The sequence below is a fragment of the Microbacterium sp. CFSPD4_SD4 genome (assembly GCF_057364585.1).
The window spans coordinates 111,671-223,247 of record NZ_JBNFOC010000003.1; the positions used below are offsets into that span (position 1 = coordinate 111,671).

Sequence of the window (111,577 nt, forward strand, 5' to 3'; positions counted from 1 at the left end):
GTCGGGGGGATCCTCCTGCTCGGAGGTGCTGCGCTCCTGGTGGTGGCCGATCAGGAGCGCGCCGCCGGTGTCGCCGCCGTGAAGGCGGAGATCGCGCGGATCGAGCAGGTGCTCGCGGAGTCGCAGGCCGAGAACCTCGAACTGGCGGAGCGTCTCACCGCTCTGCGATCGCGCATCGCGGAGCAGGACGCCGAGCTGAACGACACGACGGGCTTCCTACCGTGAGGCGGCGGGTGCTCGCAGTGACGGTGTCGGCGGCCGTGCTCATCGCGGCGGCCGCCGTCGCGCGATCCGACGCACTAGACCAGGAGCGCGCCGAGGCGGTGGCCGAGCTCTCCGTGCTGGCCGACCGGTCCTACGACGCCGCACAGCGCACCGACCACCTGTCCGGCGCCGTGGCACGGGCCGAGCAGGACGCGGAGGATCGGGCTGCCGTGCTGGCGGTGCGGCCGGCATTCCTGGAGGAGCTCTCGACGCTGGCCGCCGCCCTCCAGGGTGCGGACGGCAAGGTCGACACGGCGGCACACCTCGCGTCCGCCCGGTCCGTTCAGGAGACCGTGCGCGCCGAGCGCCATGACCCGGACACCGTGGTCGCGGCGACCGCGACGGTGGAGGCGCTCACGCAGAAGGTCGGCACCGAGGTCGCCGGATGGCAGGCTTCGCAGAGTGCCGGCCCCGGCGGGCCCGCATGGACGTCGAGCGGGCCGGACGGCTACGCGCGGGTGCGCGCCGCCCTCGACAGGGTCGGCGGCGGGGGCGTGGGGCTGTACGAGTCGTCGTCGTGCGCGGGCGGCACGGCCCCGGCCTGTGCCAACAGCAACGGGTACATCAAGTACCGCGCCGACATCACCGGGTGGAGTGACGGACGCCTGAACTGGGCGATGGCGCATGAGCTGGCCCACATCTACCAGTTCCGCGTCTGGGGCTCCCTCACCTCCTCAGGCGCGTACGGAGCGATGTTCGGTGGCGACCCGGAGTTCCTCGCCAACTGCATGGCCGTGGTCCGCGGCTTCCCGGGGGCGGTGGGCTGCTCCGGCGAGCAGCAGGCCTGGGCCTCGGGGATCTGGGTCGGCGTCGTCGGCTGAGCCGCAGTACGACGAGATGTCGGAGGCCTCCGGCATCCTGATCGGAGCCGTTCCGGCCGAGACTGCGCGGCATCGATACCGGTACGCTCGAGTGAAGGAGGTGCGGGTGGGACGGACTGCGGATGCCATCGCCGAAGGCGTCGCGATCGCGACGGCCGCTGCGCGCCTCGCCGTGAAGAATCACATCCTCATCGGCACCATCGCAGAGGACGGCGTCTTCGACCTCGACAAGTACGTCGAGGATTCGAGGGCTGCCCTCGGGGCGATGGCCGAGGAGTCGGAGGAGGCCGCCGCCACGGTCACCGCCCTGCGCAAGCGCGCCCGCGGCCGGCATTCCGATCCGGTCGGCACGCACGACTACCGTGACCGCGATGTGCGCAATCTCCGGCGGCGGGCCAAGCAGTCGCTCGGCGTCGCGCAGCGTCTGCGCGAGATGATGGACGACCGTGCCCAGCTGGAGAGCATCGTCGAGGAGGCGCGCGCGGCGGCCTGGGCCGACGTGCGGCACAACCTCGACCGCCGGCTGCGCGTCGAGGGCATGCGACCGGATCAGGACCCGGACTACGCGCGCATGCGGGAGGCGCGCATGCAGGCGCTGCGCCTTGTCGATCTCCAGGCGCTCTCGTCGCAGCAGCGGGCCAAGGAGAAACGGCGGAAGAAGCAGGAGAAGGCGGCCGCGAAGGGGGAGTGAGGCCTCGTTTCGCTTTCCGGTCTCGTCTGTTGTAGGCTGGTCGTCGGCCCGCTGAGCGGTAAAGCACCGCGGGTCCTGCGCCTCTAGCTCAATGGATAGAGCATCTGACTACGGATCAGAAGGTTGGGGGTTCGAGTCCCTCGAGGCGCACACTGTGTTGAGACAGTACGAGAACCCCCGTCGCGGAAGCGGCGGGGGTTCTCGCTGTTCCGGGGTGAGTGCTCCGGTCAGAGCAGGCTGGTGATCGCCGGGTCGCGCTCGGCGAGGTCGGCCGCCGTGGCCATGATGGCGGTGCGCATCGCGGCCACTGCGACCGCGGGGGTGACGTCGGAGCGGTGGGCGAGGCTGATCGTCCGCGACATCGCGGGGTGGGCGAGGCGCGCCGACCGCAGCGCCGGGCGTTCGTACAGCACCATCGCCGGGACCACCGCGACCCCGACGCCTCGTTCGACGAAGCGGAGCACCGCATCCATCTCCGCACCCTCCAGCGCGAGGGTCGGGGTGAGGTCGGCGGCGCGGAAAGCGGCGTCCATCGCGGCCCGCAGCTCATAACTCTCGTCGAACTGGATGAGCGGGAGGGTGGCGAGGTGCGCGAGGCTCACGGACGGGCCGTGGGTGACCGGAGGTGCGGCCGCCGATGAGATCACCACGAGCTCCTCGGCGAGGAGCGGAACGTGCGTGAGGCTGACCCCCGCGGGCACCGGTCCCTCGGACTGGGTGACGAGGGCGATGTCGACCGCCCCGACCGCGAGCTGCTCGACGAGCAGCCTTGAGCCGCCCTCGGTGAGGTGCAGATCGATGCCGGGGTGGGTGGCATGGAACGAGCTGAGGGCTTCCGCCACGAGGCTGATGCAGAGCGTGGGCGGGGCGCCCAGGCGCACGCGGCCGCGGCGGAGTCCGGCGAGTTCGGCCACCTCGTCGCGGATGGCGTCAGCCTCGGCGAGCATGCGCTGCGCATGGGGGAGGACCGTCTCGCCGGCGGCCGTCAAGGCGATGTGACCGCGAGCGCGATGGAACAGCTCGGCGCCGAGTTCCCGCTCGAGGGTCGAGATCTGACGGCTCAGCGAGGGCTGCGCGAGGTGGAGGTGCTCGGACGCGCGGGTGAAATGGCCGAGGCGGGCGACTTCGACGAACCCGCGGAGCTGCTCGAGGTTCATATCCATAGCGTACCCGCATGGTTTCCAGACGAACTATGCATTGGAGTTATTAGGATCGCCTAACTAGCGTCGAGAGCATGAATGCACCCGAACAACAGATCTCCACCACGGTCCTCGTGATCGGCACCGGAGGCTCCGGGCTCCGCGCCGCGATCGAGGTCGCCGAGCACGGCGTCGACGTGCTCGCCGTCGGCAAGCGCCCCCGGCAAGACGCCCACACGTCGCTCGCGGCGGGCGGCATCAACGCGGCCCTCGGCACGATGGACGCCGAGGACAGCTGGCAGCAGCACGCGGCGGACACGATCAAGGAGAGCTACCTCCTCGCCAACCCCCACACCGTCCAGATCGTCACCCAGGGCGCCGAACGCGGCATCCGCGACCTCGAGCGCTGGGGCATGGACTTCGCCCGCGAAGGCGACGGCCGCATCTCGCAGCGCTTCTTCGGCGCGCACACCTACCGTCGCACGGCCTTCGCCGGCGACTACACGGGCCTCGAGATCCAGCGGACGCTGGTCGCCCGCGCGGAGCAGCTCGACGTCCCCATCCTCGACAACGTCTACATCACGCGTCTGCTCGTGCGCGACAACGTCGTCTTCGGCGCCTACGGCTTCGATCAGGCGGACGGCACGCGCTACCTCATCCATGCGGACGCCGTGATCCTCGCCGCCGGGGGACACAACCGCATCTGGCGCCGCACGTCTCGCGCCGCGACGAGAACACCGGAGACTCCTTCCGGCTCGCCGTCGAGGCGGGGGCGCGACTTCGCGATCCGGAGCTGGTGCAGTTCCATCCGTCCGGCATCATCGAGCCCGAGAACGCCGCCGGTACGCTCATCTCCGAGGCCGCGCGCGGGGAGGGCGGCATCCTCCGCAACGCCCTCGGCGAGCGGTTCATGGCGAAGTACGACCCCGAGCGGATGGAGCTGTCGACGCGGGACCGGGTCGCGCTCGCCGCCTACACCGAGATCCAGGAGGGGCGCGGCACCGCGAACGGCGGCGTCTGGCTCGATGTGTCGCACCTGCCCCGCGAGACCATCATGACGCGGCTTCCGCGGGTCTACCAGACGATGATGGAGCTGCAGATGCTCGACATCACGGCGGACCCGATCGAGATCGCGCCGACCGCGCACTACTCGATGGGCGGCGTGTGGGTGCGGCCGGACGACCACCAGACCGACGTCGACGGGCTGTACGCGATCGGGGAGGCATCGAGCGGACTCCACGGCGCGAATCGTCTCGGGGGCAACTCCCTCATCGAGCTGCTCGTCTACGGCCGGATCGTCGGTCAGGCCGCGATGGCCCACGCCGCGGGGCTCGACGCCCAGCGCCGGTCGGCCGATGCGGTCGCCGCCGCCCGTGCCGAGATCGACGACCTCCTCGCCGCGGAGGGGCGCGAGAACGTGCGGGCCCTGCAGCGCGCGATCCGCAACCTCATGACGGAGTACGCCGGCGTGGTGCGGTCGGAGGACGGGCTGAACGCCGGCCTCGCCGACCTCGACATGATCGAGGGGCGGATGGAGGACATCGGCATCCACCCGGACATCGCCGGGTTCCAGGACCTCGCGCACGCGTTCGACCTCAAGGCCTCCGCGCTCGCCGCCCGGGCCACGCTGGAGGCGGCGCGGGAGCGTCGGGAGACCCGTGGATGCCACAACCGCAGCGACTTCCCGGACACCGATCCCACGTTGCGGGTGAACCTCGTCTGGTCGCCGACCGCCGGCGTGACGCGCGAGGAGATCCCCGCGATCCCCGACGAGATCGCCGAGCTCATGCGCGACGTCGACACGACCGGCAAGCTCGTCGAGTAGTTCCCCGAGACCCCGGTTTCGCGTCGAGACCCCGCCCTGCACGCATCAGCAGGGCGGGGTTTCGACGGTAGTGCGGGGTCTCGGGGAGGGGGTCAGTCGACGCCGAGGCCGACCGCCTCGTGGTCCGGCTCCGGGTCGTCGCGCTTCGGGGCCTTCGGCTCCTCGCCCGGGGCCTTCTCGGTGCTGGGCTCCTCCAGCTCCTCGGTGCTCGGAACCTCGGCCGGGTCCGCGTCCTCGGGGGAGTCCGCCTGCTCCGGCGTCGTCGCCTCGCCCTCCGTGGTGTCGGAGGCCGGGGTCGGGGTGGGGGTCTGCGCCTCGGGCGAGAGCTCGTCGTTCGCGGTCGGTTCGGGAGTGCTGTCGGTCATGATCGTCCCTTTCTGCGATGTCGTGCCCTCAGCCTGCCTCCGATTCTCCGTGGAGATGAAGGGCCTTGACGCGGACCCGCCGGCCGCGCGGTTAATCGCGGTGAACCGGAATCCCGAACTCGGCGTAGCCTGGAGGGGTGACTGCGTACGTCTCGGCCTTCGACCTCTTCTCCATCGGCGTCGGCCCGTCCAGCTCGCACACCGTCGGACCCATGCGCGCGGCGCTCGACTTCGCGCGGCAGCTGACCGCCTCCGGGGAACTGGACCGTGTCGGCCGCGTCGAGTGCACGCTGTTCGGCTCGCTCGGCGCCACCGGGATCGGCCACGGCACCCCGGATGCGGTGGTCGCGGGGCTTCGCGGTCTCGCTCCGGAGACGTGCGATCCGGCGGCCGTCCGTGCGGCGTGGTCGGCGTATCCGGAGGGGGAGCCGCTGCGGATCGACGGCGCCCATGCGGTGCCGTTCCAGAAGGACGACATCGTGTTCGCGCCCCGGACCCGACTCCCCGGACACCCGAACGCCATGACGCTCATCGCCCGTGATGCCGACGGGACCACCCTGTTCGAGCAGACGTACTACTCGATCGGCGGCGGGTTCATCCGGCGCGAGGGGGAGGAGGCGCACCTCTCGACCGGCGCCTTCCCGCATCCCTATGCCGATGCCGCCTCGCTGCTCGCCCTCTGCGATGAGCATGGCCTGTCCATCGCGGAGGTCGCCCGCCGCAATGAGACGGCACTGCGCAGCGAGGAGGAGGTCGCCGCCGGCCTCGATGCGATCTGGGACGCGATGGCGGGCTGCGTGGACGCCGGCCTGCACGCCGAGGGCGTCCTTCCGGGCATGCTGCAGGTGAAGCGCCGCGCCGGCACGATCCGCGCGCAGCTCGAGGCGGTCGAAGCCGACGGGCACCGGGAGCTCCCCGGCGAGTGGCTCGGGGCGTTCGCGCTCGCGGTGAACGAGGAGAACGCGGCGGGTGGCCGCGTCGTGACGGCACCCACCAACGGCGCGGCGGGCATCCTCCCGGCGGTGGCGATGTACTGGTGGCGCTTCCTCGCCGACTCGGGCCTCGGTGCCGGGAACGCGGTCACGCCGTACGGCGAGCTCGTCGGCAGCGCGCTGCTCGGGTTCGACGGGGCTCCGCCGTCGCCTCCCGCACTCGACGGCGAGGACGCGGAGATCGCGGAGGCCAACCGCCGCCGGGGTATCCGCAGGTTCCTGCTGACGGCCACCGCCCTCGGGTCGCTGTTCAAGGCCAACGCCTCGATCTCCGGCGCCGAGGGCGGGTGTCAAGCCGAGGTCGGCTCCGCGTGCGCGATGGCCGCGGGCGGGCTCACCGCGGTGATGGGCGGCACGAACCGGCAGATCGAGAACGCCGCGGAGATCGCGATGGAGCACCACCTCGGCCTCACGTGCGACCCGATCGGGGACTCGTGCAGATCCCGTGCATCGAGCGCAACGCGATCGCCGCCTCGACCGCCGTCACCGCCGCCCGCCTCGCGCTCCGCGGCGACGGAAGCCACTACGTCTCGCTGGATGCCGTCGTCGAGACGATGCGCCAGACGGGCCTCGACATGTCGACGAAGTACAAGGAGACCAGCGAGGGTGGTCTGGCGGTGAACGTCATCGAGTGCTGACCTCGCCAACCCACCCCCTTTCGCGCGCCCCGGCCCGTTGCGTGCGCACGGAGGGGGGTGGCAGGCACACAGAGGGGTGGGTCGACGGAGGAGGGAGAGGCACATGCGGCAGCAGCCGGTCGTCGCGGTGCGGCCGAACGAGGAAGCGCCGATCCCGAACGGGACGTGGCCGACGAACATCCCCGCGGTGGCCCAGGTGCTGCGCGAGGGACTGGATCTCGGGCCGGGAGTGACCTTCCTCGTCGGCGAGAACGGCAGCGGGAAGTCCACCCTCGTCGAGGGCATCGCGATCGCGTACGGTCTCTCCCCGGAAGGCGGGTCCCGCCAGGCGCAGCACCGGACGCGGCCGAGCGAGTCGCCGCTGTCGGATTGGCTGCGCCTCCAGCGCGGCGTCGGGGCGCACCGCTGGGGGTTCTTCCTCCGGGCGGAGACGATGCATTCGTTCTACACGTATCTCGAGGAGAACCCCTCCCTGCGCGGCGATGTGCCCTTCCATGAGATGAGCCACGGGGAGTCGTTCCTCGCCCTGCTCGACAGCCGCTTCGATGATCCGGGCTTCTACTGCCTGGACGAGCCGGAGGCCGCGCTGTCGTTCCACTCGACTCTCACGCTGATCGCCGTGCTGCAGCGCATCGCCGACGAGGGCGGCCAGGTGCTGTGCGCCACGCACTCGCCGGTGCTCGCGGCGCTTCCGGGTGCCGCCATCCTGGAGGTCGGGGAGTGGGGACTCCGCCCGTCCGCCTGGGAGGACCTCGAGATCGTGAACCACTGGCGCTCGTTCCTCGGGCAGCCGCAGCGGTATCTCCGGCACCTGCTCGGTGAGCGAGGATCCGCGGAGCCGTAGGCTGACGGGCATGACCGAGCAGAAGGCGCCGAGACGACGCGGCGCCGCGCGGCGGCACCGACTCCCGCGAGCGCATCGTGTCCGCCGCCGTCGACGAGTTCGGCGCGCAGGGGTATGACGGCGCGACGGTGCGGTCGATCGCCGCCCGCGCCGGGGTCGACTCCGCGCTCGTCCACCACTACTTCGGCACCAAGGCCGACCTGTTCGCCGAGGCCGCCGGAATACCGCTGCGCCCCGACCTCGACGTCCCCGAGATCCTCGCGGGGCCGAAGGACGAAGCGGGAGCCCGGCTCGTCCGCTATGTGCTCGACGCGTTCGAGAAGCCCGACGTGCGCCGCCGCGGCGTGCTGCTCCTGCGTACGGCGATCGGGAGCAGACTGACGACGCCCCTGCTCGCTGGCTTCCTCTCCCGCGAACTGCTCTCCCGTGTGGCGCGCGCCTCGACGTGGAGGACGCCGACTTCCGTGCCGCCCTCGTCGCGTCGCAGATCGCCGGCATGCTCATCGGCCGCTACGTCCTGCAGCTTCCCGCGCTCGCCGGCGCCTCCGTCGACGAGCTCGTCGGCCGCGTCGGCCCCACCGTCCAGCGCTACCTCTTCGACTGACCCGCGCCGCGGCGGGCACAGCTTCGGAGATCTCGCCCGCCGCGCCGGACCGCACGGGCCGGCGGCGGCGTGTCGATCCGGCGCTCCGAAGCTGTGCCCACCCGAGAGGCGTTGACGCCCGACGAGGCGAGGCGCATAATTCATCGCATGATGAATAATGCGGCCGTCGAGATCACGCAGCTCCGCGTGCGGCGTGGGGCCGTGTCCGTGTTCGACGGCATCGATCTCGCCGTGCCGCGTGGCCAGATCACGGGTCTCCTCGGCCCCTCAGGGTGCGGCAAGACCACGCTCATGCGGTCGATCGTCGGTGTGCAGCGGATCGCCTCCGGTGACGTGACCGTTCTCGGCGAGCCGGGCGGGTCCCGCCGGCTCCGGCACCGTGTCGCGTACGGCACGCAGGGCGCCTCGGTCTACGGCGATCTCAGCGTGCGGCAGAATCTCGCCTACTTCGCCGCGCTCCTGAAGGCGCCGAAGGGCGACGTCGACCGGGTCATCCAGGAGGTCGGTCTCGACGCGCAGGCGACACAGCTCGTCGATGCGCTGAGCGGCGGCCAGGCAACGCGGGTGTCGCTCGCGACGGCCCTGATCGGCTCCCCGGAGCTCATCGTGCTGGACGAGCCGACCGTCGGACTCGACCCCGTGCTGCGCGCGGAGCTCTGGACCCTGTTCCGCCGGCTGGCCGACCGGGGCGTCACGCTCATCGTGTCGAGTCACGTGATGGACGAGGCGGTGCGCTGCGACCGGCTGCTGCTGATGCGGGAGGGGAGGATCATCGCCGACACGACGCCGTCCGCACTGCTCGCCGACACCGGAACGACCGACGCCGAGGCCGCGTTCCTGGCGCTGATCGAACGGGACAGGGCCGCCGGCACCGCGACCACCAGGCGCGCACGCCGAGAAGCCCAGGAACGCCAGGAGGAGGACGGGACATGAACGGCCGCCGGCTGTTCGCGACCGCCGGCCGCGTGCTCACGCAGCTCCGACACGACCCGCGGTCCATCGCCCTGATGCTCATCGCCCCGAGCCTGCTCGTCGGTCTCTTCGCCTGGCTGTTCAGCGAGCAGGACGGTGTGTTCGACCAGTTCGGCGGTGCCATCCTGGCGCTGTTCCCGTTCATCGTGATGTTCCTCATCACGTCGATCACCACCCTGCGGGAGCGTCGTTCCGGCACGCTCGAACGGCTGATGACCACGCCGCTCGAGAAGGCCGACTTCATCCTCGGGTACGCGCTCGCGTTCGGGCTGATGGCGGTGCTGCAGGCGGTGATCACGGTCTCGTTCGCGGTCGGGGTGTGCGGGCTCGACGTGGACGGGCCGCTGTGGCAGCTGGGTCTCGTCGCGGTGGTCGATGCCCTGCTCGGCACGGCGCTGGGGCTCTTGGCGAGCGCGTTCGCCCAGACCGAGTTCCAGGCGGTGCAGTTCATGCCGTTGCTGGTGTTCCCGCAGATCATCCTCGGCGGTCTGTTCATGCCGCGGGACCAGATGCCCGACGTGCTGTACGCGATCTCCGACTGGCTGCCGCTGAGCTACGCGATCGACACGATCAACGCGGTCGCGGCGGGCGACGAGGGCGGGGACGTGTTCGGTCCGCTGCTCATCGTCGTGGCCTTCGCCGTCGGCGCTCTGGTGCTGGCCGCGCTCACGCTGCGGCGGCGCACACGCTGAGCCGGAGTCTTGGCCTGGATCAGCGCGCGGCGCGGTTCTTGGTGTGCTTCGTCGGCACGGCGGCCCACGGGTCCTCGGGCCACGGGTGCCGGGGGTAGCGGCCGCGCATCTCGGCGCGTACCTGGGCGTAGGGGCCCGACCAGAACGAGGCGAGGTCGTCGGTGACCGCGAGCGGCCGCCCGCCGGGGACAGCAGATGGAAGAGCACGGGGACGCGGCCGTCCACGAGCCGGGGAGTCTCCGCCCAGCCGAAGCACTCCTGCAGCTTCACCGCCACGACGGGCCGTGCGGTCGCGTCGCCGTCGGGCTCCGGGTAGGTGATGCGTACACGGGAGCCGCTGGGCACCTCGAGCCGCTCCGGGACGAGCGCATCGAGGTGCACGGCCTCGGGCCAGGGCAGCAGACGGCGAAGGGCGGATGACAGATCCAGCCGACTCGCGGGCGTGCCGGAGGCGAGAGCGTCGAGCTCCGGTGCCAGCCACACGTCGAGCGATGCGAGCAGACCCGCGTCCGACACATCGGGCCAGGGGTCTCCGAGCTCACGTCGCAGTAGCGCGAGTCGGCGGCGCAGGGCCTCCGCCCCGTCGGACCACGTGAACATGCCGAGGCCATCGCGTCGGAGTGCTCGGCCCACGGCATCCCGGCCTTCCGAGGCCGACGGGCGCACCGGCACCGATGAGCGCACGATCGCACCGATCCGGCGTTCGCGGCGGGCCTGTACGCGGCCTCCGACGAATTCGGCCTCGACGCGGTCGCTCATCAAGGGGCCTGCCGCGCGCTCCACCTGCTCCTCGGTGAGGGCCGCTGCGGCGCGGATGACCGCACCGGAGCCGGCTGCCGTCCGGGACGAGGCTCGGGCGACGTCGGCCACGGCGAGCCATTCCGACGCGGCCAGGGCGCCGCTGACACCGGCCCGGGTGCCGGACGCCAGCAGGAACGTCGCTCCCGATCCCGAGTGCTCGGCGCGGAGGGCGACGCGCTCGGGGAAGGCCAGCGCAATCACGAGACCGACGCCGTCGAGACCGGCGCGGGTGTCCGGTGCCGGAGCGACCAGGCGTTCCAGACGGCGAGCGTCCTCGCGCCACCGCCGGGCCTCGGCCGTGCTCCCTCCGCGCAACGCGACGAGAGCGCGGGCGACATCGGCGTCCGAGATGCGCTGGTCCCCGCCGAGAAGCGCCACGACCTCGGCGGCGAGCCGGCTCCCCACCGCGGGGCTGCCGTCCCGCAGCGCTCTGGCCAACCGTGGATCGGTGGGGATTCGTGCCAGCGCACGGCCCTCTGCCGTGGCGCGCCCGTCATCGTCGATCGCTCCGAGACCGCGCAGCACCGTGACGGCATCGGCCAGGCTGTCGGCTCGCAGCGGTTCGATCATGCGCAGGCCGGCGCCGCCCGGGGCGCCCAGCAGGCGAGCAGGAGGGCGGCGTCGGTGAGGTCTGCCGTGGCGATCTCCGGCGACGGCCGCGCAGGAGCGGCAGCATAGGTGCGCTCGTCCACACACCGGATCACCGTGCCGGGGCCCTGTCGGGTGGCGCGTCCGGCTCGCTGCACGCACGAGGAGCGGGAGGCGGCGGTGGTGACCAGACCGGTCATCCCGCGGGCGGCGTCGCGCTGCGGCTGCCGGGCCAGGCAGCTGTCCACGACCAGCCGCACACCCGGCACCGTCAGAGACGACTCGGCGAGGGAGGTGGCGACGATGATGCGGGGCCGGGCTTCCGACGCACGACCGCGGATCACGGCATCCTGCTCCGCCAGCGGGATCTGGCCGTGCAACTCCCGGACGTCGAAGGCGCTGTTCCGGTCGCGGACTCGTCGCGCGATCTCCGCCACTTCGCGCGCGCCGGGGGCGAACACGAGCACATCCGCTTCGGGGTCATTCCGGACGAGCTCGGCGGCGGCGGTGGCGGTGACACTCGCGACGTGATCGAGGAAGCCCCGGGTGACTCCGCGTTCGTCGAGGCGGGGCGCAGAACCCGGTGCCCAGCGCTCGGTGAGGGGGAAAGCCGGGACGTCGTGGTCGACGATCGGCGCGGGAGACTCCTCGGTCCCGATGACCGCGGCGATCCGGTCCGCGTCGAGGGTCGCGGACATCGCGATGACGACGAGGTCATCTCGCAGCTCGCGCACCTCGGAGAGCAGGCCGACGAGAAGGTCGGTCTCGAGGGCACGCTCATGCACCTCGTCATGATGACCGCGCTCACGCCGTCGAGTCCGGGGTCGTCGAGCATCCGTCGCAGGAGCACGCCAGCGGTGACGAACTCGACCCTCGTGTCCGGCCCGACAGTGCGCTCGCCGCGGACGGTGAAGCCCACCCGGGAGCCGAGGGGTGTGCCGTCGAGCTGTGCGAGTCGGCGAGCGGCCGCGCGCGCGGCCATCCGGCGCGGCTGGGTGACGATCACGCGTCCGGTGCGGCGTGAGGCGAGGAGCGGCGGGACGAGCGTGGTCTTGCCCGTACCTGGCGGCGCGGTCACGACCACGGATCCGCTCGTGTCGAGGGCGGTGGAGAGGTCGTCGAGGGCGCCCGCGAAAGACAGACCGGCGCCGATGGCGGTGAGGTCGAAGGCGGCGCGGGTCACCCTTCCAGTCTGCCCGGTCATGAGACAGCGGATGCCGCGACCCGATCGGCCGCGGCATCCGCTGTCGTACGCTGCTTACTCCGCGGCGGGAGCGGGCGGCGCGGGCGGCGGTGGAGTGGTCGGCGCGGGCGTACGCGGCGCCGGGGCGGGCGCGGACGCTTCGGCGACTCCCGCTCCGAAACCGCGGCCGACGGCCTGTCCCTGGATGATGCCGGCGAGGTCGAGGCCGGTCGCGGAGTGCACGCTGTCGAAGACCGAACGCAGGGCCTTCGCGCTGTCGGCACCGACGACGTTGGACGCGCCGTCCTCGCCGGATCCGCCGACGATCGAGACGCTGCCGATCGCGGCGTAGCCCTTCGCGAACTCGGACATGATCGAGGGCAGCACCTCCAGCACGCGCTGCGAGAGGAACGCGTCCTGGTTGGAGGCGATGGCTTTGGCCTCAGCCTCGACGGCGGCGGCACGGGCCTCACCCTCGGCGCGGATCGCCTCGGCCTCGGCGTTGGCGCGCAGGCGACGGGCTTCGGCTTCCGCCTCCGCCTGGGCGCGCAGCGCGTCGGCATCACCGGTGGCCTTCGCGATCGCGGCCGCCGCCTCACCGTCGGCGCGCGCCTTGTCGGCCTGCGCCTGCTGCTCGGCGATGCGGGTGCGCGCCTCGGCCTGCTTGACCTGCTCGATCGCCGCCGCCTCGGCCGCGCGCTCACGCGTGTAGAGCTCGGCCTGCGCGCGGGTCTCCGCCTCGTACCGCTGCGCGTCCGCGACGCGCTTGACGTCGGCGTCGAGCTGCGCCTGCTTGTTCTCGGCCTGCTGCTGGAGCACGGCCTGCTCGGCCTGGGCGCGGGCGAGCTGCTCGGCCTGCTCCGCCTCGGCGCGGGCGCGGCCGATTCCGGCGTTGGCGTTGGCCGTGTTCGTGTCGAGCGCGGTCTGCTCTACGAGGTTCGCCTCCTGGTTCGCGATGTTCTTCTGGTTGATCGCGCGGTCGGCGTTGGTCTGCGAGATCTCCGCGGCCTGGCGCTTCGCCTGGATCTCCGGGGCACCGAGGGACTGGATGTAGCCGACCTTGTCGGTGATGCCCTTGATTTGGAAGGAGTCGAGGATGAGGCCCTGCTCGGCGAGCTCCTGGGAGACGTCGGCGGCGATCTGGTCGGAGAACTTCTTGCGCTCCCGCATGAGCTCCACGACGGAGAGCGTCGCGACGATGCCGCGCAGGGCGCCCTCGAGCTGCTCGGTGGTGAACTGCTCGATGGCCTTGTCCTGGGAGGCGAAGCGCTCGGCGGCCCGGCGCACCAGCAGCGGGTCGGAGCCGATCTTCACGATCGCGACGCCGTCGACGTTGAGCGTCACGTTGTCGAGCGACTGCGCCTCGGCGTTGAGCGACACCTGCCGCGACCGGAGGGAGATGATCTCGTGGCGCTGGGTGATCGGGTTGACGAGCGACTTGCCGTTCACGATGACCGTGACGGGCGACTCCGACATCTCGGAACTGCTGGTGCCGTCGGCGCCGATCACGGCACGCTGCACCTTCTGCTTGCGTCCGGAGATGACGAGCGCTTCGTCGGCGCGAGCCACCTTGATCCAGCTGCGTGCGAACAGCAGCAGGATCAGCAGGACGACGATCGCGGCGACAACCGCGATCCCGATGACGATGAGGATGCCGACGATTCCGGCGATCTCCATGGATGACCTCCCTGGTCCCCCCGAGGGGGCGGTCCGATATGCCCACGGTCGATGTGGGCGTGCGCAACCCACCCTGCCAGAAAAGCGACGCCCGCCACCGTCGCGGCCGTCATGATGCCGTCGTCGGTGGAGACGCCCCCGACCGCGGCGCCTGTGGAGAAGGGGAGCGGTCAGCGGGTGCGGAGCTTCTCCGCGAGGTCGCGGAGCAGACGCAGCTCCTCGTCGTCGAGGCGTGACATCCGGTCGGCGATCGACCGGCCGTGCACCGTGGCGAGTGCACGGAACGCCCGGGCACCCTCGTCCGTCGCGCGGATCAGGGCGCCGCGGCCGTCGTCCGGGTCGGCGCATTTCGCGACCAGCCCCCGGGTCACCATCCGGTCGACGAGGCGGGAGACGCTCGGCTGGCTGATGAGCATGTTGGCGGTGATGTCGCGCAGGCGGGCGGTCATCTCCGGCGAGCGCGTGACGGTGAGCAGCACGTCGTACTCGGCCTGCGTGATGTCGCCGGTGTCGAAGTCCGCCGCCATCTCGGTGAACAGTTCGTGCTGCGCGCGGAAGAGGCTTTCCCAGGCCTCCAGCGCGAGCTTCCGATCGGTCATCCTCACAGAGTACCGGGCGCAGTAAAGGGCCGGTCGGAGAGGCTCCCGACCGGCCCTTGTCCCTTGCACCAAGAGTGTCCTGCAATCACATGCGGTGGATGCCACAGCAAACATTCACCGTGTGATCACTGTATAACGGCGAGGTAACGAATGCAACGGTTTGATCACGATGATTCGGGCGGATACTGGAAGGGACGGTTTCGAGAGCCCCCGCCTCCGCACCGCGCGGCAGACCTCTCGAACGCCAGGAAGAAGATGCTCATGAAAGCTCTCCGCTACGTCGAGATCGGCAAGCCCCCGGTGGTGGTCGACATCCCGATTCCGAAGCCCGGCCCCGGACAGGTCCTGCTCAAGATCACCGCGGGTGGTGTCTGCCACTCCGACGACTACGTCATGGGACTCTCCGAGAAGGACTACCACGAGCAGGGCTACCCGCTGCCGTTGACGCTCGGGCATGAAGGCGCCGGCGTCGTGCATGAGATCGGCGAGGGCGTCGACTCGACCCTGAAGGTCGGGGATGCGGTGGCCGTCTACGGGCCGTGGGGCTGTGGCCGCTGCCACAACTGCTCGATGGGCAAGGAGAACTACTGCACGAACGCCGCCGCCGAGGGCATCCGTCCTCCGGGGCTGGGCAGCCAGGGGTCGATGGCCGAGTACATGATCGTCGACGACGCGCGCCACCTCGTGCCGCTCGGGGATCTCGACCCCGTGCAGAACGTCTCGCTGACCGACGCGGGCCTCACCCCGTACCACGCGATCAAGAACTCGCTTCCGAAGCTCGGCCCCGGCACGGTCGCGGTCGTGATCGGCACCGGCGGGCTCGGCCACGTCGGCATCCAGATCCTCAAGGCCATCTCGGGTGCCACGGTCATCGCGCTGGACGTGAACGACGAGAAGCTGAAGCTCGCCACCGAGGTCGGCGCGGATCACGTGCTGATCAGCGACGCGTCGGCGGCCGAGAAGATCCGCGAGCTCACCGGCGGTCTCGGCGCGAACGCCGTGTTCGACTTCGTCGGCGCGAACCCGACGATCGCCCTGGCGCAGAGCGTGGCCGCGCTCGAGGCCGACATCACGATCGTGGGCATCGGCGGAGGCAGCATGACGCTCGGCTTCGGCTCGATCGCCTACGACGCGGCCGTGCGCATCCCTTACTGGGGTTCCCGCGCCGAGCTGATCGAGGTGCTGGACCTCGCCCGCGCCGGCAAGATCCACGTCCAGACCGAGAGCTACACGCTCGACGACGGCCCGAAGGCGTACGAAGACCTCGCGTCGAACAGCATCCGCGGACGCGCCGTCATCGTCCCCTGACGTCGGCCTCGAACGCCCGGGAGGGATCGCTCTCCCGGGCGTTCGTCGTCTCGGTGCGGCCTCAGCCGCGGCGTCGCCGGTCGGCGAGGAGGGCGAGCGCCGCATCGATCGCGCTCGCCGCCGCGTCGGGGGCCACGCGCACGAGGGCGAAGGCGGAGACCACGAGCCCCGTGCAGGCGTCGGCCAGTGTGTCGACCTCCGTTCCCGTGAGCGCGGGGAGAGCAGCCCGGACGCCGCGGGCGAATGCCTCTCGGAGCTCCGCGCGATAGGACGCCACGACCCGGGCGACCGCGTCGTCGGTGCCGATGGGGGCGGCGGCGGTGTTGACCAGCAGGCAGCCGCTCGTCGCCGGGAGGCTGCCCGTCGTCAGCAGGGCCGCACGCAGTCCGCCGAGATACGTCTCCAGGGCCTCCGGCGCCACGGTCTCGCCCGTCAACGGGGCGAGGCGCGGACGGATGACCTCGTCCAGGTAGCTCTCGACGGCGGCGTCGAAGAGTCCGCGTTTGGAACCGAAGGCGTGATAGATGCTCGAGCGGCTGAGGCCGGTCGCGCGCTCGAGCTCCGGCAAAGGGGCGCTCTCGAAGCCGCGCTCCCAGAACACGCCCCGTGCCGCGCGGACCGCCTCTGCGGTGTCGAAGGTCTGTGTGCGCCCCATCCGCCCTGCTCCTGCCCTTTGTGAATCGCTCGATCCAGTATATATTGGAACGACCGATACAGAATGCGCGGCCTCGCCGCGTCGAAGGGGGACTGCCATGGTCATCGCCGGACTCGTGCTCGCAGGCATCGCCGCACTCGTGCACGTCTACATCTTCTGGCTGGAGTCGTTCGCCTGGACCAGCGCGCGCGCTCGCCGCACGTTCGGCACCGGCACGGCGGAGGAGGCCGCACGACAGAAGGAGCTCGCCTTCAACCAGGGCTTCTACAACCTGTTCCTCGCGATCGCCGTCCTCCTCGGCATCGTCCTCTTCGCCACGGGAGCGACGGCCGTCGGCGCGACCCTCGTCTTCACCGGCGCCGGATCGATGGTCGCCGCGAGCCTCGTGCTGCTGCTGTCGAGCCCGGACAAGGCGTCCGCCGCCCTGAAGCAGGGCGTCATCCCGGCGCTCGGCGTCATCGCGCTGGCCATCGGCCTCCTCGTCTGAGTCCGGCCGTAGCCCCCCCAAATTCTCACGAAGGAGAGAAATGTTCCACGCCGTCAGCACCCAGATCCAGCTCGCCCGCCGCCCCGAGGGGTGGCCGACCCACGACGACTTCCGCACCGTCGAGGTCGAGCTGAGCGATCCGGCGCCGGGGGAGGTGCGCGTGGCGAACGAGTTCGTCTCCGTCGATCCCTACATGCGCGGGCGGATGAACGACGTCCGCAGCTACGTCGCCCCCTACGCCCTCGACGAGGTCATCGCGGGTGGCGCCATCGGCCGGGTCGTCGCCTCTGCGGCGGATGACCTCCCCGTCGGCACGGTCGTGCTGCACCAGCACGGCTGGAGCGATGTCGTGCAGGCGGACGCGTCGACCTTCCGCCCCGTGTCCGAGGTGCCCGGCATGCCGCTGTCGCTGCGCCTGCACATCCTCGGCATGACCGGCCTCACCGCGTACGTCGGCCTCACCGCGATCGCCGGACTCGCCCCGGGCGACACCGTCTTCGTCTCCGGCGCCGCCGGTGCCGTCGGGACGGCTGTCGGTCAGATCGCCAAGCTCCTCGGCGCGGGCCGCGTCATCGGCTCGGCGGGCTCACCCGAGAAGGTCGCCCTGCTGACCGAGAAGTACGGCTACGACGCGGCCTTCAACTACAAGGACGGCCCGGTGCGCGAGCAGCTCGCCGCCCTCGCGCCCGAGGGCGTGGACGTGTTCTTCGACAACGTCGGCGGCGACCACCTCGAAGCCGCGCTCGACGTGATGAACGACGGTGGCCGGATCGCGCTGTGCGGCGCCATCACGAGCTACAACACCACCGAGCGCGTGCCCGGGCCCGACAACATGGCGAACATCATCACGCGCGGGCTCCGTCTCCAGGGCTTCACGCTGGCCGCGTACCTGCACCTGTCGCCGGAGTTCAGCGAGAAGATGACCCGCTGGTTCGCGGAAGGACGGATCGCCTACGACGAGACCATCGTCGACGGCATCGAGAACACGGTCGACGCGTTCCTCGACATGATGCGCGGAGCCAACACGGGGAAGATGCTCGTGCGGGTCACGCCCTCCGCCTGACGTCCGGGGCGGCCGCCCGCGCATTTGAGATATATTGCTTGAGACGTAGAACTTCACTCTCCATGACCCCCACTGGAGGCAGTGTGACACTCTCTGGCGGCCCCCTCGAACGCCGGTCGATGAGCGACGAGGCTTTCGTGCGCCTGCAGGATGCCATCATCAGCGGCGAGCTCCAGCCCGGCGAGCGCCTGCGCGACTACGAGCTCGCCGAACGCCTCGGCACCTCGAAGACGCCGATCCGTCATGCCCTCGACCGCCTGGCCGACAACGGCCTCGTCGAGATGCAGCGCAATCGCTACACCCGCGTGGCTCCGATCGATCTGGAACGGGTGCGCAACGCCGTCGACCTGTTCGGCGACATCTGGATCGGCTCGGTCCGTCACGTCATGCCGGTGATCCAGGACGACGATGTGGCCTATCTCGTGGAGCTGGCCGACGACATGGCGGCGTCGGTGCAGGAGCGGGACATCATCGCGTTCGGTGCGGGGCTCCGCAGCGCGGCGACGGGTTTCGCCCGGATCGAGGGCAACGCCACGCGCGCCAACTCCATCGAGCGCCTCGGCCCGCAGATCCGTCGGTTCACCCAGCACGCGAAGGACGCCGTGGACTGGTCCGCCGTCGAGGAGTTCGTCGGTGCGATCCGCGAGGCGACGTCGGAGCGCGACGCGGTCAAGACCCGTGCCGTGCTGGTGACCTTCTTCGACGAGACGCTCCCAGCCATCATCGATCGGGCCGAGCAGTCGGGACTCGCCGAGATCTCGGAGTGATCGACCGCTGACGAACGAGGGCGACGGCACACCGCGGTCGCCCTCGTCGCGTCACGGGGCTATGGCGTGAGGCGATGGACGTCGCGCGGGAACAGCGTCACCTCGCGGACGTTGGCCGCCTCGACCAAGCGGCCCACCCAACGCTCCAGTCCGATGGCGAAGCCGCCGTGGGGAGGCATCCCGTGCGCGAATGCCTCCAGGTAGCCGGCGTACGCCGAGGGCGAGTCTCCTCGCGCCTCGATCGCGGCGACGACCTCGCTGTGCCGATGCAGACGCTGTCCACCGGTCACGAGCTCCAGACCGCGGAACAGGAGGTCGAAGCTGTTGCTCCCCTCCGCGTCGTCAGCCTGCGGATGCGTGTAGAACGGGCGCTTGCGCATCGGATAGCCCTCGACGGCCAACACGTCGCTGCCGAACTCCTCCTTCGCCCATGCCCCGAGCGCCCGCTCGTGCGCCGGGGAGAGGTCGGGCTCGTCGGCCGGAGCACCGACCCGGCGCAGCGCGTCGCGGAAGTGCACGACGGGGATGTCCTCGGGGATGACGGGGAGCGTCACGTCGAGCAGCGCGAGCTCTTCCGCGGCGTCGGCGCGGATGCCGTCGAGCATGCCGCGCAGCACGTCGCCGAGGAGGCGCAGGACGTCGCGGTGGTCGCGGATGAACCCGAGCTCGACGTCCAGCGACACGTACTCGGACAGATGCCGCACGGTGTCGTGGGGCTCGGCTCGGAAGACCGGCCCCACCTCGTAGACGCGTTCGAACACGCCGACGAGCTGCTGCTTGTAGAACTGGGGGCTCTGCGCGAGGTACCCGGTCCTGCCGAAGTAGTCGACGGGGAACACGTTCGCCCCTGACTCGGTCACGGTGTCGACGATCTTCGGGGTCTGCACCTCGGTGAAGTCCGCGGCGTCGAGCACCCGGCGGAACGCGCGCACGCTCGCCGCGGCGATCTGCCAGGTCGCGCGGCGTGCGGGATGACGCCAGGTCACCGCCGCGTGGTCGAGCAGAGTCGGCAGGCTCGTCTCGAGCGTCGGGCGCCACAGCTCCACGACCGGCGGTGCAGCCGGCTCCGACAGGCTCTCGATCTGCGGGTCGACGATCTCGACGCCGCCGGGGGCCTGCGGGTTCGCGGCGACGGTCCCCGTCACGCGGACCACCGTCTCCTCCGGAGGGAGGCCATCCGCTGGATGCTCGGCGGAACGGACCACGACCTGTGCGAGGCCCGAACGGTCGCGGATGATCAGGAACGCGACGGTGGCGAGTTCCCTCCGGCGATGGACGTGACCGAGCAGGGTGACACGGCGGCCGGGGACGGCCTCGGCGAGCTCCGCGGCGAGAGTGCGGGCGGGGTCGGGTGTTCTCATCTCTCCTCCAGGTTGTGGGAGCCCTGGAGGTGTGGGCGGGGGCCAGATCGCGGTGCCACCACACCTTCGCCGGTGAGAAGCCGGCCTCTCGTCGGTACGCCGGACGCGCGGGGACCGCCTGCCCGGAGGCCGGGGGTCGTCACGCCCCGGCGGTCGCCGCGTCCAGTCTAGGGGCGTTCTCGGCAGATCCACAGAATCGCTCGGGCACCGTCTCGTACCCTGGATTATCCAAGGGGAGTACTCCGACACGGTCGGGTCGTCATTACGGATGCGTCTGCATCCCGGCCTACCGGTCCCGCTCGGGATGGGGAAGACTTTGGCGCTGTTCCGTCACGCCCGAGTCTGGAGTACCCGTTGGAAATCACCCCTTTGATCTGGGTCATCACGATCGCGGTCACCATCGCGTTCTTCGTGTACGAGTTCTTCGCGCACGTCCGCAAGCCGCACGAGCCGAGCATCGGCGAGTCCGCACGCTGGTCGATCTTCTACATCAGCCTCGCGCTGCTCTTCGGCGTGGGCATCGGCCTGGTGTCCGGCTGGACCTACGGCGGCGAGTACTTCGCCGGCTACCTCACCGAGAAGGCGCTGTCGATCGACAACCTCTTCGTGTTCCTCATCGTGATGACGGGCTTCGCGGTGCCGAAGATCTATCAGCAGAAGGTGCTGATGATCGGCATCGTGATCGCGCTGATCCTCCGCGGCATCTTCATCGCCGTCGGTGCGACCCTCATCGAGAACTTCTCCTGGATCTTCTACGTCTTCGGCGCGCTGCTGCTCTTCCTCGCATACCGCCAGGCCTTCAGCAGCCACGAGAGCAACCCCGCGAACGGCCGCTTCATGACGTTCGTCCGTCGCCACCTCCCCGTCAGCGAGGAGTACAACGGCGACAAGCTCACGGTCGTCCAGAAGGGCAAGCGCTACGTCACGCCGATGCTGCTGACGATCATCGCGATCGGCTTCATCGACCTCGTCTTCGCCGTCGACTCGATCCCCGCCATCTACGGCCTCACCGACCAGGCGTACATCGTGTTCACCGCGAACGCGTTCGCCCTGATGGGTCTTCGGCAGCTGTACTTCCTCATCGGCGGTCTGCTGGAGCGCCTGGTGTACCTGGCCCAGGGCCTCGCCGTCATCCTCGCGTTCATCGGCGTGAAGCTCGTGCTGCACGCCCTGCACGTCAACGAGGTGCCGTTCATCAACGGCGGTGAGCCGATGCTGTGGGCGCCCGAGATCCCGATCTGGTTCTCGCTGCTCTTCATCGCCGCGACCATCGCGGTCGCCACCGTCGCGAGCCTGATGAAGACGCGCCGGCACCGCAACGCCGTCTCCTCCTCGACCGATTCCACCCCCACCATCGACAAGGAGCACTCTTGAGCGCGCAGCGCTGTTCTGACTCTTCGGACTCTGACAGTACGAGCACCCGGTTCATCCCGGGTGCTCACCCCGCCACCGAGGAGGTCGCCCGCTGATGGGCGATCTGCTCTGGAACATCGCCCTCGTCCTGCTCTTCGTGCTGATCGGCGGTGTCTTCGCTGCGACGGAGATGGCCCTGGTCACGCTGCGTGAGAGCCAGCTCAACGCGATCGCCGCTCGCGGCCGTCGCGGAGCGAAGGTCGCCGCCCTGGCCCGCAACCCCAACACCTTCCTCTCGGCGGTGCAGATCGGCGTGACCGTGGCGGGTTTCGCGTCCGCCGCGTACGGCGCGACCTCGATCGCGCCGTCCGTCGCGCCGCTGCTGGAGGGCTGGGGTGTCGCGCCTCCGCTCGCGATGACGCTCGCCACCATCGTGCTGACGCTGATCATCGCGTACCTGTCGCTCGTGCTCGGCGAGCTCGTGCCGAAGCGGCTCGCGATCCAGCGCAACGCGCAGTTCGCGTACGCCGTGGCGCCGGCGCTGAACGGCTTCGCGACCGTCATGCGCCCGGTGATCTGGCTGCTGTCGGTCTCGACGAACGCCCTCGTCCGCGTGCTCGGCGGCGACCCGCACAAGACGAGCGACGAGCTCACCGACGAGGAGGTGCGCGACATCGTGGCGACCCACCAGGGCCTGCCCGACGACGAGCGCCGCATCCTCGACGACGTGCTCTCCCTGCGCGGACGTCAGGTGAGCGAGGTCATGCGCCCGCGTCCCGAGGTCGTGGCGCTCGACGAAGCGGCGACCGTGGGGGCGGCGATGGAGCAGGTCCGCGAGCTGCCCTTCTCCCGGTACCCCGTGTCCCAGACGTCGATCGACGACATCACCGGCTTCGTGCACGTGCGCGACCTCTTCGAGGCTGCGGCCGACGATCCGGAGCGTCCGCTGCAGGGGCTCGTCCGCGACATCCCCTACATCCCGTCCACCGCGCGGGTGCTGCCCACCCTGACGCGCATGCGGGCGGAGGGGCACCACATCGCGGTCGTCGTGGACGAGTACGGCGGCACCGATGGTCTCGTCACGCTGGAGGACCTCGTGGAGGAGGTCGTCGGCGAGATCTTCGACGAGTATGACGCCGAGGTCTTCATCTCCGCTGACGACGGCTTGGACGGGCGCCTCAACCTGCAGGACTTCGAGGAGGCGACGGGGCTCGCGATGCCCCGGGGGTCTTCCGACACGATCGCGGGATTCGTCACCGAGCAGCTCGGCCGGCTCGCCGTGGTCGGCGACACCGTCGAGGTGCCGGGCGCGACCATCCAGGTGGCCGAGGTCGATCGGCGGCGCATCGCGCGGGTGCGCGTCTCGATGCACACCGATCCGGGTGCCGAGCGGGGCACCGAGGACTGACGGGCAGCAGGGTGACGGGGCGCGTCAGTCGCGCGCTCCGCTGCCCAGCTCGCGCAGTCCGTCGCCGAGGACCTCGGTCAGGAGCTGGGCGTAGCGGCCGTCCGGATCGAGGTCGGGGTCGAACACGGTGATGCTCGCCCCGATCGCCTGCGGGGCGAGGGCGCGCAAAAGGGCGGTGAGCTCCGCGGCATCGAGGCCGCCGGATCCGGGCTGTCGACGGCGGGCATCACCGACGGGTCGAGCACGTCGACGTCGAGCTGCAACCAGTAGCGCCCGCCGGCGGACGCGGCGGTCTCAGCGGCGACCGCGTCGGCTCCTCGTGCCAGGACGTCGGCCGCCGGCGTGACGCGCGCGAGGAGGCCGCGGACCTCCTCCTGCTCCTCGTCGTCGTCGCGGTGCCCGATGTGGGCCGTGCGGGTGGCGGAGAAGTACGGCGCGAGTCCGCCGATGTCGGCGATCGCCGGCCAGTGCTCGCCGACCGCGGCCGCCAGCGCTTCGCCGGCCACGCTCGCGCACTCGTCGCTGTTGCCCGGGTGGCGGAAGTCGGTGTGCCCGTCGATGTGCACGAGGCCCGCGCCTCCACGGCGCTTCACGGCGATCCCGGCGCCGACGAGGATGCCGCAGTCGCCCCCGATCACGAGCGGGGCGCGGCCCTCGTCGAGGACCTCGCCGATGCGCGAAGCCAGGCGGAGGGAGTGGTCGACGAAGGCGGCCTCGTTCCGCACCCGGCCGGCGGGCCGCGTGGCGTCGTCGTCCACGTAGCGTCCGGCGAGCACGATGCCGCCGTCGCTCGCGCCCTGATCGGTGAAGCGCCGGAACAGCCCCGCCTCCCGGAACGCCTCCGGCGCCTTCGCGGAGCCGGGCACGCTGCCGGGCTCCGGTGGGCGCAGGCCGAGGTTGCTGGGGGCCGACAGCAGAGTGATCATGCGCTCATCCTGCCGCGGGCGTCCGACATCGCCTCCGCTCAGCGGATGGCGTAGACGGCGCTCCCCACGATCACCGCGATGACGGTCGTCCAGCCGATGATCGCGACGGCCTGCCACACGAGGATGCGCCCCTTGCCGATGCCGGACGCGGCGAGCATGGTGGCGGTGAAGTGCGTCGGCAGCAGCAGCGGTCCCAGCAGGCTCACCCCGGGCACGCCGTAGCGCTCGAACGCGCGCTGGAACTTCTCGCGGCGGGCGGAGCCGCGTCCGGTCTCCGCCGGGACGCCGTCGGCCTCCAGGCTCGTCCCGCCGCCCACCGTCACCGGCTGCTTCGCCCGCGAGCGGTCCACGATGGCTCGGCGGGCGCCCGCGCTGGCGAGCACCAGGATCGCGACGCAGAGGAAGTTGCCGACCATCGCGGCGATGGCCGCGATCACGGGCGGGATGCCGCCGAGGATGCCGATGCTCGCGGCACCCTCGCCTTCGACGAACGGCACCGCTCCGGCGAGGGCGACGATGAGGGGCTGGATGAGGTCGGGGACCTGGGCGACGAGGTTCTGGAAGGTCTCGATGAGGTTCATGGGGGAAGCTCCGGGTGTCGGTGCAGACGGTCTCTCCGTCGCGATGACCCCAGTCCAGTCGATGGCGGCCCGAGGCGGCAGTGCCGCCGCGTCATCGCTCTCCGTGCGGTTCGCACCCGGATCCCGTGACATGTGTCACGCCTCTATCGTGGGGAGCGTGAGCAGTCCTTCCCCCGCTTTCTCCGATCCCGGTCCCGGTGCCCGCCAGCTCGCGCGGGGCATCACCGCCACCTGGTGGTACACGGTCGGCGGGGTGATCTTCATCGAGCTCATGCTGGTGGCCGCCTGGCTGGGCATCGCCGTGGCACTGGATCGCTCGGGCGTCGCGCTGCTCGTCGTGGGGGTCGGCGGGGCGCTCTGGGCGGCGTCGACCGTCCTGCTGCTGGTCGACTACCGTCATCGCGTCGACGCCGGCCCCGGGGTGGGCTGGGTGCGGTTGGCCGTGCCGACCGTCGTCGCCCTGATCTACGGCGGCGCGGCGGGGGTTCTGGTCGGCAGCTGGCAGCTCGCCGCGATGCCGGTGGTGCAGGTCTTCGTGCTGGTGAGCTGGCCCCGCGGGATCCGGGTGCGCGTGGCCGTGGCGGCAACGGTCGTGCTCGTCGCTCTCGCGCTGCTCGACTCGACCACCCCTCTCGGCTCCGAGGTCCCGGTGTGGGTGCCGGTGCTCTACGGAGTCATGCTGCCCGGGATGACCGTGAGCTCGCTGTGGTGGTGGGACGTGCTCGTGGCCCTCGATCGGGCACGTACCTCGGAGGCGCGACTGGCGGCGACGCAGGAGCGCCTGCGCGTGGCGACCGACGTGCACGACCTCCAGGGGCATCATCTCCAGGTGATCGCCCTGCAGCTCGAACTGGCGGAGCGCCTGCTGCCCACCGATCCGCAGGCGGGGATGGAGCAGCTCCGCGCCGCCAGGGCGAGCGTCGACGACGCGCGGCAGGGCACCAGAGACCTCGCCACGCGGTTCCGATCCGTGCCCCTCGGCGACGAGCTGGCGAACGCCCGAGACCTGCTCGTGGCGGCAGGACTGACGGTGGAGGCGCGGATCCACCCGGATGCGGACGCGGCACCCGCGGCCGACCTCGGCCCGGTGATCCGGGAGACGACGACGAACGTCCTGCGGCACGGACGCGGCGGTCACGCGCGCCTGATCCTCGACCGGACGGCGGACGCCTGGCGGTACGAGGTCGCCAACGACGCCGACCCCGCGGCCGAGGACGCAGCGGGCGGCTCCGGGCTCGAGGGCGTCCGCCGACGGATCGGCGAGGCGGGCGGCACGTTCGAGCAGCGGCGAGACGCCGACGAGTTCGTCGTGACGGTCACCGTGCCCGCGCGGGCGGAGATCGTCCGATGATCCGGGTGCTGCTCGCCGACGACGAGGGCATGATCCGCTCCGCGCTCGCCGCCCTGCTGCGTCTCGAGGCCGACATCGACGTCGTCGCGGAGTGCGCGGACGGCGAGGAGGCCGTCGCCGCCGCCGTCCGGCTCGAACCCGACGTATGCCTGCTCGATCTGGAGATGCCGGGACTCGACGGTGTGCAGGTCGCCGAGAGGCTCAACCGCACGATCGCCACCCGCTGCATCGTCGTCACCCGGCACGCCCGCCCCGGAGTGCTCCGGCGGGCGCTCGCCTCCGGCGTCTCCGGGTTCGTGCCCAAGTCGCGAGGTGCGGACGAGCTCGCCGCGATCATCCGCCGCGTCGCGGCCGGCGCCCGGTACGTCGACCCGGAGATCGCCGCGGATGCGCTGAGCGACGAGCGGTCGCCGCTCACCGATCGGGAGCTGGATGTGCTCCGCGCCGGGCGTCGGGGGGAGACCACGGGACAGATCGCGCGGGCGCTCGCGCTGGCGCCGGGGACGGTGCGCAACCACATCTCCGTCATCCTCGGGAAGCTCTCGGTGGGCACCCGTCAGCAGGCCGTGCTCGTCGCCGAGGAGCGCGGCTGGATCTGACCGTCGTCACGCGTCCGTTTCGGTCGTCACGGCCTGCGAGAATGGAGGCGCCGAGTCCCGAGCCGAGGAGCACACGTGCCGTTCATCTCCACCCGCGGCGGCATGCAGCCGCAGTCGTTCAGCGAGACGCTGCTGGAGGGCCTGGCGCCCGACGGCGGCCTGGCCGTCCCCGACGTCATGCCCGAGGTCGACGGCGAGACGCTCGAGCGCTGGCGGGCCCTGACCTATCCGCAGCTGGCGACCGAGGTGCTCGGCCTCTTCGCGACCGACATCCCGCGGGAGGACCTCGCCCGGATGACGGCGGCGGCGTATGCGGACTTCCCGGACGGCGTCGTCCCGCTGCGTCGCGTGGACGACGACCTCACGCTGGTCGGCCTCTCCGAGGGCCCGACGCTGGCGTTCAAGGACATGGCCATGCAGTTCCTCGGGCAGGTGCTGGAGTACACGCTCGAGCGCCAGGGCTCGGTCCTCAACATCCTCGGTGCCACGTCTGGTGACACCGGCTCGGCCGCGGAGCACGCCCTGCGCGGCAAGGAGCGCGTCGCGGTGTTCATGCTGTCGCCGCAGGGCCGGATGAGCGCGTTCCAGCGGGCGCAGATGTTCTCGCTCGACGACGCGAACGTGCACAACATCGCGGTGGAGGGCGTCTTCGACGACTGCCAGAACCTCGTGAAGAAGCTCGCCGGCGACCTCGACTTCAAGCGCGCTCAGCACCTGGGCGCCGTGAACTCGATCAACCTCGCCCGCATCACCGCGCAGACGGTCTACTACTTCTGGGCGTGGCTGCGCGCGACCGACGCCGGCGGCTGGGCCGAGGTGTCGTTCACCGTCCCCTCGGGGAACTTCGGCAACATCCTCTCCGGATTCTTCGCGAAGCAGATGGGACTGCCGATCCGACGCCTCGTGCTCGCCGCGAACGAGAACAACGTGCTCGACGAGTTCTTCCGCACGGGGGTGTACCGCCCCCGCAGCGCCGCCCAGACGCTGGCCACCTCGAGCCCGTCGATGGACATCTCGAAGGCGTCGAACCTCGAGCGCTTCATCTTCGAGCTCGTCGACCGCGATCCGGCGCGAGTGGTCGGCGCGTGGGACGACCTGGAGGCCCAGGGCTTCTTCGACTTCTCGGCCGAGCAGGCGCGCTTCGCGGAGGAGTTCGGCATCGTGAGCGGCACCTCGACGCACGAGGACCGGCTCGCGACCATCCGCGACGTGTACGAGGCCTCCGGCGAGGTGATCGACCCGCACACCGCCGACGGCGTGAAGGTCGCGCGGGAGTATGTCGAGCCCGGAGTGCCGATGCTGGTGCTGGAGACGGCCAAGCCCGAGAAGTTCGCCGAGACCATCCACGAGGCCATCGGAGTCGAGCTGGCGTACGCCCCCGAGCTGCGCGCCATGCTCGACGCCCCCCAGCACGTGACCGAGATGCCCGACGACGAGCACGCTCTCCGTGCCTTCATCGAGGAGAACGCCCTCCACTGACCCGCCAGACCCCGCTGTCGCGCCGAAACCCCCTGTCCCGCACGCCGGAGACAGGGGGTTTGACGTGAACCCGGGGTCTCGGCGGAAATGGGCAGTGTGCACAGAGGGAAGGGGGATCGGGGCGGAGTGCACATGTCGGGGAGGGGACGGGGGTGAGTACCGTGGCGGGCAACCCGTATCCTCCTCCCGAAGGACTCCCCATGGCACGCACGGCGCACGCAGACGACTTCGCGCTCTCCCGAGTGACTCCTGAGGCCCGCAAGCCCTGGTTCGGAATCGCCGTCCAGCGATTCGGACAGGTCTCCGCCCTCTCGCAGTTCCTCCTCGGCGCGACCCTCGGTTACAGCATGACCTTCGGCGAGGCCGTCCTCGCCTTCCTGTTCGGCTCGCTCATCCTCGAGGTGATCATGTGCGTGGTCGGCTTCATCGGCCAGCGTGAGGGCCTGAACACCGCGCTCCTCGCCCGCTGGACGGGCTTCGGCGAGATCGGCGCCTCGCTCGTCGGCCTCGCGATCGGCATCAGCCTCATCGGCTGGTTCGGCATCCAGTCCGCCATCTCCGCGCAGTCGCTCGACGCGCTCATGCCCGGGGCCCTGCCGGTCTGGGCGTGGAGCCTCATCTTCGGCCTCGCCGTCACCGCGATCGTCGCCTTCGGCTTCGTCGGGATGCAGTGGCTCGCGAACATCACCGTGCCGCTGTTCCTGATCCTCGTGGGGTGGTCCGTCATCTCCGAGCTCACCCGCCACGACATCGGCGAGCTGCTCACCGGCCCCGCCCCCGGCCCGACCATGAGCGTCTGGGCGGGCACCGGCATCGTCGCCGGCGGTCTCATCGTCGGCGCGATCATCACGGGCGACATGACCCGCTTCAACCGCTCCCGCGCCGACGTCGTCAAGCAGACGGTGCTGGGCGTCTCCCTCGGCGAGTTCGTGATCGGCCTCGCCGGCGTGCTTCTCGCCCACGCGGCGGCGACCGGCGACATCGTCGCCATCGTCACCTCGTCCGTCGGGTTCGTCGGCCTGTTCATCGTCCTCACCGGCACGCTGAAGATCAACGACTGGAACCTGTACTCCTCCACGCTCGGCCTGGTGAACTTCATCTCCACCGCCTTCGGGAAGAACCTCCACCGCGTCACCACGACCATCGTCCTCGGCGTGGTGGGATCGGTGCTTGCGGCGGTGGGCATCCTCGGCCAGTTCACCGAGTTCCTCGTCGTGCTCAGCGTCGCGTTCCCGCCGATCGCCGGGATCATGGTCGCCGAGTACTACGTGGTGCGCCGCTGGCGTCCCGAGCTCGACGCGACCCGCGAGGCCGGCACCCTGCCCGGCACCGCACCCCGGATCGTCCCGGCCACGATCGTCGTCTGGCTGGTGTCCTCGCTGGTCGGCTACTTCGTGACCTGGGGCATCCCCTCGCTGCTCAGCCTCTTCCTGTCGATGGTGCTCTACATCGTCGCCGGCAAGCTCGGCTGGGTGCGCGGCGTCGGCGTCGCGACCACCCGGCAGGCGGACCCCGTCGACAGCGCCCCCGCCGCGGTCTGAGCAGACCCGCCGGACACGAACCACCTCCACGAAAGCGAGCATCATGCACATCGGCATCGACGTCGGCGGCACCAACACCGACGCCGTCCTCATGGACGGCACCCGCACCCTGGCCGGGGTCAAGCACTCCACGACCCCGGACGTGACGAGCGGGATCGTCCAGGCCATCGAAGACCTCCGTGCGGGGCACTCCTTCGAGGGCGGCGACATCGACGCGGTGATGATCGGCACGACGCACTTCATCAATGCGCTCGTGCAGGCGAGCCGGCTCGCTCCGGTCGCGGCCCTTCGACTCGGTCTGCCCGCGACGCGCGCGCTGCCGCCGCTGATCGACTGGCCGGAGGTTCTCGTCGCGGCCACCCAGGCACGCAGCTACCTGGCGCACGGCGGCTACGAGTTCGACGGCCGCCCGATCTCGCCGCTCGACCCCGACGAGATCCGCGCGCACGCCGAGGACATGAAGGCGAACGGCATCCGCTCGGTGGCCATCTCGTCGGTGTTCAGCCCGGTCAACCACGACCTCGAAGTGCAGGCGGCCGAGATCGTCGCGTCTGTGCTCGGAGAGGACGCCGCCATCTCGCTGTCGCACGAGATCGGCCGCATCGGACTGCTGGAGCGGGAGAACGCGACGATCATCAACGCCGCCCTCCGCGAGCTCGCGTCGGAGATCGTCGACGGGCTCACCTCGGCGGTCCGTGCGCAGGGCATCGAAGCGCCGATCTTTCTCAGCCAGAACGACGGCACGCTCATGGACGAGGACTACGTGCGCCGCTACCCGGTCGCGACCTTCGCCTCCGGCCCCACCAACTCGATGCGCGGGGCGGCGGCCACCAGCGGCCTCGTCGACTGCGCCGTCATCGACGTGGGCGGCACCACCGCCGACATCGGCCTGCTCATCAACGGCTTCCCCCGGGAGACGGCGAACGAGGTGAAGGTCGCCGGCATCCGCACGAACTTCCGCATGCCGGATGTGCTCTCCCTCGGCATCGGCGGTGGCAGCATCGTCGACGAGGAGACGGCCGAGGTGGGTCCGGCCTCGGTCGGATACCGGCTGACGACGGAGGCTCTGGTCTTCGGCGGCTCGACCCTCACGGCCACCGACATCGCGGTCGCCGCCGGTCGTGCGCAGGTGGGGGATCCCGCCAAGGTCGCGCACCTCGACCCCGCGTTCGTGGAGCGCGTGCTCGCTCGCATCGCGGAGCGCGTCGCGGAGGCGGTGGACCGCATGCGCACGTCGCCGGAGCCCATCGCGGTCGTGGCCGTCGGCGGCGGGTCCATCCTGCTGCCCGACGAGCTGCCCCTGTTCGGCACCGTCCATCGCCCGGAGAACTATGCGGTCGCGAACGCCATCGGCGCCTCGATCGCCCAGGTCGGCGGCGAGATCGACAAGGTCTACGCGATCGAGCCGGGCCGTCGCGAGGAGACGATCGCGGAGGTGCGCGCCGAGGCCGTCGACAAGGCCATCGCGGCCGGCGCCAAGCCCGCGACGGTGTCGATCATCGACTTCGACGAGGTCCCCATCCCGTATCTTCCCGGCAACGCGACGCGCATCCGCGTGAAGGCCGTCGGCGACCTCGACATGGGGGCCTGACATGAGCACGACGATCACCGCGGCCGACATCGACGGTCTCGCCCGCGGCGCGGCCGTGCTCGGCACCGGCGGGGGCGGCGACCCCTACATCGGCGCGCTCCTCGCCCGCCAGGCCCTCGCCTCGGGAGACGTCACGGTCGTGGCGCTCGACGAGGTGCCGGACGACGCCCTCGTGCTGTTCGTCGCCATGATGGGCGCGCCCACCGTCATGGTCGAGAAGCTGCCGAGCCTCGCGGAGGTCATCGAGCCGGTCAAGGCGCTCGGGATCCACCTCGGCCGCCCGGTCACCCACATCGCCTGCGCCGAGGTCGGCGGCGTGAACTCGACGATCCCGATCGCCGCCGCCGCCGCGCTCGGGCTGCCGCTCGTCGACGCGGACGGCATGGGTCGCGCCTTCCCCGAGCTGCAGATGGTGCTCCCGACGCTGTATGGCGTGACGGCCTCGCCGCTCGCCTTCAGCGACGAGAAGGGGAACACGGGGGTGCTGCAGACCGCCGACAACTCCTGGACCGAGCGCATCGCCCGCGTCGCGTGCGTCGAGATGGGCTGCTCCGTCATGATCTCCGGCTTCTCGATGTCGGGTGCCGCCGCACGCCAGTCGCTGGTGGCGGGATCGCTGTCCCGGTGCATCGACATCGGTCAGCGGATCGCGGAGGCCCGCGAGGCGAAGACCGACCCGGTCGCCGCCGTCGTCGAGCTCCTCGGCGGTCGCGAGCTGTTCGGTGGCAAGGTCGCCGACGTGAACCGGGCCACGACGACCGGCTTCGCGCGCGGTCGGGCACGGATCGACGGAGAGAGCGGAGCCTCGCTGACGCTGCAGTTCCAGAACGAGCACCTCGTCGCGGAGGCGGACGGGCGGGTGCTGGCGACCACCCCCGACCTCATCATGGTCCTCGACGGCGAGTCGGGGGAGCCCGTCACGACCGAGGGGCTGCGCTACGGCCAGCGCGTCCGCGTGATCGCCGCTCCCGCTGACGAGCGCTGGCACTCGGACGCGGCTCTCGCGATGGTCGGCCCGGGGTACTTCGGCTACGACATCCCGGCGCACCGGTTCGACGGCACGGTCTCCGCCGGAGACGCCGCGGCAGGGGTCGCCGCATGAGCTGGGAGCTGACCGCGGCAGACCTGCCCGACCTCGCCCGCGGCGCCACGCTGCTCGGCACCGGCGGAGGAGGCGACCCCTACATCGGCAAGATGCTGGTGGAGCGCGTGCTCGGCGACGGGGCGATCACGATCCTCGACCCGGACGACCTCGCCGACGACCTCTTCGTCATCCCGACCGCGCAGATGGGGGCGCCGACGGTGATGGTCGAGAAGATCCCCGCCGGCACCGAGCCCACCCTCGCTCTGCGCACCCTGGAGGACCACCTGGGACGCCGGGCCGATGCCACCATGCCGATCGAGTGCGGGGGGATCAACTCGATGATCCCGCTCATCGTCGCCGCGGAGACCGGTCTTCCGGTCGTGGACGCGGACGGCATGGGCCGGGCGTTCCCCGAGCTGTCGATGGAGACCTTCGCGGTCTACGGCGTGCACGGCTCGCCGCTCGCGCTCGCCGGAGAGCGCGGGGAGCGCGTCGTCATGACACGGGAGACGACGATCGTCAGATGGAGTGGCTCGCCCGCGGCATCACGATCCGGCTGGGTGGCGTCGGTCACATCGCCGAGTACGCCATGAGCGGCGCCGACGTGCGGCGCACGGCGGTGCCGCGCACCATCTCGATGGCTCTCGCCCTGGGCCGAGCGATCCGGCTCGCCCGGGAAGAGCACCGCTCGCCGTTCGAGGCGATCGCCGCGACGCTCGCGACCACGCTCTACCCGCATGTGCGCGAGCTCTGCGTCGGGAAGGTGGTGGATGTCGAACGACGGACCACCGAGGGTTTCGCGAAGGGGCGGGCGGTCATCGCTCCGCTCGGCGCCGCGGCGGACGACACGTTCGAGATCGCCTTCCAGAACGAGAACCTCACCGCGCGGCGGGGTGGACGGCTCGTCGCGATCGTTCCCGATCTCATCTGCGTCGTCGATCACGAGACCGCCGAACCCATCACCACGGAGGGACTCCGCTACGGTCAGCGCGTCCGGGTGCTCGGCATCTCGACGCCGGCGATGATGCGCACCCCCGAGGCTCTGGCCGCCTTCGGGCCGTCCGCTTTCGGCCTGACCGAGGAGTTCGCTCCCGTCGAGGGGATGGCCGCGTCCTAGGCTGGATCCCATGAGGCTGGAGCGGGACGACCTGGAGGCGCTCGCCCGCGGGTACGCCCTGCTCGGCTCCGGCGGCGGCGGGTCCACGACGATGCTCGAACTCATCCTCGGCACCACCGCGCCCTGGCCCCTCGACGTCGCGCCGGTGGACGCGCTGGACCCCGCCACGCCCTGTCTCGGCGTGGCCTTCGTCGGGTCGACGATGCTGCTCGGCGAGCGGATGCCCGGTGCCGCGCCCTTCGCCCCGCTGCTGCGGGCGGTGGAGAGATGGCTCGGACATCCCGTCCCGGCGGTGTGCTCGCTCGAGGGTGGAGGGATGAACGGCCTCGCGCCGCTCACTCTGGCCGGATCGCACACCGTGGTGGACGCCGACTGCACGGGGCGTGCGGTGCCGGGACTCGATCAGATGTCGCTGTTCGTCGACCGCGTGCCGGGACTGGTCTTCGCGTGCGAGACCGGGGCCGACGGGGTGGCGCTCGTGGAGGCGACGAGGGCGATCGATGCGGAGCGTGTGGTGCGTTCGGCCATCATCCAGGCCGGAGGCGTCGGCTGCGCCGTTCTCGCCGGCTTCACCGTCGGCGATCTGCGCGAGCACGCCATCGCCGACCACCTCGCCCGCGCGCTCGCCCTCGGCCGCAGCTTCCTGGTGCACCGGGCGGCACCGCTGCCGGTCCTTGCCGAGGTGCTCGGGGGGACGCTGCTCGCCGAGGGCCGCATCGTGACCACCGCGTCCTCCGCAGCCGACCCGCACGTGAACGCGGTCGAGATCGCCGGACTCGGCGGAGCGGTGCACCGCATCGTCACCCGGTCCGAGACCCTCGCGGTGCTCACCGACGGCCTGCTGGTGGCCGCGGCGCCCGAGATCATCGTCCTCCTGGACGCCGTGTCCCGAGACGTCCTCGAAGTCACCGAGCTGGCCCCGGGGCGCACCGTGGCGGCCCTCGCCCTCCCCGCTCCCGCATGGTGGAACGCCCGCCCCGAGCGTCGGGCCCGGGTGGTGCCTTCCGCCTACGGGCTCGTCGATCTGGACGCGGCGTGAGCGGGGCGCTCGCGCTGCCGGCGCTGCTGGCGCAGGAGGAGAACGGCGTCCTCCGCCACGTCGCGGGCCCGCGGGATGTCGCGTGGGACGCGGTGGTGGTGGAAGCCGGCGAGTCCGACCTGCCCGACGAGGGCATCGGCCGGCTCGCGATCCTCACGTCCGGGGCGCCGATCGCCACCTGGCAGCAGGACGCGATGCTGCGCCGGGTCCGTGACCGCGGGTTCACGGGGCTCGCGCTCCCCAGCGCCGCCGGTGTCGACCCCGGGGCGCTCCGCCTCGCGGACCGGATCGGTCTCGCCCTGCTCGATGTCGAGAGGCCGGTCCAGCTCGCCCGCGCCTGCTGGATGCTCATCGAGGCCCGCGACGCTCTGACGCTCACGCGGGTGCGCAAGGTCGCGCAGTCGTTCGAGTACGCCGCCGACGACCTCGGCGACCTGCTCGGACACCTCGCGGCGAACCTCGGTCTGGGCGTCGCCCTCGTCGACGCCGCGGGAGTGCTCCGTGAAGCCGGCGGACACCTGGACGCCGAACTGCACGCGGCGATCCGCTTCGACGCGTGGAGCGACAGTGCCAGGGCGGGGGAGGGCACGGCCGCCTCGGTGCGGGTGGACAGCCCCGGCCGGTCCGGTCTGCGTCTCGTCCTGTTCGGCCACGGCTTCGGAGAGGCACAGCTGCGGTCGCTCCTGGTGGCCGCGGAGGTCGCCATGCCCGCGGTGGCCGCCCGCATCCTCATCGACGAGATCGCGGCCGTCAACGACGTCGCGGCATCGTCGGGGCTGCTGCGGGACTTCGTCGAGCTCCGCGGAGCCGCCGATGCCGATGTGGAACGGCGCATGGCGGAGCGGGGGTGGCGCACCGGCGGGCATCACCTCGGCTTCCGCATGGTGGCGCGCAGCCGGGTGGAGCCGCTCGCACTCCTCCGTGCGATCAGGCCCGGCCTCAGCGCGATCGACGCCGAGGCGCACGCGACCACGGCGGGTCGAGGCCTCAGCGGCTGGCTCTCGTTCGCTGAGGCCCCGGGGCCCGATCGCATCGAGCGGGCCGTGACGGCACTGCGCGACCTCCACCTCACGGCACTGCGCGACTTCGCCGTGGCGACCGGGGTGGGCTCGGCGCAGACCGGGCCGGAAGGACTGGCGGCGACCCTCGACGAGGCCGGCGACGCCGCACGGATCGCCGCGGCCCGGTCGGCCACCGGATGGTTCGTCCGCGTCGACAGCCTCGGGCTCGAACAGCTCCTGCTCGCCTGGACCGGCAACGACACCTTCGTCCCGGCCGCGCAGTCGCTGCTCGCCCCTCTGGCCGAGGGGAACGGGGAACTGCTCAGGACCCTGTCGGCCTACCTCGACCACGAGTCCGGCATCGCGGCCACCGCGGCCGCTCTCGGGCTGCACCGCAACACGGTGGCCGTGCGGATCCGCCGGGTGCAGGAGCTCCTCGGGATCGACATGAACGACCCCGAGGCGCGGCTGGCGCTGCATCTCGCGTGCCGGGCGGTGCTGCCGGGCTGAGCCCGGAGCACGCCGTCCGGGGTCACTCCGGGTCGCCGTGCAGCATCCAGGCGATCCCGAAGCGGTCGACGAGCATCCCGAACGTCCCGCCCCACGGCGGCACATCGAGCGGCATCGTGATCGTGGCGCCTTCGGAGAGGCGGTCCCACACCTGCCGGGTGACCTCCTGGGTGTTGCCGCTCAGGGACACGGAGACGCCCTGCGGCTTCTCGTAAGTCATGCCCTCCGGGGTGTCCGACGCCATGAGCACGAGGCCGTCGGGGGTCGTGAGCTGCGCATGCATCACGAGGTCCTTCTGGCTCGGATCCTGCACCATGTCGGGGAAGTCGCCGAAGACCGTGATGTCGAGATCTCCGCCGAGGACTTCCCGGTAGAACTCCATGGCCTCGCGGGCCTCGGTGCGGAAGGACAGGTAGGGATTGAGGTTCGCCATGCGTGCTCCTGGTCGCTCGACTGCTGGAAGACCCCCGCCCCTCCTCAGTCTGCGCGCGCCGGCACCGCCTCGGCAAGCCATTCTGCGAACGTCTGTGTCCCGCGCACGGCATCCGGTCCCGGCAGCGCCTTCCCCGCGCGCATCCCCGCCATCTGCGGGCCGGGCACGTTCAGCGCCGGGATCCAGCCGCGGTACCCGATGCGCCGCGCGTACGCCCGCACCATGTCGGCGAGCTGCTCTTCGCGGGGGCCGGCGAAGTCAGGCACTCGACCCTGCGCGTCCCCGATCGCGAGCGTGACGAGCCGCTCCGCGACCTCGCGGGCCGCCACCGGCTGCGTGCGCGCACGCGGGGCGAGATGCAGCGGCCCCGCCTTCGCGCGCGCGAACATCTGCGCGGCGAACTCGTGGAACTGCGTGGCTCGGAGGATCGTGGAGGGGACGGCGGACGCGGAGACCAGCTTCTCCTGGGCCACTTTGCCCGAGTAGTAGTCGTAGGGGATCCGGTCGATGCCGACGATGGAGAGCAGGACGACGTGTCCCACGCCGGTGTCCGCGGCGGCGGCGAGGAGGTTCCCGGTGGCGGCGGTGAAGAACTCGATCGCCGTGCTCGCCTTCAGGGTCTCGACGCTCACGACATCGATCACGGCATCGGCTCCGGTCAGCGCCGCCTCCAGCCCGCGCCCGCTGACCAGATCGACGCCGTGCGAACGACTGAGCACGACGGCCTCATGACCGGCGCCCCGGACGGCCTCCACCGTGGGCGTGCCGACGACGCCAGTCCCTCCTGCGACGACGATCCTCATGCGTCGATCCTCACTCCCGATCCAGCCCGAAAGTGCGCTTCACGAGCGCCTGCACATCACGGTCGAGCCCGTCGATGCGGGCGTTGACGCCGTCGATGCGCGTGCCGACCGCGTCGAAGCGCGCGGTCATCTCGTTTCGCAGGCCGCCGAGCTGACCGTTCATCTCGTTGCGCAGGCCGCCGATCTCGCTGCGCAGGACGCGGATGAACAGCGTCGAGACGACCGTGAGCATGCCCATCATCAGCGCCGTGAACGCGCCGATCATGGTCCAGACCTGCGCACCGTCCATGGTTTCCATCCCCTCATCGTGGCACCGGATCCTTCAGCCTGCCAGCATCCTGGCGGACGCCACGCCCGGCCGCTCGCGCTCTGTGGAGACACCGGAGATCGCGGGGATTCGGGAGGAAGGGCCGGGTGAGGATCCCTCCTCACCCGGCCCTCGGTCAGTCGCCCTTCACGTTCACGAGCTGTCGCAGCATGTGCCGGATCCGCACCAGGCTCGCCGCATCCTCCATCACCCGATCGATGGGCTTGTAGGCCTGGGGGATCTCATCGATGAAGGCGTCGGTGTCCCGGAACTCGATGCCGGCCATCGCCTCCCGCAGCTGCGCGTGGGTGAACGTCTTCCGCGCCGCGGACCGCGAGTACTCCCGCCCGGCACCGTGCGGGGAGGAGTTCAGCGACAGCGGGTCGCCGAGCCCCTCCACCACGTACGATGCCGTGCCCATCGACCCGGGGATGAGTCCGGGCCGACCCGCGTCCGCCTGGATCGCGCCCTTGCGGGACACCCAGACGCGCTTTCCGAAGTGCATCTCCGACTCCGTGAAGTTGTGGTGGCAGTTGATCCGCTCCTCCTCCTCGACCGGAGCGCCGAGGAAGTCGGAGAGCTGCCGGATGACGCGGTCCATCATCTCCTCGCGGTTCAGCAGCGCGAAGTGCTGTGCCCACCGGAGCTCGCGGATGTAGCGCGTGAACTCCGGCGTGCCCTCGACGAGGTAGGCCAGGTCGGGGTCGGGCAGGTCGATCCACCACTGCTTCGCCAGCCGCTGCGCGACCGCGATGTGGTGCCCGGCGATCTTGTTGCCCACGCCGCGGGACCCGGAATGCAGGAACAGCCAGACCCGGTCGAGCTCGTCCACCGACACCTCGATGAAGTGGTTCCCCGAGCCGAGCGTGCCGAGCTGGAGCCGCCAGTTCTTCGCGTAGCCCTCGGGGTCGAACTCGGCCGCACGTGCTCGCTCCTCCAGCTCGGCGATGCGCGGTGCGGCCGTCGCCACGACCTTGTTGTTGTAGCGCCCGGCGGACAGCGGGATCGCGCGCTCGATCTGCTCCCGGAGCGCGGCGAGGTCGCGCCCGTCGAGGTCGTCCTTCGTGAACGGCGTGCGGACGGCGATCATGCCGCAGCCGATGTCGACGCCGACGGCCGCGGGGATGATCGCGCCGAGCGTCGGGATGACAGACCCGACGGTCGCGCCCTTGCCGAGGTGCGCATCCGGCATCAGCGCCAGGTGCGGGTGGATGAACGGCATGCGTGAGGTGGTGCGGGCCTGATCGAGGGTCTTCTCATCGATCAGGGACGCCCACGACAGCAGCCGCGCGGAGAGCCTCTCCATGATTCCTTTCCTTGTGGTGGTGTCCGGCCACAGGTCAGGGAGTCTTCCGACGGAAAACGCCCCGGACCTGACGGTGCGGGGCGTTGCGAGAGCGGATGCTGTCACACGGCGCGCGCCGGAGGGTACGACTCGTCGCGGTCATTGCGCTTCTGCGGAAGCGGCAATGCCACGTTCTGGGGAAGATTCCGCGGGGCGGTCATCCGTCGTCTCCTCGGCTGGTGTGCGGCGCCGGTCGGCACAGCCTTGCCACCCTAGGCGGCAACACGCCCGGGCGTCAAGCGTCCTTCGGCGGGTTGTACATGAACTCGAGCCGGATGCCGTCGGCGTCCTCGACGAAGGAGGCGTAGTACCGCTCGCTGTACCGCGGATACTCCTTCGGCTCGCGCACCGCGGTCCAGCCGGCGTCGAGGGCGAGGTCGTGGAGTCGGTCGACCTCGGCGCGCGACGGCACCGCGAAGGCCATGTGCTGCCAGCCGACGCGGCCGTGGCGGTGAGGCGTGGAGTCGTCGTCCCACGTGTAGAGGATGATCTCGGTCTCGTCGCCGGTGTGCCAGGAGATCGAGTGATCGTCCTCCCCACCGAGCTCGTAGCCGAGCGCGGTGAGCACGGGATGGAACTGCGCGCGTCCGCGCTCCAGGTCGGCGACGGTGATGCCCAGGTGATCGAGGAGAGCCATGCGCCCAGTCTGTCAGCGCAGCGGTCGCCTGTCAGTGCGGAGCGTGGTATTCGGCTTCGCCGCGCTTCCAGTAGCCCTTCACGACGGCGTTCGCGCTGTCTACGCCCCAGCGTGCGAGCAGGGCCGGCCGGGCTTCACGATGGACTGCTCGGCGGCGATGAACACGAACGGGTCGTCTCCCACGACGTCGTCCGCGGTCAGCGCGTCGAGGAAGGCGATCAGCGCGGAGCCGGCCGGCGCGTCGCCGCGGTGCAGCCACTCGACAGGCACCGGAGCGTCGATCTCGATCTCGCGGCCGGCCGACACCGTCTCGGCGACGATGCGTGCGGGGGTGCCGGCGGGGATGAGGGCGGCGAAGCGACGGATCGCGGGGATGGCGGTCTCGTCGCCGACGAGGAGCCAGGATCCCGGCTCTCCGGCGAGGACGGCGGCGCCGCGCGGCCCGCCGACGCCGATGGTCGACCCGAGCGGGGCGTTCGCGGCCCACGGGGCGGCCACGCCCTGATCGCCGTGCACGGCGAACTCCACGTCGAGCCAGTCGTCACCCCAGGCGAGGGGCGTGTACTCGCGGCTCGGGGAGGCCCGCAGCTCCTCCACCGAGTCCACGGGGCCGCTCGGGAAGAAGAGCCGCATGTGGTCGTCGGAACCCGGGGAGTCGAAGCCGGCGAGGTCGGGCCCGGACAGGCGGACGCGCACGAAATCCGGAGCGAGCCATTCGCGGGCGCTCAGCGTGACGTTGCGGAAGCGCAGCTCGAGGCCGCGACGCTCGATCGAGAAACCGGATTTCGTATCGCTCATAAAGTAAGGCTAACCTAAAAACCGACGCGGTCGGCTCGCCCGCCCGTCGGACCGGCGCCCCACGAGGGCGCACACATCCCCGCAGAACAGGAGTCTCTCCATGTCCGTGCCCAGAACCCTCACCGCCACGAGCGTCGCTCTCGTCGGCCTGCTCGCCCTCTCCGGCTGCGCGTCCGGCGGCGAAGCCGAACCCGAAGAGACGACGGCGGAATCGGGGACCGTGACCGTCGAGGACAACACCGGCACGCACGAGATCAGCACGCCGCCGGCCTCGGTCGTCGCTCTGGACAACCGGACCTTCCAGACCCTCTCCGACTGGGGCATCGAGCTCTCCGCCGGCGCGGTCTCCCTCATGCCGGAGACCGTCTCCTACGTGAAGGACGAGGACATCGTCGACATCGGCCTGCACTCCGAGCCCGACCTCGAGGCCATCGTCGCCGCCGACCCCGACCTCATCATCAGCGGCCAGCGGTTCACGCAGCACAACGAGGCCATCGCCGAGCTCGTCCCTGACGCCACGATCATCGACCTGGAGCCGAGGGACGGCGAGCCCTTCGACGAGGAGCTCAAGCGGCAGACCACCGCCCTGGGCGAGATCTTCGGCAAGCAGGACGAGGCCCAGAAGCTCGTCGAGGAGTTCGACGCCGCTGTGGACCGCGCGAAGGCGGCCTACGACGACGCCGACACCGTCATGGCGGTGAACACTTCGGGCGGGCAGATCGGCTACCTCGCTCCGACCGTCGGCCGCTCGCTGGGACCGATCTACGACATGCTCGGCCTCACGCCGGCACTGCAGGTCGACGAGGCGACCGACGACCACCAGGGCGACGAGATCTCGGTCGAGGCGATCGCCGCCTCGAACCCCGACTGGATCCTGGTGCTCGACCGGGATGCCGTGTTCGCCGCGGAGACGCCGGACTACGTGCAGGCGGCGGAGATCATCGAGAGCTCCGAGGCGCTCGCCGGCGTGACCGCCGTGAAGGACGACCAGATCGTCTACATGCCCACGGACACCTACCTGAACGAGAGCATCCAGACGTACACGACGTTCCTCAACGACCTCGCCGACGCGCTCGAGAAGAGCGCCGACAAGTAAGGGCTGTGCGGCGGCGTCCCGACCGGGGCGCCGCCGCCGGCATCCCCCATGACCTCTCCTCTCCTCACATCGACACCGCGATCGTCCGCACGGCTGTTCGATCCGAAGCTGCTCATCGGCGTCCTCGTCGTGGCGGCGCTCCTGGTGATCTCGCTCTTCACCGGCGTGTACGACATCGCCGGCGCGGACGACGGCGCGCAGATGTTCCAGATCACCCGCGTTCCCCGCACGATCGCGCTGGTGCTCGCCGGCGCGGCGATGGCGATGGCCGGCCTCGTCATGCAGCTGCTCACGCAGAACCGCTTCGTCGAGCCGACCACCACCGGGACCACGGAGTGGGCGGGGCTCGGGCTCCTCGCCGTGATGGTGCTCGTGCCGCAGCCCTCGCTTCCGCTGCGCATGGCCGGAGCCGTGCTCGCCGCGTTCGTCGGCACGATGGTGTTCTTCGCGTTCCTCCGCCGCGTCGCGTTGAAGTCGTCGCTCATCGTGCCCATCGTCGGCATCATGCTGGGCGCGGTGGTCGGCGCCATCACGACCTACTTCGCCCTCGCCACGAACTCGCTGCAGATCATCGGCGTCTGGTTCGCGGGCAGCTTCACGTCGGTCATGCGCGGCCAGTACGAGATGCTGTGGATCGTCGCCATCATCGGCGTCATCGTCTTCCTCGTGGCCGACCGGCTGACCATCGCCGGGCTGGGGGAGGAGATCGCCACCAACGTCGGGGTGAACTACAACCGGATGATCCTGCTCGGCACCGCGCTGATCGCGGTGACGACCGGCGTGGTGACCGTCGTCGTCGGCAACCTCCCCTTCCTGGGGCTCATCGTCCCGAACATCGTGTCGATGGTCCGTGGTGACGACCTGCGCAGCAATCTGCCGTGGGTGTGTCTTCTCGGCATCGCGATCGTCACTGTCTGCGACATCATCGGGCGGACGATCATCATGCCGTTCGAGGTGCCGGTGTCCCTGATCCTCGGTGTCGTCGGCGCGGTCGTGTTCGTGCTCCTCCTCCTTCGGCAGCGTCGTCGTGGCTGAGGCGACGATGACGGCGACCACGGCCCCGCGGGCGACGCGGTCGGCCGGGGCGTTCACGACCCCACGGGCGCGCCGCCGCTACATCGTCGTGCTGGTGGTGCTCGGCGTGATCGCCCTCGGTTCCGCCTTCGGTCTCCTCGCCTGGGACAACCCGCTCCCCGTCGGCACCCCCGGCTTCTGGCGCATCGCGCAGCACCGCGCGACCGCCGTGGTCGTGATGGCGCTCGTCGCGGTCGCCCAGGCCGTCGCCACGGTGAGCTTCCAGACGGTCACGAACAACCGGATCATCACTCCCTCGATCATGGGCTTCGAGTCGTTGTACCGCGTCGTGCAGACCACGACCGTGTACCTCTTCGGGGTGGCGGGTCTGGTGGCGATCCAGGGCGTCGGTCAGTTCGCCCTCCAGGTGCTCGTCATGGTCGGGCTCGCCGTCGTGCTCTACGGGTGGCTGCTATCGGGCCGATACGGCAACCTCCAGATCATGCTGCTCGTGGGCATCGTGATCGGGGGAGGCCTCGGGGCGATCGCCACCTTCATGCAGCGGCTGCTCACCCCCAGCGAGTTCGATGTGCTCGCCGCCCGGCTGTTCGGCAACGTCTCCAACGCCGACCCTTCGTACCTCCCGCTCGCGGTCCCGCTCGTGATCGCGGCGTCCGCCCTGCTGTGGCTGCGGTCCCGGCGGTTGAACGTGCTCGCGCTCGGTCCCGATGCCGCGCGATCGCTGGGGCTCGACCACCGCAGGGAGCAGTTCCTCGTCCTGACGCTCGTCGCGGTGCTGATGGCCACCTCCACCGCCCTGGTCGGACCGATGACCTTCCTGGGCTTCCTCGTGGCGACGCTCGCCTACCAGTTCGCCGACACGCACGACCATCGGCTGATCTTCCCGGTCGCCGTCCTCACCGCGTTCTCGATCCTGGCGGGGGCGTACTTCGTCATGAAGAACGTCTTCTACGCGCAGGGCATGGTGTCGATCCTCATCGAGATCGTGGGCGGCACCGTGTTCCTCATCGTCATCCTCCGAAAGGGCAGACTGTGATCGCACTCGACGGCGTCCGCCGTGACTACAGCAGCGAGGTGGCGATCGGCCCCGTCGACCTCCGTATCCCGACCGGCGGGATCACGGCCCTCATCGGGCCGAACGGTGCCGGCAAATCGACGCTCCTGACCATGATCGGCCGGCTGAACGGGATGGACGCCGGAGCCATCGAGATCGCCGGGCTCGACGTCGCCTCCACGAAGTCGAAGGATCTGGCCAAGGTGGTCTCGATCCTCCGCCAGGAGAACCACTTCGTGACCAGGCTCACCGTGCGCCAGCTCGTGGGCTTCGGCCGCTTCCCGCACTCCCAGGGGCGGTTGACGAGGGCCGACGAGGGGGTCATCAGCCAGGCCATCGACTTCCTCGATCTGGGGACGCTCGAGGGGCGCTACCTCGACGAGCTCTCCGGAGGACAGCGGCAGCGGGCCTACGTGGCCATGGTCCTCGCGCAGGACACGGAGTTCGTGCTGCTGGACGAGCCCCTCAACAACCTCGACATGCGGCACGCCGTGCAGATGATGAAGCACCTGCGGCGGGCGGCGGAGGAGCTCGGGCGCACGATCGTCATCGTGCTGCACGACATCAACTTCGCCGGGCACTACGCCGACCACATCTGCGCCATGAAGGACGGCCGGGTGGTGGAGTTCGGCCCGCCGGCGGAGATCATGACGGACGACGTGCTGAGCCGGGTGTTCGACACCCCGGTACAGGTCGTGGAGGGCCCGTCCGGCCCCCTCGCCGTCTACTACTGACGGGCGTCAGAGCTCGACGCCGTGGTCCTCGTCGTTCACGCCCGCGTTGTGGCCGCGGCGGGACTCGTAGCCGAGGAACCAGCCGAACCACACGATCGCGGCGAGCAGCACGCCCAGCCAGACGTTCTGGAAGATGAGGCCGAGGACGACACCGGCGATCAGCAGGCCGACCGTGACGAAGATGCGCAGGGCGGTACGGGACATGCGCTCAGCATACGTCGGTCGCTGCGATCACAGACCGATCAGCGTCGGCGGTGGTCCTCTGGGGCGAGCCGGGGCCCGCGCCGTGCCTCGGCGACGCCGCTCGCGAAGATGAGCCGGATGACGCGCTGCCGGTGGCCGGCCCAGGGAGCGAGCAGTTCGATCATGCCGTCATCGTCCGTGCGGTGCCCGGTCAGGGCATGCCCGACCTCGTGCGCCAGATGGTAGTCGCCGACACTGACGGCATCGGGGTCGCCCAGCGCGCGGATCCGGGTCTCCGCAGCGGTCCAGACGCCGACTCCGGGCAGGCTCGTGAGCACGCGGTCACGGTCAGCGCCGGTCGTGGCTGCTCGGACGGCAGCGGCGATGCGGTCGCCGCGCTCCGCCGCCCGCACGATGGTCTTCGACTGAGGCGGCTCCACTCCGGCGCGATGCCACGCCCAGGACGGGATGCGTCGCCACTGCGCCGCCGTGGGAGCGACGGCCATCGGTCGCGGCGTCGGCCCCGGTGCCGGGTCGCCGTAGCGCGACACGAGGTACCTCCAGGCGCCGAAGGCCTGCATGGAGGTGACCTTCTGCTCGAGGATGCCGCAGGCGAGGGCATCGAAGACCTCATCCGTCCGCGCGAGCCGGATGCCGGGGTGCCGCCGGGCCGCCTCGGCGATGAGGGGGTGCAGGGAGGGATCGAAGCCGGTCGGGTCGTCGCCGGCACCGCACAGCGCCGGCACGAGGGCGAGGGCGTGCTCGGCACCCGGGCCCCAGGCGGTCGCCTTGACCTCGTTCCCCGACATCCGCAGGGCGAGCGTCGAGGGGCCCTGCGGCGTGCGGACCGCGCGCCAGATGACCGGGCCGTCGAAGACCATCGTCGGATCGGTGCCGCCGCGGCGCAGCATGCCGACGGTGCGCCGGAGATCGAGCGGCTGCGGCGGGCGGTACGTCGTCTCCCGCGGAGAGTCCGCGCGGACGGCGCCCGCCGTCGCGGGGGCGGCGGCGAGGGTCATGCGCCCACCCTACGCGCGGCTCCTGACACCGGCCTCCCGGCGAGGGGAGCGCGTCAGAAGCGGTCGGGCGACGGGGTTCCGTGGCCGTAGCGGATGACGACGTCGGCGTGACGGTCGAACCGGTAGCCGATGCCGCGCACGGTCCGGACGATGTCCTCGTAGCGGCCGAGCTTCGCCCGCAGCCGGCGCACGTGCACGTCGATCGTGCGCTCGCCCGGCGTCTCGTCGTCCTGGGCCTGCCAGAGGGCGGCGACGAGCTCGCTGCGCTCGATCGTGCGGCCCTCGCGGAGGACGAGGTACTGCAGCAGCTCGAACTCCTTGTAGGTGAAGGCGGCGGACTCGCCGTCGATGAGCACGCGCTTGCGGGAGATGTCGACGGTGACGCCGGACTCCTCGGGCGTGGTCTCCTCCTCGGCGGCGGCCTTGGTGCGGGCGATCGCGCCGGGCTCCTGCAGGGCGAGACGCACGACGTCGAGGTCTCGGCCGCCGGAGCCGTGCGGGGCGAGGGCGACGGTGGCGTGGGTCTCGGCGCCGGGCGCGAGCTCGGCCAGCGTGCGGCGGAGGGCGTCGACGAGCAGCGGAAGGCTCACACCGGCTTCGGCGGCCTTGATCTCGTCCAGGCCGACGTAGAGGGCGAAGCCGCGGGGCGAGCGGACGGCGGGGAGGTCGGCGCCGGCCGGGGCCAACGGGGCCGACGGCTCGGCGGGTCGGACGGTGCGGTTCGGGGCGGTGACGGCGGGACGCTCGAGAAGGGCGGAGTTCGACATGATGATGGGTCCTCAGGACGTGAGCCCGACGGGAGGGGGCTCGGATGCGTTGCACGAATGACCGGCGGAGCCGGGGAAGCGAGCACGGGTGTGTGCTCGGGACGCTGCTCTCGCAGATGGCGAGGAGTCAGGTCAGGCGAGGTGGCTGTTCGTTCAGCGACACATTCGGCAACACATGTCAACGCGACCGGGCATCATCATCCCGGCAGTCCCGTTCGCCTCCTGGGCGGACAAAGGGCGTGCGTTGATGGTCATGGGGGGATTATGTCCGATCGTGACGGGACATGTCAAAACGCCCGGGCGCGTCGCAAGAGGCGTAACGTGACACGGATGACGATCTCGCACACCGTCGGCGGCTTCATCCTGACCGACGAGAAGGACGCATCGCGGTACACCCTCACGCGCGACGGGAAGCTCGTCAGCGTGCTCGACTACCGGGACGACGGCCACACGGTCGCGCTCACCCGGGCCTACACGGTTCCGGCATTCCGCGGGAACGGGTACGCCGGGAAGGTGGTCGAGGGGGCCGTGGCCGACATCGCGGAGCGCGGCGACCGCAAGGTGGACGCCGTCTGCTGGTACGTGGCGGAGTGGTTCGCCGCGCACCCCGAGCAGTCGGGCCTTCTCCGCACGCGCTGACCTTCCGGCTTTATGACGAACTGTTACGGCCGCCGCCTGCGAGGATGAGGGCATGAGACTCGCCGAAGCCCTCGCCGCCCGCGCCGACCTGCAGCGCCGCATCGAGCAGCTGCGGGCGCGCATCGTCGCGAACGCCCGGTACCAGGAGGGCGAGGAGCCCGCCGAGGACGCGACGGCGTTGATCGAGGAGGCGGAGGCCGCGTTGACCCGGCTGCAGAGCCTCATCCGCCGCATCAACGTCACGAACGCCCGGCTCGACCTCGGCCCGGACGGGACGATGACCGATGCGCTGGCCGCGCGGGACGTGCTGCGCCTGCGTCACGCCATGCTCACGGATGCGGCGGCCGCGGCCTCGGGGGCGAACGAGCAGTACCTGCGGCAGATGCGCTCGGAGCTGCGGCAGGTGTCCGCGCTGCCCGTCGCCGCGCTGCGTGCGCGGGCAGATGCGGTCGCCCAGGAGCTCCGAGAGCTCGACAACCGGATCCAGCAGGCGAACTGGTCGCACGACCTCGAGGAGGAGAGCGGAAGTCGGTAGTCGCGACGGAGCGGGCACAACCCTCAGCCGGCGGGGCAAGCCCGGCTCCTGTGGGCGGAGGGCAGCCCTGATCTCGCATCGCGCAGCCCCGCACGCCGCACAGGTGAAGGTGCACAGCGCATCTCGCATCACCGCGTGCCGGCCGCCGCGACGAGGGTGGGTCAGGGGACCTTCCGCTTCCTCCTCGTGACTCGGGAGATGGCGCTCCCGGCACGCCTCGGAGGGAATGTCCGAGGGTCTTCGTACCGTGGGGGTATGCGGATCCTGCACACCTCGGACTGGCACATCGGCCGGACGTTCCATGGCAACTCCACCATGGATGCGCTCGGCGAGGTGCTCGCCGCCCTGACCACGCAGGTCAGGGAGCACGAGGTGGACGTCGTCATCGTCGCGGGCGACGTGTTCGACTCCGCCACGCCCTCGGCCGCCGCCTACACCCTGCTCGGAGACGCTCTCGTCGGTCTGCACGAGACGGGAGCGCGGGTGGTCGTCACCAGTGGCAACCACGACTCCGCCGCGCGGCTGGGGTTCCAGGCCCGACTGCTGCGCGACGGCATCCACGTGCTCACCGATCCCCTCGCGGTCGGCACGCCCGTCACGATCGACGATGCCCACGGTCCCGTGCACTTCTTCGGTATCCCGTACCTGGAGCCCGCGATCGTCCGCCAGCACTGGCCGGAGGGCGACGCCGAGGGGCGGCAGCTGCGCACGCAGGCGCAGACCATGACGCACGCGATGACGCTCGTCCGCGCGGGCATGCAGGAGCACGAGGGCCGGTCGGTCGCCATCGCCCACTGCTTCGCCGCGGGCGTGGAGCCGACGGAGGGTCTCGAGCGCGAGGTGCGGCAGGGCGGCCTCGACGTCGTCCCCCTCCGCGCGTTCGACGGCCCCGACTACGTCGCACTGGGCCACATCCACGGTCGCCAGCAGGTGAGCGAGCGGGTGCGGTACGCCGGCGCTCCGCTGCACTACAGCTTCGGCGAACAGCACAAGCCGCGCGGCTCCTGGCTGGTCGACCTGGATGCCGACGGCCTTGCGGGCGTCGAGTGGCTGGAGCTTCCGGTTCCGCGGCGACTGGTCACGCTGACCGGCACCTTCGAGGAGATCCTCTCCGCAGAGAGCGTGGCCGCGCACGCCGACGCCTGGGTGTGCGCCGTCTATACCGACGCCGTGCCGCAGACCGAGCCCATGCGACGGCTCCGCGAGGCGTACCCGCACTGTGCCATGGTGCAGCATCAGCCCGCTGCGACGGGAGAGGAGCGCGAGCGGTCGTACGGTGAGCGGCTGCGGTCCGCGGTGACCGATGCCGACCGGATCGAGGCGTTCCTCGAGCACGTGCGCGCCGGCCAGGGAGCCACCGAGGTCGAACGCGAGCTGATCCGCGAGGTGCTCGACGACCGCGTCCGCGCGGAAGCCCTCGTCTAGTGCGGCTGCATCGTCTGGAGGTCGAGGGGTTCGGGCCGTTCCGTGCGCGGCAGACCGTGGACTTCGACGCCTTCGCCGACGACGGGATCTTCCTCATCGCCGGCCGCACCGGAGCGGGGAAGTCGAGCATCCTCGATGCGGTCTGCTTCGGGCTGTACGGCGGGGTGCCGCGGTACGACGGCGGGGAGAAGAGGCTCCGCAGCGACCACAGCGAACCGGACGACCCCTCCGAGGTCGTCGTCGAGTTCAGCACGCCGTCCGGCCGTTACCGGGTCACGCGTTCCCCCGAGTACCTCCGGCCGGCCCGGCGGGGAGGAGGCCTGACGAAGCAGGCGGCGGCGGTCTCCCTGGAGGAGCTCACGGACGACGGCTGGGTCGGTCGCGCGGCGCGGGCCGTCGACGTGGCGCACGAGCTCGACGACATCCTTCAGCTCAGCCGCGAGCAGTTCCTGCAGGTGATCCTGCTGGCCCAGAACCGGTTCTCGGAGTTCCTGCTCGCAGGCAGCAGGGACCGGCAGGCGCTGCTGCGCCGGCTCTTCGGCACCGAGCGTTTCGAAGACGTGCAGGCGCGGTTCGACGAGCGGCGACGCCATGCCGAGCAGAGCCTCGGGGCACGTCTCGCCACGGTGTCCGCCCGGCTGGACGAGGCCGAGCGCCTCGTGGCGGATGCCGACCTCGGGCGCGACGCCGGCGACGCCGACGGCGAGGTCGGACCGGAGGTGCAGAGGGAGGGCCTCACGACGGCCGATCGCCTGGCGGAGCTGGAACGGGCGCAGGCTCGCGCTGCGTACCGGGCGGAACGGCGCGCTGCCGAGCGCCAGGAGGCGGAGAGGCGGTTCGAGGCCGCCGATGCTGTTCTGGCCGCCGCACGGGAGGATCAACGTGCCCAGAGCGAGCGCGACCGTGCCCGTGCGGCGATGGCGCGTCTGGACGCCGAGGAGGGAGCCATCGCCGAGGCGAAGGCGGAGCTCGCCAGGGCGCGGGCGGCCGAGGCGCTGCGGTCCTCGATCACCGCGGCCGACCGTGCCGTGACGGCGGCTGATGACGCGGTGGCTGCGGAGAAGCGCGCACGCGCGGACTGGGATCAGCTCGGTGTCGAGACCGACGACCTCGATGCGTGGATCGCCGACCGGACACGGGCCTCCGGGGTCTGGGAGCGCGCCGTCGCGCTGGAGGCCGAGGCACCGCGCCGCGCCGCCGAGCGCGTCACCGCAGAGGAGGCCGTCGCCACCGCCGAGCGCCGGTGCGCCGACGGCGAGGCGGAGCGCGCGGCGCTGCCCGGACGGATCGCCGCCGTCACCGCGGAGCGGGACGACGCCCGTCGGCTCGGCGACCGGCTCCCGGCCATGGAGAGCGCGCGCGTCGCTGCCGAGCTCCGCCGGGAGGCGGCGGAAGAGGCGGCACGTCTGCAGCAGGAGTGCGCCGCGGCCGAGCGGGTCCTCGCCGAAGCGACGTCCGCGCAGGCCGCCGCGCAGTCGGCTCTGGCCGAGCTGCGCCAGCGCCGGATCGACGGCATGGCCGGGGAGCTGGCGTCCGCTCTGATCGAGGATCACCCGTGCCCGGTGTGCGGTGCGCGGGAGCACCCGGCCCCGGCAGACCACAGCGCCGCGGTCTCCGTGGAGGACATCGCGGCTGCGGAGACCCGGAGGGACGAGGCGGCGCGCCGCGAGCAGCAGGCGAGCTCGACCTGCACGTCGCTGCAGGTCGAGCTCGCTGCGGCTCTGGCGCGCGCGGACGGACGAGACGTCGAGACGGCGAAGGCCGAGCTCGATGCCGCCGTGGCCGCGGAGAAGGAGGCCCTCGCCGCGGCCGAGGCTGCGCGGCTGCGCGACGGCGAGCTCGTCGAGCTCGGTGCCCAGCAGAGCGCGCTCGAGGGGCGGCGCGTCCAGGACGAGGCGGCCCTCGCCGAAGCCCGTGAGCAGCTCGCCCTGGTCGTCCAGCGCGACGAGGCCGCCCGTACGGCGATCGACGAGGCGCGAGGGAGCTACGCGTCGGTGGCTGAGCGCATGGCGGAGGCCACCGCCCACCTCGCCGTCGCACGCCGCCTCCTCGACGCCGAAGCCGAACGGGCGCGGAGGCAGCAGGCGGCGGCGGAGGCGGCTGCCGAGAGGGATGCCGCCCTCGACGCCTCCGAGTTCTCCGACGTCGAGGCCGCCACCGCGGCGCTGCGTCCGCCGGCGGTGCAGACGGAGCTGGACGAGCGGGTGACGACGCACGTCGTGCAACGGGAGAAGGAGCGCGCCCTGCTCTTCGACCTCGAGCTGCGCACGCTGCCGGAAGAGCCGATCGACCTCGCGCCCCATGAGCAGGCGGCGCTCGACGCCAGAGCGGCGTGGTCCGCCGCCGTCGACGAGGCCACCAGGGCGGCAGGCGACGCGGTGCGGCTGGCCGGCCTCATCGACGCCGCGAAGGACGAACATGCCCGCACGGCGGAGGATGCCGCGGCGTTCGAGGTGCTCCAGGCCCTCGCCGACACGATCGCCGGACGCGGGGCGAACACCCGCAAGATGACGCTGGAGACCTTCGTGCTGGCGGCGGAGCTCGAGGAGATCGTCGACGCCGCGAACCGCCGGCTCCACGACATGTCCGAAGGACGCTACCGGCTGCAGCACTCCGATGCGCTGGCTGCGCGCGGTGCGGCGTCCGGGCTGGGCATCGTGGTCGCCGACGCCTTCACCGGGCAGACCCGTCCGCCGCAGTCCCTCTCGGGCGGCGAGACCTTCCTCACCTCCCTCGCGCTCGCCCTCGGGCTGGCCGAGGTCGTGACGGCCCGCGCCGGAGGCATCCGCCTGGACACGCTCTTCATCGACGAGGGGTTCGGTTCCCTCGACGGCGACACGCTCGACGTCGCGATGCGCACGCTCGACGAGCTGCGGCAGGGCGGCCGCACGGTCGGCGTCATCAGCCACGTCGAGGCGATGCAGGAGCAGATCCCCGCGCAGCTCACGGTCCGTGCGCTGCCGAACGGACCGAGCGTCATCGAGACGCGCTGAGTCAGACCCCGTACTCGGCGCGGATCACCTCGCGCAGCTCGATGCTGCACCGGGCGATGGCCTCGCGGAAGTCGGCCAGGGCGCCGTCCTCCGCCTGGTCGGAGACGGCGCGGAAGGCACGGATCGGCACGCCGAACTGCCCCGCCACCCAGATGTAGGCGTAGGTCTCCATGTCCACCAGGGCGGCACCCATCGGCCGGATCACGGCGGTGACCTCGGCGTCGTTCACGAAGTGGTCACCCGTGGCGATCACGACGCCCTCGCGACCCGTGGTCACCTGCGGCGGAAGCGAGACGTGCCGTCCGACGACGCCGTCCAGGTCGATCACGTCGTGCTGCACCGCGGTCGCGATCTCGTGCACCGCGTACGCACGTCCCTTCTCGATGGAACCCGCGGTGCCGACGACGACGACCTCGTCGTAGTCCTTGGCATCCAGGGCGCGGGTCAGCGCGTACGTCGCCGGCAGCTTCCCCGGGCCCGTGACGAGCCGGTCGAAGCCGTCGAGCTCCTCGGGGAAGGCGGACAGTTCGGACTCGAGGGCGGCGACGAGGAGCTTCACCGTCTCAGTCTGTCAGGTCGCCGCTGGATACCTCGTCCGCGCGGTGGCGTGACCCGCACGAAACACGGAAGGGGGATACTGGAGCCGAACCGATGAGCGGAGGATCACGTGTCGTTGCAGAAGCAGATCGCGGAAGACCTGGGCGCCCGGCCCGACATCGATCCCGGAGCGGAGGTGGAGCGTCGCGTCGGCTTCCTCGCGGACTACCTGCGCACGACCGGCGCGAAGGGCTTCGTCCTCGGCATCTCCGGCGGACAGGACTCGACGCTCGCGGGGCGCCTCGCCCAGCTCGCGGTGGAGCGCGTGCGTGCGGAGGGCGGGGAGGCCACCTTCCTCGCGGTGCGCCTGCCCTATCGCGTCCAGCACGACGCCGACGACGCGCAGGCGGCCCTGGACTTCATCGCGCCGGACTCCTCGATCGAGGTGAACATCCAGAACGGCGTCGAGGGCGTCGAGACGGACATCGAGTCCGCCGTCTCCAGCGACATCTCCGACTTCAACCGCGGCAACATCAAGGCGCGCCTCCGCATGGTCACGCAGTACGCGCTCGCCGGGCATGAGGGGCTGATCGTCATCGGCACCGACCACGCCGCCGAGGCCGTCACGGGGTTCTACACGAAGTTCGGCGACGGGGCCGCTGACGTCCTCCCGCTGGCCGGTCTCACGAAGCGACAGGGGCGGGCCCTGCTCCAGTTCCTGGACGCTCCGGAGCGCCTGGCCTTCAAGGTCCCCACCGCCGACCTCCTCGACGACCAGCCGGGGCGCACGGACGAGGACGAGCTGGGGCTGACGTACGAGCAGATCGACGACTTCCTCGAGGGCCGGGAGGTCGATCCCGAGGTCGCCGGCCGCATCGAGGCGCGGTACCTCGCGACCCAGCACAAGCGTCATCTCCCGGTGACCCCCGACGACACCTGGTGGCGCTGACCGGTTCCCCCTGTGCGGGACCGCCCGCTTTTCGCCGTGTCGGATGCCGCGGATAGTGTCGAAGCAGCCGACAGAACGGGAGAATCGTGCGGATCGACACAGAGGCGCAGCGGGTCATCTGGAGCGCGAGCGACCTCAAGGCGGCCGCCGAGTGCGAGTTCGCGTGGTCGCGGGCGATCGACGCGAAACTGGGTCGGGTCCCCGCGGTCGAGGAGCCGGAGGACGCGACGCTCCTCCGCGCCGCCCAGCTGGGAGACGTGCACGAGCAGAACGTGCTCGACCGCTACATCCGGGAGCTCGGCGACGAACGGGTGCACCGGATCGCCAAGGTCTCCTCGAGCGATCCTGAGGCCCTCGCGGCCGCCGTCGACGAGACGCTGAGCGCTCTGCGGTCCGACGCGCTGGTCGTCTTCCAGGCGGCCTTCGCCACCGACGAGTTCGTCGGGTTCGCCGACTTCCTCCGCCGCGATGCGGACGGACGCTGGCGGGTGCAGGACTCGAAGCTCGCCCGAAAGGCCCGCGTGACCGCCCTCATGCAGCTCGCGGCATATGTCGATCAGCTCGACCGGCTCGGCATCCCTCGAGCCGACGAGGTCGACCTCATCCACGGGGACAACAGCGTCAGCACGCACGCCGTCGACGACCTCCTTCCGCTGTTCCGTGTGCGTCGGTCGCGGCTGCGCGCTCTCATCGCGGACCGCGCCGTGCCCGATGGCGCCGCCGGGGCGCCCCTCGCGTGGGGTGACGACCGCGGCGACCTGCGCGTGGTCGCCTGCGGGCGCTGCGCCACCTGCGAGGAGCAGGTGCTGGCCCACCGGGACCTCCTCATGGTCGCCCGCATGCGTCCGGTGCAGCGGGCCCGTCTCCGCGCCGCCGGGATCCTCACGATCGACGACCTGGCTGCGGCGACGCAAGCCCCCGAGGGCATGAACGTCGACACCTTCGAGAACCTCCGCGCCCAGGCCCGGGTGCAGCTGCGGGCGGATGCCGAGGGCGCAGCGACGTACGACGTGCACTACGCCGCGGCGATCCACACCCTCCCGGTGCCCAGCCACGGCGACATCTTCTTCGACTTCGAGGGCGATCCGCTGTACACCGAGCCCGCCCCCGACGGCGAGGCGGAGTGGGGCATCGACTACCTGTTCGGCTGGGTCGACAACGCCGACCAGTACACCGCTCTCTGGGCGCACTCGTTCGCGGAGGAACGCCGGGCGCTGGAGACCTTCCTCGACTTCGTGAAGGTGCGCCGCGCCGCGCACCCCGGCATGCACATCTACCACTACGCCCCCTACGAGACCTCGCATCTGGTCGCGATGGCCGCCCGCCACGGCGTGCGCGAGGGCGAGGTGGACCGCCTCCTCCGTGAAGGCGTGTTCGTCGACCTGTACCCGCTGGTGCTGCGCACCGTGCGGGTCGGGTCGCGGTCCTACTCCATCAAGAAGCTCGAGCCGCTCTACATGGGGGAGGACGTGCGCACGAGCGACGTCCAGAAGGGCGACGACTCCATCGTGCAGTACGTCGCCGCGCGGGAGCTCGCGGCAGCGGGCGCGCAGGCCGAGGCCGACGCCGTGCTCGCCGACCTCGCCGACTACAACCGCTACGACTGCGTCTCGACCCGCCGGCTGCGCAACTGGCTCATCGACATCGCCCGGGCGGAGGGCGTCACGCCGGCCCCGCCGGACGATGCGGACGAGGTCATCTACGAGCCGTCCCCGCGTTCGCTCGCTCTGCTCGGCGACGCGGAGCGTGCGGTGGAGGCCGGTGACGACGGGCTCGTGCACCGGATCGCGGCGGCCGCCATCGACTACTTCCCGCGCGAGGCGAAGAGCTTCTGGGTCGCGCACTTCCAGCGGCTGCGGGAGCCGGTCACCATGTGGGACGGCACGCGCGACGTGGTGAAGGTCGATGCGACCCGCTCGCGGGTGCGCCGCGACTGGAGCATCGGCGAAGGCCGCCGAGTGCTGTCGCGGGAGCTCGAGATCCGCGGCGAGGTGTCCCCGGGCACGACGCTCGGCCCCGGCGCGCAGCCGTTCGCGCTCTACGACGTCCCGGCCCCGTTCGACACCGACGTCCCGTCGCGGGCCGTGCACGTGCCGCACGGGGTCACAGTCGTCGAGGTGCTGGACGACGGGTACCTCGTGGTCGAGTCCGCCGTGCAGGGACAGACCTGGGACGACCTCCCCGTCGCGCTGACCCCTGCGGCGCCGCCTCGCGTGGTGTCGCTGCAGCAGGCGATCGACGAGTGGGCGGACGCGGTGCACGCGGCCGCCCCGGACTTCCCTGAGGACGCGGCCACCGACATCCTCCGCCGCCTGCCTCCGCGCACGGTGTCGGGGAACGCGCTTCCGGCCGCAGGCGACGATCCGATCGACGCGATCGTCCGCGGAGTCCTCGACCTCGACCACAGCTACCTTGCGGTGCAGGGGCCTCCGGGCACGGGGAAGACCTACACGGGCTCCCAGGTGATCGCCCGGCTCGTCAACGAGCACGGCTTCCGCATCGGCGTCGTCGCGCAGTCCCACGCGATCATCGAGACGCTCCTGGAGCGCGTGGTCGCCGACGGCGTCGCCCCGGCTCAGGTGGCGAAGTGCCCCAAGGATGCCGACGCCGATCCCGGCTACACGGTGATCCCGAAGACCGGGATGGCCGCCTTCCTCGCCGAGCATGAGAACGAGGGTGCCGTCGTGGGCGGCACCGCGTGGGACTTCAGCAACACGCAGCGGGTCGCCAGGGGAGAGCTCGACCTGCTCGTGATCGACGAGGCCGGACAGTTCTCGCTCGCCTCCACCATCGCGGTGGCCGCCGGTGCGCAGCGGCTCCTGCTCCTCGGCGACCCTCAGCAGCTGCCCCAGGTCAGCCAGGGCGCCCACCCGGAGCCGGTGGACACCTCTGCGCTCGGCTGGGTGATGGACGGCGATCCCGTCGTGCGTCCGGAGTACGGCTACTTCCTCGCCCGCTCCTGGCGCATGCACCCGTATGTCGCGGCTCCGGTGTCGAAGCTCGCCTACGCCGGGAAGCTCGCGTCCGCTCCCGGTACCGAGCGGCGCGCGGTCGAGGGCATCGACCCGGGCCTGCACGTGGTGCCGCTGCGGCACCGCGGCAACGCGACCCAGTCCCCGGAGGAAGCCGCCGAGGTGGTGCGTATCGTCCGCGACCTCGTCGGCCGCACCTTCCACGACAACGACGCGGAGGGCAGCGTCCGCCCGCTGACGCCGGAGGACATCATCGTGGTGGCGCCGTACAACGCGCAGCGGCAGCTCGTGCACGATGCGCTCGCGGCGGCCGGTTTCGGCGGGGTCCCGGTGGGGACCGTCGACAACTTCCAGGGCAAGGAGGCGGTCGTCTCTATCACGACGCTCGCCGCGTCGAGCGGTCGGGATGCCCCGCGGGCCCGGAGTTCCTGCTGCTGCAGAACCGGCTCAACGTGGCGATCTCCCGCGCGCAGGTCGTGGCCTACCTCATCCACTCGCCGGCGCTGCTCGACGATCTGCCGTACACGCCCGAGGGCGTCGCGAGGCTCAGCGCCTTCGCCCGCCTGGTGGGTGCGGCCGAAGAGGAGGAATCATGATGTCGTGCGTTCCCGGGCCTGCTGCCGTCGAGACGCCGACGGTCGATGAGGTCCTGCGCGCCGCCGCCGCATGGGCGTGGTTTCCTCGCGGCAGCGAGGACGTCCGCGACGATCTGCTGCTCGTGCGCTACCCGGAGCGGTTCGGAGGCGGCGTCCGCGGCTCCCAGGTGACGTCGACGCGGCCCGCCGCCGAGGTGCTGGACGGAGCGCTGGAACGCACCAGAGCCTGGGGCGAGAAAGTCTTCACGTTCTGGACCAACCCCGCGGACGACCCGGACCTCGAGGACGAGCTCCAGCGCCGCGGTGCGGTGCACTTCGACACCGTCACGGTGTTCGCGCGTCCGACCATCGGAGTCGCGGTCGACGTGCCGCCCGGGGTCACCGCTGAGGTCGTGTGCACGAGGGACCAGCTCCGCGAGGTCGACGCGATCAACGTCCCCGTCTGGGAGCAGCAGCCGCTGAACGAGGACGGTTTGGACGCCGAGTTCGCCGAACTCACCGCAGCCCTGTCCACGGGGGAGGGTTTCCGGGTGCTCGGCCGCATCGACGGTCGCGCGGTGAGCACCGGCGGCTGCACGATCGTCGACGGGTTCACCCGGCTGTGGGGAGCGGCGACACTCGCCGCCGACCGCGGGCGCGGTGTCTATCGGGCCGTCCTCGCGGAGCGCCTGCGACAGAGCGCCGCGCGCGGGGCCGCAACGGCGCTCGTCAAGGGCCGCGTCTCGACCTCGGCGCCGATCCTCGCGAGGGCCGGCTTCACGCGTTACGGCGAGGAGCGCGGCTACCGCCTGACCCTCTGACGCGAGTCGAGAGCGCGAGCGAGGTCAGACGGTGCCGTAGAGGCGGTCGCCCGCATCGCCGAGGCCGGGCACGATGTAGCCCTTCTCGTCGAGGCGCTCGTCGAGCGCTCCGAGGACGAGGGTCACATCGCGGTCGCCCGCCATCGCCTCGATCGCTGCCACGCCCTCCGGGGTGCCCAGCAGGCAGATCGCGGTGACGTCCTTCGCGCCGCGGTCGAACAGGAACTGGATGGCCGCGGCCAGCGAGCCGCCGGTCGCCAACATCGGGTCGATCGCGAAGCACTGACGGTCGGAGAGGTCGTCCGGAAGCCGCTCGGCGTAGGTGGTGGGCTCGAAGGTCTCCTCGTCGCGGACCATGCCGAGGAAACCGACCTCCGCGGTGGGGAGGAGCTTGACGAGGCCTTCGAGCATGCCGAGACCGGCGCGCAGGATCGGCACGACGATGGGCCGCGGCTCGGAGATCTTCACGCCCGTGGTCGTGGTGACCGGCGTCGTGATCTCGATCGGCGTGACCTTCACATTCCGCGTCGCCTCGTACGCGAGGAGCGTCACGAGCTCCTCGGTCAGCTGGCGGAAGACCGGCGACGGGGTGCGCGCGTCGCGCAGCACCGAGAGCTTGTGGGTGATGAGAGGGTGGTCGGCGACGTGAACACGCATGGATACAGGCTAATGCGCGCCGCGTCCGCGCACGACATCGGGTGCCGTGGCGGCCGCCTCGTGCTGCCGTAGGCTCGGGGCATGACCGCCGCCGACCGCCTCGCGATGCAGCGGGCGCTCGAGCTCGCCGCCGAGGCCGCCACCGCCGCGGAGATCCCCGTCGGCGCCGTCGTGCTCGACGCGGACGGCCGTGTCGTGGCCGAAGGGCGGAACACCCGGGAGGCTACGCACGACCCGACCGGGCACGCCGAGATCGAGGCGATCCGCGCCGCGGCGTCGGCCCGCGGGTCGTGGAACCTCGACGGCTGCACACTCGTCGTCACCCTCGAGCCCTGCGTGATGTGCGCCGGCGCGATCCTCCAGGCACGCATCGGCCGCGTGGTCTTCGGCGCGTGGGACGACAAGGCGGGAGCGGCCGGCTCGATGTACGACGTGCTGCGCGACCGCCGCCTGCCCTATCGCGCGGAGGTGATCGGCGGCGTGGACGAGCACGCGTCCATCGCTCTGCTCCGCGCCTTCTTCGAGGACCGTCGCTGAACGCTCAGTCCGAGGACTTGAGGACGAACACGTCCGTCGAGGGCTCCGGATCGATCGCGGGACGGTAGACGTCCGGCTCGATGTAGACGACCCGGGCGACCGGCACGGCGGCGCGGATGCGGGCCTCGATCTCGTCGATGTCGTCCGCGACCTCGCGCAGCGGCTTGTCGGCGCTGAGCGCGATCTTCGCGGCGACCATCAGCTCGTCCGGCCCGAGGTAGAGGGTCTTCATGTGGATGATCTTCTCGATCTCCGGACCGTCGTTGATCGCGTCCACGATGCGGTCGTAATCGGCGGGGGTCGCGCCCTCGCCGACGAGCAGGCTCTTGGTCTCCACACCCAGCACGATCGCGATGAGCACGAGCAGGACGCCGATCATCACGGTGCCGAGGGCGTCGAAGACGGGGTTGCCGGTGAGGAGCGTGAGGCCGACGCCGAGCAGGGCGAAGGTGAGGCCGGTGAGGGCCCCGACATCTTCCAGGAGGACCACGGGGAGCTCCGGCGCCTTGGACCGCCGGACGAAGGAGAACCAGGACTGGCCCTTCTCGCGGACGACGTTGCTCTCGCGCACGGCGGTGCGCAGCGAGAACGACTCCAGGCCGATCGCGATGAACAGCACGACGAGCGGGAGCCACCACCAGGTCTGGTCGATCTCATACGGGTGGGTGAGCTTCTCCACGCCCTCGTAGACCGCGAAGAGCCCGCCGACGGAGAAGAGGATGATCGACACGACGAACGCGTAGACGTAGCGCTCGCGGCCGTAGCCGAACGGGTGCGCGCGGTCCGCGTGGCGCTTCGCCTTGCGGCCGCCGAGCATCAGCAGGAGCTGGTTCCCCGAGTCGGCGACGGAGTGGATCGCCTCGGCGAGCATCGAGGCCGAGCCGGAGAGGGCCCACGCGAGGAACTTCGCGAGAGCGATGCCCAGGTTCGCCAGGAACGCCGCGACGATGGCCTTGCTGCCTCCGGATGCACTCATGCGACGAGTCTAGGACGGGAGTCCGAGCGGCACAGGAGCGCCCGCCGTAGGATGACGACATGGCTGATGCGCTCCCGTCCCTCGCGTTCCTCGGTGCCGGATCCATGGGGGGAGCGATCCTCCGCGGCGTGCTCGCCTCTGGCGTCCCGGTGGACGGAGGGATCACCGCGACGAACCGCACGCCGGAGAAGGCGGAGGCGTTCGCGGGCCTCGACGGCGTCACCAGCATCGCGCTGTCCGAGCGGCCGGAGGGCAATGCCGACGCCGTGGCCGGCGCACGGGTGGTCCTGGTCGGGGTGAAGCCGGCGATGGTCCCCGACCTGCTCCGCGAGATCGCGCCGCACCTCAGCCCGGAGACCGTCGTGGTGAGCCTCGCCGCGGGGGTCACGCTGCAGACCTTTGCGGATGTCCTCGGCCCGGAGGCCCGTGTCATCCGCTCGATGCCGAACACCCCGTCGACGATCCGCAAGGGGGTCACCGGGCTCGCGGCCGGCGCCGCGGCGACTCCCGAAGACCTCGCGCTCGTGCGCCGTCTGTTCGAGACGGTGGGGGCGGTGGTGGAGGTCCCCGAGTCGCAGATCGATGCGCTCTCGACGATCTCGGGCTCCGGTCCCGCCTACGTGTTCCTCCTCATCGAGGAGTTCACCGCGGCCGCGCGGGAGATGGGCTTCGCCGACGCGGACGCCCGGCTGCTGGCCGAGCAGACCTTCATCGGTGCAACCGCGCTGCTGGATTCGACGGGGGAGGACCCCGCCGAGCTGCGCCGCCGGGTGACGAGCCCGAAGGGGACGACGGAGCGCGCCGTCGCCGTGCTCCAGGACGCGCATCTGTCCGACACCTTCGCCGCCGCTGCCGCCGCCGCCCTCGCTCGCGCAAAGGAGCTCGCCGCCGGCGCCTGATCCCACCCTCGCGGGAACAGGCGATCACGCGAGTTCAGGCAGCCAGCACCCCTGGAGCCTGAACCCGCGCGAGTGCCTGTTGCGGCGAGGTGCGGCTAGGCCTCGCTGGCGACCTCGGCGAGCACCTCGGGCCAGCGCCGCTGCAGGGTGCGACCGCCGAGCACCGTGCCGCCCCACAGCGCGACCCCACCGAGGACGACGGCGGCTGCGAGGCTCGCCCAGCCCAGGGGCGGGATCCAGATCGACGCGATCGCGAAGCCGAGGGCGGGGCCGCCGAGCAGCAGGGTGATCGGCGACATGATGAGCATCGCGAGGAAGGACTGCGCGCCCCCGGAGGAGCCGCGTCCGAACGGGTTGGCCTCCGGTGCCGGAGCTCGCCCCGGAAGGAACGCGCCCACCCAGGAGCCCGCGCCCGCCGACACCGCCATGAGCCCGAGAGCAGCGCCCAGGCTGCCCGGAAGCAGATCCGGACGCCCGGCCAGCAGACAGGTCACGACGCACAGGAGGATCGTGATCGGCACCGCCACCAGCGCGAACCCGAGCAGGCGTCCGACGCGATCGGCCGTCCCGCTCACCCCGGTCAGGATGTGCAGTGCGACGGCGTCGTTGTCGTAGGCGATCGCCATCTGCACGATGCTGCCGGCGAGGAGGGCGTTGATCGCGGGGATGAGGGTGATCGCGGGCGCGAAGCCGGTACTGTCCTGCTGCAGTCCGTTCATGAGCGCGAGCCCGAGGAAGATCGCGGGGAGCAGCAGGAGCATCACGATGTTGACGACCTGACGCGGGTCGCGACGGAAGTAGCGGAGCGTCCGTCCCGCGATGGCGCCGACGGGCCCCGCGGGAAGAAGACGGTCGAGCACGCCTCCCGAGCGCACGCGTCCGCCCCCGCTCGACTGCAGGGGGGCGACGAGGCGCGCAGCGAGCATCCGGCGCGCGGCGACCCAGAAGACGACAAGGGTGGCGGCGGCGATGAGCAGCCGCAGGGCGGCGGTGACGACGTCGCCCTGTGCCACCGCGGCGGGGACTCCGAACACGGCGGCGACCGGCGTCCACGCGGCGATCTCGGCGACCGTCGTGAAGGCGCCGCCGACGTCGCGCACGGTCGACAGTGCCTGCAGCCCGATGTTCAGGAGGAGGCCGGAGGACGCCAGCAGCACGACGCCGAGGGTGAGGACGAGGTCGCGCGTCCGCCGACGGGCGAGCCACCCCGCGAGCAGACCGCTGACGACGCGGGCGCCGAGGACGCAGGTCGCGAGGGCCACGGGGACCATGAGAACCGCGACGAGGAGGGCCGGCACGCTGACCGACCATCCCACGAGCATCAGCAGCAGGGCCAGGGCGGTGCCGATGCCGCCGATCGTCGTCATCCCCGCCACGACCAGTCCGGGGAGGAGAGCGCGGGCGGTCACCGGAAGCAGGGCGAAGCGCTCGGGGGCCAGCGAGTCGTCCGCACTGACGAGGATCGACCCGATCCACCACCCGAGCACGATGATGGCGCCGGTGAGCACCATCGCGGTCACGGCGGCGTCCGGGGCGCCCACCCGCAGCGCGATCAGACCCACGGTCAGCAGGCCCAGCATGCTCAGCGCGATGAGACCCACGATCACGAGGGTCACGATCATCCAGGGGTTGCGCCTGAGCTGATGTCCGAGCTGTCGCAGCCGCAGGCCTACGAGGAGCGCAACCACGCGAGCGTCTCCGTTCCGAGGTCGTGCGCGCCCACGAGGGTGAGGAAGCGCTCCTGCAGTGTGAGCCCGGCCCGCACCTCGTCGAGGGCGCCGTGGGCGAGCAGACGCCCCTCGGCGACGATGGCGACGCGGTCGCACAGCGACTCGACGAGCTCCATGACGTGGCTGGAGAGGACGACCGTGCCGCCGCCGTCCACGAAGGAGCGCAGGATCTGCCGGATCGTCTGTCCGGAGACCGGGTCGACGGCCTCGAGGGGTTCGTCGAGGATCAGCAGCCGGGGCGCGTGGATGAGCGCGCAGGCCAGGCCGATCTTCTTCTTCATGCCGGCCGAGTAGTCGACGACGAGGGTGTCGCCCGCCTCCGTCAGGCCGAGCGCGTCGAGGAGCTCACCGGAGCGGGAGACGACCTCTGTCTCCGGCATGCCGCGCAGCAGGCCGGTGTAGCGCAGCAGCTCGGCGCCGCTGAGCCGGTCGAGCATCCGGATGCCGTCGGGGAGCACGCCCATCCGCGCCTTCGCGGCGGCAGGGTCCTGCCAGACGTCGGCGCCGAGCACCCAGGCCGTCCCGGCGTCCGGGCGCAGGAGCCCGGTGGTCATCGCGAGCGTTGTCGTCTTGCCGGCACCGTTCGGGCCGAGCAGCCCCAGCATCGAGCCCGCGGGGACGTCCAGCGACAGCGCGTCGACGGCGACCTTCTGGCCGAACTGCTTGCGGAGCCCGCGGAGGGCGAGGACGGGCGGTGCGGGGGCGTGATCGCTCATGCCCCCATCCCACCACGCCTGCCGCGACCGGCGCATCCGCCGCGGGGAGGACCCGGCTCAGCGGTCGAGGGCGGCGAAGCGCTCGATGTCGCTGTTCGTCCCGGAGACGATGATGAGGTCGTGGTTGGTCACGATCGTGTTGGCCTCCGCGTAGCGGAACGGCTTGCCCGGGCTCTTCACCCCGACGACGGTGACCTTGTACTTCGAGCGCACGCCGGACTCGTTCAGGCCGACGCCGCGGATGAACTTCGGCGGGTACATCTTGGCCAGGACGAAGTCGTCGTCGAAGCGGATGAAGTCGAGCATGCGCCCGCTCACGAGGTGGGCCACGCGCTCGCCGGCCTCGCGCTCGGGGTAGATGACGTGGTTGGCGCCCACGCGGGCCAGGATCTTGCCGTGCGACTGGGAGACCGCCTTCGCCCAGATCTGCGGCACCTTGAGGTCGACGAGGTTCGCCGTGATGAGCACGGACGCTCGATCGAGGAGCCGACGGCGACGACCGCGACCTGGAAGTCCTGGGCGCCGATCTGGCGGAGGGCGTCGATGTTCCGGGCGTCGGCCTGCACCGTGTGCGTGACGCGGTCCGACCACTTCTGCACGAGCTCGAGGTTGTCGTCGATCGCGAGCACCTCGCGGTCGAGGCGGTCGAGCTCGCCGGCGCAGGCGGCGCCGAACCGGCCGAGACCGATGACGAGGACGGGAGCGTCCCCCCGAAGGACTTCAACCAACGATCGGCCTTTCCACGGGCAGTGAGTAGTACTGCGTGCGCGATGTCGCGGCGACTGCCGCAGCGAGAGTCACTGTACCAACGCGGCCCATGAAGATCGTCGCGGCCATGACGTACGAGGCGGAATCCGGAAGCTCCCCGGTGAGGCCCGTCGAGAGCCCGACCGTGCCGAACGCGGAGATGACGTCGAAGAGCACGTGGCTGATGTCGGCCTTGGTGATCTGCGCGATCACGATGGTCGACAGCGCGACGATGGTGGCGCCCCAGGCGACGACGCTGAGGGCGACCCGCTGCACGTCGCTGGGGATGCGGCGGCCGAACGCCTCGACGGACTGGCGGCCCTTCGCCTCGGACCAGACGGCGATCGCGAGGACCGCGAGGGTCGTCACCTTGATGCCGCCCGCCGTCGACGCCGACCCGCCGCCGACGAACATGAGCATGCTGGCGGCGAGCAGCGACGAGCCGTTGAGGTCGTCCATCTCGATGACGTTGAAGCCGCCGGAGCGGGTCATCGCGGAGAGGAAGAACGCCTGGAAAGTCGTGTCCGCCGCGTCCATCGACCCGAAGGTCTTGGGATTGTCGTATTCGAGGATGAGGAAGGCGGCCGCGCCGAGGATGAACAGCAGCACCGTGGTGACGATGGTCAGCTTCGAGTGCAGCGACCACCGCTTGACGTGCCAGACGTGCTTCGCGAGCGTGTAGATCACCGGGAAGCCGATGCTCCCGAGGAACACGCCGACCATGAGCAGCGACAGCACGAGGTAGTCGTCGGCGAAGACGGCCACTCCGCCGTCGTTCGGGGCGAAGCCGGTGTTGGTGAACGCCATCGCCGAGAAGTACGGGGCCTCCCAGAGCGCGGCGATCGGGTCCACCCCCGCCATCACCAGCGCCGGATACAGGAGGGCGGCGAGGGCCGCTTCGATGAAGAGGGCGGAGAGGGCGACCGTGGTGAGCAGCTGGCCCACCTCGCCGAGGCGCACCGTCTGGCTCTCGTTGACCACGCCGCCGTGCGCGCGGAGCGGGTTCGTGTCGCCGGCCGCCATGAGCTTGGCCCGCAGCCCGAGGCGCTTCGAGATGAGCATCCCCATGAGGGAGGCGAGGGTCAGCACACCGAGGGCGCCGATGTTGACGCCGATGAACACGACGACGTGCCCGAACGGCGACCAGTGGTTGGCCATGTCGACGGTCGCGAGGCCCGTCACGCAGATCGTGGAGACGGCGGTGAAGAGCGCGTCGCTGAGCGGTGTCACCGTGCCGCTGGCGGACGCGATCGGCAGCGAGAACAGCACCGTGAACACGAGGATCAGCAGCGCGAAGACGGCGATGGCGAACCGGGACGGCGACGAGGTGATGAGGTGCTTCACCCGGCCGGCGGCTCCGGGAAGACCGGTGCGAGGAGACGACGCCGAAACGATGCCCGACATCGCTGCCCCCTTCTTCCGCGCCGTCCGTTCCACGGCCGCAGCACGGCGCCTCTCGCCGAGCCTTCGTCATGGTACTCCGTGCCGGGGCGCACTACCCTGATCACATGACGGACATCTTCGACGTGATCGCAGACGGTACGAGGCGCGACATCCTCCAGCTCCTGCTCCGACGCACGTCCGAAGGCGAGTCCGGCACGAGCGTGAGCCAGATCGTGGCCGACCTCGGCATCAGTCAGCCCACCGTCTCGAAGCACCTCAAGGTGCTCCGCGACGCCGATCTCGTCACCGTCCGCGAAGACGGGCAGCGCCGCTTCTACAGCCTGTCCGTCGCGCCGCTGGAGGCCGTCGACGACTGGCTGGTCCCGTTCCTCGTCGATGCGTTCGGCGATGCGGCACCGGACATCGCCTATCCGGGCGCCCCGATTCCCGACGGCGCCGCGCACGCGGCCGAGGTCGTCGGGCGTGCGGCCGCCTCCGCCAAGCACGTGGTCACGAACGCGCTGAAGCGTCTCGGCGCCTGATCCCGCGCCCCGCACAGACGGAGAACCGCCCCCGACGGCAGGGGGGATGCCGTCGGGGGCGGTGTGCGGACCCCAGATCCGCGCGGACTCGGCAGGTGCCGGCACGGGTCCTGCAGCCGACCCTGGCAGGGCTGTCTGAGCGATCGGGCAATGCGGGCTATGCGCGGGCTGGGCGTCGGCTCATCGTCGTCCGGCCTTTCGTCGAAACAGCCACGCGCCCCACAGCGCCGCCACGAGGAGGATCGCCACGCACCAGCCGATCGCCCACCATGCCTCCGCCTGCATCGGGGTGTCCATCAGGAGAGCGCGGATGGTCTCCACGATGGGCGTGATCGGCTGGTGGGCGGCGATCGCCTGGAGCCAGTCGGGCATGCTCGCGACGGGGACGAAGGCACTGGAGAGGTACGGCAGGAACAGCAGGACGAAGCCATAGCCGTTCGCTGCTTCGGGGCTGCCGGCGGCGAGGCCGATCGCGGCGAACAGGTAGGTGATCGCGAGGATGTAGAGCGCGATCATGCCGGCCAGGGCGACCCACTCGAGCGGAGTGGCCGATGGGCGGAATCCGACCAGTACCCCGACGCCGATCACGACGGCGGTCGCCACGAGGTTGCGGAGGACACTGGCGACGACATGCCCGGTGAGCACGGCGCCGGCGCGCAGGGGCATGGTACGGAACCGGTCGATGATCCCCGTGCGCATGTCGTTCGCGACGTACACGGCGGTGGAGGAGGCGCCGAAACCGGCGCACGTCAGGATGATGCCGGGGACCACGTAGTCGACGTAGGCGCCGGAGGGATCGATGGCCCCGCCGAACACCCACGTGAACATCAGCATCAGCATGACGGGGAGCAGGATCGCCATGAGGAGGGACTCGCCGTCCCGGAGGGAGTGGCGGAGGCTGCGCCCGACGAGGACGGTCTCGGCGGTGAGGCCGCGGAGGGGTGGCCGCGGGGCGGGGGCCGCCGCGGGCCCGGAGGTTCCGGGCACAGCGGCGTGGGCGATGTTCATGCGAGCTCCTTCCGGGGCGCGGCGCCTGCGGTCGCGGCGTCGGGGGCGGTGACGGCGAGGAAGACGTCGTCCAGGGTGGGGCGACGGAGCGTGACGGTGCCGGCGCCGCCGTCCTCGTCCAGGAGGTCGAGCGCTCGGCGGAGACCGCTCACCGAGCCGTCGGTCGGGATCTCCCGCTGAAGCTCCCCGCGGTCGTCGCGGAGCTCCACCGTGTCGCCGCCGACCCGGGCCTTCAGCGCCGCGGCCGTTCCGAGCGCCGCGATGCGACCGTCGTGAAGCACAGCGATGCGGTCGGCGAGCTGATCCGCCTCCTCGAGGTACTGCGTCGTGAGGAACACCGTCGTGCCGCCGTCCGCGAGGACCCGGATGATGTCCCAGAGGTCGCGCCGACTGCGGGTGTCGAGCCCTGTCGTCGGCTCGTCGAGGAAGAGGACCTCTGGGGCCACGACGAAGCTGAGGGCGAGATCGAGACGCCGACGCATGCCGCCGGAGTAAGTGCGGACGGCGCGGCCGGCGGCCTCGCCGAGATGGAAGCGATCGATGAGATCCGCGGCGCGACGCCGCGCGCCGGCACGACCGAGCCCGGACAGACGGGCGAACATCACCACGTTCTCGGTCGCGCTGAGGGCGTCGTCCACGGCGGCCGACTGACCGGTGAGGCTGATCCGTCGCTGCACCTCCCGCGGGTGAGTCCGCACATCCCAGCCGGCGACGCGCGCCGTGCCTCGATCCGCCGCAGTGAGGGTGGTGAGGATGTTGATCGTCGTCGTCTTGCCGGCGCCGTTGGGCCCGAGCAGAGCGAACACCTCGCCACGGGCGACGGTGAGGTCGAGATCACGAATGACGGTCTTCGCGCCGAAAGCCTTGTGCAGGTCGTGGACGTCGATGGCTCTGTCCATCAGGGTTCCCTTCTGTGTATCTCCAAAACTGTGTATGTGCAACGCAATCGTGTATGACCGTAACACACTGTTTAAGTAATAAACAGAAGTAGGATGAAAGCCATGACCGAGAAGGAGCCGCCCGAGCTGCCGCGCGGGATCGCGCTTGCCTGGGGTGTCGCGGCCGATCCGCAGCGCGGCCCGAAGCGGGAGATGAGCGTCGAGAAGATCGTGGAGGCGGCGGTCGCCCTCGCCGACGCCGACGGGCTCGGTGCCGTCTCGATGGCTGCGGTCGCCGCGCGTCTGGGATTCACGCCCATGTCGCTCTACCGGTACGTCTCCGCCAAGGACGACCTCCTGCTCCTCATGCAGGAGGAGGCGACGGGCCTGCCGCCGGAGAGCCACCTCGAGGTCGAGGGGTGGCGCGAGCGGCTGCTCGCCTTGTACGAGGCGCAGATCCTCGTGTATCTGCGGCATCCCTGGATGCTCTCGCTGCCGATCTCGGGCTCGCCGATCACACCGAACAGCTCCGCCTGGCTGGATGCCGGCCTCGCCGCCCTCGATGGCACCCCGCTCACGGCAGAGGAGCGGATCGCCGTCGCACTCGCCGTCACCGGCCATGCCCGCTGGTGCGGGATCGTGCAGGCCGGATACACCGAGCAGTCGCGGTCGTCCGGTCTGAGTCCGGACGAGGTCGCGGCCCGTGAGGCCTCGCTGTTCGACCGGGTCATCACCGCTGACGAGTTCCCCGCCCTGCGGCGGGCTATCGAAGACGGAGTCTTCCTGTCGTCGGCCGACCCGTTCCGCTTCGCGGTGGAACGCACCCTGACGGCGTCGCCGCGTACATGACGGGCCTCGAACGCGGGGAGCGGCACATCGTCGCGGAGGAGTGGGTCGATCTCGACGTCGCCGAGCTTGCTGGAGACAAGCGGCTCAAAGAGGCGCAGAAGGCCAGCCGTGAGGCGGAGAAGGCCCTTCGCGCCGCGCGCAAGGTCGAGCGGCAGGCCCTACGGGATGCGCGCGAGCGGATCGCCAAGGCGAAGAGATCCGCCTGAGTCCTCCGGTCCGGCAGGATGGGCGCATGACGGACGAGTACCGCGCGCATTTCGACTTCGCGATCACCTTCGCCAACGGCGGCGGGCTGCAGGGGCAGGGGTTCCGACTCGATCTGCCACGGGAGGACGTGACCGCGGACGAGGTCGCAGCCCTGCTCATCGCTCATCTCGGTCTGGCGCTCGTGGGCGAGGTCGAGCTCAGTGATCTGCGGATCGTCGCCGAGCCGCACCGGGGCAGCCGAGGCGTCGCGGCTCCGGCTCGTGGAGACCGCACCGAACGGGTCGTGGACCTGAGCCACCCGATCGCGGAAGGCATGGTCACCTATCCCGGGCTGCCGGCGCCGACCATCACCCCGCACCTCACCCGCGCGGCGTCGCGCGAGCGCTATGCGCCGGGGACGGAGTTCGCGATGGACGTGATCACGATGATCGGCAACACGGGTACTTACCTCGACGCGCCGTTCCACCGCTATGCGGACGGGGCCGACCTGGCGTCGCTAAACCTCGACACCCTCGTTGACCTGCCTGCCGAGGTCTTCCACCTCCGCGACGCGTGGACGCCCGAACGGCGGGGTATCAGGGCGGCGACGCTCGCCGATCGCGAGCTCCGCGGCAGCGCGGTGCTCCTGGACACCGGCTGGAGCCGGCTGTTCGGCACGCCCGCCTACGGCACCGGCTCGCCCTTCCTCACCGACGACGCGGCGCGCTTCCTCGTGGACGCCGGGGTGCGCCTCGTCGGCATCGACGCGCTCAACATCGACGACACGGAGAGCGGCGGGGAGCGACCGGCGCACAGCATCCTCCTCGCGGCGGGCGTGCACGTCGTCGAGCACCTCACCGCTCTGGATCGCCTCCCCGCGCGCGGGGCGCGGTTCACCGCGGCCCCTCCCGCGATCCGCGGGTTCGGGACGTTCCCGGTCCGGGCGTTCGCGACCGTGCCGACATCCCACTGATCACAACAGCCACGCGGGTTTACACGCGTCCCAGCGACCCCATAGAGTGTGCTCATCGAGAAAGGGGTACGTGGGATGCCCGAGGTTCCAGACGTCCGATTCCTGACGGTGGCCGAAGTCGCCGAGCTCATGCGCGTGTCCAAGATGACCGTGTACCGGCTCGTGCACGCCGGTGACCTCCCCGCCATCCGATTCGGACGGAGCTACCGCGTGCCGGAGTCCGCCGTCGCGGAGGCTCTGCAGCGGCCCATCGCCGACGCCGGCTGACGGAGGGGCGCGGGGCACCCTCCTGAGTTTGCTAGGATGATCCGAGGCATTTTTCGTGCTCGTACCCGGGTGTCCGATTCCGGCGACACCCAGCCCCTGACTTAGTGAGGTTTCCGTGGGTTCTGTCATCAAGAAGCGCCGCAAGCGCATGGCGAAGAAGAAGCACCGCAAGCTGCTTCGCAAGACTCGCCACCAGCGCCGCAACAAGAAGTAAGCGGCCAGACACCGAGCGCCTGTCTTCGGACGGGCGCTTTGTGTCTCTGCGCGCCGTTCCGCACCGCCGAGAGGATGTCATGAAGTCGATCACCGTCGCCGAACTCGCCGAGCGCTCCGGCACGCCCCTCATCGATGTCCGGGAGGTGCACGAGTTCCAGGCCGGCCACGTCCCCGGCGCCGTGAACATCCCGATGTCCGAGATCGGCAACCGCCTGGGCGAGCTCCCGGCCGAGTCGTTCGACGTGATCTGCCAGGCTGGTGGCCGCTCGGCTCGCGTGGTCGAGGCGCTCGAGGCCCGCGGCTACGACGCCACCAACGTCGAGGGCGGAACCGGCGAGTGGATCGCCCAGGGACGCGAGGTGGAGGTCCCGTCGTCGTGACGACGCTGACCCTCATCGGCAAGCCCGACTGCCATCTGTGCGCCGTGGCCTCCGAGGTCGTCGACGCGGTCGTCGCCGAACTGCCGGACGCCGCCGCGGAGCGCATCCAGATCGTCGAGGCGTCGATCCAGGACGACCCCGCCCTGTACGAGCAGTGGTGGGAGAAGATCCCCGTCGTCCTCATCGACGGACGACTGCATGCGCACTGGCGCGTGTCCCCCGACCGGCTGCGCGAGGCGCTGGAGGAAGCCGTCGACGCGGAGGCCCGTGCCGACCAGAAGGAGCTGCGATGACCATCCGCCATGTCGTGACCTGGAAGCTCGCCGCGGAGGACGCGGGGGAGCGGCAGGCCCAGGCGGCCGAGGTCGCCCGTCGGCTCAACGCCCTCGACGGCGTCGTGCCGCAGCTGCGCAGCATCTGGGCCGGTGCGAACGACGTGTACCCCGACGCGAACTGGGACGTGACCCTGGTCGCGGACTTCGACTCCGTCGCCGACCTCGAGCAATACCAGGTGCACCCTGCGCACGAGGAGGTCGCCGGGTACATCCGCTCGGTCGTCTCCGGCCGTGTGGCGGTCGACGCCGAGCTCTGAGCGTCGAGCGTCGTCCCCGCGGCACCGAAACACAAACGTAATGCGGCGCGAGGGGATGTCATTGGTCACGCGACGAGCCGCATGTTTAGATGAACTCCTACCCGTCCGTGGGCTCACCCGCCCCCCGACTCCCAGGAGCCGACATGTCCCGTCGTAACCTCTTCGCCGGCCTCGCGATCGCGGCCACCGCCACCCTCGCGCTCGCCGGATGCGCCACCGGCTCCTCCGATGCGGGCAGCGGCGGCGAGCCGCCGCCGGCGACGAGTACGGCCTCGTCGAGGCGGGCACGCTCACCGTCTGCTCCGACATCCCCTACCCGCCGTTCGAGTTCGAGGGCGACGACGGCGAGTACACGGGCTTCGACATCGACCTCCTCGGCGCGATCGCCGAGCAGCTCGACCTCAAGCTCTCCGTGCAGGACGTCGGCTTCGATGCGCTGCAGTCGGGGACGACCCTCGCCGCCGGCACCTGCGACGTCGGCGCCTCGGCCATGACGATCACCGACGAGCGCAAGGCCAACATCGACTTCTCCGACCCGTACTACGACTCGCTGCAGTCGCTGCTCGTGCGCACCGACTCGGGCATCGGGTCCATCGACGACCTCGACGGCAAGAACGTCGGCGTGCAGCAGGGCACCACGGGCGAGGCGTACGCGACCGAGAACGCGAAGGGCGCGCAGCTCGTGCAGTACCCCTCCGACGGCGAGCTGTGGCCGGCCATCCAGGCGGGGCAGATCGACGCGATCCTGCAGGACCAGCCCGTCAACCTCGAGCACGAGAAGGCCGACTCCTCCTACGAGATCGTCGAGACCTACGAGACCGACGAGTCCTACGGCTTCGCCTTCGCGAAGGGCGAGAAGGACGAGCTCCTGGACGCCGTGAACGGTGCGCTCGCGGAGCTGAGGGACAACGGCGAGTACCAGAAGATCTACGACCAGTACTTCACGGCGAACTGAGCCGGGGAACACGGAGGTCGGGAGGACCTTGACAATGGCGTTGAGGCGCACCACCAAGCAGAAGCTCTACCGGTACACCGTCTATGCGGTGCTGATCGCGATCGCCGTCTGGATCGCGTTCAGCACCGACTGGGCCCGGCTCGGGCAGCTCTTCTTCAACCCCGAGGTCGCAGCCAAGATGCTGCCGGGGATCATCACGACCGCGCTCGTCAACACGCTGTGGTTCACGGCGGTGGCGTTCACAGGCGGCCTGCTCCTCGGCGTGATCCTCGCGCTGATGAAGCTGTCCGAGATCGGTCCGTTCCGGTGGATCGCGACCGTCTGGATCGAGCTGTTCCGCGGACTCCCCGCCCTGCTCACGATCTTCGCCATCGGGTTCATCGTGCCGATCGCGCTCGGTGTGCGGGCGCAGGAGCTCGGCGGTCCCGTGGTGCTCGGCCTGATCGGGCTCGTGCTCGTGGCATCGGCCTACATGGCCGAGACCATCCGCGCGGGACTCCAGGCCGTGCCGAAGGGACAGACCGAGGCGGCGCGTTCGCTCGGCATGTCGCCCATGAAGACGACCTTCTGGATCGTGGTCCCGCAGGGCTTCCGGATCATCATCCCGCCGCTGACGAACGAGTTCGTGCTGCTGCTAAAGGACACGTCGCTGCTGTTCGTCGTCGGAACGTTCGTCTGGTCGAAGGAGCTCACCACCTTCGCCCGTGACGCCAGTACGCAGAACGCCAATGGAACGCCGCTCATCATGGCGGCGATCCTCTACCTGATCGTGACGATCCCGCTCACGCGTTTCAGCGCGTGGCTGGAGCGTCGGATGGCGAGGACACGATGAGCACCGACCTGATCGACGTCCAGGCCCCGGCGATCGCGATCCAGGACCTGCACAAGAGCTTCGGCGACAACGAGGTGCTCAAGGGCATCGACCTGACGGTTCTCGCCGGCGAGGTCGTCTGTGTGATCGGCCCGTCCGGTTCCGGGAAGTCGACGCTGCTCCGCTCGGTGAACCTCCTGGAGGAGCCCACGGGCGGCAAGGTGCTCATCGAGGGCATCGACATCACCGATCCCGACATCGACATCGACCGCGTGCGCACCCGCATCGGGATGGTGTTCCAGAGCTTCAACCTCTTCCCGCACCTCAGCGTGCTCGGCAACCTCACGATCGCGCAGCAGCGGGTGAAGAAGCGCTCGAAGGCTGAAGCGGAGAAGGTGGCCCGCGCCATGCTCGAGCGCGTCGGTCTCGCGGAGAAGGCCGACGCGTACCCCGGGCACCTCTCGGGTGGGCAGCAGCAGCGCGTGGCCATCGCCCGGGCGCTGTGCATGAACCCCGACATGATGCTGTTCGACGAGCCGACGTCGGCCCTCGACCCGGAGCTCGTCGGCGAGGTGCTGCAGGTCATGCGGTCGCTGGCCGACGAGGGCATGACGATGCTCGTCGTCACGCATGAGATGGGCTTCGCGCGCGAGGTCGGTTCGCGGCTGATCTTCATGGACGGCGGACACATCGTCGAGGAGGGCGACCCCCGCGAGGTGCTCGCCAATCCGCAGCATCAGCGCACGAAGGACTTCCTCTCCCGCGTCCTGTAACTCTCCCCGCCCCGGTGTCTCGATCAGCCGCGGGGACGCGCGACCACCGGGGCGGGGGTCACCGCGATGCGGACGCGGTCGCCGAACGACGGGTGCACGGCGGGATCGTGCTGCACGCGGACCAGCTCGCCCGACTCGGTGCGCACGAGGGTCCGCCGCATGCTGCCGAGGAACGTGCTCTCCTCCACGAGGGCATCGGTTGCGGCATCCTCCGCGGAGGTGAAGCGGACGTTCTCCGGACGGAGGTACACGTCGACGGGGCCGTCGGCGGGGGTCTGCAAGGGGAGACGCTGCCCCCACACGACGACGTGCTCGCCGCCCGCGACGCCGGACACGACGCTGGAGAGGCCGACGAACGCGGCGACCTCGGCGGTCGCGGGAGTCGTGTACAGCTCTTCCGGGGAGCCGATCTGCTCGATGCGACCGGAGTTCATGACTGCTATCCGGTCCGACACCGCGAGGGCCTCTTCCTGGTCGTGCGTGACGAAGACGGTCGTGATGCCCAGCCGCAGCTGAATGCGCCGGATCTCGTCGCGGAGCTGTACGCGCACCTTGGCGTCGAGAGCCGACAGGGGTTCGTCGAGCAGCAGCACCCGGGGTTCCGTGACGAGGGCGCGAGCCAGGGCGACCCGCTGCTGCTGTCCGCCGGAGAGCTGATGCGGGAACCGGTCGGCGAGGTCGGCGAGGCCCACGAGGGCGAGCGCATCGAGGGCACGCCGCGCCGCCTCGGTTTTGCCGATACCCCGACGACGGAGCCCGAAGGCCGTGTTGTCGACGACGCGGAGGTGCGGGAACAGCGAGTACGACTGGAACACCATCCCGATGTCGCGCCGGTTCGTCGGCACCCGCGAGACGTCTCCTCCGCCCAGGAGCACCGTCCCCTCCTCGGCGCCCTCGAGTCCCGCGAGCACGCGGAGCAGCGTCGTCTTGCCGCAGCCGGAGGGGCCGAGCAGCGAGACGAACTCCCCGGGGGCGATGTCGAGGTCGACGCCGTGCAGCACCCTCGTGCCGCCGTAGCTCTTGACGATGCCGTGGAGCTCGACCCGCGTGCCGTCGCCGGCCTGGGCGAGCAGCAGGTTGTCCTTGGTGCGCGGGAGTGCGTGATCGAGGGTCATGAGCGGGCCTTTCGCGGACCGCGGGCGACGCGGCCGATGAGCAGGAGCAGGAGGAAGACGAACGACAGGGCGAGCAGCGTGAAGATCGCGGGGGCATACGGGTCTTGCTTCTGCACCACGACCATCGCCGTCTGGAAGACCTGCCGGTTGAGGAGGGACGCGATCGTGAACTCCCCGAGCACCACCGCGATGGAGATCAGCGAGGCGGCGAGCAGGCCCTGGCGGAGGTTCGGCGCGAGCACGCGGAGCACGACCGTCGGCCAGCCCGCCCCGAGCGAGCGCGCGGCCTCGGACAGCGTGCGCAGGTCCGCGGCATCGATCGACGCCTGGATCGAGCGGAAGGCGAAGGGGAGGACCGTGACACCGTACGCGAAGGCGAGGGTCCAGGTGCCGGTGCCCACGGTCCGACCGATCTGCAGGTAGATCGGCGCGAGCCCCACGACGAGCACGATCGCGGGGATCGAGATCGGCAGGAGCGCGACGAACTCGAAGGCCGCCTTGAGCCGCGGGAAGCGGAGGTTCACGAGGATCATCGTGGGAGCCAGGAGGAACAGCACGATCGACACGGTCACCACCGCGAGGGTCAGCGAGTTCCCGAGCCCCGTCCAGAGGGGCTTCAGGGCCGCCGACGCCGCGGGGTCGAAGAGGGCGGTCCAGTGCGCGAACGAGAGGCCGTCGGTGTCGCGCAGCGTGAAGAGGAACGTCGACACGAGGGGCACCGCGAAGAACGCCCCGACGACGATGCCGATCACCGCACGGGTCGCGCGGGACGGGGCGAGGCCGTTCATGCCTGCCACCGCGAAGCCCGTCGCTGGATGAGGGAGTACAGCGCCATCACGACCCCGACCACGATGATCATGCCGAGGGCGAGAGCGCCGGCGAGGTTCTCCCGACCGAGCAGGGTCTCGCTGGTGAGCGCCGTGCGGATCTGCAGCGGGACGATCTGCGAGCCCTGACTCGCGAGCGCCGCGGCCGTGGCGTACGAGGAGAACGCGTTCGCGAAGAGCAGCAGCAGGCTGGCGAGGAACGACGGCGCCAGCACCGGGAGGCCGATCCGCAGCCAGAAGCTCGCCCTGCTGCCCCCGAGGGTGAGGTTCGCCTCGACCCACTGCGGCTTCAGTGCAGCGAGGGCGGGCAGGAAGGTGATGACCATGAGCGGCACCTGGAAGTAGATGTACGGGAGGATGAGGCCGGGAAGCTCGTACAGCCACGTGCCCTCGGCGAAGATGTCGATGCCGAACGTGTCGCGGAGGAAGACCGTGACCACGCCCTGGATGCCGATCGTGGCGATGAAGGCGAAGGCGAGCATGACGCCGCCGAACTGCGCGAGGACCCCGGCAGCCGCGTCCACGGAGCGCCGCACGACGCCGTCCGGGTTCATGCCGAGCAGAGCGTAGGAGACGAGGGCGCCCACGACCGCACCGACCGCCGCGGTGAGCAGCGACAGCCCCGCCGAGTTCGCGAAGGTCGTCAGCACCACCGGGTCGCCGAGGGCGGCGACGTTCGTCCAGGTGAAAGCACCGTCGCCGTCGAAGAACCCGGAGCCGACCGCGAGCACGGTCGGCACGGCGAGGAAGAGCAGCACGTAGGCGGCGAACGGTACGAGCCCCAGCCACGCCACGGACGGCGCCGACCGCCGGGCCCGCGTGTGCGACGCGGGTCCGGCGGCGGTGGCGGGGCGGACGCCGCGGCATCCACCCCCGGTGCGACGACGGTGGTCACTGGACCGCCGCTGCCCACTTCTCGCCGAGCAGCGTGCCGGCGTTCTCGGACTGCTCCTCGGTCGGCACGACCGTCTCCTCCGGGGCCTCGGGGAGAGCGGCCGCGAGCTTCTCGTCGATCGTGCCGGCCTCGGTCATCGCCTCCATGCGCACCGGACGGGCGCCGCCCTTCAGCCACAGGTTCTGCACCTCGTCGCTGTAGAGGAACTCCTGCCACAGACGCGCGGCGGCCGGGTTCGGAGCGTCGACGTTGATGGCCTGGTTGTAGTAGCCCGCGTAGCCGGTGCCGTCGAAGACCACGACCTTCCAGTCCGGGTTGTCGGCCGTGTGGGCCGCGTTCAGGTAGTCCCAGTCGAAGACGACGGGGGTCTCGCCGCTGGCGACGGTCGCGGTCGTGACGTCGACCTTGAGGAGGTTCCCGGCCTTCTGCAGCTCGGAGAAGAAGTCGATGCCCGGCTGGAAGTCGTCGAGCGTGCCGTCCGACTGCACGGTCGCCAGGCCCACGGCGGCGAAGGCCGCACCGGCCTGCGTCGGGTCGCCGTTGATGGCCACGGCGCCCTTGTAGTCGGCGGAGAGGAGATCGGACAACTCGGCCGGCGCCTCGAAGGCCGAGGAGTCGTAGCCGATCGACATGTAGCCGCCGTAGTCGCCGACGAAGAGGCCGGTGGGCTCCTTCAGCTCGTCGGGGATGTCGTCCCAGGTCTGGACCTTGTACGGGGCGAAGGTGTCGGTGTTCTGCAGGGCGACGGTCAGGCCGAGGTCGAAGACGTCGGGAGCAGTGTCGAGGCCCTTGTTCGTCTCGGCCGCCTGGATCTCCTCGGCGCTGGAGACGTCGGGCGAGGCCTCGTTGATGGTGATCTCGGGGTACTTCTCCGCGAACAGGTCGAGGATCTCGCCGTAGTTCGCCCAGTCGCGGGGGAGGGCGATGACGTTGAGCTGACCCTCCTCCTTCGCGGCCGCCTCCAGGTCGGCGAACGAGCCGAAGTCCTCGACGGAGGTCGCGCTCGCCGCGTCCACGGCGTCGTCACCGGCGGCCGGGGTGTCGGTCGCGGAGGCGCAGGAGGTCAGAGCGATGACGGCCGTGGTGGCCAGGGCGATGCCGGCGCCGATGCGTGCGCGGCGGATGGAGCGTGCCATGAGTGTCCTCTCGGTGTCCGGCGCTGTGAGCCGGTGTCGGGTTGCGAGAGGACACTACGAGTCCGAGGTAGCCACGCGGAGCGGTGCGGGTGAACGGTCGGTGTCGGGCGGGTGGCGCGGGGATGCGCTCCGGTTTCAGCGCTGCGGGACGGTGTACTTGAAGCCGAGGTGCGAGCCCACGTAGCCGAGGCGCTCATAGAACCGGTGCGCGTCGGTGCGGGCGGCGTCGGAGGTGAGCTGCACCATGGCCGCACCGAGGGCGGGCGCTGCGGTGTCGCCGACCCAGCGCATGACCGCGGAGCCGATGCCCGAGGACCGGAGGTCGCTGCGCACCCGGACCGCCTCGACGAGCAGCCGCCGAGCGCCGCGGCGCGCCATCCCGGGGATCGAGGTCAGTTGGAGTGTGCCGACCACGGCGCCCTCGAGCTCCACCACGAGGAGGTCGTTCGAGGGGTCGGTCAGGATCTCGCGGAGGCCGCGCTCGTACGCCGGGCGGTCCTCGTCGGACGCCACGTCTCCGCGGGCGGCGCTGATCGGGTCGTCGGCGAGCAGCGCGATGACGGCGTCGGCGTCGGCCTCGGTCGCCCGCCGGAGCACGGCGTCCCCGCTCCTCGACGCGAACGGATGCGGAAGCGGGAGATCGGCGAGCATGAGCCCAGTCTGCCAGCGGTGGATGCGGGACGGCGCCCGCGGGTCTGGAATCATGGCGGAGTGGATATCGGCAGCCTCCTCGGACTCGAGCAGCTCACCTGGGGGATGCTGATCCTCATCATCGTGGCGGCGTTCAGTGCCGGGTGGATCGACGCGGTCGTCGGCGGCGGAGGGCTGCTGCAGCTCCCGGCGCTGCTCCTCATCCCCGGCATCGCCCCGGTCCAGGCGCTTGCGACGAACAAGCTCGCCTCCGTGTTCGGGACCGCGACCAGCAGCATCACCTACTACCGCCGGGCCAAGCCCGACCTCCGTACGGCCCTGCCGATGGCGGTGATCGCGTTGATCGGATCGTTCGGGGGCGCGGCGGTCGCCACGGTGCTGCCCCCAGCCGCCTTCAAGCCCATCATCGTGATCGCGCTGCTGGCGGTGGCCCTGTTCACGGCGCTCCGGCCGCAGCTCGGGGCCGCGACGCAGCTGCGCTTCCACGGGCACAAGCACCACATCATGGCCGGGCTGGCCGGGCTCGGCATCGGGTTCTACGACGGGATGATCGGTCCGGGGACGGGCACCTTCCTCGTGATCACCCTCGTCGCGCTGCTGGGCTACGACTTCCTGCAGGCGAGCGCGAAGGCCAAGATCGTCAACCTCGCGACGAACGCGGGGGCGCTGCTCCTCTTCATCCCGCACGGCTCGGTGCTGTGGCTGCTCGGGGGCATCCTCGCGGTCGCGAACGTCGGCGGCAGCTACCTGGGCTCGCGGATGGCCATCTCCCGCGGGACGACGTTCATCCGCGTGGTGTTCCTCGTCGTCGTGGTGGCTCTCATCGCGAAGCTCGGCGTCGACGTGTGGAACGAGAACCTCGCCCCCCTCTTCGCCTGATTCTCCCTTTTTCTCTTCGCCGAGACCCCGGGTACGCGACGAGACCCCGGGCTGCCAGCGGCAGTGTCCCGGGGTCTCGGCGGCAAGACGGGGTCTCGGCGGGTCAGGCCTCGTCCTCGGGAGTGAAGTCCACACCGGCCTCGGCGCGCTGCTCGGGGGTGATCGGCGCGGGAGCGGAGGTGAGGGGATCGAAGCCGTTCCCGGACTTCGGGAAGGCGATGACGTCGCGGATCGACTCGGTCTTCGTCAGGTGCTGGAGCACGCGGTCCATGCCGAGTGCGATGCCGCCGTGCGGGGGAGCGCCGAACTTGAACGCGTCGAGGAGGAAGCCGAACTGCTCCTGCGCGACCTCGTCGCTGATGCCCATGACCTCGAAGACCCGCTTCTGGATGTCCTCGCGGTGGATGCGGATGGACCCGCCGCCGAGCTCCGAGCCGTTGCACACAATGTCGTACGCGTAGGCGAGGGCCGAACCGGGGTCGGTGTCGAACGTGTCCTCGAACTCGGGCTTCGGACCCGTGAACGCGTGGTGCACGGCCGTCCAGGCACCCGCGCCGACCGCGACGTCACCGGAGGCGACCGCGTCGGCGGCCGGCTCGAACATGGGGGCGTCGACGACCCAGGTGAAGGCGAACTCGTCCGGGTTCAGGTAGCCGAGGCGACGGCCGATCTCGACCCGTGCGGCGCCGAGCAGCGCCCGGCTCTCCTTGGTGGCACCGGCGGCGAAGAACACGCAGTCGCCCGGCTCGGCGCCCACGAACTCGGCCAGTCCGGCCTGCTCGGCCTCGGACAGGTTCTTCGCGGCGGGGCCGCCCAGGGTGCCGTCCTCGTTGAACAGCACGTAGGCGAGACCACGGGCGCCGCGCTGCTTGGCCCAGTCCTGCCAGGCGTCGAGCTGCTTGCGCGGCTGGCTCGCGCCGCCGGGCATGCGCACCGCGCCGACGTACTCGGCCTGGAACACGCGGAACGGGGTGTCCTTGAAGTACTCCGTCGCCTCGACGAGCTCGAGTCCGAAGCGGAGGTCGGGCTTGTCGGAGCCGTACTTCGCCATGGCGTCGGCGTAGGTCATCCGCGGCAGCGGGGTCTGCACCTCCACGCCGATCGTCTTCCACATCGCCACGATGAGCGACTCCATGAGGGCGATCACGTCCTCCTGGTCGACGAAGCTCATCTCGATGTCGAGCTGCGTGAACTCGGGCTGACGGTCGGCGCGGAAGTCCTCGTCGCGGTAGCAGCGGGCGATCTGGAAGTACTTCTCCACACCGCCGACCATGAGCAGCTGCTTGAAGAGCTGCGGCGACTGGGGCAGGGCGTACCAGCTGCCCGGGTGCAGACGGGCCGGGACGACGAAGTCGCGGGCGCCCTCCGGCGTGGAACGGGTGAGGGTCGGGGTCTCGACCTCGGTGAAGTCCTCGGCGTGCAGCACGTCCCGGATCGCCTTGTAGACGTCGGACCGCAGGCGCAGCGCGGAGGCGGCGGCCGGGCGGCGGAGGTCGAGGTAGCGATACTTCAGGCGCGCCTCCTCGCCGACGGTCTCGGTGTCGGCCAGAGCGGTCGAGACCTGGAACGGCAGCGGCGCCGACTCGTTCAGCACCTCGACGTCGGCCGCGATGACCTCGATCTCGCCGGAGGGGAGGTTCGGGTTCGCGTTGCCCTCGGGGCGCCGCGACACCTCGCCGGTGACCTTGAGGACGAACTCGTTGCGCAGCGGGTGGGCGATCTCCTCGTCGCGGATGACGACCTGGGCGATGCCGGACGCGTCCCGCAGATCGATGAACGCGACGCCTCCGTGGTCACGACGACGATCGACCCACCCGGTGAGGGTGACGGTCTGACCGATGTTCTCGGCGCGCAGGGAGCCTGCGGAGTGGGTGCGCAGCACGGAGGATTCCTCCTGATCCGGGGAAAGATGAACCCGCCCAGTCTACGCGGGCGTCCCGGCCCTTCCCGGCCGGGTCGCCAGCGCGGAGCAGCGGCACCTCAGTAGGATCGCCACGACGAAAGGCGGACCCCCATGCACCTCTCCATCTCGGACGGCAACGGCCTTCCCGACCTGTTCGGCGCGATCTTCTCCGGCACGACGGGACTCATCGCCCTCATCTTCTACATCCTCGTCGTGGTCGGACTGTGGAAGGTCTTCACGAAGGCGGGGTACCCCGGCATCCTCGCGATCATCCCGATCGTGAACGTCGTGTTCCTCGTGAAGATCGCCGGGATGTCGGGCTGGTTCGCCCTGCTCTACCTCGTGCCGATCGCGAACTTCATCCTCGGGGTCATCGTCGCGTTCAAGCTCGGCGCGCGCTTCGGCAAGGGCGGGGTGTTCTCCTTCTTCCTGCTGTTCCTGTTCCCCTACATCGGCTATCTGATCCTCGGGTTCGGCGACTCCCGCTACCGCGAGGTCTGACGTGGCGGCATCACTTCTGCACCTCGTTCGTCACGGTGAGGTGCACAACCCGTCCCGCGTGCTCTACGGACGGCTGCCCGACTACCACCTCAGCACCGCGGGGGAGGAGATGGCTCAGGCGGCGGCGGAGCACGTGGCGGGGCTCGGCGATCCGGTGACCGCCCTGTTCGCGTCACCGCTCGAGCGTGCGCAGGAGTCGGCCGCCCCGTTCGCGGAGGTGTTCGACCTCGAGCCCGAGACGGACATCCGTCTGATCGAGCCGACGAACGTGTTCGAGGGCACCCGGATGCGGCGGTCGCTCATGAACCCGATGAACTGGTGGCACCTGCGTCAGCCGTCGCTGCCGAGCTGGGGGGAGCCGTACGCCTCGATCGCGGAGCGCATGCTCGGGGTGATGGACGAGGCATGGACGGCCGCGGCCGAGATCCCGACCGCGGGGGACATCGTGATGGTGTCGCATCAGGCGCCGATCTGGATCACGCACCTCCGGGTCGCCGGCCTGCCGCTGCAGCACGACCCGCGGACCCGCCGCTGCGCCCTGTCGAGTGTGACCTCGTTCGCGCGCGTGGGCGACGTCTGGCGCGAGGTCTCGTACGCCGAGCCCGCCGCGACCGGCGGTGCTGTCGACGTCGGCGCCGTCTGACCCCCGTTCGAATCGCCTGAATGACCCCATCCGGCCCGGAAATGGGACCAATCGGGCGATTCGAAGTCAGAGGGACTGGAGCACCCCCACCGCGGCGAGCTGTCCCGCGGCGGCGGCGAGCAGGACCGAGGCCATCGGGCCGGGGAGGGTCGCGCGATGGGCGAGGTCGCCCGCCGCGAAGACCCCCGGAAGCGACGTCCTCCCGAACTCGTCGATCTCGATGGACCCCGACTCCAGGAGCCGCAGCCCGAGGTCCGCGGCGAAAGGCGCCCGGTGCCGCATCGTGCCGGACGCCACGAACACCGCCGCGACGTCGAGGTCGCCCTCGGCGCTGCGCACCCGAACCCCGTCCTCGTGAGACGCCACGGCCTCGACCGGCGCGGCGGCCACCCGTACCCCGAGCTCCTCCAGCGCGACACGGTCCTCCGCGGCGGACGGCTCGCCCACCGGGACCACCGTGATCTCGCCGACGAGACGGCCGAGCAACCCGATCAGATGGGCCGCCCGGGGAGCCGCCCCGAGGATCGCGATCGGCTTCCCGGCGTGCTCGTGTCCGTCGCAGAACGGGCAGCTGAAGACCCGGACGCCCCAGAGCTCGGCGAGACCCGGCACCGGAGGGAGGTCGTCCGCGACGCCGGTCGCCAGGATCACCCGTCGGGCGTCGGCCACCGACCCGTCGGCGAGGCTCACCGAGAAGCCCGTCTCCGCGTCGCCCGAGATCCGCTGCGCCGCGACGTCCCGCGTCTCGACGTCCGCATAGGCCGCGAGCTCCGTGCGGGCCTGGGCGCGGAGGTCCGCCGGGGCCTTCCCGTCGGCGCCGATCATGTTGTGCATGTGCCGCACGGTGCCGTTGCGGTACTCGCCCGAGTCCAGCAGGAGCACCGGCCGGTGCATCCGTCCGAGGGTCAGCGCCGCCTGGAGTCCGGCCGGACCGGCACCGATCACGATCGCGTCGTACATGGGGTTCCCTTCTCGCGTCTTGCGTTCGGCACCAGTCTGTGACTTCATGTCAACATGAAGTCAAGCGACCCGCACCCGTGGTCCGTCGGCGCGGTCGCCGCGCGGTTCGACCTGCCGACGAACGTGCTGCGGCACTGGGAGACCGTCGGCCTGCTCCGGCCGCCCCGCGACCCGGCGGGCCGGCGTCGGTACGGCGAGGACGAGGTCGTGCGCATCGCCGTCATCCAGCGCAGCAAGGCCGCCGGGATGAGCCTCGACCAGATCGCCGTGCTCCTCGACGACGGCAGCGCCGGGCGGCATCAGGTGCTGCAGCAGCATCTCGACGACCTCGACCGGCGGATGGAGGAGATGCGGCGATCGCGGGAGATGACCGAGCACGCCATGGGGTGCCGGGCGCACGACATCGCGACCTGTCCGCGGTTCCGCGCCGGCGTGGACGACGTGCTCGCGCGCTTCTGACTCCCCCGGGGGGTACCCGGCCGATGCATAGGAAGCTCTGCGTAAACTCGGAGACGTGTCCCGCGCTTCCAGGATTCACCCGATCCGCAACGGCCGCCCCACCCGTCTTCGGCCCCTCGGCCGCCTGGGCGGAGCCGCGCTCGCTGCGGTGCTCGCCGTCGGTCTGAGCGCCTGCGCTCCCGACGCCGTGAGCGAGTCGTTCCTGAACGGCGAGAACACCGGCTACGTCGCCGCCGACGGCGCGATCGTCGAGATCCCCGTCGCCGAGCGCGGGGAGCCGGTCGAGTTCGCCGGGGTCACGGAGCACGGCGAGGACTTCGACAGCGCCGACATCGCCGGGAAGGTCGCGGTCGTCAACTTCTGGTACGCCGGCTGCGCCCCGTGCCGCGTCGAGGCCCCCGACCTGGAGGCCGTCTGGCAGGAGCACCAGGACGCGGACGTGCAGTTCATCGGCATCAACACGCGCGACCAGGCCGACACGGCTGTCGCGTTCGCCGACGAGTTCGGGATCACGTACCCGAGCCTCATCGACGTCGACACGGCTCAGGCCAAGCTCGCCTTCGCCAAGGTCGTGCCGATCTCGGCCACCCCCACCACGCTCGTGCTCGACAAGCAGGGCCGCGTCGCCGCGAAGATCATCGGGCCGATCGACGGCACCTCCGTGCTCTCCACGCTCGTCAAGGACGCGCTGGCGGAGGACTCCTGATGTCCGCGAGGTCGTCGTGAACCCCGACGCGATCATCGGATCCGGAGCCCTCTGGATCGCGGTCCCCGTGGCGATGCTCGCCGGACTCGTCTCGTTCCTCTCGCCGTGCGTGCTCCCACTCGTTCCGGGCTACCTCGGCTTCCTCGGGGGAGCCGTCACGCCGCGGAACACCTCGACGACCGTCGACGGCGCCACCCAGACGGCGACGCGCAGCCGCCTCGTCCTCGGCGTGCTGCTGTTCATCCTCGGCTTCACCGTGGTCTTCATCCTCTACACGGTGCTCGGCGGCACCGCCGGCGTGTTCCTGCTCCAGTGGGGCGATCTCATCACCCGCATCCTCGGCGTCGTCATCATCGCGATGGGCCTGGTCTTCCTCGGGCTCTTCGGGTTCGCGCAGAAGGAGCTCCGCTTCCACGTCGACTCGAAGGCCGGGATGGTCGGGGCCCCGCTCCTCGGCGTCGCGCTCGGCATCGGCTGGGCGCCCTGCATGGGCCCCACGCTGGCCGCCATCCTCGCGCTCTCCTTCAACGCGGGCGACCCCGTGCGCGCGGGCTTCCTCGGCCTCGCGTACTCCCTCGGCCTCGGCATCCCGTTCCTGCTCGTCGCCCTCGGCTTCGGCTGGGCGACCAAGGCCATCGGGTTCCTGCGCCGCCACATCCGGGTCGTGAACATCCTCGGCGGCGTGCTGCTGATCCTCCTCGGTGTCCTGATGGTCACCGGCCTGTGGACCGACATCATGTCCCGATTGACGGCGGTGATCGGCAGTGTCATCCTCCCGCTCTGACCGCTCCGAGACGACCATGACGAAGAACAAGGGTGCCGTGACCACCGACTCCAGCGATCCGCTCCGCCCGTCCGACCACGTCGACGGCGACGACACGATCACCCAGCCGCGGCTCGGGTTCGTCGGCTGGCTCCGATGGGGGTGGCGTCAGCTCACCTCGATGCGCACGGCGCTCGTCCTGCTGCTCGTGCTGGCGATCGCGGCCATCCCCGGATCGATCTTCCCGCAGCGGATGGCCGACCCGAACGGCGTGACGCAGTGGGAGCGCGACAACCCCGATCTGTTCCCGGTGCTCGACGCGCTCAAGCTCTTCGACGTGTACCTGTCGCCCTGGTTCTCGGCGATCTACCTGCTGCTGTTCACCTCGCTCGTCGGCTGCGTCATCCCGCGCATCAAGCACCACGCCAAGGCGCTGCAGGCCCGCCCGCCGCGCACGCCCGCGCGGCTGCGACGCCTGGAGGACTACCGCGCCGTCACCCGTGACACCGTCGCCGACTCCGGCACGCGCACGGGCGACGCCGCCGCGGAGGCCGCCGCCTCGATCGACGTCGCCACGAAGCAGCTCAAGGCGCTCGGCTACCGCGTGGAGCGCTACGACCGCGGGCACACGTACTCGGTGTCGGCCGAGCGCGGCTACTGGCGGGAGACGGGCAACCTGCTCTTCCACCTCGCCCTCGTCGGCGTGCTCGTGACGATCGGCGTCGGCGGCGGCTTCGCGTACACGGGCCAGCGCGTGCTCGTCGAGGGGGAGACCTTCGCCAACACGCTGCTCGACTACGACTCCATGAACCGCGGGCGCTTCGTGGCCGACGACTCCTTCGCGCCGTACTCGATGCGGCTGGACTCCTTCGACGTCACGTATCAGCCGTTCGGCGAGCCCGGCTCCGGCCAGGCCGGGAACTTCTCCGCGAACATGACCATCCAGGAGAACGGCGAGGAGCGCGAGGGCGCCGTCAAGGTCAACGAGCCGCTGGGCGTGGCCGACGACGACGTGTTCCTGCTCGGCAACGGGTACGCCCCGACGGTCACCGTGCGCGACCCCGAGGGCAACGTGGTGTTCCACAACAGCACGCCGTTCCTCCCGCAGGACAACAACATGACCTCGCTCGGCGTGCTCAAGGTGCCGGACGGCCTGGCTGAGCAGGTGGGCCTCGTCGGCTTCTTCTACCCGACCACCGGCGTGCTCGACACGGGCGCCTTCTTCTCCGCCTACCCCGACCTCACCAACCCGACGCTCACGCTCGACGTGTACACGGGCGACCTCGGGATCAACGACGGCGTGCCGCGCTCGGTCTACGTGCTCGACACCTCCGAGATGACCAAGCTCACCGGACGCAGCACCGACGTGGAGTCGATCGAGCTGTCCCCGGGTGAGACCGCGCAGCTGCCGAACGGCCTGGGCTCGGTCACCTTCGACGACGAGTCGCCGGAGGGCGCCACCGACGCCTCGGAGTCCGTCAAGCGCTTCGCCTCCCTGCAGATCCACCGCGACGAGTCCGGGGTGTTCGTGCTCGGGTTCGCACTGCTGGCGCTCGGTGGCCTCATGCTCGCCCTGTTCGTGCCGCGTCGGCGCGTGTGGGTGAAGGCCACCGCGGCGGACGGCGCGGTCGACCTCGAGTACGCGGCCCTGGCCCGAGGGGAAGACCCCACGCTCGCCCGCGCCGTGGACGACCTCCGTGCCGGCCACGCCCGGCTGCTCGACGCCGCGGGCGGCACGACCGCCCGTACCCCTGAAGACGCCGACGAGGATGCCGCGGACGCCGCCGCGGACCCTGCGGCCCCGGCACCCGGAAAGTAGACTGACACCATGCTCGAGCTCACCGTGATCTCGCCCGTCCTGCTGTGGACGGCGATCGCGATCTACGCGGCGGCCTTCGTGGCCTACGCCTTCGATCTCGCGCGCCGCTCGCAGGCGACGGCCGACGCCCACACCGTCCGCGAGGGCGAGCTCGTGGCCGCCGGTCGTTCCGGTGGCGTCTCGGCGTCCGCACCCGTCGATGCGCCCGGAGCTCCGAAGCCGCAGCGCTTCGTCATGGCGCGAATCGGCACCTCGCTCACGGTGCTCGGGTTCGTGTTCCACCTCGCCGCCGCTGTGACGCGCGGCATCGCGGCCGGTCGGGTGCCGTGGGCGAACCTGTACGAGTTCGGCATGGTCGGAACGCTGCTCATCATCGCGGTCTACCTGGCGGTGCTCACACGCCTCGACCTGCGCTTCCTCGGCACCTTCATCACGGGCCTCGTGGTGGTCCTCCTGGGCCTCGGCGCGACGAACTTCTACGTCGAGGTCTCCCCGCTGATGGACCCGCTGAAGAGCGTCTGGCTCATCATCCACGTGTTCGTCGCCTCGCTCGCGACCGCGTTCTTCGCCCTCGCCTTCGCGCTCTCGGTGATCCAGCTCATGCAGGCGCGACGCGAGCGGCTGCTCGGCGAGGGGGCGGCGAAGACCGGCCCCGGCTTCCTGCGCACCTTCCCGCCGGCGGAGCGCCTGGAGAGCCTGGCGTACCTGTTCACGATCATCGGCTTCATCCTCTGGACCTTCACGCTCATCGCCGGGTCCATCTGGGCGTACTACGCGTGGAGCCGCTTCTGGGGCTTCGACGTGAAGGAGACCTGGACCTTCGTGATCTGGGTGCTCTACGCCGGGTACATCCACGCCAGGGCGACGCGCGGCTGGCGCGGCAACCCCTCGGCCTGGCTCTCGATCGTCGGCTTCACCGCCGTGATCTTCAACTTCACCATCGTCAACGTCTTCTTCAAGGGCCTGCACGCCTACTCCGGCCTGAGCTGAGCCCGCCGAGCACAGCTTCGGAGATCGCGAGGGACACGCCGACGGGCGCGGCTCGGTCACGGCGTGTCGTCCGCAATCTCCGAAGTCGTGCCCGCCGGAGCAGGGCTCAGCCGCCGAGGGGGATGACCTCGGCGTGCTCGACGCCGCCCTCGTACCAGACGAACTCGACCTCGGTGACGACCTCCGTCGGCGCGGGGAGGAGCGGACGGACCTCGGTGGCGGCGAGCTGCTGCCACGTCTCGGCATCCAGCGTCTTGCCGTAGAGCACCGAGAGGTGGAAGGTCCAGTCCTCGACGGAGAGCTCGTCGAGGCGGCGGAAGTCCGTCGGCCGGAGCACCTCCGTCAGCGAGGCGTACGCGTGCACGAGGGCGGGCGTGCGGGCGAGGCGCAGGATCACGATCTGCCACGGCGCGGGGAAGACGTCCACGGCGTCGGCGGTGAGCTCGAGAGGACCCTGTTCCGCGGCCCAGGCCCGGATCACGGCCCGCAGCTCCTGCCGACGCTCCGGCTCGAAGAAGCCGCGAAGGGTCACGTGCTCCGTGTGCGGATGCCGGAGCGGCGTGTCCAGACGACCGAGCGCGGCCTCCTGGATGGCCCGGTATTCCGCGGCGACGGCCCCGGTCGGCCGGAGCACGAGATACTGCTGTCCTTCGAGAGTCGCGAGCTGGTCCGGAGTGTCCATGAACGGTCGGCGCATGGCACGAGGGTACGGGGTACCGTCGTCGCGTCCGGGCACTGTTTCGGAGATCGCCACACGACACGCCGCTGGAGCGGGGTGCCCGGCGGCGTGTCGTGCGTGATCTCCGCAGCTGTGCCCGGGGGTCAGGCGGTGACGACGGCGCGGGCCGTGGTCGTGCGGCGGACCGCGACGACCACCGTCGTGGCGACGAGCGAGAGCACGCCCCAGACGACGAGGGCGGCGACGGCGGCCCCGCTCGCCTCTACGAGTCCGGCGAAGGCCGGTGCGGTCGGGAGGGCGGCCCCGATGCTCGCGAGCCAGTCAGGCACGGTCGAGATGAGTCCCGTCGCCACGGCGATGACACCGATCAGTGCGGCGATCCAGCGTCCGATGCCGCCGAACACCGCCACGAGGGCCTGGTTCACCGCGGCGAACACCACCCCGGCGAGGACGGCGGTTCCCGCGAACGCCCACCACTCCGCGACGTCGTAATCGGCCACGATCTGCACGATCAGCGAGACGAGCAGACCCTGTGCCGCGCCGATCGCCGCGGCCGGCCAGAACGCGCGGAGGGTGAGGGAGGCGGAGGAGCGCCGCGAGGTGAGCGTGCGCGCTGTGTGGGCGCGGAGGACGAGGAAGGACGCGAGACCGCCGAACCACAGCACCACCGCGGTGAGCAGCGGGATCGCGGTGGGGCCGAAGAGCGAGCCCATCGAGGAGTCGGTCGCCACGGGGTCGGCGATCACCGATGCCAGCGACGTCGACTCCTCGTCGCTGAAGGACGGGAGGGAGTCCGCCGCGGTGCGCAGTCCGCCCGCGAGATCGCCGGTGCCGGTGGCGAGGGTCTCGAGACCGGTGGCGAGCTCCGTGCTGCCGTCGGCGAGCTGGGTCGCGCCGTCGGCGAGCTGCGTCGCGCCGGTCGACAGTGCCCGCGCTCCCGCCGCGGACTGATCCACGCCCTCGCTCGCGAGGCGGTTGAGCCCGCCGGCGAGCTCGGTCGCCCCGGCACCCGCCTCGCCGAGCTGAGTGGCCAGGGTGGAGAAGGATCCGGGAAGCGCGGCCACACCCGTGGCCACCTGCTTGTCGTTGAGGATGCCGGAGGCGGTCCCGGCCGAGGTCGCAGCCGCCACCGCCTGCTCCGCGAGCGCGGAGAGCTGCTCACACTCCGCCGAGCTCGGATCGGCGGCGCACGCCGTGGCCGCCATCGTCCCGAGACCCTGCGCGACCGCGGCGGACTCGCCCGCAGCGGATCCGGCGGCCGCGGCCGCCGACTGGATCCCGCCCGTGAGCTGCTGCACGTCGGCGACCCGGCCCTGGAGCTCGGTCGCGCCGGAGGTGAGTCCCGCCCCGATGGTGCCGGCGCCGGTCGCCGCCTGCCGCGTCTGCCCCGCGATCGTGTCGAGGCCGGACGCGAGGGTCGAGGCCCCGGTACCCAGCTCTCCGGCACCCGCGGCGAGCTGCGTCGCACCCTCCGGGAGGGCCGCAGCGCCGGTCGCCGCGTCACGGGCCCCCTTCGCCAGCTCCAGGGCCCCATCCGCCGCGTCGCCGATCTGGTCCCCGATGGTGGTGAAGCCGACGAGGATGTTCTCCGTTGTGGCCTCGGACAGCGTGGTGCCGAGCGTCGAGGCCGCCACGTCGGCGATCTGCCCGGTGATGAGGTCGTCCGCCACGAGGCCGTCGTCGGGCGTCGTCACCTGGATCGTCGCCTGCTCCGCGTCCCCGCCGCCGTCCGCGACCGCCTGACCCGCGGAGGTCGCCGCGGCCGAGAAGTCCTCGGGGATCGTGATGACGGCCTGGTAGGTGCCGTCGGCGAGCCCGTCGGCGGCGTCCTCCTCGTTGGAGATGACCCACGTGAGGTTCGAGTCGAGATCGTCCGAGCCCTCGACGAGCCCGGACGCGAGCTGCCGCCCGAGAGGCGCGGTCTGGCCGTCGATCTCGACGGGTTCGTCGAGGTTCACGATCGCCGCGGTCATGGAGTCGAGGCGCTCGGTCGGGTTGTAGAGCGCCGCCATGAGGATGCCGCCGATCGCGGCGGGCAGCAGCAGGACGCCGAGGATCGTGAGCCAGGTGATGGGCTTACGTGAGCGGGCGCGCTCGAGGGGGAGGGTCATGCGGGCACCTCGGTGGTTTCTGCGGCGCTCGGGCGGGGCGCGCGCGTGTCGAGTACGTCGGCGGACGGCCATCCGGCGTCCGTGAGGAGGGAACGGGCCGCGTCGGGATCGACGGCGGTGGCGAAGACGGCGAGCTCTCGGCGCGACCTCGCATCGCGCAGCATCGCGGCGACCTGGTCGCGCTCGCCGCCGCGGAGCCGGTCCGCGCCGTCGATCACCACGAGCTCGGAACGACCGCGGAGGGCTTCGCGGAGGTCGGCGAGCACCGGGGCGTCGTCTCCCGCGAGCACGCAGCCCACGTGGGAACGGACCCAGGCCGCGCGACCGGGGAGCAGGTGTCCGGCGACGCGGATGCGTCCGTCGGCCGGGGCGATGCGGGCGCCGACGGTGAGAGCGAGGGCCCGTAGCGTCCCGGCATCCCCGCCACTCGCGATGAGGGCTGCGCCGGGCGCGAGCCGCAGCGACAGTCCCTCCGTCGCCGAGGGGCCGGCACCGAGCTCCAGGTCATCGGCCGCGACGAGCGACCCGTCGCCCGGCCACGCCTCGAGGTGCCGTTCGCGTTCCACCGCCTCGCCCTCGATGTCCACGCGGGGGAGGATCCGCTCGAGCCAGGACGGGATCTCCCAGGCGCGCTCGCCGAGGATCGCCATGAGCGCCGGGATCAGCGTCATGCGCACGAGGAAGGCGTCGAAGGCGATGCCGGCGGCGAGCCCGAGGGCGATGGGCTTGAGGGAGGAGTCGCCCTCCGGCACGAAGGCGACGAACACCGCGAACATGATGAGACCGGCCGCCGTGACGACCTTCGCCGACCCGGTGAACCCGCTCCGTACCGCGCGCAGCGCCGCGGCCCGTCGGGTGGCGCGGTTCACAACTCCCGCACCCTGGCGGAGGTCGGGATCGTGCACGAAGTCCTCGCGCATCCGCGACACGAGGAACACCTGGTAGTCCATCGCGAGGCCGAAAAGCACGCCCATGAGGATGATCGGCATGAAGCTGATGATCGGTCCGACCTTCGCGACGTGCAGGAGGTCGGCGAACCAGCCCCACTCGAAGACCGCCCCGACGACGCCGAAGGCGGCGACGATCGACAGCAGGTAGCCGGCCGCGGCGGTGATCGGCACCCAGAGGGAGCGGAACACGATGGTGAGCAGGATCAGCGAGAGACCGATAACGAAGATCCCGAAGGGCAGCAGGGCCGCCCCGAGCTGATCCGAGATGTCGATGCCGACGGCGGTGAAACCGGTGACCTTGAGGTCGATGCCGAACTCGTCCAGCCACTCGTCGTGGTGGCCGCGGAGCTCGCGCACGAGGTCGGCCGTCGCGGGGTCGTCGGGAGCCGTCTCCGGGATGATCTGGACGATGCCGGTGTCGGCGGTCTCGTTCGGCGTCGCGAGGGCGACCTCCTTCACGCCGGGAACCTCGGCCACCGCGTCTCCGAGGTCTTCCATGAGACCGAGGGGGTCGGTGGAGGTGACGATGGTGCCGGTGAGGATGAGGGGGCCGTTGAAGCCAGGGCCGAACTGCTCGCCGACGAGGTCGTAGTTCTGTCGCGCCTCGGAGTCCTTCGGCAAGACGCCGGCGTTCGGCAGGGCGAGGTCGAGGCTGAGGGCGGGGACGGCGACGATGCCGAGTCCGAGGACGACCGCGAGGGAGACGAGGACGGGGTGCTTCGTCACGCCCTCCACCCATCGACGGCTGCCGCGGGGCTTCGTGACGGCGTCCTTCGCGGCCGCCTTCTTCGGGGCCTTCGCGCGCTTCGGCCGTCCGGCCACGCGGCCCTTGAGGAATCCGAGCAGCGCAGGGGTCAGGGTCACCGCGATCGCCACGGCGACCGCGACGGCGACGGACGCCGCGACGCCCATGGTGGTGAGGAACGGGATGCCCGCGAAGCCCAGGCCGATCAGTGCGATGAGCACGGTGACGCCGGCGAAGACGACCGCCGATCCGGCCGTGCCGACCGCGCGGGCGGCCGACTCCTCAGGTTCAACGCCGTCCCGGACCTGGTCCTGGTGGCGCGCGACGATGAAGAGCGCATAGTCGATCCCGACCGCGAGCCCGAGCATCAGGGCGAGCAGCGGCGTGGTGGAGGAGACGGTCGCGAAGGCGGTCGCCGTGAAGATCCCGGCCATGGAGATGCCGACGCCGAGGATGGCGGTGAGCAGGGGGAGTCCGGCGACGACGAACGAGCGGAACGTGACGATGAGCACGAGGAGCGCGATGAGCAGGCCCACGGCCTCGGTGAGCGTGACGCCGGGGATCGAGATCGCGAAGAGGTCGCCGCCGAGAGAGGCCTGCGCACCGTCGGGGAGCTCTGCCGCGAGCTCGTCGACGGTGGAGCGCAGGGCGTCCTTCGTCTCCTCGGAGACGTCGGTGGACTCGCCGTCGAATTGCAGGCGCACGATTGCCGCCGTGTCGTCGTCGTTGATCATGCCGTTGACCATCTCGTCGTACGGCGAGGTGGCGGCGAGGACCTCGTCGAGGTCGCCGAGCTCCGACACGGCGTCCTCGATCGGCTCGCGGTACGCGTCATCGGTGATCTCGTCGCCGTCCGCGGCCACGACGATGAACTGGGCGTTCGTGCCGCTCACCTGGGGGAAGGAGCGGGAGAGCTGCTCGAGGCCGGCCTGGGACTCGGTCCCGGGGATGGAGAACGTGTTGTCGGTGCCGGCACCGAGGACCACGGCTCCAGCTCCGGCGATGCCGAGGGCGAGGAGCCAGGAGACGAGGACGCGCCATGGGTGGCGGAAGGACCAGCGTCCGAGGGACGAGAGGAGTGTGGACACGCGAATCTCCGTGGGGTGCCGGGTGGATACACAGGTGTATCCGATACATAGATGTATCGTAAGGTCATCCGCCATCCGGAGTCTGTGCACCGGGTGTGAATCGTCGAGAGGGAAGGCCAGGAGGTTCCGATGTCGTCACCCGCCACCCGCAGCCGGGAGAACACGAAGGCGCGTCTGCTGGAGGCCGCCGCGCAGGTGTTCGCCGAGGTCGGCCTGGACGGTGCCTCGGTCGAGGCGGTCTGCGAGCGCGCCGGCTTCACGCGCGGGGCGTTCTACTCGAACTTCGACTCGAAGGACGAGCTGTTCCTGACCCTCGCGGCCGGGGTCGCCGACGCGAGGGTGGCAGCCGTGCGGACTCGCGTGGAGCAGATGCGGGCGGACGGTGAGCTCGCCGACGACTGCGACCCGAAGGATCTCGTCCAGCAGATCATGGAGCTCGGCAGCGACGACCGCCTGGGTGTGATGCTGATGAGCGAGATCCGCATCCGCGCCCTGCGCGACCCGCAGTTCGGCGAGGCCTACCTCGCCCAGGAGCGCGAGATGGTGGCGAGCATCGCGCGCATCGTGGAGGACATCGTGGAGGCGGCGGGCACGCTGCGTCTCCGGCTGCCCGCGACCGATGCGGCGCGCATGCTCATGATCCTCTGGGAGGGCATGACGGTCCGCGGTGCCATGGCCGGTCGGGACGACGCGGCCCTGCGGCACTCCGGCGGCGAGGAGCTCGGGCGGCTCGTGGAGCTCCTCGTCGAGTCCTAGGCGCTACGGGCTGCGAGCAGCTCGTGGTGGCAGCGGGCCAGTCGGGCCAGCCACCACTCCCGACGCTCGTCCGCGGCGGCGAGACGGGTGAGCGCTGCCGGGTCGGGGGACAGGCGCCCCACCGGGATCTCTCCGTCCACGGGGCGGAGGTCGGCGACGTCGTCCTGGAACAGGGAGGCCGTGCCCAGACCGCAGTCGTAGTCGAGGGTGGGGAGCGCGGCGGCCAGTGCGGCCCCCTGCGACAGGCCGATCGCGGTGTCCAGGGCACTGGAGACGACCGCGGGGAGGCCGGCCGCGGTGACGATCTGCAGGGCGTGGGTCAGGCCGCCCAGCGGCTGGGCCTTGATGACGACGATGTCCGCCGCGCCGGCGCGTGCGACGGCGAGGGGGTCGCCGGACTTCCGGATGCTCTCGTCCGCGGCGACCGGGATCCCCATGTAGGCGATGCGCCGGCGCAGCTCGACGAGCTCGGGCACCGACGCGCACGGCTGCTCGACGTACTCCAGGTCGAAGGCGCCGAGGGCGTGCACGGCGTGCTCGGCCTCGTCGACGTTCCAGAGGCCGTTCGCGTCGATCCGGATGCGACCCTCCGGCCCGAGCACCTCGCGGACCGCCTGGACCCGGGCGACGTCGTCCGCCAGCACCTGTCCCGGCTCGGCGACCTTGACCTTCGCGGTCCGGCACCCGGAGAACCGCGCGAGGACCTCGGGCACGCGGGCGGCGTCGACGGCGGGCACGGTGGCGTTGACGCCGACCCGTTCCCGCAGCGGCGCGGGCTGCGGCGCGTAGGCGTAGTCGATCGCGGCGGCGAGCCAGGTCGCGGCCTCGGCATCGTCGTACTCGACGAACGGGGAGAACTCCGCCCAGCCCTCCGGCCCCTCGAACAGCAGGGCCTCCCGGGTGTCGACGCCGCGGAAGCGGGTTTGCATCGGCAGGGCGACGACGCGGGCGGAATCGAGGAGCTCCGTGACGGCGGGGATCATGACCCCATTGTGCGCCACGACCCCTCGACAGGATGTCGCGCGTATATGTGCCGTTGACAATGGTGTGTGACGCACACTACTGTGATCGACATGAACGAGACACTCGACACGCATCTGCAGGAACTGCGCCGCGGCACCGTGGTGCTCGCCTGCCTGCAGCTGCTGCGCACGCCGGAGTACGGGTATGCGCTGCTCGAGCAACTCGAGAGCCGCGGGTTCGCCACCGACGCGAACACGCTCTATCCGCTGCTCCGCCGTCTGGAGAAGCAGGAGTACCTGACGAGCGAGTGGAACACCGACGAGGCCCGGCCCCGCAAGTTCTACCGCACCTCGGAGGCCGGGACCCGGCTGGCCGACACCCTCACCGACGAATGGCGCGCGCTCACCACCGCGATCGCCTCCCTCACCCCCGAGGAGAACTGACATGACCGCGAGCACCCTCACCGAGCGCTACATCAGCGCCACGATCCGCAGCCTCGCGCCGGATACGCAGGACGAGGTCCGCGCCGAACTCGAAGCCGCCATCGCCGATGCCGTCGACGCGCGGCGGAAACAGGGCGAGAGCCCGGAGGAGGCGGAGCGCGCCGTCCTCACCGATCTCGGCGACCCGGGCATCCTCGCCGCCGGATACGCCGACCGCCCGCTGCACCTCATCGGCCCTCGGTACTACCTCACCTGGTGGCGGCTGCTGAAGCTGCTCCTGTTCATCGTGCCGCCGTTCGCCGCGGTGGGCGTCGCGATCGGGCAGCTGATCACCGGCGGCGGCCCCGGGGAGGTCATCGGCGCGGTCGTCTCGGTCACGCTGTCGGTGATCGTGCACCTGTGCTTCTGGGTCACGCTCGTCTTCGTCGTGCTGGAGCGCACCGGCGCCGACACCGGCGTGCGATGGAACGTGGACCAGCTTCCGGAGCCGACGGAGCACGGGGCCGCCCGCGCCGACGTGATCGCCTCGCTCGTGTTCCTCCTCGCCGGCATCGGCGCGATCGTGTGGGACGCGACGCTCGGATTCTTCCCGACCGGCGGCGACCCCATCCCGATCCTGGCGCCCGCGCTCTGGCCGGTGGGCATCGGCATCCTCCTCGCGCTCATGATCGCGGAGGCCGTCCTGGCCGTCGCCGTGTACGCGCGTCGGCGGTGGACCGTCGCCGCGGCCGTCGTGAACACCGTCCTCGCCGTCGCCTTCGCCGTGTGGGCCCTCACCCTGCTCCTGCAGGGCGAGCTCCTCAACCCGGCCTTCCTGGAGTTCGTGTTCACGGACAACGGGGTGGATGCCGACACGATGCGCGTGCTCACGGTGATCACCGGCGTCGGCCTCGTGGCCTTCCCGGCCTGGGACATCGTCGACGGGTGGATGAAGACGGCGCGTGCCCGGGGAATAGGCTGAAGACCGTGACCGATGCCTTCGTCTCCGACCTGTTCGATCCCGCCGAGTGGGAGCTGGCGCCCGGCGCCGAGCACTACACCGACATCACGGCGCACGTGAGCCGCGACGGCGGGGTCGCCCGCATCGCCTTCCACCGACCCGAGGTGCGCAACGCCTTCCGCCCGCACACGGTGGACGAGCTCTACCGGGCGCTCGACATCGCGCGACAGGACGCGCGGATCGGGGCGGTGCTGCTGACCGGAAACGGACCGAGCGCGAAGGACGGCGGCTGGGCGTTCTGCTCCGGCGGTGATCAGCGCATCCGCGGCCGCGACGGGTACAAATACTCGGACGCCGAGACCGCCGTCGTCAGCGGAGCGTCCGCGGCGGCTGTCGGGCGTCTGCACATCCTCGAGGTGCAGCGGCTCATCCGGTTCATGCCGAAGGTCGTCATCGCCGTGGTCCCCGGGTGGGCGGCGGGTGGCGGGCACTCGCTGCACGTGGTGTGCGACCTGACAATCGCGTCGGCCGAGCACGCGCGCTTCAAGCAGACGGATGCCGACGTCGGCAGCTTCGACGCGGGATACGGCTCCGCCTACATGGCCCGGCAGACGGGACAGAAGTTCGCGCGGGAGGTGTTCTTCCTCGCCGAGGAGTACTCGGCGCAGCGGGCCTACGAGGCGGGGGCCGTGAACCGCGTGGTGCCGCACGCCGAACTCGAGCGCGAGGCGCTGAAGATGGCGCGCACCGTGCTGACGAAGTCGCCGACGGCGATCCGGATGCTCAAGTTCGCCTTCAACGCCGTCGACGACGGGCTCGTCGGGCAGCAGGTGTTCGCGGGCGAGGCCACCCGCCTCGCGTACGGCACGGACGAGGCCGTGGAGGGGCGGGATTCGTTCCTCGAGAAGCGCGCCCCCGATTGGTCGTCCTTCCCCTGGCACTACTGAGCCGGAGAGACGATCGTGAACGCCCTCATCCCGACCGACGCGGAAGACACCGTGCTCCTGCGGGAGGCGCTGCTCCGAGCTCTCGACGAGGGACCGGCTCTCGGCTTCGGCATGCTCGCCGACGCTCCGGCGGAGGTGGACGACGGCATCGCCGCAGTGATCGCGACCTCCGGATCCAGCGGCGTCCCGAAGCGGGTGGCGCTGAGCGGCGAGGCCCTGCGGGCGAGTGCGGAGGCGACCGCCGCCCGGATCGGCAGCGGTCGCTGGCTGCTCGCCCTGCCGGCCGGCTACGTCGCGGGGCTGCAGGTGATGGTGCGCTCGATCCTCGCGGGCACGGAGCCGACCCGGATCGAGGGACGGTTCACACCGCGGGCGTTCGCCGAGGCCACGCGGAGCATGCGCCACGCCACGACCGCGGGCGTCCTCCCGGCCCTGTACACCTCCCTCGTCCCGGCGCAGATCGCGACGCTGCTCGACGCGAGCGCCGAGCCGGGTGTGCTCGCGGCGCTGCAGGCCTATGAGGCCATCCTCGTCGGGGGTCAGGCGCTCCCGGAGCCGCTGCGGGAGCGGGCGGCCGACCTCGGGGTCCGTCTCGTGCGGACCTACGGCTCGACGGAGACCAGCGGCGGCTGCGTGTACGACGGCGTCCCGCTCGACACCGTGAACGTCCGGGCGGTCGACGGCGAGCTGCGGATCGCCGGCCCCATGCTCGCGGAGGGCTATCTGGGCGACCCGGCGCTGACCGCGCGCACCTTCGCGCGGGACGAGCACGGCATCCGCTGGTACCGGACGGGCGACCTCGGGCTCCTCGAGGACGGCGTGGTGCGCGTGCACGGTCGCGCGGACAACGTGATCGTGTCGGGCGGCATCAACATCTCGCTCGACCGGGTGGAGCGCATCGTCCGCGCCGTGCCCGGGCTGCATCAGGCCGTGGTCGTGGCTGTCGACGACGAGCGCTGGGGGGAGGCCTCGGTCATCGTCGCGGCGCGCGGCGAGGCCCTGCGGCGCAGCGAGTCCGAGCAGCTCGCCCAGGCCAGGGAAGCGGTGGCCGGCGAGATCGGCGCGCACGCGCGTCCGTCCCGCCTGATCCTCGTGGACGAACTCGACGTCCTCTCCTCCGGCAAGCCCGACCGCGAGGCGATCCGCCGGATGGTCTCCGCGCTCTAGCCCGTCGACCCACCCCTTTCGCGCCGCCCCGGCCCCTTGCGGGCGTCCGGAAGGGGCCGGGACACACGGAAAGGGGTGGGTCGGCGGGAGTGCCAGACTGAGGGCATGGCCTCGTACACGCATGGACACCACGAATCCGTCCTCCGCTCGCACAGTGTGCGGGACATCGCGAACTCGGCGGCCTACCTTCGACCGCACCTCACGGCAGAGACCCGGCTCCTCGACGTGGGAGCGGGACCCGGATCGATCACGGTGGACTTCGCGGGGGTGGTCGCGCACGTCACGGCGACCGAGATCGACGACGCCGCGCTGTCCCTCTCCCGCGACCTCGCCACCGCGCGGGGCGTCACGAACATCACCTTCTCCGTCGAGGACGTGCACGCGCTGAGCTTCGCCGACGACTCCTTCGACGTCGTGCACGCGCACCAGGTGCTGCAGCACGTCGCCGATCCGGTGCAGGCACTGCGGGAGATGCGCCGCGTCGCGAAGCCCGGGGGACTCATCGCCGCCCGCGACGCCGACTACGCGGGCTTCCTGTGGTTCCCGGTCCTGCTCGAGCTCGACCGGTGGCTCGCGCTGTACCGCGCCGCCGCCCGGGCGAACGGCGGAGAGCCGGATGCCGGCCGCCGCCTCCTGGCCTGGGCACGCGCCGCGGGCTTCGAAGACGTCACGGCGACCGCGTCGACCTGGTGCTATGCGACGCCGTCCGAGCGCGCCTGGTGGGGCGGGATGTGGGCCGACCGCATCCTGGAGTCGGCGCTCGCCCGGCAGCTCGTGGACCAGGAGATGGCCTCCGCGGCCGACCTTCAGGAGATCAGCGACGCCTGGAAGCGCTGGGCCGACGACGGCGACGGCTGGTTCCTCGTGCCGCATGGGGAGATCCTCGCCCGCGCCTGACGGATACATCCCGCGACGGATGCCGCGCCCGAGCCGCTCGCGTAGCGTGGGGGAGTGATCCGTCCGCTGTCCCGCACCGGCCTCGTCCTCGACATCGTCGGGGCGGTGCTGCTGTTCGCGCTCCTCACGCCGCTCGGGGTCGTGTTCTATGCGCCCCAGCCGGACGTGGCCGGGTCCTCCGCGGTCAACGTCATCGGTCTGATCTCGTCGTCGGTGTTCCTGTTCGGCGGTGTCGCGATCGGTCGTCTGGCACCCGGTCTCGCGCTGGCCGCGGCCTGGGCCGGAGCCATCGTGCAGATGCTGGCCGGGTTCGGGCCGCTGCCGACCGACTTCGCGATCCTCCTCGTGCTGTACGCGACCTCCGCGTGGGGCACCCGCCGCGTGCTCTGGTGGGGGTTCGGATCGGTGATCGTCGGCGGCATCGTCGCCGCGCTGTACATGGTCGTCGCCGGGGGCGTCATGTTCGGCTCCGGCAGCGGCTGGGAGCTCGTGACCGGAGGCACCCTGCTCGTCGCGGCCTCCATCATGGCGCTGGGGTTCGCGTGGGTGTGCGGCCTCCTCTGGCGGGTCGTGCTGCGCAACCGGCGCACGCGTTCGGCGCAGCTGCAGGCCGAGGCCCTGGCCGCCGAGGAGCAGGAACGGGTGCGCATCGCGCGGGACATGCATGACGTCGTGGCCCACTCGCTCGCCGTCGTCATCGCCCAGGCCGACGGTGCCCGCTATGCCGCGGCGGTGAAGCCGGAGATCGCGACGGAGGCCCTCGGCACGATCGCGCAGACCGCCCGCGGAGCCCTGAGCGACGTGCGGATGCTCCTCACCCAGCTCCGTCATCGTCAGGGCGACGGTCCGCAGCCGACCCTCGCCGATCTCGAGACGCTGTTCGCCCAGGTGCGCCAGGCCGGCATCGAGCCGCGGGTCACGGTCGACCCCATGCCTCCGGGGGAGCCGCCGGGGGCCATCCAGCTCGCGGTCTACCGGATCCTCCAGGAGGCGCTGACGAACGCGATCCGCCACGGCGACGGCGCGGTGGACGTGCATCTCGCGTGGCTCCCGGATCGCGTCGACATCGAGGTCCGCAACACCGTCTCGCCCGAGTCGACGCCGGGGACCCCCGGAGGACACGGGCTCATCGGCATGCGCGAGCGCGCCCAGCTCGTGGGCGGTAGTCTGCAAGCCGAGCGCCGTGGTGCGCAGTTCGTCGTCCAGAGCAGCCTTCCGATCGGAGCCCCGCAGTGATCAGAGTCGTGCTGGTGGACGACCAGGCGCTGTTCCGGGCGGGGATCCGCATGCTCGTGGCCTCCCAGCCGGACCTCGAGGTCGTGGGGGAGGCGGGCAACGGGCGCGAGGCTCTCGACGTGGTCGCCGCGACCCGGCCGGACGTGGTGCTCATGGACATCCGGATGCCGGTCATGGACGGGCTGACCGCGACCGCGGAGATCCTGTCCCGCCCGGAACCCCCGCGCATCGTGATGCTGACCACGTTCGACCTCGACGAGGCGGCGGCGCGGGCGATCCGGCAGGGGGCGAGCGGCTTCCTCCTCAAGGACGCCGATCCGGAGTTCCTGCTCGCCGCGATCCGGACCGTGCACGCGGGGTCGAGCGTGATCGCGGCCTCGGCGACCCGGGAACTGTTCGAGCACTTCGCGGAGGCTCCGAAGCCCGTGCCGCCGCAGTACGCCGAGCTGACGGAGCGGGAGCGGGAGATCTTCGCGCTCGCCGCCCGGGGACTCTCGAACGCCGAGATCGCCGCGCGGGAGTTCCTCAGCGAGGCCACGGTGAAGACCCACATCAGCCGCATCCTCACGAAGCTCGCGCTCCGCGACCGCGTGCAGCTCGTCGTGTTCGCTTTCGAGCACGGCCTCGCCTGACGCCGACCCACCCCCTTCTGTTCGACCCGGCCCCTTGCGGCGGTCCGTAGAGGGGTGGGAGGAACGCAAGGGGGTGGGCCGGGAGGACGCGGGATCATCCTCCCGATGTAGCGGGATGCTCCCGGCGGGCGACGCGACGAGCGGGGGCGCGGAAATAGCGTCGTGGACATGGAGATCACGACCACCGACCTCGGGCTCGCCGCCCGCGTCCAGCACCTGAAGAAGACCTACGGCTCGGGCGAGGGCACCGTCCGCGCGCTCGACGACGTGAGCGTCGGCATCCGCCGCGGACAGTTCACCGCCATCATGGGTCCGTCCGGCTCGGGCAAGTCCACCCTCATGCACATCATGGCCGGCCTCGACAGCCCGACGGAGGGGCGGGCGTGGATCGGCGACACCGAGATCACAGGCCTCGGCGACCTCGACCTGACCATCCTGCGCCGCCGCCGCGTCGGGTTCATCTTCCAGGCGTTCAACCTCGTCCCCACGCTCGATGCCCTCGGCAACATCCTGCTGCCGTTCGAGCTCGACGGCCGCCGCCCCAGCGCCATCGAGCGCGCACGGATCGACGGCCTCATCGAGACGCTCGGCCTCGGCAAACGCCTCGGTCACCGGCCGCATCAGCTCTCGGGAGGGCAGCAGCAGCGCGTCGCCATCGCCAGGGCGCTCGCCACCGCCCCCGACCTCGTGTTCGCGGACGAGCCCACGGGCAACCTCGACTCCCAGACCGGACGGGAGGTGCTGCGCCTGCTCGCGTCCGCCAGCCGGGAGCACGGCCAGTCCATCGCGATGGTCACGCATGACGCGATCGCGGCGAGCCACGCCGACCGGGTGCTCTACCTCGGCGACGGCCGGATCGTCGCGGATCACCCGCGGCAGACCGCGGAGCAGATCTCGGCCTACATGCTCGCCGCGGAGGTGTCGGCATGACCGCGCTCGCCACGGTCGTCCCGGAGACGCGGACGACCGGACCCCGGCTGGCCTGGCTCCGCGACCGCGGCATGGGCGCGAGCGTCCTCGTCGCCGCGCTCTCGTCCGCGTTCGGCGTCTTCCTCGTCGAGATCACGGCCTACATCGGCGCCGTGCTCCAGGCCGATCCGTTCATCGGCGACAGCGGCACGCTCGCGGTCGTCGTCGCGATCCTGTCGGTGCTGCTCACCGCCGTCGCGATGTACGTGGCCGCGATCGTCACGGCGAATACGTTCTCGACGATCATCGCGGGCCGCACCCGGCAGATCGCGCTGATGCGTCTCATCGGGGCGACCGCGCGCTCGCAGCGGGCGCAGGTCGGCCGGCAGGGGCTCGTCGTCGGGCTCCTCGGCGCGGGCCTCGGCCTTCTCGCCGGATTGCTCCTCTCCGCGGCGGCCGTCCAGCTCGGCGGGCAGCTCGTCGCCACCTCGCCGTCGTCCTTCTCGCTCGCCCAGCCGGCTCTCGCCCTTCCGGCGGTCGGTGTCGCGCTCACCACCTGGGCGGCCGCCTGGGTGGGGTCGCGGCGCGTGCTCGCGGTGACGCCGCTGCAGGCTCTGGGCGGTGCCGTCGAGCGCACCCGTGACGAGGTCTCCGGGCGCAAGGGTCGCCATGTCGGGGCCTGGGTGCTGCTGATCTCCGGCGCGGCTCTGCTCGCGGGCGGCGTCGTCCTCGGACTCGTCACACCGCTCGGTGTCGTGGTCGCGTTCTTCGGCGGCATCCTCTCCTTCACCGGGCTCGCCCTGGGTTCCGTGCTGTTCATGCCGCCGGTGCTCCGCCTCGTGGGGCGCCTGTTCGGCTCGAGCGCGACCGCCCGACTCGCGGCCGAGAACGCCCTGCGGTACCCGGAGCGGTCGTCGCGGATGGCCATCGGCGTCGTCATGGGCGTGACCCTGGTGACGATGTTCGCGGTGGCGCTGGAGTCGTCGAAGCGCCTGATGACCAGCCAGACCACGGAGGAGATCCCGGCGGAGTTCTTCGCGCCGTACGACGCCTTCGCGGCCATCATGATGGTGCTCGTCGCCGTCTCGGCCGTGATCGCAGCCGTCGGCCTCGTCAACCTCCTCACCATCGGCGTCGTGCAGCGGCGCCGCGAGCTCGGACTGCTGCGCTCGATCGGTCTGTCCAACCGCCAGGTGCGCCGCATGGTGCTGCTGGAGGCGACGCACATCACGGTGGCGGCGACCCTCACCGGTCTCCTGCTCGGGGTGCTCTACGGGTGGATCGCGGCCCAGTCGCTGCTCGGCTCCGTTCCGGTCCTGCCGGAGTTCACGCCCGCCGGGCTGATCGCCCCGCAGGTGCCGTGGCTTCCCGTGGTGATCATCATCGCCGCGACCGCGCTGCTCACGCTCGTGGCCGCCGCGACGCCGACCCGGCTGGCGACCAGGGTGGCTCCGGTCGAGGCACTCGCGGCGGACTGACGGCTCTAGGCTGGACGGATGCCGTCGCCGTTCGATCAGTCCCCGTACCAGGTCCGACTCGACTGGGGGGTGTCCGGGCTCGCCCGTCTCGCCCCGGCCGACGTCGTCGTGGTGATCGACGTCCTCCGGTTCTCCTCGACGGTCGCCGATGCGGTGGCCGCGGAAGCGGAGATCGAGCTGGCCGGAGCGCTCGACTGGTCGCGGAACGGGGCGGCGGTGGCAGCCGCCGCCCCGGCCGGGGCCACGGTCCTGCTGGGCTCGATCCGCAACGCCGGGGCCGTCGCCAGGGCCGTGCAGGTGGAGCAGGAACGCCGCCAGGGCCGCACCTCGGTCGCGCTCGTCCCGGCCGGCGAGCTCGATGCCTCGGGGGAGCTGCGCGTCGCCGTGGAGGACCAGCTCGGGGCCGGAGCGATCGCGGCGGCGCTCACCGATCTCGGCATCGACCACACGGCACCGGACGCCGCCGTGGCCGCAGAGGGCTTCCGCGCGCTGCGGCGTGCGCTGAAGCACCTGATCGGGGCGACGGGCTCCGGACGCGAGCTGCAGGCCGGGGTCTCCGCGACCGATCGCATCCGGGCCGCCGGACTGGTGCCGACCAGCACCGCGGACGCCGCCGTCCTGGACGCGGTGGACGCCGTCCCCGTTCTGCGCGGCGGGCGGTTCACGCGCTTCGAGTGAGCACGCGATCCGCGTAGGGTCGAGGAATGAGGTTCCTCCCCGCTCTCCTCGTCGACGCCGTCCTCGTCCTCGTCTTCGCCGCCATCGGTCGCGCCTCCCACCAGGAGGACCCGGCAGGGTTCCTCCTCACGGCGTGGCCGTTCCTCGTGGCCCTGCTGGTGGGGCACGCCGCTGCGCTGCTGCTCCCCGCACGGCCGCGGCGGCCGTGGTCGCTGCCGTGGGGCGCGGTGGTGTGGGTGGTGACGGTCGTCGTCGGCATGCTGCTGCGTCTGCTCAGCGGAGACACCGCGGAGGTGCCCTTCGTCATCGTGGCGACGCTCGTGCTCGGCGTGTTCCTGCTCGGCTGGCGGGGTCTCACCGCGCTCGTTCGTCGACGCCGCCGTCACCGCGAGACCGCAGCCGAGACCGAGTCCGGGCTGACCCCGTCGACCGAACCCGCGGCACATCGAGACGCGGCCGCCGGTCAGGCACCCTCGGACGCGGAGGAGGACGCCGCGCCTGCTGCGGAAGACGCCGCGCCTGCTGAGGAGGACGCCGCGCCGGCCGAGGAGGACGCCTCCGCGTCCGAAGAGCAGCCGCGCTCCGGCGGTTCAGCCGTCTGAGCAGGCGACCCCGCTCCCTCGGCCCTCAGCGCGGGGCCTGCGCGGCGAGGCGGGCGTCGGTCGTGATCTCGCGACGCGTCCAGGCGAAGAGGTGCTGGGCATCGAACGTGCGGGAGCAGCGGGCGCAGGACGTGGCCCGGCTCGGGCGGCGGTGTCGATACGTGACGTGACCGGCCGGGCAGCGGCCGACCCACGGAGCGAGCTCGACGGCGGTCTCCCCGCGGTGCGTCGTGCCGCCGACATAGCCCAGGTCGCGCGCCACGCGCTTCCAGGCGGGGCCATGGGCGGCCTGGTGTCCGGCGAGGGCGTGGGCCACCTCGTGCAGGAGCACCTGGTGGATCTCGTCGTCCTCGAAGCGGGCGGCGAGATACCGCGACACGGTGATGCGCTTGCGCGTGTAGTCGCACTGGCCGGCGCGACGCTTGGCATGGTCGAAGTCGAACGACCAGCTGTCGTCGAGATGCAACCGGATCAGTGCCTCGCCCCAGACGCGCACGCGGTCAAGTTCCGCCATGCGCTCAGGCTAAGGCATGCCGCGGACACTCGGGCGCAACGACGTCAGCCGGCGACGAGCTGCGCCGGACGACGGCGCTCCACGGCCTCGATGGCGAGGAGCACGGTCTCCAGCTCCCGGTCCTCCGCGCCGGACTCGCGCCGCAGGAACAGCGACTGCTTGAAGCTCTCCCGCGCGTCTCGTAGTCCTCGGCGTCGTAGGCGTTCTTGCCGTGGTGCTGATAGGCGAAAGCGGCGATCGACAGCCAGCGCTGCCCCTCCGCCTCCGCGGCGCACGTGGCCAGCTCCTGCTCGGCGGCGGCGTATGCGCCCCGGTACTGCAGGATCGTCGCGTGCAGCACCCGGGCGCGGAGCACGTCCTTGCGGGTGCCGGCCATCCGGGCCTGCCGCACGGCTTCGTCGGCGAGCGCGAGGGCGTCGTCGAGGCGTCCCAGCACCTTCAGCAGCCAGACCCGCTCCAGCAGGGCGGGAAGGCTGCGCTGCTCCTCGATCTCGGCCAGGCGTGCCGCGCACTCGTCGAGATCGACCTGTTCGCGGAGGCTCTCCCGGTCGTATCCCCGGATCAAACTCATTGCTCTCCTTCCGCGCGTCCCCGCACCTGTCCCCGTCCAGTCTGCCTGCCGCTTCCGCGCTCCTCGGGGCGGCGCGCCCGATCAGCGCAGGAACAGCGAGGCATCGGGTCGCGGGGACGCGACGGCGTCGGCGTCCGTGACGATCCGGGCGCCCTGGAGGAAGGCGCGGGCCTCGTCCCCCTGGGCGATCTTCGCGGGATGCGGACCCGCGGCGAGCATCCGGGGCAGCCACTCCGTCGGGAGAGGGGCGGCGGATGCCGCGACCACGAGGTTGCCGAAGCGGCGGCCCTTGAGCACCTGGGTGTCGGCGAGGATCCCGATCTCCGGGAGCACCTCGGCGATGGTCGCGGCCTGTCGACGGGCGAACGCGAGACCGGGACCGTCGGCGACGTTGACGAGCAGGACGCCGCCGGGGGCGAGCAGCGCGGCGAGCTCCCGGTAGAACTCGACGCTCGTGAGGTGGGCGGGTGTCTGCGCGCCCGAGTACACATCCGAGACGACGAGGTCGCACTCGCCGTGCAGGGCCGCCGGAAGCTTCCGGACCCCCTCCCTCGCATCGCCGATGCGCAACCGGATGGCCGCCCCCTTCGGCAGGGGGAGGTGCTCGCGGACGAGCTGCACCAGCGGGGCCTCCAGTTCGATGACCTGCTGGCGCGACCCGGGGCGGGTCGCGTCGATGTAGCGGGGGATGGTGAGGGCCCCGGCGCCGAGGTGCACCGCGGTGAGCGACCCGGGGCGGAGCTGGTCGATCACCGCGCCCATCCGCACGATGTACTCGAAGTGCAGGTGCGTGGGGTCGTCGAGGTCGACGTGCGACTGCGGGGTGTCGTCCACGACGAGCTCGAAGCCGCTCGTGAACTCCGACGGGACGATCCGGGCGAGGCCGCCATGGTCGAGGCGGGTCTGCGGGTGCTCGGCGTCCCGTGATCGCGTCCGTCCCATGCCGTCGAGCCTACGCCGCGGCCGCGGTGGTCAGCGCTGGTTGCCCACCGCGCAGGTCTCCTGCTCGAGGGTCTGCCCCGACACCTCCGGCGGGAGCGTCGCGCGCGCGTCCGGCGTGGCGCTCGCCTCGGGAGTGGATTCCGACTCCGGCGTCTCGGGCGCCGTGGGCGCGGGGGTGACCAGCTCCACGCCGCGGTGCGTCGTCACGTCGCCGGTGAGCTGGAGCGGCTGTCCGGCCCGCACCGCGTCCCACAGCGCGGCCGCAGCCTCCTCGTCCGGCACGACCTTGTCGTCGTCGAACGGATCGGCGATGTTCGGGTACTGCACGAACACGAAGTCGCTGAAGTTCACATCCTTGAGGGCGAGTGCGAGCTGGGCCAGGCGCAGCGGGTCGGCGAGCTCGTCGCTGGGATCGATGTTGTCGGCGATGGCGTTCGTCAGTCGCAGCACCTTGGGGATGTCGGTCAGAGTGTCCTCGCTGAGCACCTTCTTGGCCAGCCGCGACATGTACTGCTGCTGGTTGGAGATGCGCGCGAGGTCGCTCTCGTCCCCCACGCCGTGCCGGGTGCGGATGAACTGGAGGGCCTCCACGCCCGAGACCGTCCGCAGGCCCGCCGGCCAGTCGATGCCGGTGTGGCGATCGCGGATGCCGTCGCCGGCGATGCAGACCTCGACGCCGCCGATCGCGTCGGTGACGGCCATGACGCCGTCGAAGCTGATCTTGGCGGCGAACTCGATGGGGATATCGCCCAGTTCGCTCACGGTCTTCGCGATGCAGGAGAGGCCGGCGTGCTCGAACAGCGCATTCATCGACGCCTTCTCCATCGCGGACGCGACGGAGCCGTCCTCGCGGGTGCACTCGGGTACGGGGACGCCGAGGTCGCGGGGGAGGGAGACGACGGTCACGTTCCGGGGTGCGGCGGAGACGTGCACGAGGAGGTTGACGTCGTTGCGGCTCCGGCCGTCGGCTTCGGCGCAGCGTTCGTCGAAGAGCGCGGTCGCCTGGGGGCCGCACTCGTCGGTCCCCACGATGAGGAGGCTGAACGCCTTGTCGTCCGGGTAGGCGCCGACCGTGGGCGGGTCGACCTGCGGGGCGCCCTCCAGGGTGACGGCGCCGTCGCCCACCCGGTTGAACACGTCCCACACGAGGAATCCCGCGACCGCCGCGGTGGAGACGAGGACGACGGCGAGCCCGATCCCGAGGCCCCGCAGGACCCGGGAGGTCCGGCCGCGCGTCGACGGCGGTGCGTGCCGGGGGAGCGGAGAGCGGTCGGCGTCTGATCCACGGCGGGGCATGCGGGGAGCCTACCCCGGAGGCCTGATGTTACGGGGGTATGACGATTCTGGGAGGAACTTGCAGGGAATTAGTTAGTCGTGAATACTTTTTCCTATCCCCGGTACGCACCCGATGCACACCTGGACTTTCAAAGAGGAGATCCCCCCATGCACAAGCGCATTCTTCCGGCGGTGGCGCTCGGCGCCGCTGCCACGATCGCTCTGGCCGGCTGCGCCGGCGGCAGCGGCGACAACGGCTCGACCAATGGCGAGGGCCAGGAGCTGACGGTCTGGATCATGAAGGGGACCAACCCCGACGCGACCGCCTTCTACGACAAGGTGTCGGACGCCTTCGAGGAGGAGACCGGCGCGAAGGTCACCATCGAGGAGATCCAGTGGGCCGACGCCCACGACCGCTTCGTCACCTCGATCGCCGGCGGCACCACCCCGGACATCGCCGAGACCGGCACCACCTGGACCGCGGAGTTCGCCGACGCCGGCGCGCTCCTCCCGCTCGACGAGTACGTCGACGCCGAGGACGGCCTGCGTGACGACCTCGTCGAGGGCCTCGCGGTCGCGGGCACCTACGAGGACGAGCTCTACGGCATGCCGTGGTACGCCGGTGTCCGCTCCATCGTCTACCGCACCGACGTCTTCGAGGAGCTCGGTCTCGAGGCTCCGAAGACCTGGGACGACATCGTCGCCGCCGGTGAGGCCATCAAGGCCGCCAAGCCCGACATGCTGCCCTTCCCCGTCGCGGGTGACGCCGAGTTCCAGGTCTACCCCTGGGTCTGGGGCGCCGGCGGCGAGATCGCCACGAAGGACGGCGACACCTGGACCAGCGAGCTCGACAGCGCCGAGTCGCAGGCCGGCATCGAGTTCTACACGGGCCTGGCCACCGAGCACGGCTTCTCGTCGGCCGGTGCGACCACGTGGAAGGAGACCGACCTCCGGGACGCCTTCACGCAGGGCAACGTCGCGATGATGCTCTCCGGCTCGTGGACGCCGAACGCGCTCATCGAGGCCAACCCCGAGCTCGAGGGCAAGATCGGCGCGGCCGTGATCCCCGGCCAGGACGGCGGCATCGCTCCGTCCGTGCTCGGCGGCTCGCACCTGTCGGTGTTCAACACCACGAAGAACGCCGACCTCGCGTGGGAGTTCGTCAAGCTCATGACCACCGGTGAGTTCGCCGAGCAGTGGTCCGACGAGACCGGCTACTTCCCGGGCGTCCAGTCCGCGATGGAGGAGGCCCTCGCCTCGACCGACCCGCTCGTCGCTCCGTTCGCCGAGCAGATGGTCGACGGCGGCGCGTCCGTCCCGGTCACGCCGAACTTCGGCGCCGTGCAGGCGAAGAAGACCACCAACGCCATGATCCAGGCCATCCTCAGCGGGCAGAAGGACGTCGCGACCGCGACGAAGGACGCCGCCGCCGAGATGACCGAACTGCTCAACCAGTAAGGAACCATTCCTTCCATGTCGATGGTGCAAGCGCCACTGCCGGCCACGAAGGCGGAGCCCTCCTCCGCCTCCGTGGCCGGCGGCCGGAAGCGTCGCGGTCTCTCGATCGTCACGGCCCGCCCCTGGCTCCTCCTCGCCCCCGGGCTGATCATCCTCGCGGGGCTCATGCTCTGGCCGCTCGTGCAGGTGTTCCTCTACTCGCTGCAGGACTACGGTCTGCGCGAGATCAACACCGGTGAGAGCAACTGGATCGGGCTGGCCAACTACGCCGAGGCGCTCACCAATCCGACCCTGTGGACGGTGGTGCTCCCCAACACGGTCGGCTTCGCCGCCGTCGCGGTGTTCACCACCGTCGCACTCGGAACCCTCGTGGCGCTGCTGCTGGCGCGCCTGGGTACCGTGTGGCGCACCATCGTCTCCAGCTGCATCATGGTCGCGTGGGCGATGCCCGCCGTGACCGGCACGTACGTCTGGACCTTCATCTTCGATGCCGACCGCGGCATCTTCAACAGCGTCCTGCAGGACCTCGGCCTCATCGACGGCCAGGTCAACTGGTTCACCAACCAGTGGTCGTTCTACGCGATCGTGCTGCTGAACGTCGTCCACCACGGCTTCCCGTTCGTGGCCATCACCGTGCTCGCCGGGCTCCTGGGCGTCTCGAAGGAGATGCTCGAGGCGGCGGCGCTCGACGGGGCCGGCGCGTGGCGCCGCTTCTGGAAGATCATCTTCCCGACGCTCAAGCCCGTCTTCTCCGTCGTCATCATCCTGTCGACGATCTGGGACTTCAAGGTCTTCGCGCAGGTGTACCTCATGCCCGGCGGCAGCGGCGGCAACCGTCAGGTGCTCAACCTCGGCGTGTGGTCGTACGTGGAGTCGTTCGGTCAGAACCGCTACGGATTCGGTGCCGCCCTCGCGGTGCTGTTGACCCTCGTCCTGATCGGCATCACGATCGTCTACATCCGCTCCCTCATGAAGGAGGACGAGCTGTGAACCCCCGCCCCAGGCTCCGGTCGCGGATCGGACTCGGCATCGGCGTCGCCGCCGTCCTCGTCTTCACGCTGTTCCCCGTCTACTGGATGGTCTCCAGCGCCTTCGACGCCAAGGCGTCCAGCGGCGGGCAGTCGCTCCTCCCGCAGGAGTTCACGTGGGACAACTTCGCCTTCGTGCTCACTGAGGGCGGCTTCGGCACGTACCTGCGCAACTCGGCGATCGTGGCCCTCGTCACGGTGCTCGTCAGCGCCATCGTCTGCCTGCTCGCGGCGGTCGCCGTCGCGCGCTTCCGCTTCAAGTTCCGCACCACGGTGCTGATGATGATCCTCGTGGTGCAGATGGTGCCGCTCGAGGCACTCGTCATCCCGCTGTTCCTCCAGGTGAAGAGCCTCGGTCTGCTCAACAGCATCATCGGCCTGATGGTCGTCTACGTGGCGCTGTCGCTCGCGTTCGGCATCTGGATGCTGCGCGGCTTCGTCGCGGCCGTCCCGGTCGAGCTCGAAGAGGCCGCCTACATCGACGGCGCGAGCTGGTGGCGGATGTTCCGCTCGATCCTCCTGCCGCTCGTGATGCCCGGTCTCGTCGCCACGAGCATCTTCAGCTTCATCACGGCGTGGAACGAGTTCATCTTCGCCATGACGATCCTCGGCGCGCAGACCGACCAGTACACGGTCTCGATCGGCCTCAAGTCGTTCTTCGGCCTGTACTCCA

106 protein-coding genes, 1 tRNA gene and 8 pseudogenes (2 of these 115 cut by a window edge) are annotated in these 111,577 nt (G+C 71.0%); 73 read left to right on the top strand and 42 right to left on the bottom strand.

The window, feature by feature from the left end; translation table 11 throughout:
* The 4 genes from AC2W7E_RS06835 to AC2W7E_RS06850 form a co-directional block, all read left to right on the top strand.
* Positions 1-225, top strand: the 3' portion of a protein-coding gene (locus AC2W7E_RS06835) for a hypothetical protein (protein ID WP_025104550.1). The gene continues 21 nt to the left of window position 1, outside the view; 225 of the gene's 246 nt are visible here — the last part of the coding sequence; its start codon lies beyond the left edge, outside the window; it ends in the stop codon at positions 223-225.
* 8 nt (positions 226-233) lie between these two features.
* Complete coding sequence (locus AC2W7E_RS06840) at positions 234-1,085, top strand: hypothetical protein (RefSeq protein WP_315109269.1); 852 nt, start codon at positions 234-236, stop codon at positions 1,083-1,085.
* Positions 1,086-1,191: 106 nt separating this feature from the next.
* The gene (locus AC2W7E_RS06845) at positions 1,192-1,776 is read left to right on the top strand and encodes an asparagine synthase (RefSeq protein ID WP_485988798.1); all 585 of its coding nucleotides are present in this window, start codon (positions 1,192-1,194) and stop codon (positions 1,774-1,776) included.
* Between the two features lie 77 nt (positions 1,777-1,853).
* Positions 1,854-1,926 (top strand) — tRNA-Arg (locus AC2W7E_RS06850).
* A gap of 77 nt (positions 1,927-2,003) precedes the next feature.
* Here AC2W7E_RS06850 and AC2W7E_RS06855 read toward each other — a convergent pair.
* Positions 2,004-2,939: a LysR family transcriptional regulator gene (locus AC2W7E_RS06855; protein WP_029989652.1), complete on the bottom strand. Its 936-nt coding sequence runs from the start codon at positions 2,937-2,939 to the stop codon at positions 2,004-2,006.
* A 71-nt stretch (positions 2,940-3,010) separates the two neighbouring features.
* Here AC2W7E_RS06855 and AC2W7E_RS06860 point away from each other — a divergent pair.
* Positions 3,011-4,740: pseudogene (locus tag AC2W7E_RS06860) on the top strand (L-aspartate oxidase).
* Positions 4,741-4,832: 92 nt separating this feature from the next.
* Here AC2W7E_RS06860 and AC2W7E_RS06865 read toward each other — a convergent pair.
* On the bottom strand, positions 4,833-5,105 hold the full coding sequence (locus AC2W7E_RS06865) for a hypothetical protein (RefSeq protein WP_025104545.1): 273 nt from the start codon (positions 5,103-5,105) through the stop codon (positions 4,833-4,835).
* Positions 5,106-5,242: 137 nt separating this feature from the next.
* Here AC2W7E_RS06865 and AC2W7E_RS06870 point away from each other — a divergent pair.
* The 5 genes and pseudogenes from AC2W7E_RS06870 (at position 5,243) to AC2W7E_RS06890 (ending at position 9,847) form a co-directional block, all read left to right on the top strand.
* Positions 5,243-6,735: pseudogene (locus AC2W7E_RS06870) on the top strand (L-serine ammonia-lyase, iron-sulfur-dependent, subunit alpha).
* Between the two features lie 103 nt (positions 6,736-6,838).
* The gene (locus AC2W7E_RS06875; RefSeq protein ID WP_485988799.1) at positions 6,839-7,579 is read left to right on the top strand and encodes an AAA family ATPase; all 741 of its coding nucleotides are present in this window, start codon (positions 6,839-6,841) and stop codon (positions 7,577-7,579) included.
* Positions 7,580-8,012: 433 nt separating this feature from the next.
* Positions 8,013-8,183: pseudogene (locus AC2W7E_RS06880) on the top strand (TetR/AcrR family transcriptional regulator); the annotation flags it as partial.
* A 147-nt stretch (positions 8,184-8,330) separates the two neighbouring features.
* Positions 8,331-9,116 carry an ABC transporter ATP-binding protein gene (locus AC2W7E_RS06885; protein ID WP_202976252.1) on the top strand — a complete coding sequence of 262 codons (786 nt, stop codon included), beginning with the start codon at positions 8,331-8,333 and terminating at the stop codon, positions 9,114-9,116.
* On the top strand, positions 9,113-9,847 hold the full coding sequence (locus tag AC2W7E_RS06890; RefSeq protein WP_102208010.1) for an ABC transporter permease: 735 nt from the start codon (positions 9,113-9,115) through the stop codon (positions 9,845-9,847). The genes AC2W7E_RS06885 and AC2W7E_RS06890 overlap by 4 nt, the downstream gene beginning before the upstream one ends.
* A 19-nt stretch (positions 9,848-9,866) precedes the next feature.
* Here the strand turns inward: AC2W7E_RS06890 and hrpB are convergent.
* From hrpB to AC2W7E_RS06905, 3 genes and pseudogenes are all read right to left on the bottom strand, one after another.
* Positions 9,867-12,440 (bottom strand): annotated as a pseudogene (gene hrpB / locus AC2W7E_RS06895) (ATP-dependent helicase HrpB).
* 54 nt (positions 12,441-12,494) lie between these two features.
* A complete protein-coding gene (locus AC2W7E_RS06900) occupies positions 12,495-14,096 on the bottom strand; it encodes an SPFH domain-containing protein (RefSeq protein ID WP_062635589.1) in 1,602 nt (533 codons plus the stop codon).
* Positions 14,097-14,266: 170 nt separating this feature from the next.
* A complete protein-coding gene (locus AC2W7E_RS06905) occupies positions 14,267-14,695 on the bottom strand; it encodes a MarR family winged helix-turn-helix transcriptional regulator (protein ID WP_025104537.1) in 429 nt (142 codons plus the stop codon).
* A 261-nt stretch (positions 14,696-14,956) separates the two neighbouring features.
* Here AC2W7E_RS06905 and AC2W7E_RS06910 point away from each other — a divergent pair, with 261 nt between their 5' ends.
* Positions 14,957-16,003 (top strand): NAD(P)-dependent alcohol dehydrogenase, encoded by a 1,047-nt coding sequence (locus AC2W7E_RS06910; protein WP_485988800.1) that lies wholly within the window; start codon positions 14,957-14,959, stop codon positions 16,001-16,003.
* 61 nt (positions 16,004-16,064) lie between these two features.
* Here AC2W7E_RS06910 and AC2W7E_RS06915 read toward each other — a convergent pair whose 3' ends face one another.
* On the bottom strand, positions 16,065-16,658 hold the full coding sequence (locus AC2W7E_RS06915) for a TetR/AcrR family transcriptional regulator (protein WP_485988801.1): 594 nt from the start codon (positions 16,656-16,658) through the stop codon (positions 16,065-16,067).
* A gap of 97 nt (positions 16,659-16,755) precedes the next feature.
* On the opposite strand from AC2W7E_RS06915, the gene AC2W7E_RS06920 reads away from it, so the two are divergent.
* From AC2W7E_RS06920 to AC2W7E_RS06930, 3 genes are all read left to right on the top strand, one after another.
* Positions 16,756-17,145, top strand: a complete 390-nt coding sequence (locus tag AC2W7E_RS06920; protein WP_025104514.1) for a DUF1304 domain-containing protein — start codon at positions 16,756-16,758, stop codon at positions 17,143-17,145.
* Between the two features lie 40 nt (positions 17,146-17,185).
* The gene (locus AC2W7E_RS06925) at positions 17,186-18,208 is read left to right on the top strand and encodes an NADP-dependent oxidoreductase (RefSeq protein ID WP_485988802.1); all 1,023 of its coding nucleotides are present in this window, start codon (positions 17,186-17,188) and stop codon (positions 18,206-18,208) included.
* A gap of 119 nt (positions 18,209-18,327) precedes the next feature.
* Complete coding sequence (locus AC2W7E_RS06930; RefSeq protein WP_485988803.1) at positions 18,328-18,975, top strand: GntR family transcriptional regulator; 648 nt, start codon at positions 18,328-18,330, stop codon at positions 18,973-18,975.
* Between the two features lie 59 nt (positions 18,976-19,034).
* On the opposite strand, the gene aspS (AC2W7E_RS06935) is transcribed toward AC2W7E_RS06930, so the two are convergent.
* The gene (gene aspS, locus AC2W7E_RS06935; protein WP_485988804.1) at positions 19,035-20,336 is read right to left on the bottom strand and encodes an aspartate--tRNA(Asn) ligase; all 1,302 of its coding nucleotides are present in this window, start codon (positions 20,334-20,336) and stop codon (positions 19,035-19,037) included.
* Positions 20,337-20,690: 354 nt separating this feature from the next.
* On the opposite strand from aspS (AC2W7E_RS06935), the gene AC2W7E_RS06940 reads away from it, so the two are divergent.
* Entirely contained in the window at positions 20,691-21,710 is a 1,020-nt protein-coding gene (locus AC2W7E_RS06940; RefSeq protein WP_485988805.1) for a TerC family protein, read from the top strand.
* A gap of 94 nt (positions 21,711-21,804) precedes the next feature.
* Positions 21,805-23,097 carry a hemolysin family protein gene (locus AC2W7E_RS06945; protein ID WP_029989632.1) on the top strand — a complete coding sequence of 431 codons (1,293 nt, stop codon included), beginning with the start codon at positions 21,805-21,807 and terminating at the stop codon, positions 23,095-23,097.
* 77 nt (positions 23,098-23,174) lie between these two features.
* Here the strand turns inward: AC2W7E_RS06945 and AC2W7E_RS06950 are convergent, their stop codons facing one another.
* Together AC2W7E_RS06950 and AC2W7E_RS06955 are read right to left on the bottom strand one after the other, a co-directional pair.
* Positions 23,175-24,023: an arginase family protein gene (locus AC2W7E_RS06950; protein ID WP_485988806.1), complete on the bottom strand. Its 849-nt coding sequence runs from the start codon at positions 24,021-24,023 to the stop codon at positions 23,175-23,177.
* Between the two features lie 38 nt (positions 24,024-24,061).
* Entirely contained in the window at positions 24,062-24,604 is a 543-nt protein-coding gene (locus tag AC2W7E_RS06955) for a small multidrug efflux protein (RefSeq protein ID WP_485988807.1), read from the bottom strand.
* A gap of 157 nt (positions 24,605-24,761) precedes the next feature.
* Here AC2W7E_RS06955 and AC2W7E_RS06960 point away from each other — a divergent pair, with 157 nt between their 5' ends.
* The 9 genes and pseudogenes from AC2W7E_RS06960 (at position 24,762) to AC2W7E_RS07000 (ending at position 35,916) form a co-directional block, all read left to right on the top strand.
* Positions 24,762-25,955, top strand: coding sequence for a sensor histidine kinase (locus AC2W7E_RS06960; RefSeq protein WP_485988808.1), 1,194 nt, complete (start codon positions 24,762-24,764; stop codon positions 25,953-25,955).
* Positions 25,952-26,554, top strand: coding sequence for a response regulator (locus AC2W7E_RS06965; protein ID WP_431791675.1), 603 nt, complete (start codon positions 25,952-25,954; stop codon positions 26,552-26,554). Before AC2W7E_RS06960 ends, AC2W7E_RS06965 begins: the two co-directional genes overlap by 4 nt.
* A gap of 75 nt (positions 26,555-26,629) precedes the next feature.
* A complete protein-coding gene (gene thrC / locus AC2W7E_RS06970) occupies positions 26,630-28,033 on the top strand; it encodes a threonine synthase (RefSeq protein ID WP_126894359.1) in 1,404 nt (467 codons plus the stop codon).
* Between the two features lie 200 nt (positions 28,034-28,233).
* Positions 28,234-29,574, top strand: coding sequence for a purine-cytosine permease family protein (locus AC2W7E_RS06975; RefSeq protein ID WP_025104503.1), 1,341 nt, complete (start codon positions 28,234-28,236; stop codon positions 29,572-29,574).
* A 43-nt stretch (positions 29,575-29,617) separates the two neighbouring features.
* A complete protein-coding gene (locus tag AC2W7E_RS06980) occupies positions 29,618-31,165 on the top strand; it encodes a hydantoinase/oxoprolinase N-terminal domain-containing protein (protein ID WP_485988809.1) in 1,548 nt (515 codons plus the stop codon).
* Position 31,166: 1 nt separating this feature from the next.
* Positions 31,167-32,267, top strand: coding sequence for an S-methyl thiohydantoin desulfurase family protein (locus AC2W7E_RS06985; RefSeq protein ID WP_085603904.1), 1,101 nt, complete (start codon positions 31,167-31,169; stop codon positions 32,265-32,267).
* Positions 32,264-33,366 (top strand): annotated as a pseudogene (locus AC2W7E_RS06990) (S-methyl thiohydantoin desulfurase family protein). Before AC2W7E_RS06985 ends, AC2W7E_RS06990 begins: the two are co-directional and overlap by 4 nt.
* 10 nt (positions 33,367-33,376) lie before the next feature.
* Positions 33,377-34,405, top strand: coding sequence for an S-methyl thiohydantoin desulfurase domain-containing protein (locus AC2W7E_RS06995; RefSeq protein WP_025104499.1), 1,029 nt, complete (start codon positions 33,377-33,379; stop codon positions 34,403-34,405).
* Positions 34,402-35,916 (top strand): PucR family transcriptional regulator, encoded by a 1,515-nt coding sequence (locus tag AC2W7E_RS07000; protein WP_485988810.1) that lies wholly within the window; start codon positions 34,402-34,404, stop codon positions 35,914-35,916. Before AC2W7E_RS06995 ends, AC2W7E_RS07000 begins: the two co-directional genes overlap by 4 nt.
* Positions 35,917-35,938: 22 nt before the next feature.
* On the opposite strand, the gene AC2W7E_RS07005 is transcribed toward AC2W7E_RS07000, so the two are convergent.
* The 6 genes from AC2W7E_RS07005 to AC2W7E_RS07030 form a co-directional block, all read right to left on the bottom strand.
* A complete protein-coding gene (locus tag AC2W7E_RS07005) occupies positions 35,939-36,349 on the bottom strand; it encodes a VOC family protein (RefSeq protein ID WP_485988811.1) in 411 nt (136 codons plus the stop codon).
* A gap of 44 nt (positions 36,350-36,393) precedes the next feature.
* Positions 36,394-37,152: an SDR family oxidoreductase gene (locus tag AC2W7E_RS07010; RefSeq protein WP_485988812.1), complete on the bottom strand. Its 759-nt coding sequence runs from the start codon at positions 37,150-37,152 to the stop codon at positions 36,394-36,396.
* Positions 37,153-37,162: 10 nt separating this feature from the next.
* Positions 37,163-37,450: a hypothetical protein gene (locus AC2W7E_RS07015; protein WP_136051283.1), complete on the bottom strand. Its 288-nt coding sequence runs from the start codon at positions 37,448-37,450 to the stop codon at positions 37,163-37,165.
* A 145-nt stretch (positions 37,451-37,595) separates the two neighbouring features.
* The gene (locus AC2W7E_RS07020; RefSeq protein WP_378869604.1) at positions 37,596-38,765 is read right to left on the bottom strand and encodes an RtcB family protein; all 1,170 of its coding nucleotides are present in this window, start codon (positions 38,763-38,765) and stop codon (positions 37,596-37,598) included.
* Between the two features lie 274 nt (positions 38,766-39,039).
* Positions 39,040-39,441, bottom strand: a complete 402-nt coding sequence (locus AC2W7E_RS07025; protein WP_025104493.1) for a VOC family protein — start codon at positions 39,439-39,441, stop codon at positions 39,040-39,042.
* A gap of 99 nt (positions 39,442-39,540) precedes the next feature.
* Positions 39,541-40,239, bottom strand: a complete 699-nt coding sequence (locus AC2W7E_RS07030; RefSeq protein ID WP_485988813.1) for a siderophore-interacting protein — start codon at positions 40,237-40,239, stop codon at positions 39,541-39,543.
* 100 nt (positions 40,240-40,339) lie between these two features.
* Here AC2W7E_RS07030 and AC2W7E_RS07035 point away from each other — a divergent pair, with 100 nt between their 5' ends.
* The 4 genes from AC2W7E_RS07035 to AC2W7E_RS07050 are packed head-to-tail and all read left to right on the top strand — an operon-like array spanning position 40,340 to position 44,158.
* Complete coding sequence (locus AC2W7E_RS07035; RefSeq protein ID WP_485988814.1) at positions 40,340-41,335, top strand: siderophore ABC transporter substrate-binding protein; 996 nt, start codon at positions 40,340-40,342, stop codon at positions 41,333-41,335.
* Positions 41,336-41,383: 48 nt separating this feature from the next.
* Positions 41,384-42,370, top strand: a complete 987-nt coding sequence (locus tag AC2W7E_RS07040; protein WP_085603880.1) for an ABC transporter permease — start codon at positions 41,384-41,386, stop codon at positions 42,368-42,370.
* 7 nt (positions 42,371-42,377) lie between these two features.
* Complete coding sequence (locus AC2W7E_RS07045; RefSeq protein WP_338565433.1) at positions 42,378-43,406, top strand: iron chelate uptake ABC transporter family permease subunit; 1,029 nt, start codon at positions 42,378-42,380, stop codon at positions 43,404-43,406.
* Positions 43,403-44,158 (top strand): iron ABC transporter ATP-binding protein, encoded by a 756-nt coding sequence (locus AC2W7E_RS07050; protein ID WP_366216327.1) that lies wholly within the window; start codon positions 43,403-43,405, stop codon positions 44,156-44,158. Before AC2W7E_RS07045 ends, AC2W7E_RS07050 begins: the two co-directional genes overlap by 4 nt.
* Before the next feature lie 6 nt (positions 44,159-44,164).
* Here AC2W7E_RS07050 and AC2W7E_RS07055 read toward each other — a convergent pair whose 3' ends face one another.
* The 3 genes from AC2W7E_RS07055 to AC2W7E_RS07065 are packed head-to-tail and all read right to left on the bottom strand — an operon-like array spanning position 44,165 to position 46,127.
* Positions 44,165-44,362, bottom strand: coding sequence for a hypothetical protein (locus AC2W7E_RS07055; protein ID WP_025104487.1), 198 nt, complete (start codon positions 44,360-44,362; stop codon positions 44,165-44,167).
* A gap of 38 nt (positions 44,363-44,400) precedes the next feature.
* Positions 44,401-45,360: a DNA-3-methyladenine glycosylase family protein gene (locus tag AC2W7E_RS07060; protein WP_366216328.1), complete on the bottom strand. Its 960-nt coding sequence runs from the start codon at positions 45,358-45,360 to the stop codon at positions 44,401-44,403.
* A gap of 53 nt (positions 45,361-45,413) precedes the next feature.
* The gene (locus AC2W7E_RS07065; protein WP_085603874.1) at positions 45,414-46,127 is read right to left on the bottom strand and encodes a winged helix-turn-helix domain-containing protein; all 714 of its coding nucleotides are present in this window, start codon (positions 46,125-46,127) and stop codon (positions 45,414-45,416) included.
* Between the two features lie 330 nt (positions 46,128-46,457).
* Here AC2W7E_RS07065 and AC2W7E_RS07070 point away from each other — a divergent pair, with 330 nt between their 5' ends.
* The 4 genes from AC2W7E_RS07070 (at position 46,458) to AC2W7E_RS07085 (ending at position 51,719) form a co-directional block, all read left to right on the top strand.
* The gene (locus AC2W7E_RS07070; protein ID WP_025104484.1) at positions 46,458-46,766 is read left to right on the top strand and encodes a GNAT family N-acetyltransferase; all 309 of its coding nucleotides are present in this window, start codon (positions 46,458-46,460) and stop codon (positions 46,764-46,766) included.
* 52 nt (positions 46,767-46,818) lie between these two features.
* A complete protein-coding gene (locus AC2W7E_RS07075; protein WP_485988815.1) occupies positions 46,819-47,301 on the top strand; it encodes a DIP1984 family protein in 483 nt (160 codons plus the stop codon).
* A gap of 255 nt (positions 47,302-47,556) precedes the next feature.
* The gene (locus AC2W7E_RS07080; protein WP_485988816.1) at positions 47,557-48,726 is read left to right on the top strand and encodes an exonuclease SbcCD subunit D; all 1,170 of its coding nucleotides are present in this window, start codon (positions 47,557-47,559) and stop codon (positions 48,724-48,726) included.
* Complete coding sequence (locus AC2W7E_RS07085) at positions 48,726-51,719, top strand: AAA family ATPase (protein ID WP_485988817.1); 2,994 nt, start codon at positions 48,726-48,728, stop codon at positions 51,717-51,719. The genes AC2W7E_RS07080 and AC2W7E_RS07085 overlap by 1 nt, the downstream gene beginning before the upstream one ends.
* Position 51,720: 1 nt before the next feature.
* On the opposite strand, the gene AC2W7E_RS07090 is transcribed toward AC2W7E_RS07085, so the two are convergent.
* On the bottom strand, positions 51,721-52,278 hold the full coding sequence (locus tag AC2W7E_RS07090) for a phosphorylase family protein (protein ID WP_085603862.1): 558 nt from the start codon (positions 52,276-52,278) through the stop codon (positions 51,721-51,723).
* A gap of 108 nt (positions 52,279-52,386) precedes the next feature.
* On the opposite strand from AC2W7E_RS07090, the gene nadE reads away from it, so the two are divergent.
* The 3 genes and pseudogenes from nadE to AC2W7E_RS07105 all read left to right on the top strand — a co-directional run bounded on the left by nadE (position 52,387) and on the right by AC2W7E_RS07105 (position 57,573).
* Positions 52,387-53,205, top strand: coding sequence for an ammonia-dependent NAD(+) synthetase (nadE, locus tag AC2W7E_RS07095; protein ID WP_485988818.1), 819 nt, complete (start codon positions 52,387-52,389; stop codon positions 53,203-53,205).
* An 86-nt stretch (positions 53,206-53,291) separates the two neighbouring features.
* Positions 53,292-56,773: pseudogene (locus AC2W7E_RS07100) on the top strand (TM0106 family RecB-like putative nuclease).
* Positions 56,770-57,573 carry a GNAT family N-acetyltransferase gene (locus AC2W7E_RS07105; RefSeq protein ID WP_485988819.1) on the top strand — a complete coding sequence of 268 codons (804 nt, stop codon included), beginning with the start codon at positions 56,770-56,772 and terminating at the stop codon, positions 57,571-57,573. Before AC2W7E_RS07100 ends, AC2W7E_RS07105 begins: the two are co-directional and overlap by 4 nt.
* A gap of 24 nt (positions 57,574-57,597) precedes the next feature.
* Here the strand turns inward: AC2W7E_RS07105 and upp are convergent, their stop codons facing one another.
* Positions 57,598-58,230 (bottom strand): uracil phosphoribosyltransferase, encoded by a 633-nt coding sequence (gene upp, locus AC2W7E_RS07110; protein WP_025104476.1) that lies wholly within the window; start codon positions 58,228-58,230, stop codon positions 57,598-57,600.
* A gap of 81 nt (positions 58,231-58,311) precedes the next feature.
* Between upp and AC2W7E_RS07115 the strand changes: the two genes are divergently transcribed.
* Entirely contained in the window at positions 58,312-58,767 is a 456-nt protein-coding gene (locus AC2W7E_RS07115) for a nucleoside deaminase (RefSeq protein WP_036292935.1), read from the top strand.
* Between the two features lie 4 nt (positions 58,768-58,771).
* Here AC2W7E_RS07115 and AC2W7E_RS07120 read toward each other — a convergent pair whose 3' ends face one another.
* The gene (locus tag AC2W7E_RS07120) at positions 58,772-59,743 is read right to left on the bottom strand and encodes a cation diffusion facilitator family transporter (RefSeq protein ID WP_485988820.1); all 972 of its coding nucleotides are present in this window, start codon (positions 59,741-59,743) and stop codon (positions 58,772-58,774) included.
* A gap of 59 nt (positions 59,744-59,802) precedes the next feature.
* Between AC2W7E_RS07120 and proC the strand changes: the two genes are divergently transcribed.
* Positions 59,803-60,642 (top strand): pyrroline-5-carboxylate reductase, encoded by an 840-nt coding sequence (proC, locus tag AC2W7E_RS07125; RefSeq protein ID WP_126894012.1) that lies wholly within the window; start codon positions 59,803-59,805, stop codon positions 60,640-60,642.
* A 95-nt stretch (positions 60,643-60,737) separates the two neighbouring features.
* Here proC and AC2W7E_RS07130 read toward each other — a convergent pair whose 3' ends face one another.
* The 4 genes and pseudogenes from AC2W7E_RS07130 to AC2W7E_RS07145 form a co-directional block, all read right to left on the bottom strand.
* Complete coding sequence (locus AC2W7E_RS07130; protein ID WP_485988821.1) at positions 60,738-62,330, bottom strand: hypothetical protein; 1,593 nt, start codon at positions 62,328-62,330, stop codon at positions 60,738-60,740.
* The gene (locus AC2W7E_RS07135) at positions 62,312-63,088 is read right to left on the bottom strand and encodes an ABC transporter ATP-binding protein (RefSeq protein WP_085603845.1); all 777 of its coding nucleotides are present in this window, start codon (positions 63,086-63,088) and stop codon (positions 62,312-62,314) included. The genes AC2W7E_RS07130 and AC2W7E_RS07135 overlap by 19 nt, the downstream gene beginning before the upstream one ends.
* 57 nt (positions 63,089-63,145) lie before the next feature.
* Positions 63,146-63,816 (bottom strand): annotated as a pseudogene (locus tag AC2W7E_RS07140) (potassium channel family protein).
* Positions 63,809-65,239, bottom strand: a complete 1,431-nt coding sequence (locus tag AC2W7E_RS07145; RefSeq protein WP_025104469.1) for a TrkH family potassium uptake protein — start codon at positions 65,237-65,239, stop codon at positions 63,809-63,811. Before AC2W7E_RS07145 ends, AC2W7E_RS07140 begins: the two are co-directional and overlap by 8 nt.
* 104 nt (positions 65,240-65,343) lie before the next feature.
* Between AC2W7E_RS07145 and AC2W7E_RS07150 the strand changes: the two genes are divergently transcribed.
* Positions 65,344-65,760: an ArsR/SmtB family transcription factor gene (locus tag AC2W7E_RS07150; protein ID WP_378869649.1), complete on the top strand. Its 417-nt coding sequence runs from the start codon at positions 65,344-65,346 to the stop codon at positions 65,758-65,760.
* Positions 65,761-65,940: 180 nt separating this feature from the next.
* Here AC2W7E_RS07150 and AC2W7E_RS07155 read toward each other — a convergent pair whose 3' ends face one another.
* Together AC2W7E_RS07155 and AC2W7E_RS07160 are read right to left on the bottom strand one after the other, a co-directional pair.
* The gene (locus AC2W7E_RS07155) at positions 65,941-66,768 is read right to left on the bottom strand and encodes an ABC transporter permease (protein WP_485988822.1); all 828 of its coding nucleotides are present in this window, start codon (positions 66,766-66,768) and stop codon (positions 65,941-65,943) included.
* On the bottom strand, positions 66,765-67,667 hold the full coding sequence (locus tag AC2W7E_RS07160) for an ATP-binding cassette domain-containing protein (protein WP_025104466.1): 903 nt from the start codon (positions 67,665-67,667) through the stop codon (positions 66,765-66,767). Before AC2W7E_RS07160 ends, AC2W7E_RS07155 begins: the two co-directional genes overlap by 4 nt.
* Positions 67,668-67,769: 102 nt before the next feature.
* On the opposite strand from AC2W7E_RS07160, the gene AC2W7E_RS07165 reads away from it, so the two are divergent.
* The 11 genes from AC2W7E_RS07165 (at position 67,770) to AC2W7E_RS07215 (ending at position 73,648) form a co-directional block, all read left to right on the top strand.
* The gene (locus AC2W7E_RS07165) at positions 67,770-68,495 is read left to right on the top strand and encodes a TetR/AcrR family transcriptional regulator (protein ID WP_485988823.1); all 726 of its coding nucleotides are present in this window, start codon (positions 67,770-67,772) and stop codon (positions 68,493-68,495) included.
* A complete protein-coding gene (locus AC2W7E_RS07170; RefSeq protein WP_485988824.1) occupies positions 68,492-68,701 on the top strand; it encodes a hypothetical protein in 210 nt (69 codons plus the stop codon). The genes AC2W7E_RS07165 and AC2W7E_RS07170 overlap by 4 nt, the downstream gene beginning before the upstream one ends.
* Positions 68,702-68,727: 26 nt before the next feature.
* On the top strand, positions 68,728-69,654 hold the full coding sequence (locus AC2W7E_RS07175; RefSeq protein WP_378869656.1) for a cyclase family protein: 927 nt from the start codon (positions 68,728-68,730) through the stop codon (positions 69,652-69,654).
* A 75-nt stretch (positions 69,655-69,729) separates the two neighbouring features.
* Entirely contained in the window at positions 69,730-69,921 is a 192-nt protein-coding gene (locus AC2W7E_RS07180; protein ID WP_025104463.1) for a helix-turn-helix domain-containing protein, read from the top strand.
* A 115-nt stretch (positions 69,922-70,036) separates the two neighbouring features.
* Positions 70,037-70,135 (top strand): 30S ribosomal protein bS22, encoded by a 99-nt coding sequence (locus AC2W7E_RS07185; RefSeq protein ID WP_003792170.1) that lies wholly within the window; start codon positions 70,037-70,039, stop codon positions 70,133-70,135.
* Between the two features lie 79 nt (positions 70,136-70,214).
* Positions 70,215-70,517, top strand: coding sequence for a rhodanese-like domain-containing protein (locus AC2W7E_RS07190; RefSeq protein WP_303708487.1), 303 nt, complete (start codon positions 70,215-70,217; stop codon positions 70,515-70,517).
* Complete coding sequence (locus AC2W7E_RS07195) at positions 70,514-70,810, top strand: glutaredoxin family protein (RefSeq protein ID WP_025104461.1); 297 nt, start codon at positions 70,514-70,516, stop codon at positions 70,808-70,810. The genes AC2W7E_RS07190 and AC2W7E_RS07195 overlap by 4 nt, the downstream gene beginning before the upstream one ends.
* Positions 70,807-71,109, top strand: a complete 303-nt coding sequence (locus AC2W7E_RS07200; protein WP_025104460.1) for a Dabb family protein — start codon at positions 70,807-70,809, stop codon at positions 71,107-71,109. Before AC2W7E_RS07195 ends, AC2W7E_RS07200 begins: the two co-directional genes overlap by 4 nt.
* A 208-nt stretch (positions 71,110-71,317) precedes the next feature.
* Positions 71,318-72,064 (top strand): basic amino acid ABC transporter substrate-binding protein, encoded by a 747-nt coding sequence (locus AC2W7E_RS07205; protein ID WP_485988825.1) that lies wholly within the window; start codon positions 71,318-71,320, stop codon positions 72,062-72,064.
* A gap of 34 nt (positions 72,065-72,098) precedes the next feature.
* Positions 72,099-72,896 carry an amino acid ABC transporter permease gene (locus AC2W7E_RS07210; protein WP_025104458.1) on the top strand — a complete coding sequence of 266 codons (798 nt, stop codon included), beginning with the start codon at positions 72,099-72,101 and terminating at the stop codon, positions 72,894-72,896.
* A complete protein-coding gene (locus tag AC2W7E_RS07215; RefSeq protein ID WP_060921706.1) occupies positions 72,893-73,648 on the top strand; it encodes an amino acid ABC transporter ATP-binding protein in 756 nt (251 codons plus the stop codon). Before AC2W7E_RS07210 ends, AC2W7E_RS07215 begins: the two co-directional genes overlap by 4 nt.
* A gap of 23 nt (positions 73,649-73,671) precedes the next feature.
* On the opposite strand, the gene AC2W7E_RS07220 is transcribed toward AC2W7E_RS07215, so the two are convergent.
* The 5 genes from AC2W7E_RS07220 to AC2W7E_RS07240 form a co-directional block, all read right to left on the bottom strand.
* Entirely contained in the window at positions 73,672-74,763 is a 1,092-nt protein-coding gene (locus AC2W7E_RS07220; RefSeq protein WP_126894014.1) for an ABC transporter ATP-binding protein, read from the bottom strand.
* Positions 74,760-75,551: an ABC transporter permease gene (locus tag AC2W7E_RS07225; RefSeq protein WP_126894041.1), complete on the bottom strand. Its 792-nt coding sequence runs from the start codon at positions 75,549-75,551 to the stop codon at positions 74,760-74,762. The genes AC2W7E_RS07220 and AC2W7E_RS07225 overlap by 4 nt, the downstream gene beginning before the upstream one ends.
* Positions 75,548-76,384 (bottom strand): ABC transporter permease subunit, encoded by an 837-nt coding sequence (locus AC2W7E_RS07230; RefSeq protein ID WP_315105800.1) that lies wholly within the window; start codon positions 76,382-76,384, stop codon positions 75,548-75,550. Before AC2W7E_RS07230 ends, AC2W7E_RS07225 begins: the two co-directional genes overlap by 4 nt.
* A gap of 97 nt (positions 76,385-76,481) precedes the next feature.
* A complete protein-coding gene (locus tag AC2W7E_RS07235) occupies positions 76,482-77,621 on the bottom strand; it encodes an ABC transporter substrate-binding protein (RefSeq protein WP_126894016.1) in 1,140 nt (379 codons plus the stop codon).
* Between the two features lie 135 nt (positions 77,622-77,756).
* Positions 77,757-78,272, bottom strand: a complete 516-nt coding sequence (locus AC2W7E_RS07240; protein ID WP_485988871.1) for a GNAT family N-acetyltransferase — start codon at positions 78,270-78,272, stop codon at positions 77,757-77,759.
* 105 nt (positions 78,273-78,377) lie between these two features.
* On the opposite strand from AC2W7E_RS07240, the gene AC2W7E_RS07245 reads away from it, so the two are divergent.
* Positions 78,378-79,151 carry a sulfite exporter TauE/SafE family protein gene (locus tag AC2W7E_RS07245; protein ID WP_060921721.1) on the top strand — a complete coding sequence of 258 codons (774 nt, stop codon included), beginning with the start codon at positions 78,378-78,380 and terminating at the stop codon, positions 79,149-79,151.
* 103 nt (positions 79,152-79,254) lie between these two features.
* On the opposite strand, the gene aspS (AC2W7E_RS07250) is transcribed toward AC2W7E_RS07245, so the two are convergent.
* Positions 79,255-81,033, bottom strand: a complete 1,779-nt coding sequence (aspS, locus tag AC2W7E_RS07250) for an aspartate--tRNA ligase (protein WP_060921711.1) — start codon at positions 81,031-81,033, stop codon at positions 79,255-79,257.
* Between the two features lie 132 nt (positions 81,034-81,165).
* On the opposite strand from aspS (AC2W7E_RS07250), the gene AC2W7E_RS07255 reads away from it, so the two are divergent.
* Together AC2W7E_RS07255 and AC2W7E_RS07260 are read left to right on the top strand one after the other, a co-directional pair.
* Positions 81,166-81,555, top strand: a complete 390-nt coding sequence (locus AC2W7E_RS07255) for a DUF5684 domain-containing protein (protein WP_025104449.1) — start codon at positions 81,166-81,168, stop codon at positions 81,553-81,555.
* Between the two features lies 1 nt (position 81,556).
* A complete protein-coding gene (locus tag AC2W7E_RS07260; protein ID WP_025104448.1) occupies positions 81,557-82,198 on the top strand; it encodes a histidine phosphatase family protein in 642 nt (213 codons plus the stop codon).
* Positions 82,199-82,264: 66 nt separating this feature from the next.
* Here AC2W7E_RS07260 and AC2W7E_RS07265 read toward each other — a convergent pair whose 3' ends face one another.
* Positions 82,265-83,206, bottom strand: a complete 942-nt coding sequence (locus AC2W7E_RS07265; RefSeq protein WP_485988826.1) for an NAD(P)/FAD-dependent oxidoreductase — start codon at positions 83,204-83,206, stop codon at positions 82,265-82,267.
* 6 nt (positions 83,207-83,212) lie between these two features.
* Between AC2W7E_RS07265 and AC2W7E_RS07270 the strand changes: the two genes are divergently transcribed.
* Genes AC2W7E_RS07270 through ccsB form a run of 5 tightly spaced genes read left to right on the top strand, consistent with a single transcriptional unit; the run spans position 83,213 to position 87,895 of the window.
* A complete protein-coding gene (locus AC2W7E_RS07270; RefSeq protein WP_315105663.1) occupies positions 83,213-83,617 on the top strand; it encodes a MerR family transcriptional regulator in 405 nt (134 codons plus the stop codon).
* 55 nt (positions 83,618-83,672) lie between these two features.
* Positions 83,673-84,323, top strand: coding sequence for a TlpA family protein disulfide reductase (locus AC2W7E_RS07275; RefSeq protein WP_485988827.1), 651 nt, complete (start codon positions 83,673-83,675; stop codon positions 84,321-84,323).
* Between the two features lie 16 nt (positions 84,324-84,339).
* The gene (locus AC2W7E_RS07280) at positions 84,340-85,107 is read left to right on the top strand and encodes a cytochrome c biogenesis CcdA family protein (RefSeq protein ID WP_485988828.1); all 768 of its coding nucleotides are present in this window, start codon (positions 84,340-84,342) and stop codon (positions 85,105-85,107) included.
* Between the two features lie 16 nt (positions 85,108-85,123).
* Positions 85,124-86,905 carry a cytochrome c biogenesis protein ResB gene (gene resB / locus AC2W7E_RS07285; RefSeq protein ID WP_338565457.1) on the top strand — a complete coding sequence of 594 codons (1,782 nt, stop codon included), beginning with the start codon at positions 85,124-85,126 and terminating at the stop codon, positions 86,903-86,905.
* A 9-nt stretch (positions 86,906-86,914) separates the two neighbouring features.
* A complete protein-coding gene (gene ccsB / locus AC2W7E_RS07290; protein ID WP_025104442.1) occupies positions 86,915-87,895 on the top strand; it encodes a c-type cytochrome biogenesis protein CcsB in 981 nt (326 codons plus the stop codon).
* 106 nt (positions 87,896-88,001) lie between these two features.
* Here ccsB and AC2W7E_RS07295 read toward each other — a convergent pair whose 3' ends face one another.
* From AC2W7E_RS07295 to AC2W7E_RS07305, 3 genes are all read right to left on the bottom strand, one after another.
* A complete protein-coding gene (locus AC2W7E_RS07295) occupies positions 88,002-88,592 on the bottom strand; it encodes a 2'-5' RNA ligase family protein (protein ID WP_485988829.1) in 591 nt (196 codons plus the stop codon).
* 125 nt (positions 88,593-88,717) lie between these two features.
* Positions 88,718-90,685: a YhgE/Pip domain-containing protein gene (locus AC2W7E_RS07300; protein ID WP_485988830.1), complete on the bottom strand. Its 1,968-nt coding sequence runs from the start codon at positions 90,683-90,685 to the stop codon at positions 88,718-88,720.
* Complete coding sequence (locus tag AC2W7E_RS07305; RefSeq protein WP_485988831.1) at positions 90,682-93,468, bottom strand: MMPL family transporter; 2,787 nt, start codon at positions 93,466-93,468, stop codon at positions 90,682-90,684. Before AC2W7E_RS07305 ends, AC2W7E_RS07300 begins: the two co-directional genes overlap by 4 nt.
* 129 nt (positions 93,469-93,597) lie before the next feature.
* On the opposite strand from AC2W7E_RS07305, the gene AC2W7E_RS07310 reads away from it, so the two are divergent.
* Positions 93,598-94,224 (top strand): TetR/AcrR family transcriptional regulator, encoded by a 627-nt coding sequence (locus tag AC2W7E_RS07310; RefSeq protein WP_025104438.1) that lies wholly within the window; start codon positions 93,598-93,600, stop codon positions 94,222-94,224.
* On the opposite strand, the gene AC2W7E_RS07315 is transcribed toward AC2W7E_RS07310, so the two are convergent.
* Positions 94,221-95,207 (bottom strand): o-succinylbenzoate synthase, encoded by a 987-nt coding sequence (locus AC2W7E_RS07315; RefSeq protein ID WP_485988832.1) that lies wholly within the window; start codon positions 95,205-95,207, stop codon positions 94,221-94,223. The two genes, AC2W7E_RS07310 and AC2W7E_RS07315, sit on opposite strands and share 4 nt — an antisense overlap.
* Before the next feature lie 90 nt (positions 95,208-95,297).
* On the opposite strand from AC2W7E_RS07315, the gene AC2W7E_RS07320 reads away from it, so the two are divergent.
* The 11 genes from AC2W7E_RS07320 to AC2W7E_RS07370 all read left to right on the top strand — a co-directional run bounded on the left by AC2W7E_RS07320 (position 95,298) and on the right by AC2W7E_RS07370 (position 105,116).
* Positions 95,298-95,630 (top strand): PadR family transcriptional regulator, encoded by a 333-nt coding sequence (locus AC2W7E_RS07320; protein WP_029989612.1) that lies wholly within the window; start codon positions 95,298-95,300, stop codon positions 95,628-95,630.
* 1 nt (position 95,631) lies between these two features.
* Entirely contained in the window at positions 95,632-96,591 is a 960-nt protein-coding gene (locus tag AC2W7E_RS07325) for a permease prefix domain 1-containing protein (RefSeq protein WP_485988833.1), read from the top strand.
* A gap of 5 nt (positions 96,592-96,596) precedes the next feature.
* Positions 96,597-97,517, top strand: coding sequence for a 1,4-dihydroxy-2-naphthoyl-CoA synthase (locus tag AC2W7E_RS07330; RefSeq protein ID WP_085603789.1), 921 nt, complete (start codon positions 96,597-96,599; stop codon positions 97,515-97,517).
* Between the two features lie 15 nt (positions 97,518-97,532).
* The gene (locus tag AC2W7E_RS07335) at positions 97,533-98,684 is read left to right on the top strand and encodes an AMP-binding protein (protein WP_085603787.1); all 1,152 of its coding nucleotides are present in this window, start codon (positions 97,533-97,535) and stop codon (positions 98,682-98,684) included.
* A 105-nt stretch (positions 98,685-98,789) separates the two neighbouring features.
* Positions 98,790-99,581 carry a class I SAM-dependent methyltransferase gene (locus AC2W7E_RS07340; RefSeq protein WP_485988834.1) on the top strand — a complete coding sequence of 264 codons (792 nt, stop codon included), beginning with the start codon at positions 98,790-98,792 and terminating at the stop codon, positions 99,579-99,581.
* Between the two features lie 54 nt (positions 99,582-99,635).
* Positions 99,636-100,817 (top strand): sensor histidine kinase, encoded by a 1,182-nt coding sequence (locus AC2W7E_RS07345; protein ID WP_485988835.1) that lies wholly within the window; start codon positions 99,636-99,638, stop codon positions 100,815-100,817.
* Positions 100,814-101,449 (top strand): response regulator, encoded by a 636-nt coding sequence (locus tag AC2W7E_RS07350; protein WP_025104430.1) that lies wholly within the window; start codon positions 100,814-100,816, stop codon positions 101,447-101,449. The genes AC2W7E_RS07345 and AC2W7E_RS07350 overlap by 4 nt, the downstream gene beginning before the upstream one ends.
* A gap of 168 nt (positions 101,450-101,617) precedes the next feature.
* On the top strand, positions 101,618-102,379 hold the full coding sequence (locus AC2W7E_RS07355; RefSeq protein WP_136051761.1) for an ABC transporter ATP-binding protein: 762 nt from the start codon (positions 101,618-101,620) through the stop codon (positions 102,377-102,379).
* Complete coding sequence (locus tag AC2W7E_RS07360) at positions 102,376-103,836, top strand: ABC transporter permease (RefSeq protein WP_338565468.1); 1,461 nt, start codon at positions 102,376-102,378, stop codon at positions 103,834-103,836. The genes AC2W7E_RS07355 and AC2W7E_RS07360 overlap by 4 nt, the downstream gene beginning before the upstream one ends.
* 18 nt (positions 103,837-103,854) lie before the next feature.
* Positions 103,855-104,514, top strand: coding sequence for a 2-phosphosulfolactate phosphatase (locus AC2W7E_RS07365; protein ID WP_485988836.1), 660 nt, complete (start codon positions 103,855-103,857; stop codon positions 104,512-104,514).
* 26 nt (positions 104,515-104,540) lie between these two features.
* Positions 104,541-105,116: a DUF3054 domain-containing protein gene (locus AC2W7E_RS07370; RefSeq protein ID WP_366216344.1), complete on the top strand. Its 576-nt coding sequence runs from the start codon at positions 104,541-104,543 to the stop codon at positions 105,114-105,116.
* 25 nt (positions 105,117-105,141) lie between these two features.
* Here AC2W7E_RS07370 and AC2W7E_RS07375 read toward each other — a convergent pair whose 3' ends face one another.
* The 4 genes and pseudogenes from AC2W7E_RS07375 to AC2W7E_RS07390 form a co-directional block, all read right to left on the bottom strand.
* Complete coding sequence (locus tag AC2W7E_RS07375) at positions 105,142-105,630, bottom strand: SprT-like domain-containing protein (protein WP_025104425.1); 489 nt, start codon at positions 105,628-105,630, stop codon at positions 105,142-105,144.
* Positions 105,631-105,674: 44 nt separating this feature from the next.
* Positions 105,675-106,201, bottom strand: a pseudogene (locus AC2W7E_RS07380) (hypothetical protein).
* Between the two features lie 81 nt (positions 106,202-106,282).
* Positions 106,283-107,143: a spermidine synthase gene (locus AC2W7E_RS07385; RefSeq protein ID WP_485988837.1), complete on the bottom strand. Its 861-nt coding sequence runs from the start codon at positions 107,141-107,143 to the stop codon at positions 106,283-106,285.
* Positions 107,144-107,173: 30 nt separating this feature from the next.
* Positions 107,174-108,439 (bottom strand): LCP family protein, encoded by a 1,266-nt coding sequence (locus AC2W7E_RS07390; RefSeq protein ID WP_485988838.1) that lies wholly within the window; start codon positions 108,437-108,439, stop codon positions 107,174-107,176.
* Between the two features lie 147 nt (positions 108,440-108,586).
* Between AC2W7E_RS07390 and AC2W7E_RS07395 the strand changes: the two genes are divergently transcribed.
* The 3 genes in view from AC2W7E_RS07395 to AC2W7E_RS07405 are tightly spaced (at most 15 nt apart) and all read left to right on the top strand, a layout consistent with a single transcriptional unit that may run on beyond the window.
* The gene (locus tag AC2W7E_RS07395; protein ID WP_025104421.1) at positions 108,587-109,876 is read left to right on the top strand and encodes a sugar ABC transporter substrate-binding protein; all 1,290 of its coding nucleotides are present in this window, start codon (positions 108,587-108,589) and stop codon (positions 109,874-109,876) included.
* Between the two features lie 15 nt (positions 109,877-109,891).
* Positions 109,892-110,866, top strand: coding sequence for a carbohydrate ABC transporter permease (locus tag AC2W7E_RS07400; RefSeq protein ID WP_025104420.1), 975 nt, complete (start codon positions 109,892-109,894; stop codon positions 110,864-110,866).
* On the top strand, positions 110,863-111,577 hold the 5' portion of the coding sequence (locus tag AC2W7E_RS07405) for a carbohydrate ABC transporter permease (protein ID WP_025104419.1). It continues 119 nt past the right edge of the window; 715 of the gene's 834 nt are visible here — the first part of the coding sequence; the start codon lies at positions 110,863-110,865; the stop codon falls past the right edge of the window. Before AC2W7E_RS07400 ends, AC2W7E_RS07405 begins: the two co-directional genes overlap by 4 nt.

Excerpts from the sequence above, each read along its gene's own strand:
- AC2W7E_RS06875 (WP_485988799.1), top strand. The coding sequence starts at position 6,839 with ATGCGGCAGCAGCCGGTCGTCGCGGTGCGGCCGAACGAGGAAGCGCCG.
- AC2W7E_RS07310 (WP_025104438.1), top strand. The coding sequence starts at position 93,598 with ATGTCGTCACCCGCCACCCGCAGCCGGGAGAACACGAAGGCGCGTCTG.
- AC2W7E_RS06855 (WP_029989652.1), bottom strand. The coding sequence starts at position 2,939 with ATGGATATGAACCTCGAGCAGCTCCGCGGGTTCGTCGAAGTCGCCCGC.
- AC2W7E_RS07265 (WP_485988826.1), bottom strand. The coding sequence starts at position 83,206 with ATGAAGTCACAGACTGGTGCCGAACGCAAGACGCGAGAAGGGAACCCC.
- AC2W7E_RS07175 (WP_378869656.1), top strand. The coding sequence starts at position 68,728 with ATGACGGACGAGTACCGCGCGCATTTCGACTTCGCGATCACCTTCGCC.
- AC2W7E_RS07040 (WP_085603880.1), top strand. The coding sequence starts at position 41,384 with ATGACCTCTCCTCTCCTCACATCGACACCGCGATCGTCCGCACGGCTG.
- AC2W7E_RS07145 (WP_025104469.1), bottom strand. The coding sequence starts at position 65,239 with ATGTCGGGCATCGTTTCGGCGTCGTCTCCTCGCACCGGTCTTCCCGGA.
- AC2W7E_RS07165 (WP_485988823.1), top strand. The coding sequence starts at position 67,770 with ATGACCGAGAAGGAGCCGCCCGAGCTGCCGCGCGGGATCGCGCTTGCC.
- AC2W7E_RS07270 (WP_315105663.1), top strand. The coding sequence starts at position 83,213 with ATGAAGTCAAGCGACCCGCACCCGTGGTCCGTCGGCGCGGTCGCCGCG.
- AC2W7E_RS07235 (WP_126894016.1), bottom strand. The coding sequence starts at position 77,621 with ATGGCACGCTCCATCCGCCGCGCACGCATCGGCGCCGGCATCGCCCTG.
- ccsB (WP_025104442.1), top strand. The coding sequence starts at position 86,915 with ATGCTCGAGCTCACCGTGATCTCGCCCGTCCTGCTGTGGACGGCGATC.
- AC2W7E_RS07320 (WP_029989612.1), top strand. The coding sequence starts at position 95,298 with ATGAACGAGACACTCGACACGCATCTGCAGGAACTGCGCCGCGGCACC.
- AC2W7E_RS07135 (WP_085603845.1), bottom strand. The coding sequence starts at position 63,088 with ATGAGCGATCACGCCCCCGCACCGCCCGTCCTCGCCCTCCGCGGGCTC.
- AC2W7E_RS07295 (WP_485988829.1), bottom strand. The coding sequence starts at position 88,592 with ATGCGCCGACCGTTCATGGACACTCCGGACCAGCTCGCGACTCTCGAA.
- aspS (WP_485988804.1), bottom strand. The coding sequence starts at position 20,336 with ATGAGAACACCCGACCCCGCCCGCACTCTCGCCGCGGAGCTCGCCGAG.
- AC2W7E_RS07105 (WP_485988819.1), top strand. The coding sequence starts at position 56,770 with ATGATGTCGTGCGTTCCCGGGCCTGCTGCCGTCGAGACGCCGACGGTC.
- AC2W7E_RS07215 (WP_060921706.1), top strand. The coding sequence starts at position 72,893 with ATGAGCACCGACCTGATCGACGTCCAGGCCCCGGCGATCGCGATCCAG.
- AC2W7E_RS07300 (WP_485988830.1), bottom strand. The coding sequence starts at position 90,685 with ATGACCCTCCCCCTCGAGCGCGCCCGCTCACGTAAGCCCATCACCTGG.
- AC2W7E_RS07355 (WP_136051761.1), top strand. The coding sequence starts at position 101,618 with ATGGAGATCACGACCACCGACCTCGGGCTCGCCGCCCGCGTCCAGCAC.
- AC2W7E_RS06975 (WP_025104503.1), top strand. The coding sequence starts at position 28,234 with ATGGCACGCACGGCGCACGCAGACGACTTCGCGCTCTCCCGAGTGACT.
- AC2W7E_RS07360 (WP_338565468.1), top strand. The coding sequence starts at position 102,376 with ATGACCGCGCTCGCCACGGTCGTCCCGGAGACGCGGACGACCGGACCC.
- AC2W7E_RS07190 (WP_303708487.1), top strand. The coding sequence starts at position 70,215 with ATGAAGTCGATCACCGTCGCCGAACTCGCCGAGCGCTCCGGCACGCCC.
- AC2W7E_RS07180 (WP_025104463.1), top strand. The coding sequence starts at position 69,730 with ATGCCCGAGGTTCCAGACGTCCGATTCCTGACGGTGGCCGAAGTCGCC.
- AC2W7E_RS07020 (WP_378869604.1), bottom strand. The coding sequence starts at position 38,765 with ATGGAGAGGCTCTCCGCGCGGCTGCTGTCGTGGGCGTCCCTGATCGAT.
- AC2W7E_RS06995 (WP_025104499.1), top strand. The coding sequence starts at position 33,377 with ATGAGGCTGGAGCGGGACGACCTGGAGGCGCTCGCCCGCGGGTACGCC.
- AC2W7E_RS06950 (WP_485988806.1), bottom strand. The coding sequence starts at position 24,023 with ATGATCACTCTGCTGTCGGCCCCCAGCAACCTCGGCCTGCGCCCACCG.
- AC2W7E_RS07035 (WP_485988814.1), top strand. The coding sequence starts at position 40,340 with ATGTCCGTGCCCAGAACCCTCACCGCCACGAGCGTCGCTCTCGTCGGC.
- AC2W7E_RS07400 (WP_025104420.1), top strand. The coding sequence starts at position 109,892 with ATGTCGATGGTGCAAGCGCCACTGCCGGCCACGAAGGCGGAGCCCTCC.
- AC2W7E_RS07030 (WP_485988813.1), bottom strand. The coding sequence starts at position 40,239 with ATGAGCGATACGAAATCCGGTTTCTCGATCGAGCGTCGCGGCCTCGAG.
- AC2W7E_RS06945 (WP_029989632.1), top strand. The coding sequence starts at position 21,805 with ATGGGCGATCTGCTCTGGAACATCGCCCTCGTCCTGCTCTTCGTGCTG.
- AC2W7E_RS06890 (WP_102208010.1), top strand. The coding sequence starts at position 9,113 with ATGAACGGCCGCCGGCTGTTCGCGACCGCCGGCCGCGTGCTCACGCAG.
- AC2W7E_RS06905 (WP_025104537.1), bottom strand. The coding sequence starts at position 14,695 with ATGACCGATCGGAAGCTCGCGCTGGAGGCCTGGGAAAGCCTCTTCCGC.
- AC2W7E_RS07245 (WP_060921721.1), top strand. The coding sequence starts at position 78,378 with ATGCTGATCCTCATCATCGTGGCGGCGTTCAGTGCCGGGTGGATCGAC.
- AC2W7E_RS07155 (WP_485988822.1), bottom strand. The coding sequence starts at position 66,768 with ATGAACATCGCCCACGCCGCTGTGCCCGGAACCTCCGGGCCCGCGGCG.
- AC2W7E_RS07065 (WP_085603874.1), bottom strand. The coding sequence starts at position 46,127 with ATGTCGAACTCCGCCCTTCTCGAGCGTCCCGCCGTCACCGCCCCGAAC.
- AC2W7E_RS07240 (WP_485988871.1), bottom strand. The coding sequence starts at position 78,272 with ATGCTCGCCGATCTCCCGCTTCCGCATCCGTTCGCGTCGAGGAGCGGG.
- AC2W7E_RS07390 (WP_485988838.1), bottom strand. The coding sequence starts at position 108,439 with ATGCCCCGCCGTGGATCAGACGCCGACCGCTCTCCGCTCCCCCGGCAC.
- AC2W7E_RS06900 (WP_062635589.1), bottom strand. The coding sequence starts at position 14,096 with ATGGAGATCGCCGGAATCGTCGGCATCCTCATCGTCATCGGGATCGCG.
- AC2W7E_RS07060 (WP_366216328.1), bottom strand. The coding sequence starts at position 45,360 with ATGACCCTCGCCGCCGCCCCCGCGACGGCGGGCGCCGTCCGCGCGGAC.
- AC2W7E_RS07170 (WP_485988824.1), top strand. The coding sequence starts at position 68,492 with ATGACGGGCCTCGAACGCGGGGAGCGGCACATCGTCGCGGAGGAGTGG.
- AC2W7E_RS07365 (WP_485988836.1), top strand. The coding sequence starts at position 103,855 with ATGCCGTCGCCGTTCGATCAGTCCCCGTACCAGGTCCGACTCGACTGG.
- AC2W7E_RS07225 (WP_126894041.1), bottom strand. The coding sequence starts at position 75,551 with ATGAACGGCCTCGCCCCGTCCCGCGCGACCCGTGCGGTGATCGGCATC.
- AC2W7E_RS07150 (WP_378869649.1), top strand. The coding sequence starts at position 65,344 with ATGACGGACATCTTCGACGTGATCGCAGACGGTACGAGGCGCGACATC.
- AC2W7E_RS06885 (WP_202976252.1), top strand. The coding sequence starts at position 8,331 with ATGATGAATAATGCGGCCGTCGAGATCACGCAGCTCCGCGTGCGGCGT.
- AC2W7E_RS06910 (WP_485988800.1), top strand. The coding sequence starts at position 14,957 with ATGAAAGCTCTCCGCTACGTCGAGATCGGCAAGCCCCCGGTGGTGGTC.
- resB (WP_338565457.1), top strand. The coding sequence starts at position 85,124 with ATGACGAAGAACAAGGGTGCCGTGACCACCGACTCCAGCGATCCGCTC.
- AC2W7E_RS07340 (WP_485988834.1), top strand. The coding sequence starts at position 98,790 with ATGGCCTCGTACACGCATGGACACCACGAATCCGTCCTCCGCTCGCAC.
- AC2W7E_RS07255 (WP_025104449.1), top strand. The coding sequence starts at position 81,166 with ATGCACCTCTCCATCTCGGACGGCAACGGCCTTCCCGACCTGTTCGGC.
- AC2W7E_RS07315 (WP_485988832.1), bottom strand. The coding sequence starts at position 95,207 with ATGATCCCCGCCGTCACGGAGCTCCTCGATTCCGCCCGCGTCGTCGCC.
- AC2W7E_RS06980 (WP_485988809.1), top strand. The coding sequence starts at position 29,618 with ATGCACATCGGCATCGACGTCGGCGGCACCAACACCGACGCCGTCCTC.
- AC2W7E_RS07210 (WP_025104458.1), top strand. The coding sequence starts at position 72,099 with ATGGCGTTGAGGCGCACCACCAAGCAGAAGCTCTACCGGTACACCGTC.
- AC2W7E_RS06920 (WP_025104514.1), top strand. The coding sequence starts at position 16,756 with ATGGTCATCGCCGGACTCGTGCTCGCAGGCATCGCCGCACTCGTGCAC.
- AC2W7E_RS07005 (WP_485988811.1), bottom strand. The coding sequence starts at position 36,349 with ATGGCGAACCTCAATCCCTACCTGTCCTTCCGCACCGAGGCCCGCGAG.
- AC2W7E_RS07055 (WP_025104487.1), bottom strand. The coding sequence starts at position 44,362 with ATGTCCCGTACCGCCCTGCGCATCTTCGTCACGGTCGGCCTGCTGATC.
- AC2W7E_RS07385 (WP_485988837.1), bottom strand. The coding sequence starts at position 107,143 with ATGGGACGGACGCGATCACGGGACGCCGAGCACCCGCAGACCCGCCTC.
- upp (WP_025104476.1), bottom strand. The coding sequence starts at position 58,230 with ATGCGTGTTCACGTCGCCGACCACCCTCTCATCACCCACAAGCTCTCG.
- AC2W7E_RS06925 (WP_485988802.1), top strand. The coding sequence starts at position 17,186 with ATGTTCCACGCCGTCAGCACCCAGATCCAGCTCGCCCGCCGCCCCGAG.
- AC2W7E_RS07220 (WP_126894014.1), bottom strand. The coding sequence starts at position 74,763 with ATGACCCTCGATCACGCACTCCCGCGCACCAAGGACAACCTGCTGCTC.
- proC (WP_126894012.1), top strand. The coding sequence starts at position 59,803 with ATGGCTGATGCGCTCCCGTCCCTCGCGTTCCTCGGTGCCGGATCCATG.
- AC2W7E_RS07205 (WP_485988825.1), top strand. The coding sequence starts at position 71,318 with ATGCGCCACCGGCTCCTCCGATGCGGGCAGCGGCGGCGAGCCGCCGCC.
- AC2W7E_RS07080 (WP_485988816.1), top strand. The coding sequence starts at position 47,557 with ATGCGGATCCTGCACACCTCGGACTGGCACATCGGCCGGACGTTCCAT.
- AC2W7E_RS07370 (WP_366216344.1), top strand. The coding sequence starts at position 104,541 with ATGAGGTTCCTCCCCGCTCTCCTCGTCGACGCCGTCCTCGTCCTCGTC.
- AC2W7E_RS07015 (WP_136051283.1), bottom strand. The coding sequence starts at position 37,450 with ATGGAAACCATGGACGGTGCGCAGGTCTGGACCATGATCGGCGCGTTC.
- AC2W7E_RS07200 (WP_025104460.1), top strand. The coding sequence starts at position 70,807 with ATGACCATCCGCCATGTCGTGACCTGGAAGCTCGCCGCGGAGGACGCG.
- AC2W7E_RS07120 (WP_485988820.1), bottom strand. The coding sequence starts at position 59,743 with ATGAGTGCATCCGGAGGCAGCAAGGCCATCGTCGCGGCGTTCCTGGCG.
- AC2W7E_RS06985 (WP_085603904.1), top strand. The coding sequence starts at position 31,167 with ATGAGCACGACGATCACCGCGGCCGACATCGACGGTCTCGCCCGCGGC.
- AC2W7E_RS07010 (WP_485988812.1), bottom strand. The coding sequence starts at position 37,152 with ATGAGGATCGTCGTCGCAGGAGGGACTGGCGTCGTCGGCACGCCCACG.
- AC2W7E_RS07375 (WP_025104425.1), bottom strand. The coding sequence starts at position 105,630 with ATGGCGGAACTTGACCGCGTGCGCGTCTGGGGCGAGGCACTGATCCGG.
- AC2W7E_RS06915 (WP_485988801.1), bottom strand. The coding sequence starts at position 16,658 with ATGGGGCGCACACAGACCTTCGACACCGCAGAGGCGGTCCGCGCGGCA.
- AC2W7E_RS07160 (WP_025104466.1), bottom strand. The coding sequence starts at position 67,667 with ATGGACAGAGCCATCGACGTCCACGACCTGCACAAGGCTTTCGGCGCG.
- AC2W7E_RS07025 (WP_025104493.1), bottom strand. The coding sequence starts at position 39,441 with ATGGCTCTCCTCGATCACCTGGGCATCACCGTCGCCGACCTGGAGCGC.
- AC2W7E_RS06965 (WP_431791675.1), top strand. The coding sequence starts at position 25,952 with ATGATCCGGGTGCTGCTCGCCGACGACGAGGGCATGATCCGCTCCGCG.
- AC2W7E_RS07395 (WP_025104421.1), top strand. The coding sequence starts at position 108,587 with ATGCACAAGCGCATTCTTCCGGCGGTGGCGCTCGGCGCCGCTGCCACG.
- AC2W7E_RS07045 (WP_338565433.1), top strand. The coding sequence starts at position 42,378 with ATGACGGCGACCACGGCCCCGCGGGCGACGCGGTCGGCCGGGGCGTTC.
- AC2W7E_RS07115 (WP_036292935.1), top strand. The coding sequence starts at position 58,312 with ATGACCGCCGCCGACCGCCTCGCGATGCAGCGGGCGCTCGAGCTCGCC.
- AC2W7E_RS06930 (WP_485988803.1), top strand. The coding sequence starts at position 18,328 with ATGAGCGACGAGGCTTTCGTGCGCCTGCAGGATGCCATCATCAGCGGC.
- AC2W7E_RS07075 (WP_485988815.1), top strand. The coding sequence starts at position 46,819 with ATGAGACTCGCCGAAGCCCTCGCCGCCCGCGCCGACCTGCAGCGCCGC.
- AC2W7E_RS07325 (WP_485988833.1), top strand. The coding sequence starts at position 95,632 with ATGACCGCGAGCACCCTCACCGAGCGCTACATCAGCGCCACGATCCGC.
- AC2W7E_RS06955 (WP_485988807.1), bottom strand. The coding sequence starts at position 24,604 with ATGAACCTCATCGAGACCTTCCAGAACCTCGTCGCCCAGGTCCCCGAC.
- AC2W7E_RS07070 (WP_025104484.1), top strand. The coding sequence starts at position 46,458 with ATGACGATCTCGCACACCGTCGGCGGCTTCATCCTGACCGACGAGAAG.
- AC2W7E_RS06865 (WP_025104545.1), bottom strand. The coding sequence starts at position 5,105 with ATGACCGACAGCACTCCCGAACCGACCGCGAACGACGAGCTCTCGCCC.